This window comes from Vagococcus allomyrinae (assembly GCF_017829975.1).
Classification (GTDB): domain Bacteria; phylum Bacillota; class Bacilli; order Lactobacillales; family Vagococcaceae; genus Vagococcus_D; species Vagococcus_D allomyrinae.
This window is the reverse complement of sequence record NZ_JAEEGA010000010.1, coordinates 73401-188743: the sequence shown is the minus strand read 5'-3', so window position 1 is coordinate 188743 and position 115343 is coordinate 73401. Positions and strand designations below refer to the sequence as shown.

Genomic DNA, 115343 nt, shown 5'->3' with positions numbered 1-115343 from the left:
CTTCTTGCTGCCTCGGACACGAGTCAGCTATCGTGTGCTTCTTGATGTTGAAGTTGAAATTACGTTAGTAGAGATGGCAAATGTCCTCTTTGTTGAAACAAAAGTGGCCGATCCTCAAGCTGTTCCTCTTCCACACTGGACCAAACGAATTAAGGAGGCAATTAAATGAGTGTTATTATCATACTATTAAAATCACTGGTTATTGGCGGACTAGTTGGGTTTGCTGTTGGCACTGGTGCCGCTAGAATGTTTCACGCACCAAGCACACAGGGCTTAGGTGCCTTTCGAACATTAGGTGAAATGAACGCCTGTGAAGGCGATGCAGCCAGTCACTTCTCATTTGGCCTAGGTTTTTTCTTTAATGCCTGGGCATCAACTGTAGGCGCAGGCGCCTTTACCCAAGATGTGGATCATCGGGTTATTCCTAACTGGGCGGCGGCGGCACTATTAGTAAAAAATAAAAATGTGGCAGAAACTGTTCACAATCCCAAAAAGATGGGAATTGCAGGCGCCTTAATTGGCATGGCTGTCGTCGCTTTCTTGAATACTACCGCTTCAGCAATTCCTGAATCATTACAAGTCACAGCAGTTGCAGTTCTCGTGCCAGCAGCTAATTTATTGATTAATACAGTTATGCCAGTCCTATTTTGGTTAGCCGCAATTGACGCAGGGAAACGTTCTGGTTTATGGACGACAATCTTTGGCGGCTTAGCCACCATGGTAATGGGAAATGCGGTTCCAGGCGTGGTACTTGGTATATTAATCGGTAAAGGCGTTGATGAAATCGGTTGGAACCGAGTGACAAAAAGCATGATGGTTGCTATTATTCTCTTATTTGTCTTTAGTGGCTTCTTCCGTGGTTTCGACTTGCAGATGATTGAAAGTTTCCGCATGAAAATTCCAGGATGGTTACAGGACATCCATAATATCTTCAACATTGGTAACTAAAGAATAGAAGGAGACGAAACTGAAATGAACGAAACTTTAGAAAAAAAAGATTTTTGGTATGCCGACTGGTCATTCCCTATTTTAGTTGGCTTATTGTCGGCTGGAGTTTTCGCTGGAACACATATGTATGTTACCTACGGCGTGGGAGCTTTTAATGAAGTGGCAATCGTCGCTATGTTAAAAGCAGGGCTTGATGGCGGATCCTATGGAGCAGCTGCCGCTTTTGGCGCAAGCTTCCTATTCGCTCGAATTTTAGAAGGATCATTAGTCGGAATTCTGGATATTGGCGGGGCGATTTTAACGGGTATTGGGATTGGTGTACCAGCTATTTTACTCAGCATGGGAATTAACCAACCAATTGATAATTATGCTTTGTCTTTAGTGACAGGGTTAGCCATTGGAGCTCTTGTTGGTGGTTTAATTATCGTCATCCGTAAATTTACGATTAATCAAAGTAATTCTACATTTGGCGCAGATGTAATGATGGGAGCAGGTAATGCTTCAGGACGTTTTTTAGGGCCATTGATTATTATTAGCGCATGTGGTGCCTCGATTCCCGTTGGAATAGGCTCGGTAATTGGCGCTCTAGTCTTTTATCTCTGGAAAAAACCGATTGCCGGTGGTGCTATCTTAGGCGCGATGATTTTTGGCGCTATATTCCCTGTCGCCCTTGGTGACTAACAAAAAAACTGTCGCAACTAACCTAATGGTGTTGTGACAGTTTTTTCGTATTGCCTATGGCCATCTGCAATGAATTAATTACGTAATATCGGTATAAAACTAATGAGTGAGTAACTTTCGTCTCTCAAACAAAGTCTGGGAGAACATGATCTTTTATTTCTGATAGTTGTGATCCCCTCAAACAATATGAATGAGCTCTTCTACTCAGAATTTTTTAAACTTTTTTCAGCTCACTCTTCCAAATGTTTTTCTACATAATTAAAAAAGTTAAAATCAGCGAAAGAGCGATGATCATAAAGGTCTTGAGCACAAATTCCTACCATTGCTCCAGTAAAAGCCAGCTTCCCATTAGCTTTGATAAAATCATCACTCAAGTGATCGGCTTCCACTACCTCTCCAATCACCTGCTTCTCTTCATCCGCAACCCGATAGTAAAACTGAGCACCATTCCGCTCAACTTCCACTGACAAATGAATGGGTCTATTTGACGAAATTTCAATTCGCTCTGAGCGATAAGAAAAATGACTAATTGAGTTACTCTCTACCTGAATGACTTTTGATTGCAGGTTTTCATCATAGGATACTTGTAAATAATGCCAATTGTCTGTGTCATAAAACAACACTAAACCTGCCATTTGCTGAAAATTTTCAGGATCGAATTCCATTTCTGTCTCCACGCTAAAGCTAACATGCTGCCAACGCCGAGCAACTAATGTTTGACGATGCAAACTAGTAATGCTTTGTTCACCGTATAAGCGTAAATAACCTGGACGCTCGGATAGAGATATTTTTTCAGTCATTTCAGCTAGTGGCTGTCTCAATGTTTTAAAATAATTTGGTAATTCCGCCTCAGAAAAATCGCAAAAGGAGCTAAAATCAAGCTGTTGCTCCACATTCCGCCCGATACTCGGAGGGACAATTTCCAAATCGGGAAACATTGTGCCATTACTCAGCCTAGGCCAACCATCCAACCAGTCAATTTTTTGTAGAGCTGTTTCTCGCCCTAGGACACAGTTACCTCGCTCAGTAAGAGGCCGAGAACAGATATGAACAATATACCATTCGTCTGGTGCAACTTCGATAAATGAAGCATGCCCACTTTTTTGCAACGGATGTCCTGGTACAGGCTTTGTTGTCAATAATGGATGATAAGGCGATAACTCATAAGGACCCATAATATTTTTCGACCGAGAAACGGTAGCTGCATGACTATAGCCAGTCCCACCAGAGGCACAGAGCAAATAGTACCAGCCAGCCTTTTTTACCATTTGCGGGCCTTCACATACTCCTAGATCCGTGCCAGTGTAAAAATGCTTCCGCTTGCCAATTAACTCCATGCTGCTAACATCAAACTCTTGAATGACTAATCCAGCAAAATTAGGTTGCTCCAAGCGATGATCAAATAACATGCTGATGATATAATGGCGACCATCATCGTCATGAAAGAAAGCTGGATCGAACCCACTGGCAGTCATAAATGTTGGGATTCCCCAATCAGCAGTGATATCTTTTGCTGATAGAACATAATTTAATGTATCTTTAAAAGCATTACCAGATTTAACATCCGTGATTAATAACCAAAAACGACCATCTGAATAACTAAGATGAGGAGCCCAGATACTGCCTGAATTATAATTACCAATTAAATTAGCCTGCTGGCTATTTTGAAGTGGATTTGCTACTAAGCGCCAATTCACTAAATCAATTGAATGATAAATCTCAATTCCTGGCATCCATTCAAACGTAGACGTAGCCAAATAATAATCATTTCCAACTCTTACAACACTGGCATCTGGATGAAAACCTCTGAGAATTGGGTTGATAACTTTAGTCACTTTGTTTCACTCCTTTCGCTGCCATTTCGAATAGTGAGACCTTCGCAAAGAAATCTTCTAGAATCATCCTGACATTTAACGATTGGTAAACTCTTATTGGCCTGTTATTGTCATCGGATGTCATATGCTGACAATTAGAAGCAAAATGAGGCGGCGCAATCAATTTGTAGTTCCCTTTTTGCTCATCTAGCAGAACGCCAATGGCGGCAGAATCCCCCATTACCCAGCATTCAGTATTTATCCAGTTTTTCTCATTAACATTATCAGTGGCAAACTGAATTAACTGTTCATATAAATAATTACCCAATTCATTGACTGTTGAGAGTTTTAATTGTAGCTCCGTCACTGAAACCAACATTGTCTTGTAAGCCTCACTGGGAATTTGCCATAGGTTTACTTTTGACGAAAACAACCTATTGGCTGCTAAAATATCATGATTTAAATTTGCCTCATGACTTCCTGTTGGATACCGCCCTCCCCCAACCCAAATTAAAGTGAATCGATCCACTATTTCTGGATTGATCGTTATTGCCGTCCCAACATCCGTTAAAGCACCAATACACACAATATATAGCGGATCAGCGTCGGCCTTTAATGCCTCTTGAACAATCAGATCGCTCCCTTCAGAGTGATTGAGTTGCTCCTCTTTCATGCTTCCTTCTGCTCCGATTTTTATTGGATACATGCCAATTGTACGTGTTAAATTGGCAAGTTTGATCATCTCATTATAAGAGAGCAGGTTTGTTTTGGCCCCACTGAAATGACTTGCCACCATTCCAACGACTCGAAACCGAGGAGTCAATAAAGCATGGACAATGGCATACTGATCATCTGCCTCATTCTTTGCATCACTAACGATTAAAATGCGCTGTCTCTTTGAAGTAATCATAAACATCTCCTTGTCAGTTTTTTATAGCAGCTATCAACTCTTTCGTTCATTTTGTTACTTCCCACTCACTTCCATAAACTTCCAATGCTGTCAATGCTGGAAAAGGCGAGTCGTCTTGATGCTTGATTAACTGTTTCAACGTAACAAATCGCGTTAGCTTCTGCTCAAAAGAAAAAAATTGACGATCTCGAGCATTCGTAGGCTCAAAAATAAGTTGTTCTCCATCTGAAAACTCAAGGGTCACCCTTTCCCAATAACTATCGTGAGGGTAATCGCCACGAAGAACAAGGGCTATCTTATCGGTCAGAATATGACGTCCAAAATCAATCGTGATTTGAGCATTGGTTTGTTGATTGATTCCCCAGGATTGATAAGGATAGGAGCCGTGACTGTCATTCGCAAGACAGCCATCAATTGCATTTCGCGCAAAAAAAGTAGAATCATTTCGTGTTTCTACATTAGCAAAAGCATGAGGATAAGCTCCCGACGCCTCTTTCTGATCATGAGCATTTAAAGCCAAATTACGATAACCGGTCACCTCCGATTGACTTGGTAGCCACGCTCGAAGATAATGACGCTCACCACTAAAAATTTTAGGTGAATAAGCTCTGCGTAATTGCTCCTCAGTTATAACAGGAAATTCCCACTGAGGTTTAGTTAGGTATATTAAACTTGCTGGAATCGCCTCATCAACCTGCACCCAGACAAAACAATCACTCCCGCTGATTTCCAAGATGATTGTTTCCCCCTCAGAATATTTCCGCGTTTTATATGCCAGATAGGTTTCTTTTTCATGTGACCGTTCTTCTACGATGTCCCCAGCGCGATCGATTAACTTTAGCGTTAACATCTTATCCCTCCATTTTTATCCCAATCATTACCAAATCAAAAAATCTTTATTCAAAAGGCGTAAGATCGCTTCAACAAAATAGTAATCCGCGTAAATAATCGGAACCTCTGTCCAGCGTTCCTCATGATAACTACCTGTGGAGAAATCAATCAATCCATCTTTTTCTAATGCCCAAATGGCATATTTAGATTCAGTTGCTCTCAAAATATTGATAGCCGCATCAATATATAATGCTTTTTCAAACTCATCCACATACTTGGCAATTTCTAAAAAGCCACAAGCCGCACACATTCCTGCAGATGTATCAAACATTACAGGCTCTTTCGGCGCTCTAAAATCAACTAACGGCACCCAATCGGTCTTGCTAACTTCTGAAATAAAATAATGAGCCACTTTTTTGGCTGTTTCTAAATAGCCCGATTTTCCCGTGTGACGATAACTTAAAGCAAAACCATAGATCGCCCATGCTTGTCCCCGTGACCACGATGATCCCGACGCATACCCTTGACCAGCTGGCGTCTCTACTAACTCACCATTAGTCGGATCAAAGACGGCAATATGATTAACAGATCCATCAGGTCTAACAATATCAGTCATCACCTTATCCGCATGATCCTCAGCAATATAGCGAAATCGTGGATCACCAATTTCTTTTTCTGCCCAAAAAAGTAGGGGAATATTCAACATTGAATCAATAATGACCCAACCTGAACGATCTCTATTCCAAGAACGGATAAACTTCCCGCGCGGATTATACCGGCCTGCCAATAGATGAGCCGCATGACAGCCTCGTGCTTTTGAGCGTTCACTTCCAGTCAAACGAAAGTTGGCTACAGCTGTATGTAACCACATAAACCCAACATCATGATGTAACCCTGTATAAATATCAAATGCCTTATCTAAGACTTCTTCATTTATTTCTGCTGTTTTCTTATATAACTCTTTTCCGGTAGCATGATACATTTGCCACATCATGCCTGACCAAAAACCATTGGTCCACCAGACAGGATCAGATTGTCCTAAATCACCTTCATAGCGACCCGTTTGTTCATCGGGAATATAAGGAATTTTCTTTCCTTGTCGTTCGGCTTCCACCGTCAATTTCCGATCAATTTTTGCCAATATCTCGTTAGCCCATTCTATCGTTTCTGCACTAATCACGATAAGTCACTCCTTTTTAATTTTAAGTATTCGCCCATTTACCTCCACTTGATAATGCTGTTTCATTTCAATAAAGCTGATCTGAGCAAGGGAAACTCTTTTCGGTCCACCTGACACCAGTGTGGCAAATGTATGACACCCTTCTACTAACGTTCCTTTTAAAACTGGTACGCCATTTTTTTCTGAGGAATAAATATTAGTGTTAGGCCCCTGACTCACCACATCAGATTGTCGACTCTCACTAAGATCCTTAATTAAACTATAGCCAAAACGATTTTCTAAATAGCAGCTATCATCATCCAGTACCGGTTGATCATATTTTGAGTGCCAAGCAAGCAAGGGAAAACCACCTTCGACCGCTTCAACAGGATAAGGTGTGTCGATGACATGTATACGCAGATGAGTTGTGCCGTCGATGGGAACCAAATAACTTGCTACCTTGATCTCGTCCCAAACAGACCAACTACTCCAGCTATACTTCTCACTTATTTTGGAAGCCAAGATTTCTTGCCGAGTCTGGTATTGATTGTGTCCTTTAATTGAAAAAGCCAAGGTAGAATCAATCGCAAACGATTCAATAGTTTGATTGTCTCGACTCATGTTGAAACCAAAATAGCTTGAATAAGCAAACTTTGCATACTTTTCACTTTGATGATACATGTTTAAATTACAACAGTATTGCAAATTACTGAGAGCAACCGTTTGCTCATCAGTCTGAGTAATATGAAACCCAGCATGAGGTTGTACACTAAGAGGTCTTATCGCTAGTTTCTTTTCTGGAACTTCCCAAAAGGGGTGCTCCGAAGGCAACTCCAATAAAATAAACGCCTTGAACGCCCACATAGGTGACGCAGGTGAATTGTAATCTTCAGACAAAACCAATTGATTGTAACCATACCCTATCGAGAGATTTTTTTCTCTTGGCAACACAATCGGCTGTTGTTGCCAAAATCGTAAATTACGACCGATTATTCCTTTGATCTCACCTAAGCTCAGATTAGTCTTACGATAGGCACCACTGACAATCAGAGCACTCCAGTAACTAATATGAGCAAATCGATAAGTCAAACTACGACCAAAAGGCAGTGAACGCCCTGATGAGTCGAACCAATATTGAAAATCATTTGCAAATAAGACCGCCCGTTGTTCATAAACTGCCCCTTGAGGATCACTTGAAAAGCGACTATACAACAGCCCATAAAAATGAAAAGCAAAGGCGACATAATAATCTCGCTGCTGAGTCTTTCCATCAGAATACCAGCCCTCGCCCAAATAAAATGCCTCAATTCTCTCTTTTGCAAAAGCTAACCGCTTCTCAGAATAGGGCAGGTCATGTTCCTTAAAAGCACCGTTGATCAGAATCAAAAAGAAATACCAATTACCAGGTGGAAACTCAATGTCATTTATTTGAGATAACCATTGAAGCAAATACTCACGATCATTTTTATTGAATAAGGTCAGGAACTCCCAGCCAAATTGACCAATTGCATAGCCGATAACACCTACCTCCACAGCAATTTGACGATTTTCTGTCGAAACCTCAGGCAATAACTTCTTTTCGACACATTCACAAAAACTCACAATAGCGTCGAATTCTGTTAACTCAGTCGCCATCCCATTACAAGCTGGGATAATTCCCCAAAAGGGACGCAGCATACTCTCCAACTGACGGATTTCGGCCAAATAAGAACTACCACTTTGAGCAAGATAGTCATCGTCTTCAGGAAGCAATGACTTCATATAATCAAGTAAACTTTCTCTCGTCAGCCTCATCTAAAAAAAATCCTCAGTACTCTCTGGCGAAACAGGATCAAGTGTCAGAATCTTCATCCCGTCTTGAGCTCCCGTAATTATCTTGCCGATCTCCTCTGCTGATGTCGTTTGATTAACGATGATATCCATCGCAAGCGGCAGGTTAGTCCCGGTGACTAGTACAACATTTTTTCTTGTCGTTAAACGCATCACTGAATTACACACACTTCCTCCGGCAACATCGCCAAGAATGACCACTTCAGTATCAGCCATTATCAAGGCCTCGATTTGTTGAGCTATTTCATCAGGATGGCCTCCTGGCATTAACCCAAAGGAAAACAGATTATTCTGAGTTCCGACAATCATTTCCAGGGCTTTTTTCAGACCATGGGCAAATTCATGGTGGGACACGATAAAAAATTGTTTTTTCAAATTATTCACTCCTCGTAAGTTCTATTTTATATAAGCAATTTACGTGCCAACTTTCTGTCGAAAACAATTTTTTCGCAAAAAAACAATCCAGCCAGAATTGACCAGATTGCCATCCCACAATTTTATCCCGCAATACCTAAAATTGTTAACACAAAAGCCAGAACAAACATTGCAACCAATGCTCGCACAGGTTTATTGTATTTGCGTAAATAAGCAAAACAAATCATAGTAATGCCTAAAGGAAGTAACCCTGGCATAATCGAATCGAAAACATTTTGTAGATTAAACACCGTTCCTGATAATTGAGCTTCGAACGTCGTTTTAAAGGTAACAAATTGGGCCGTCATCGCGCCGGTCATAATCAGCCCTAAAACAGCAGCCCCCTTGGTAATCGCCGCAAAGGTTCCCGATCTCATGGCTTCTGAAATGAAATTGCCTCCAGCCTTATAGCCTACAACCGTCGTGAACCAACGAATTAACATATTGGGAACATTAACAATCAACAAGAATAAAATGGGCCCTAAAATACTGCCCTTTTCACTAAGTCCTAGAGCCACCCCTGTCGCAATCACACGAAGAACTGATAAATAAATGGCATCACCAATTCCTGCCAAGGGGCCCATCAACGAAGTCTTTAACGCTGGAATAGCTGATGTATCGAAATACTCACCACGATCAACCAACTCCTTATTCTCTTCTTCCATTGAAAGAGATAAAGCTGAAATAAAGCCATTCATTGCAGGTGCCGTATTAAAAAAGTCCAAATGACGGCCCATAGCTTCATAAAAAGCATCCGTATCTTTCCCATAAATTTTTTGTAAGAAAGGAGCCATCAACCAACCATAAGTTATCCCTTGTTGTTTCGTATAACTCGTACAAAACATCAAATATTGGTTGCGCCAAAACATTTTCGAAACAGTCTTTCGCTCCTCTTTATTCAGTTTTAACATGTCATTTTTAGTCATCGAAAAATGCCTCACTTTCATCTTTAGTATCAACATTAGTAGTATGAACAACAGTCTTGTTAGACTTTAATTCAGACATGACAACTAATGCGGCAACAATAAAACCAATAAACGCTATTTGAACAAGTGAGAGAATATTACTTGGAGCTCCCGTGACTACGCCATCCTTAACTTCAACTGCTTTTTGATAAAAGAAAAAGGCTCCCAAAGCAAACCCTAAAAAATAATAAGGTGCCAATGATTTTTGCCATAACATTTTCAGTAGCAATGCTAAACCGATAGCAGGCAACATCGTTGAAGCGACTGTCATCGATGTTTGAGCCCATGCTGGTAGCCATTCGACAAAAGCTTTAATCGCATCCGCACCAACTAAAATCACGATAAATCCTAAGAAAAAGTAGCAAAGTTCAAATCCCCAAAATTGCAGGTGCCATAAACGACTAAACGCTTTATAATTATGATCGCGAATATGCTTTTCAAAGCGAGGAACCAATGACGTCACAATCACTTTCATTGAAGAATATAACAATGTCCCAAGCATCGAAATAGGCACTGCTAAGGCAATTGCTACATTTAAATCAGAGCCAACAATCATTGCAAAGGCCGCTCCAAAAATTGATCCTAAGGTAATATCAGACGGCATCACACCACCTAAACTAACATTTCCTAAAAATATCAGCTCTAGTTGGGCTCCCATAATAATGCCTTCAGTCGGATGCCCCAATAAAATCCCCAATAAGGCGACAATAAAAATCGGGCGGGCTAGCTGTGTTGATCCCCACCAATCAATAAATTTGGCAAAGGCGACAACCAAGCCAACAATCAATGCATTTACTAACATATTCCTAACCTCCAATTAACATTTTGAGTGACAGTGGTGAATCATCAGGTAATGGTTGATAATTAAAATCATAACCTAAATCAAACACTTTTTGGACGGTTGCTTTATCTTCTGGTGATAAATAAACGGTCTCAGTAATCTTTTCTTTGTCAGACAATGAACCGCCAATCCGCCCATAGTTAGCCATATTTAAAACAGGCTTTTCTTTTAATCTCGGCAATAATTCTGTCACATACTTAGGCTCATTTGTGACGACTAAAATACGCAACTTATCCGAGCGCGGATCATTTAAAATTTCCACGGCTTTTTCTAAAGTTAGTACGACAACCTTCACCCCAGTGGGTCCAGCCATTTTTAGCGCACTAATTTGAATCTCGTTTTTTGCAATAGAATCGTTTACAACTACAATTCTATTGACATTTAGTTGTTTTGACCATTTCACGGCCACTTGCCCGTGAACCAATCGATCATCTATTCTGATCATAGAAATCATTTTACACTCCCCTTTTACTATTTTCTATTTCCCTTTAGTATTAGCAATTCCTGTGCCAACTTTTGTCGGACCTGCACTTGTCATCACTTTTAAGGACGGTCATTAATAATTAGTTAAAGGTTTTTCCCTTTACTTTCAAGCTTTCTTTGATTTATTGCGAATACCTCATCAATCGATTACCATCCTCCTTTAACCAATGATAGACTGATTTTTCTTCAGTATCATTGTGTCGGAAGGAAACTCTCCTTCTGTCGGAGAAGGCCTTCTTAACAATCCCAGTTCGCTACCTTTCAAAAAAACTGAACTCAACTATGATAAGTTTGAGTTCAGTTCTAATTATAAATACAAGTCAAGAGCCCTTGAAACCCCTGCTTCATCATTTGTACTTGTCACATAATCAGCACAAGCTTTCACCTTGTCCGATGCATTTCCCATGGCAACGCCAATACCACTCATGGTCAACAACTCGAGATCATTTTCCTGATCACCGATGGCTAGGACCTCATCCATTGAAATTCCTAATTGATCACATAAAAATTGTAATGCTGTTCCTTTATTAATGCCTTTTGGAACATACTCTATATAATGTGCATCAGAAAAAATGGTTGGTAACCCTTCATGTGCTAACCGTTGTTTCACCTTCAGTAATTTCTCTCGCTTCTGATTTGTAAAAGCTAGCTTCAGATAGTTAATGGTCGGATCTGTTAGTCTATTTTTCATTTCATCTGCTGTCAGACACCTGAGATCATGCCGTTGAATTAGAAATTCTTGCACAACCTCCCCTTCTTCACTCACTACAACACGATCACTTCCCCTTTCATTACTTGCGACAAAGGTTATTTGCTCTGATTGGGCGATTTTAAAGGCTTTTTTCACGTTCTCTTTTTCTAATTGAGATTGCCGAAAAACCTTTAATTGACCTTTAGTTCGTTCGGCAATAAACGTGCCATTCAACGCTAATATATACCCTTCCAACTCCATACTATCTAAGATTTCAGCCGCTGAAATAACACTTCTACCAGTGGCAATCACAATCTTTATCCCAGAATTTTTGGCCCGCTCTAACGCTCGAGTATTCACATCAAGTAATTGATGCTGACTATTTAATAATGTGCCATCTAAATCAATTGCTACTAACTTCATCTGATGCCTCCTAATTAGACTCTAACAATCAAAAATAATATCGTACAAATACGTTAGTTCGTAATCACTAATAACAATATTATAGGCCGATTCCACCCCTACCAAAGCCTCAGCAAGCTGCCTTAGCCTCGAATCATTAGGCTGAGTTTCACCTGTATAATGGTCCACCTCCTGATTACGAATTAAACGCTCGACTAAACTCGCAATATGAACATATAAAATACTCTTTTTACTATTAGATAAAGTAATCTTCGCACGCCTTTCAAAACTATCTAAAGCGTCATCAATGTAAGAAATGACTCTCTTAACATCCAAAATGGTAATCGCAGAGATCAACCTCTCGATTGATAAGTTTCGCACGAGATTATCGTTGATCACTTTTCGAATTTTTTCATCCTGAATTATCCCGAAAATCTGATTAATAATCTCTTGGCCTTGACCAGAAACCAACTCTTCTAAAGCCACGTAGGGAATATTCTCTACTTCAGGATCAGCAGTCCCTACGATGCCTTGAACTTCATACAGGTTAAAAAGTGAATTATCTTGTCCATACTTTTTTAAATAATGATAATCAATGGCTTCCACAATAAATCCTGTTTCTTCAGGAATACTTGATTGTAAAAAAACCTTTAACTGCTGTGCTGCACCTAATCCTGTTTGACAGACCGTCAAGATCATTGGCTCTTTTTCTTTAATTGGATAGGTAACTTTGTAGTCAAAGGGCATACTCTTAGAAACTTTTTCTCCAATTAGTTCTAAATCCGCTTTCTTCTTTAACAATTCACCAACAAATAACGCCTGTTGAGTCGTTACGTTATTCATGATTAACAGTGGCCCTGATAATTGTTCCAACGTATCAGCTAAAAACATTAACGATCCCATATCAACTAAAACAACCAATCCCTTTGAACAATCGTTACTGCTGATGTAATGATTCATATAGTCTTTGACTTTCTCCAAAGACATGTTAAAGGGCATATCAAACGCATCAAACAGCGGTTCATCCATAAAACGATTGACAACATCTGCTATACTACTGGCAGTTGAAAACCCATGTGCCAAAATAACACCGCGGACTTCAGGTTTTCTCACTTCAAGATCCAGTCCTTTCAAATAAAAGGTGATTAACACTTTCTCCGAGTCAGTTAATGTCACATCTAACTTTGACTCAACTAACTCTAATAAGGCGTTCAACACCTTTGACTCCATAAGCATATGAAGCGAGATGAACGCTTTAATCTCTGACAACTGCTTTGACTCGAACTTAGGAATATCAAAAACAAAACTATTTCGTTTATACAAATAACTGGTTAAAGCGACAATAGAATTACCGCGCATCTTAATAAAAAAACTGGATTCCAGAAAATTTACCAATTCCTTTACAGTATTCCTCAAAAGTTTTAAGGTGTTTTTCTCGCCAGATTCTTCATACACTAACATCTCAACAACCGTTGTCGCTTCCCTAGCCAACTGTTTAACTAAATAATCGTCTGTAATTTCGTCTTCATGATATTGTTGAAACAGTTTATTAAATACTTTAAATATGCCATTAATCATCAACGTTTCTGTGGTTCCAGAACGAATATAGTCACTTATTTCACTTGCAGGAGAAATGATACTATCTGCCTCTTCTAAATTATCAATCTCTTTCAAAGATAAAAACCGTGACATTAAGCCCTCTTCAAGGGACTCAGCACTAATCAGCACTTGATCAGAGCCATTTTGTTTTCCATAGGCACTCGCACAAATAACTTTTATCAAATTTTTTAATTCACCAACATTGTCCCGATAACTCAATGACATCAAACGATTCATTACCCAGGATGTCACAACAATCTCCTTATTAAATTTTTGACTTTCCTGAATTAAAAAAGTGTAAATATATTCTGAGATCTCTTGGCTCGTTCGTTCTTGTAGTGAAGGAATATTAATCGTAATAGGAATACGACGGACAAAAGTTCGCAAAAAGTTCGTTTGAATGTCTTCAGTAGTCGCAAAAATTAACCGAACCTTTGACTTACGTAACTTATTATTGTCTCCCATCCGCGAAAACGTTTGGTTATCAATAAATGTGAATAGTTTCTCCTGACTCTCCGGAGATAATCGATGGCACTCATCTAAAAATAAAACACCTTGATTTGCAGCCTCTAGTAAGCCTATTTGATTGTCTTCAGCCCCTGTAAAAGCGCCTTTTTTATAGCCAAACAAAATACTACTTAGCAGCTCTTCATTGTGATAATATTGAGCGCAGTTCAATTCCAGAAAAGGAGCACCTTGTTCAACTAGCCCTTGTTCCGCGCAAAAATCATAAGCTCTTCGGGCTAAAAGACTTTTCCCAACCCCTGTCTCTCCATGAAACATCATAGGCAACCCATTTCCAGGATAATAGACAGAGGTTTTAATTTGATCAATGACCATCTGCAAACTGGACTGGGAACCAATAACTGACGAAAAGACCTGACTATTTTTCGTGTCATGCCTCCGCTTCTCTTCCAGTAACTGATTAAAACTCTCATATACAGCATGTCTAGGTTCAAAAAATCGCTCTCGGAAAATGTCAGCATGATAAAATAAAGCTGGCCGACTTTTAATTTTGATCGCTACTCCTTCTTTAACAAATTCATTTAAGTACTGACTCGTCGTATTACGTTGAATTCCCACCATTTCGGAAATACCTTCGGTCGTCAAATCTTCTACCGCAGCAATCACTTCTGCCGTTTCTGTATTTGATTTTAATGCCGCCAAAACTTTTTTTTTCGACATTTCATCCACATCCTTTTCTTTTACGAAGAAAATAACTGCTTTACATCTTCTAGTATAATAAATATACACCGACACTTCTACAAAAAGTGACATTCTGTCGAAGACCCCTTAATGTCTACAAGGCTATAACGATATTATATCGTCATTTAACAGCCGCACTGCACTCCGTTTCACTGATTCTCTTTCTAACAAGCAAATTCCGTGCCATAATCTGTCGATTTATATCAAATCCACTAAAAACGCACATCCCATAAGTTGATTTGGAAAACCAATTCGACACTTGTTGAGACTTTTTTCTAGTAAAATGCCTTGCCTGTTAATCCCGCAGACTTTACGAATTTCAGCAATTTCAAAAGGCAACTCAATCCAGTCTTGATCGAAATTATGAATTACCACCAAGGCTTTTTTGTTATGATACCGAAGAACAATCTGACAGCCAGTTGGTTTTCTATAGGAAAGGATTTCTTGGCGAAAAATCTGTGTTTGCCCCTGTTTAAGCAAAGATTTACACTCCTCGTAAAAACTCAAGCATTCATCAATTACTTGCCATTGACTAGGAGATAACTCGTTAATATCTCCTGAAAGGCAAATCCTTCCCAGAAAAGCCCCTGTCATGGAGTAGTATAAACGTTGCAAGGAGTCCTGTTTTCTAACCACTGCCCAGATTAAACTTTGACGTGGAAGCATCAGAGAATGTAAATTAGCCCCAATAATTGGAAGGCAAATAGCTTCATGAGCATCTGAAAAACTTGAAAGATCGGTCATTTGCATCATCGAATACTCCAAGCGATGACCACCTGACGAGCAATTCTCAATCACTAAATCAGGTAATTCTTTTTTGATATTTAGTATAAACTGTTGACTCACTTCCAATTGCAAACGACTTTCTTCACCAAATGACGCCTTTCCATCAAAACCAATACCAAAATTTTCATTGTAATCTATTTTCAAATAGCCAATTTGATTTTCTTTAAGAAAATCAATCACTTTATCTTGCAGATAATCTTTCACCCAAGGGTCCCGCATATTCCAGAATCGTCGACTCCCGACAGTTAAGGGATAGCCATCCTTCATCAAAAGATGTTCGAAAAAGCTGCTAGCAATTGATTCCGTTCCAACCGTTTCAATTTCAAACCAGATCCCCGGAATCATGTTATTGTCTTTAATTGCACCAATAACCGATGATAAACCATTAGGAAACTGGTCTCGATTAACTTGCCAATCACCATGACTTTTCTCCCAACCATGTTGATTAGTATACCAGCCCGCATCGATAACGTAATACTCAATATTTTTGCCTTTTAAAGAAACCAAATTCTCTAGAACGGACGCTTCTGTTGGTCTGCCCCAAGACGTACAAAACTCATTAAACTGCACAGCAAGTTCCGCTTCACTAGGGTTCCCATTCTCAGTAACCGATAGTTCCAACGCCTCGGTCAATCGTTGAGAAGCTACTTCTTCATCACCTAAAACGACAGTTAAATAAGCTTTTGGGGTCGTAAATGATTCACTAGGCCGAACCTCTTTAAGCCAATGGCCATAATCACGATCAGCTAACCCACCCGAAAGGCACAAATCTTCGTCCAGGCGGTAGGCTTCAATTTGCCAAGCCCCAGGCTGAGCAAGACAAGCTGACCAAGTAACCTCTTTCTGTCGGTCGTGAATCGCTGCATACGGAAACCATCCTCTCACTGGCATCGAGCCGACTTGTCCAAACTTCTCTAACCCAACCCCTGAGGGTTTCCAAGAAGGCTCCAACTGTAATTCTTCAATTGACTGTGTCATTTTACGACCTTCAAAACTCCATTTACTCTGGTAGCGGATTAAGCTCATATTTCCAATTGGATTACTCTCATAAAAAGGACTTAAATTGCTTAGAGAGAAACTAGCTAACATTTCTAATTTTTGAACCTCATTTGAATGATTTTCAAAGGAAACAAAGGTTTCCAAGACGTGGTAGCCAGATTTCCAAACAACGTGATGGACATAGTGATTCCTTTTTTCATCCATCTAATCGGGTCCTAACCTCTGTTCCACCTTCTCTTGTGACAAGCTTTTGATCCACAAATTGCAAGTTTTTAACTGTCTGACTATTACGCATCGTACTGCCAGTACAAAAACCTTTAGCATAATCATCTCCAACAAGCTTCACTTGAACTAGCGAATCATATTTTACTTTTTTAGGCAAAATTACCTCGTCTTTCAATGCCGTTGGCACAAGAAGCCATTCTACCGCTTCTGATGTCTGATAATAATGGATCGTCATATCATTAAACGTAAAAGAACTTATTTTTTTCATGTTCTTCCCCCTTCACCATGATTAAAGCAAGTTTCATTCCAAAATCTGTCGAAAAAAATTGCATCGAAAGAAATTTTCCTTCGATGCAACTTTTTATCCAATTCCACTGGTCATTCATCGCAGAACTACCAACTAATTCACTTCTCCCGTTGACTTTTGGCGAGTCCCCATGCTGCTCGCTATTCGAATACGAACTTAAATGTTGTTAGGCCATGAACAAAGATCCTTTTTCCTGAACCGATTTGGATGACTGTTGGTTTGATAAAATCAACTTTATCAAAATTAAGCGTGATGTTCTCATCTATTTCCAAAAAAGGAGCTTTCGATTCAAAATCAATTACCACGTTTTTTAACGAGAGTTGCGCTTTCTCTCCATTACCTCGAAATAACGACGTATGCCGTATCCCGGTGACATGAACATTTTCCAAATAAAAGTCTCTCAGAGGACGATTATTCTGATTGGCTTCCTCATTCCCATTATCATAGTAAAACAACTTATCAGCATCCTTAATGATACAATTTCTGAAGCCGATATTAGTTGCGTCATTGGGGATCTCATCTGGGCGAATGGCATAGTATTTAAAAATCGCATGAGTATGATACGTGTCTTTAGATCTATGGGGATATCTGCCTGGGCCACTAAATAAACAATCCGCAAAGGTAATATCGACACCACCTAATCGTAGCGAATTACAACCAGTATTTAAATAGCAATGACTCACTGTCAGATTTTCCACATCATACCCGGCAAAACAATCATCGCCACATTCGAGTCGACAGTCAGAAACTGTCATCTTCCTTGAGTGATGCAAATTAAAACCATCATGCCCGCCTTGAATCGTTACCTGTTTAATTCGCACATTCTCACAACCATCCAGCGTATGACTCCAATTAGCACTATTTTCAAAGGTATAGCCTTCTAAAGACAAGTCTTTAACGTTAGACATGATAATCCCCATGGGACCACGGAATTTTTCCTCACCATTTTCATCAAACGCGTCTTGCCCGTTTATAATAGAACCAGGTTCACCAATTATCTTAATATTCGTCGCTTCATAAGCCGTTATCATTGCGTAGAAATAATAATCTGGTAAATGCCAAAGCTGCTTGTAATACTCGTCTTTAAGATATTGAATACTTGTAGGCACCTTAAAATCTTCATAATCGTCAATCACCTTGCTTCCTAAAAGAATGGCTCCCGTTTTTAACCGCAACGTAATATCTGAATAAAGTTTTAAAGAACCAACCAGATAGGAGCCCCTTGGAATCACAACCTCACCACCTCCAGCATCTCGACAGGTATCAATACACGCTTGAATTGACTTAGTTTGGACTGTGGCAATATTAGGTTCAACACCAAAATCCATTATGTTAAATTTTTCAATAGTTTTCATCATACTCCAGCTCCCTTTTTTCTAAAAAGCAAAATTATCCACTCTTTTTCATTCTAAATTAAACATTTTTTGTGCTTACAGGCTTATTTTAGCCCGTTGTCACTTGAATAGTAACTGATAAAACCATATAATTAGTGTCAAAATGTTACCATCAGGAGGCTTCATAAATTATGTATGAACTAGACTTAAACAGCCCGATTCTTTTCTTGTGGGCTGGTAGATTCCTTAGTGATGAAGATTATCCGTGGAAACATAAAGATAAAACTCATTCAGAAAATTTTGAAGTATTTTTACCCATAAAAAACAGTCTGGAAGTCAATATAAACGGCATAGATTATTTCATTCAGGAAAATGAATTTTTCTTAGTGCCTCCGAAAGCTGTTATCAAACACTCTTCCACAACTAACCACGAACTAGATTACTATTGGTTTCATTTTTTATCAGCTTACAGCTCCATCACAAACAATGATCAACATCTTAGCAAAGGGGTTCAGGAGGTAGCAAGCCTGAACGAAAATACCCATTTAAATAATTCAATCGTATTGCCTATGAGATTTCTATTAAGTCATCCAGAAAGAATCATCGTCTTAATCAATCAACTACTACATAACGATAACGTTTACCAATATACCAAACGAGGCAACGACTTCTTTTTAATCCTACTACTAATCGCTATTAGTGACGATTACTTAAAATTATTATCTAGAAAATCAACCAAACAGATAAAAAAAACCGCATTGATAGCGGAATGGGTTCGGGTTAATATTTCAAAAGACTTAACTTTAGCTACTATTGCAACTCAGTTTAATTTAAACCCAAATTACTTGAGCCGAATTTTTAAAAGTGAACAAGGAATTGGCGTAAAAAACTATATCCTAACGATCAAGCTCGATCATGCAAAACGTTTATTATCGACCACCATGTTAACGATCAATGAAGTGGCTGAACAATCATTTTTTTATGATCCAAAACATTTTATGAGGGCTTTTAAACTAAAAAACGGTGTGACACCTTCACAATATCGAGAAGAAAACTCTCATACAAATTTAAATTCAAGTACGATGAATCATTCAGATCCTTTACCAAAACAACTAGGTAATAAAGCCCTTCAACAACTAATTTCCGAAATCCTAGAAAAAAACCAGAATTGACTAGTTATTTTTAAGTAACTTCTTAACGAAAAACAGCGATTATCTGAACAAACAGCTGCGTAGCTACACTGACAGCTCATTAGAAGAACAATCAAAATCACTTTCACAAATTAGTCGGCAAAATACCCTAGTACGCGCCAAAAGAATTAAATTTACTAGCTTAATTTGCAGAAGTAGCCTCCTTGTTAAAAGTTAGAATCTCTTTTTTAGGCATCCCTTGGCCAGTTGTATAGTAAACAACTAGTTCCAGCTGGTCATCTACGTGCAAATCCCAAATATCAGTTAAAGGTAAATCATAAGTCGTTTCATTCTGAACCATAAACCAATTCGCCACCATGCTGGCCCTTTTTTGGGGGATTCGTTTCCTCAGGCCATTTGAATAATGATATAATTCAAAATCATCCACATACAATGCCAGCTGCCCTCTACCTGTTGTTTTGATAAGAAGTTTATCTGGTTCTGACAAAATAAACTCAACGTCGTATGCACTATTTTGTCTTGAAGACCACCACACAGAAACAGCAAACAGCGCCAAACAACTCAGGATGAAGATTAATTTGTAGTTAAATATTTTTTTTGAGATCATTTTACCACCCATTCTATTGACGATCGTTATTGAAAATACCGAAACAACCTAACTCAATTTCTTTGATCAGATCTTCAACACCAGTTTTAGCATATCTAACATTCACTTTCAATATGATAAATAAATAAGTAACAGCAGAGCCTAATAAACGTTACAAAGATACAAGACTTCTATAGCCAAAAGCTCTCTTAGCTAAAAGAGAGCTTTTGACTGATCCTGATTGTTTCAAAAATCCCTTTGAAATTTCTTACTTTTCCTTTACTGCAAGCCAGATTTCACTATAGCGATTATTTTCTGGTTCTTCAAACCGTGAAAATGAGATTTCCGGTGCCTCCACAAGTTCATAATTAGTTGACGGCAACCATTCGCCATAAATTTGTTGCCAAGTCTTTTGTAAAGTCTGCGGATAAGGCCCCTTATTAGGGAATATGGCCCACGTATGAGAAGGCACCTCGACTTCTGCAAAATCAGCAGAGAGTGTCTCTTGACTAGTTACAACCCCAATTAAATGAGTCAACGTCCCTTTTTCTTCAAGCCTAGTTTCAGCAAAATTATATGAGGCATTGATGACTTGTAAAGGATAAAGATCTTTTAAGTCGTTCAACTCAGCCCGTTGTTGTGGCGTAATCGAGTTAGCCAATGCCATTATCTCTGAATTTACGCCCTCAAACTGAATAGGAACTTGGCAAGTTACCCCTATCAAATTAAACGGTTCTTTTTTTTCTATTTTTACTTCCATGGAAATTCCTCCCTTAATATCAATCACAAAAGATAAACGTGAAAATGTTTTTTGAATCTGATTCTCGTATATCGCTGAGGGTAAATAACCGCTCCACTCTTTAAAGGCACGAGAAAATCCTTCTAGAGATTGGTAGCCGTACTTAAATGATACCTCCGTCACAGAAGCACCCGCAATTAACTCTGCATTAGCTAAGGTAAAGCGCCTTTGCTTGATGTAATCATGTAAAGTCAGCCCCGAGATAAATAGAAATAATTTTCTAAAATGATAATCTGAGACACCGGCTATTTTTGCAATCTGATCCTTGCTAATATCGTCCAATATATGCGTTTCTAGGTAGTTGATAACCTCATTAAACTGTTGAATCATGTTGTTTTGCTCCTTTCCACTTATTATGATAATCCTTTTGCCAAAAAATGACTTGATAATTTGTGTCTGAAGTTGGTCGGATGGTAGCGTCTTTCCATAAATTATAACACTAATCCAAAAAGCGTCATGACTCCTTCGCCCTACAGATCCAGTCATAATGCTTTAAGTGTCGTTTAAAAATTTTAATGATTCTACCTAAAATTAATTACGCCTCTAAAAATAGCCAAGAAACTGAGTCAGACACATTGTCTGGCTCAACTTCTTGGCTATTTGTCTCATTGCTAGTTATCTATGTAGATAGCGATTCCGTTCCACTAGGCTATCCTCTTACTTTTTTGCATATTTATGAACCGTTCCGATAGAAACACCACAAATAGCCGAAACTTCCCGAATACTCTTGCCATGTTGATGGCTTAGAGACCTAATTTCATTGATAGTCGTAGTTGATATCGCCGGACGACCAATGACTGTTCCCTCAAGCCTAACTCGCGCTAAGGATTCCTTTGTACAAATTGAGCGAATTTTTTTTTCCTGGCGAGAAAACCCCAAAAGAACTCTCATGTATTCTCGATCGGTCAGTTGTGGCAAGTGCCCTTTATCGATGAACCTAATTGTGACACACCTTTCATTGGCTTTCTCAAGAATAGGCAACATCTGAGATATTTGCAGACGCAGTTCAACTAGACTTTGAAAAAACAACTCTTCCTCAGCATACTCATCAATAAACGCCGTAATCGCTTGACTAACGCCTTTTGTGTCATCGGCAAAAATAATTTTATCGCAGCTATTTGCCATTTCCGCGTTAACTGTTAGACCTCGTATAAATCCTATTTTCACTTAGACTCACCTCTCTTCTTCATCTTGACTTAACCGGAGCCCCTCCTAAAAATGTTTTCGTTTCAAATAACAATGACTTACGATGCCAACCGATACTAATAACAAACCGAAAAGAAATGGTTTTGACTGGATAAGTTCACCTGTTTTTGGTAAATAATCCCATATTTTGGGCTCTTTACTTGGCTGTATAGTCTTTGGTAGCTCGTTTTTTGCAGGAGGAGTAGCTGTTTTTAAGATATTTTTAGGATACAGATGAACCGTCTCCATCTGTTCACCTAGCTGGCTGTAAACAGGTGTGATCACTATTAGTTGATCCGACTTAACGTTCATCTCTGCCGGCGACCCACTTTCTTTAATCAAAAATGCTTGTCGTTTGTTTGGGTAAATAGCTAAATCAACTGCCGCAACCCCCTCTTGATTCATCTCACTGGTGGTTACCACTGTCGTCAACGGCACTAGCCGATCGGTCTGATGATCGGTTTGTATCAACGTTAGTTGTGCCTGTTCCAACGTCTTCCCTTGTTCCATCAAAGAGTCTAGTTGCTCACTGATCTCATAAATAGAAAACGTCACACCGTTCAAACCCTTCATACCACCTAATGATTTGTTATCTATTTCTCTGCCTCCGTTATCAATCAGAGTACCATCAGTGTCGCTTATTAATCGATGAATCACCACTTTTAACGAGACCGGCTGTTGCTCTAGTTCTTCGGCATAACCACTCTTAAAAAATATAAAGGGCAGAAAGATAAGCAACCACCAACCAAGGTATTTGTTATTTTTTTTGACCACTTCTTCTATCACCTGCCTTTCTTTTTTTGCACTTTTTCACTCCGATTAATATCAGCATGACTAACAAGATACACCCAATACCTATTATCAAAAAGGTCTTCATCGTCCAGTAATTTTTGGCATCTTTTTCTTTGGCAATATAGGGAATACGGTGCCCCCTTACCAATAACCGATGGCTGTTGATTCCCAGAGGCGTACATGTCACCAAAGTAATATAATCCTCGTTCTCATCACGATCAAAATGGCTCAAATCATCTGGCGTAATGGTCTTAATTTGATCAATCTCATAGGCATGAACTTCCCCCAGAATCGTTAGATAAAAATGATCGTTGACTTTTAGATTAGGTAAATCAGTAAACATCTGCCCGAGTGAAAGACCTCTGTGACCGGTTAAGACGGAATGATTGCCCATTCCCCCTGATGGAATAGCCGTTCCTTCAAGGACACCCACCCCTTTTTCTAATACCAAATCACTGGATGTAGGATAGACTTGCACTTCTAAGTCTATTTTAGGAATATCCAAAACCGCCACTGGTTCAGGTAATGACTGTTCCTTAAGGTTTAAGGAGTTACTTGACTGTCCCTCGATATTCGCAAATGGTTCATCCAAAGGGACGTTTCCTTGCTTTTGATCCTCATTTTTCTTTTCATATTCCGCTAATTTTTGCTCTTTTTCCTCTTTTGATAAGTTCGAGACGGTTGCTTGATACTTCCTTATTTCCATTGTTTGAGATCGCTTCAACTGATAATCTGAATAAATAGGATAGAGCAAGAGGCCCACACCAGCTAAAACAACAGCTAAGAAAAACAGATCCACCCATTTTTTCTTTTTTATTGTCTTTCTTGATCGTTTTTTCTTAATTCTTCGTTTATTGGCCAAGTGTGTTTCTCCTATCTGATTCTGATTAAGCATTTTCAAAAATTCACGAGTAACAGTCTAAGTCTCACCTGATTTCCAGGAGAACTTAGACCATTTGCTCGTCATGTTAGTAAATCATTCCTCTAGTTGCTTATGCCTCTTGACGTTTTTTATAATAAACCCCTGCCACAGTGACTAAAACTGCTCCCGCAACTAATGTGATGATTAATTGTGTCGAACCGGTAATAGGCATTGACGGACGTTGACTATTTTCAATGGCCATAATTCCTGTTGTGTAGCCATTTTCTTCGATCGTAAAATCAACCGTATTGGTTAACAATTGATAACCATCTGGCGCTTGAATTTCTTTTAATGAATAGTTTCCATACGCTAATCCGGCTATTTCAAATTTACCAGCATCATCTGACGTAAAGATTCCTGCTCCTGAAGTTGGCTGTTCTGTTGACCACTTAGCATCTTTAATGCCATCAGCATTTGCATCTGCCCAACCATCAAAGTACTGACCCGAATCATTTAAAATAACAAATTTAGCATTTTCCAATGGTGCTTTTGTGGAAGCATCTTCCTTAACAAACTTGGCGCCGCCTGTATAAACAGCTACTTTGCCAGTGGTTTTATTGCCTTCGCCACTTTCATTAGGATGATTACTCCAAGATAGATCGTAGTTATTCTCAATTCCATCATCAATAACCGCCTCTTCGTTAATCGTCATCTCATAGCTAATCGTCAAGGCTTCTCCGGCATAATTGGCAACCGTATCGCTAACTTTTCCACCTGTGACAATAAAGTCTAAGTTAAAGCCACTGCCTTTTGCAGAATAAAGATAATCTGTTCCAAGGGTTAGCAATGTGCCATCACTTGCGACAACTTTAACATCTTCCGCTTTACCTGAATAGGTCAAGCCCGTTCCTGGCATATCTGAATAGTTGAAAATGTGATACGGGGATGTCGTATCGATTTTACCATCCTTAATAATCTCGCCACCTACAATATCAGTTGGAATTCTCAAGTTGTTTTCATATTGAACCACATCGCCAATTCCAAAAGACGACTTACCTGTCCCTGGGTCAGTGCCATTCGTTACCTTTTTCTCACTAGTTGGCTTCAAGTAGTTAATAAAATCAATCTTCAAATCGGCTTCTTCTGTCCCCTCACCAGTAATCGTAAACGTTAATTTATTGTTGGCATCATTTAGTGCAGAGCCACTGATCACATTTTCTCCCGGTGCTTTCGTTTCAACAAAATAGTAATCCCCTACTGTCAAACCAGTCACGTAAATTTTACCAGCTGAATCCGTAACTAATGTCGTGTTATTTACTTTCGTCCCCGTCCCAGGTTTGCCTGAATAAATATCGAACTCTGCGCCAGCCAATTTAGTTTCATCACCAATTTCTTCACTGTATTTAACCAGTTCAAAGGCTAATTCTTTGACTTCATTTTTCGGATAAACATTGATAGTCTCAAACCAACCATCCCCTGAAATATTGGTCATCGGTAAGACTAATAGGATTGGTTTAGCAATTTGATTGACTAATCCTTTGGCACTTTTGGTTTCAAAGATCGCATACGTGTGACCACTACCAGTTGAGGTTGCCGCAGCAACATTGTCAAAAGTTAATTTTCCTGTGGCATTGACTGCCTTAGTTGTGGCTGTTGATCCTCCACTTTTATTGCTTGTGATAAAACTCTGATAATCAGCTTGATCCAAAGCGTCCACTTCACTTTGTAAGGCATTGGCTGATCTTTCTTTTGCGTATTCAGTCAAATCAACCAAAGTAAATTCCACATCCCCATATTTCGTAGGATCAAAAGGAGTCGCACCACTTGGAAGTGTTTGCTCTGCTCCATCATTGATGATGCTTGGCATCTCATCTGAATACATTACTTTTTGTAAAGAAATTGTTTGTCTGCTTGGTGCAACCAGCTCTTCAGCATAAGCTTTTGTGAAGTCAGCACTAAAACCTGCTGGTAAAACAGCTGGTGTCAGTAAAACCACCATTCCAAGTGTAATTAACATTTTTTTGTAAGTTGATGTTTGTTTTTTCATATTTTTCCCTCTATCTTTTCATTTTTTTGGTTTACTGATTATAAAACGGGTACTCCCTATTACAACTAACCCTATCCCTGTCAATAAACTCAGAATTAAGCTCATACTTCCAGTTTGGGGTAACGTCCTTTTTTTGGTGTTCTCTATTTGAATTTTCGTGGCTTCAGCTTGTAATTTAGCTGTGACCTTAACACTAGTTGCGCGTAACTCATACCCTTGAGGTGCCTGTGTTTCCTGCAAATAATAGCTGGTGCCACTGGCTTTATCCAAGCGTAAGTTTTCAAATTCAGCCTGCCCTTGATCATCTGTCGTAACTTCATAATTTAATAAGTCTGCTGAATACTCAGGATCATCAGGATAAACAAGTTCCCCTGAGGCACCTAGTTTAATAAAATGGCCAGCCTTTAACTGTTCGTCACTTTCAGCCACCACAAAACGCGCTCCTTGAAGCAGTTTCTGATCGTTGGCATCCACTTTTTCGATTGGAATCTTGCCAACTAAGGCATTGATAACAATACCCACTCGTTGAGGTTCTACTGCTTGCAAGGTATTAGCTGCATAGGCAAATGAATTCCAGGCCGCTCTGGTTTGTTCATCAATTTTGCGATTCATTAACTCTTTATCGGCTAGCTCACTTTCTTCTGGAGCCTTCATTTCAAACTCAATGGTAATAGCTTGCCCTTGAACCCATGATACACCCGCATTCATTTCAATTTTATAGCTGTGAATCGTCTCCCAGTTAGTCACCTCCCCAGCCTTAAGCCAGTTTGGTTCTGTGGCCGTCAACGGATTTTTTAACTCTAAAGTTGTCTCTGGATAAATGACGTTCTTTACTAAGTCATCTCGTTTGGGGTTAGTTTCCGTACTGTAGTAAACCGTTACTTTGTCTTGCCATTCCACTGGTAGCTGAATTTCTTTTGTCAATATCGGGGTAAACTGGCTTTCTCGAGGACTGTTATCCGTAATGCCTAAATCCCCGACAGAAGGCAAGATATCCAACAGGGTAAATTTAGTAAGAGGTTCCGCCGTTGTATTGCTTATTTTTAAACGATAAGTGATCGTTCCTCCTGGGCTAGTGTGCCCCAATTTACTAAATTCTGTGTCCTGATCCCCTTTTACTAGTTTTTCTGACTGCACATTGGCGGCTCTTAACATCAGATAATGATTGTGAGATACCACTCGATGTTGCGTCTGATTGCCATCACTGTCGATATCGTCTGAATCTATTTCCAAAACTGAATCAGTAACACTTCCTGTACTGGCCGGTACCGCTAGCTGATTATTCCCCGTCAGAAAATAGGCACTGACAGTTAAAGGCGAAACAGCCGTCTCAGCAACGCTGACATCTAAACCAACCGATACATAGTTAGAGGGGAAAATTTCCGTTCGATCCCATGTAACTTTAATAAGCTGTCTACCAGTGCCCTTGTAATCATTAGAGACAATCTGATTGGTTCCGGTCGTCTCTTGCTCCGCTACCAAGGCCGTCCGTTCATTAAGGTAATGATACTGGGATTTAGGATCATCTTTAAGTCTGACACCTTCTGGCAGTAATAACATACCTGTTAATGGCTCGGTTATACGAACCGGTGAACTGCTGTCATTGTAGAAGATCGCTTCGACACGATTATCACCTGCTTCTACTTGGTTACCATCGGCCTTTTTCAAGGACACGCTCGTTCTCGCGATTGGTTTGGTAGACGTTGGCGCAACGACGTTGGTTGATCTTGGGCCAATTTGACTATCCGTTAATTTGGGACTGTCCAAATAAGCAAACCGATGATACGGTGTGGCTTGCTTGTCAATCCAACCGGTAGTCGTCATGCGATTAGTCACCTTGCCAATAAAACCTTTTTTGATTGAATATAACCCGCCACTTCCATTGGTAGCAAAGCGACCATCAACAGGTGTTCCATCCTCATTATCAAAGTAGAGCTGATAGGACAAGATATGATCGCTTTCAGTCAGTCCCCATTCACTACGGTAGCTACTAAATTGCCCTTTATTTTCAAATCGCGAAGTATCTAGTGGCAACTCCCGCCAATTCCCTTTTTGATTAACTTCTAATCGCAGGGTGATCGCAGGCATTTTGGGTAAAGAGACATCGGGAATTGAAAGCTTAATCGATGCCCGCGGTCTAATGATAAGGACTCTAGTAAGTTCTAAATTAGGGTCGATCTGTTCGCCTAAGGCCAGATACTTATAGCCATTTTGAACAGCGGTTTCAGTACTCCAGTTATAAGGCCGTGTTTTTTCACTGTCTTGGTAATACTCAGCATTGCTACCGTGAGTCACATACTGATACTGAAACCAAAGTTTTGCTGTGTCGGTTACGGATGCCACCGCATCAACTTCTGGATTAGTTAAGCCATTTTTTGGTGCCACATATGCGCCAGACCACCAGTCCCCTTTTTCTTCCGTAATCAAACTCCCCGAACCCGAAGTCACTTGAATTCCCGAAGCATTAGAGGTTTGCTTTTGAACAGCCCCACTATAGTCTGTCAGACTCATGTTGAGTGTTTTGTTGATGGTGGCAGTTTCACCGATGGTTTTGGAAATCGTCGTATAAACTAAAAACTCCGTTGACCATAGTTCACCCTTTATTGCTAAAGCTGACTGTTGAGCTACCAGGTCAGGAGCCTTAAAGGTCCAGCTAAGTTGAGAACCGGTCACTGTAGGCGTAACAGTACTCGTTGCCCCACTGTAAGACAAACCTGTCTGCAGATTATCTTGCAGCACAATATCTGAGGCTGGTTTTAACAATAACAAGTTAGATGCTTGACTATTGACGGAAGCCTTGACTTTCCAAACCACAATATCCCCGGGTCTTGGTGCGATCGTACTGTCTTGATCTTTGACTCCAATATATGAGGTGGAGACTGTAAAGGGGGTCGCCGCCGTAACCTTTATCTCAGCCGTATCACTGACCGTCGTAAATCCAGTTGCCGACAAAGTCACTTTCGACAATAAAACCGTATTGTTAAGGGTTGTTCCATTTGGTGGCGTTACTTTGACTGCCAGTTTATACGTTTGGCCACTGGCTAACTCTGGAAACAGATAAGTCAACGTCTGATCAGCTGCATTGTACGCTGGCACGACTTCTGCTATGACTAGTTCCGACAAATTTTGGTTAAACTTTGCAGTTTTTGGAAGATCGACGATCAACTTAACATCTTTGTAACTAACACTGGCTCCTGTTACTTTAAGAGCTAACTCATAGATGGCTGATTGACCAGATTCAACTGTCCCTTTCACTGCCGATAAATCTATATCCAAGTTTTGATTGCCAACTCTAGGACTAGGCAATTGAAAATTTCGTTCTGGACTTAATTGATCTCCTTCAGCTGTTAGCAATGCCTTTGCTTGAAGTAGCACTTCTGCTGATTGATAAGGTGTCCCTTTTCGTACTGTTGACAACGACAGCCGATAATCTTTAGCCAAGTCAGCAGTCAAAACTAATTTTGTTATAGGTATCAGCTCGCCAGCTTTCTTCATGTCGATCGTAATGCCCTTTTCCGAACTCCTTAACCAGCTGGCTAAGTCATCGCGAAGCGACTGGTTCGCGGCGATTGTTTTCTCTTCTTCAATCCTTAACCCAGCTGGGAGATTCAGCGACACTTGTTCGTCCTCTTTATTGAATGAATGAACCTCTAACGTGAACGATTGATTGATTTGAGGCTGTATCATTGTCGTCAGAGGCTGATCGCTACTTTCCTCAGATAGATATAAATCCGTCACAGGATTAATTTCTTCTGCCGTTAGTTTCACTTCATTTTTAGCGAAGATTGCCAAATAACTTGTAAGAAGCACCACTATCACCACTAACAACCCGACACCTTTTAGTTTAGATATTCTTGTTTTAGCTTGTCCCATTCCCACTTTCCTTTCATTTTTTCTCTCAACATGACGATAAGTCACTGTTAAGACATTTCCCGACAACTTCGTCCATCTATTCGCTATTTATGAACAGTTCAACAATTACCTGATTCCATTCAGTGCTTCTGATTCCCCTTGAGCACTGACATCAGTATAGTAAACAAATGGCAACCTCTCAATCGAGTTTTTTCACATATCTACAACCTTTTCAAAAAACATCTTTTAATAAATTTTCAACCAACAAACACAACTGTTTTGGCTTTATCGACAAAAAATATCATTTTATTTAACTATTATTTATTGCATCACCCTCCCCTAACAGTCACAAATTGTGAACGAATTACCTTTAAAAAAAGAGGTTTATTAGACTTAATCGTTAACTCAATAAGAATTTTTTGAAAAATATCACTTACCCATGAAAAAATTAAAAAAACAGGGCTCTATCAGACCCCTTTCCTAATTCCTTAATTTCGAGTATTGGACAGACAAAATGGTTTAATGTATAATCCTCTTAAAATACAGCTATTTTTAAGACAATCAACACTTGGTGTTAGACTTTCCCCCTAGCACCAAGGCAAAGAAAGCAGATGACTAACATGAATGAACTCGGTTACAATCTTATCGTAGACAAAAGTGTCAAAAGAAAAATAGATATTATCAAACTCTTATTGCAAGCTAAAAGACCGCTAACGATTGCTTATATTTCTCAAGTCTGTCTAGTTTCAACTCGTACAATATCAGCTGAAATAAAAAAAATGAACGAATTATTTCCACCAGAAATCAGTATTATGTCAAAAGAAAATGAAGGCCTCTCATTAATAACGGAGAACCCTTTTCTACTGTCAGGTTTTATCAATCACTTGCTTGAAGATAACCCACTTTTCTTCATTATTGACTCTATTTTCAAAAACGAACAAGAAACGATCGAGTACTATTCACTTGCCACTTATATCTCTGAATCAACCATTCGTTCTCATTTGAACATCTTGAAAAAAATTCTTTCAGGTTACTCATTATCTCTACAGATTCGACCGTTTGTAGACATCACTGGCAATGAAGTGGATATTCGCTTCTTCTTTTTCAATTACTTTAGACAAGCTCACGAAGGGTCTTCTCTTATTCCCCGAGCTGATCAATTAGCAGATTTATACGACTCATTCTCTCAGATAAATTACGAATTAGAACAACCTTTAGAACCCTTATTGCTGGATTATTATCGCCTAACACATTGGATCATCATCTTTGAACAACGGGTCGCCACTGGACACCCGGTAAAACTTTCAAAAGAAATAATGGATAAATACATCGAGTCACCTAATTACTTGCGCTTAAAAAAAATATTCAATAATAACTTTGCCAATAACCCTGTACTAAATTCCTTATCAGAAGAAGAACTAGTCTATCTCTTTATTTTACGCTTAGACAGCATCTCCTATGAAGTCAACACTCATTTTTACACAAAGGATTTTGAGCACTTCCTTCCTGATTTTGAACCATCGATCTTGCGTTTTTTTAGTCATAATAAGCTCAATCCCATCATCAACATTGATTTAAAAATTTTGCTGCAATCCTTTTTACTGAACACGATGTTGCTAACAGAACTAACCCCCGCCTTTCAACGGGTCAGTTTGGACACGAAAGAGCACACCAAACTACATTATTCAGATATTTTTGATCAATGGATGACTATTTTATACGATGCCGTTGATTCGAATCTACTGCGCATTGTTTACTATGAAGACTTGGCAACCAGCTTAACCCTGATTTCAGTTTCCTATTTGCAACTTTATATCACTGGGCAAAAGACCATTCTATTTTCATTAACAGGCTCCCCCTCTTCACTGAATTACTATAAAACGGTTCTTTTAAACATGTTGCCCCAAAGTGCTACTGCCCACTTTATTTTTAACAAACCTGTAACAGCCGCTTTACTAGAAGCCTTACATGTCGACGCGTATGTGTACAATTATCATTTAGAAGAAGAGTTCCCTCACTTTAAAGCTATTCGCTTATCCAATATTCCAACAGAAATCGAATGGTTGGAATTACTGCCTAAGCTACTGTTTAGTTGAATGCATTTAGCGGATACTTATTATTTACTGAGTAGTGCCGAAAAAAATCAAACATAGAAAAAAGCGACAGCTGACCTGTCGCTTTTTTCTGATGGCTGATTAATGCCCCTCCTTAATCCTCTTAGATTAGCTCCCTTGCTCTGCAACAAAACAGCCTTCTCTCAGAAAAGTGGGTGACACGATTAACAACAGATAACTAATCCTCTCTTTTATTACCCGCCGTTATTTGTTAGAATCAAATGGAAACATCCTTCCTTCAAGTAACTTTAAATCCCCCTTTCGATCGGGCTTCCTGCCTCTCGTTTGATGACTCATTCGGCATAGTGCCCCTTTTTATACTCTTAATTGATGGGCCGTAAAAAAAAATAAGCAAAAGCAAAGACGTGATTGAGATTGCAACATTATTATTAGTGGAAGATGATCTAGATTTAGCCTTTATAACAAAAGATTTTTTAATGGAGCTTTTGACGCCGTGACAAGAGTGGAAACTTTAGCATATAGTCTGCTGATATCAGTTGAACCTATTGTGTTCAATCCTGTTGAACGTTGAATAATCGTTGACATAACCATCTCCTCCTTCTCAAGAAGAAGAATCTAACTAAAATCAACTTTCAACAGTTTGGCGCAAAAAACTGACTAGGAGATCCTAGTCAGTTTCATCATCACTCTATAAACGATTAAATGTATTGACGACATTTTCAGTTGTAAAGCCGTATTCAGCTAAAACGGTTGCTGCTGGAGCACTGGCTCCGAAGCGGTCAACTGTCACAGTTGCCCCTTCAACACCGACATAACGTTCCCAACCAAAGCTAGCGCCCATTTCAACCGCTACTCGTTTGGTAATCGCTTTTGGTAAGACACTTTCTTTGTAGGCTGCCTCTTGTTTTTCAAAGAGGTCCATACTTGGCATTGAAACCACTGAGACGTCTTTACCTGCTGCCGCTAATTCTTTTTGAGCCGCTATTGCTAGCGCTACTTCAGAACCAGTTGCAATTAAGATGCCCTCAGGTGTGCCATTTTTAGCTGGTGATAACACATAAGCGCCTTTAGCAACGCCGGCTTCCGCCTGTTCTTTGGTGCCCTCTAAAACAGGCAAGTTTTGACGAGTTAAGGCTAAGACTGTTGGATGATCCGTTGAAGCCATCGCTAGTTTCCAAGCTGCACGGACTTCGTTACCGTCAGCTGGGCGTAATAATGACACGTTTGGCATACCACGCAAGCTTGATAGTTGTTCGATCGGCTCATGGGTCGGGCCATCTTCACCCACTGCGATTGAATCATGAGTTAAGACGTAAGTCACCGGTGCGTTTTGAATGGCTGCTAAACGAATAGCAGGACGCATGTAATCAACGAAAACAAAGAATGTGCCGCCGTAGATCCGGGTACCACCATGTAAAGCAATCCCGTTCATGGCTGCTGTCATGGCAAATTCACGAACCCCAAACCAAATGTTGCGACCTTCGTATTGACCTGGATCAAAATCCTTTTCGCCAGCGATCATCGTGTTGTTCGATGAACTTAAATCGGCTGAACCGCCCCAGAAGCTCGGCACAGTTTTAGCTAAGGCTTGAATCATGTCTTTGCTAGTCACACGACTAGCTAAAGCATCATCTGAAACGTCGTAGGTTGGCATTTCAGCATCCCAGTTTTCTGGTAGTTTGCCAGCGTATGCGTCTAAGAATTGTTGCGCTAATTCAGGGTAGTCTGCTTGATAACCAGCGAATAGCTCATTCCAAGCGGCTTCGGCTTGTTCCCCTTTTTGGTTAATCTCTTGTTTAAAGCGCGCTTTAACTTCTTCTGGAACGGTAAAGGCTGGGTAGTCCCATCCGTAGGCTTTTTTAGCGGCTTCGATGCCTTCAGCACCTAGTGGCGCGCCGTGAACCTTATTAGTGCCAGCATTTGGTGCTCCAAAGCCAATCACTGTTTTAACTTCAATAATCGTCGGTTTAGTTGTTTCAGCTTTAGCCGCTTCAATCGCTTGAGAAATGGCCGCTAAGTCCGTGCCGTCTTTCACCAAGATATGTTGCCAGCCAGTCGCTTCAAAACGACCTTTCACGTCTTCACTAAAGCTCTTGTCCAAAGGACCATCTAAGGAGATGTCATTTGAATCGTAAAGCACGATCAATTTGTCCAGTTTCATATGACCCGCCATTGAAATGGCTTCTTGCGAAATGCCTTCCATCAAATCACCATCGCCACAAATTGCATAGGTGTGATGATCGACGATCTTAAAGTTTGGTTTGTTGTAAGTAGCGGCTAAATGAGCTTCCGCCATGGCAAAACCAACACTCATGGCAATTCCTTGACCAAGAGGACCTGTTGTCGCTTCAACGCCATCTGTGTGATGAACTTCTGGGTGTCCCGGTGTGCGACTGCCCCATTGACGGAAGTTCTCTAAATCAGCGGTTGTGACATCGTAACCTGCTAGATGCAACAAGCTGTATAACATGGCTGATCCATGACCTGCTGATAAAATAAAACGATCACGGTCGACCCAGTTACGTGACGTACTTGGGTTGATTTTTAGATGTTTGGTCCATAGGGCATACGCCATTGGTGCTGCTCCCATTGGTAATCCTGGGTGTCCTGAATTTGCTTTCTGAATCGCGTCCATACTAAGGGTACGGATTGAATTAACGCCTAACTCATCGATCTTATCAAACACTGTTCTTCCTCCTAGAAAAACGAGGATTGCTCCTCGTTAGTTAGTTTATCCTAAACATTTCCCTGTCATCTCCTGATAATCCTGTACCATCATGTCCCATGATGTTTCAATACTTTCATCTAGGCCAAACAAGCCACTGCGACCAACGATGTAAATGTCTGGCCCTGCTTGATCGATGCGCTTAAAGGACTGGCGATTAGAGGAGCCATCCATTTCAATAACATAGCGGTAATCTTTTTCAACTCTTAATTCCCTTAATGCTGTTATTTTATCTAATGTACTTTCGATAAAACGCTGACCTGCAAAACCAGGATCAACCGTCATAATAGTAATTTTGTCCAGACGCTCAATGTAAGGAAATATAACCTCAATGGGTGTTTCCGGATTTAATACAACCCCGGCTTTAAGGCCAGCATCTTGAATTTGGTCAATTAAACGGAAGGCTAGACCATCTAATACTTCTGCGTGCATACAAATCCATTCACATTTTAACGTGATTAATTGCTGAACCCAAAAACTAGGATCTTTGACCATTAAATGAGCCGACATTGGCAGTGAGCTAATCTTTCGAACCTCTTCAATAAACCAAGGAGATAACGTGATATTAGGCACATAATGCCCATCCATAATATCGATATGATAGGAACCTACCTGCTTATTTAAAAAAGTAATTTGTTCTTTAAATTTATCTAAGTCCATCGTCATCAGTGATGGCGAAAATTCTACATTACTCATGATTAACCTCACTTCTTTTATTTTATCGTAACTGTTCTGAGTTCCTTATCTGTTAGATGATCTGGATATCATCCAAACTAATCTCTTCTTCTTCTTTCTCAATATGCTGGCTTAACTCATCCTCAGTCAAATTCTTTTTGATCAGTGCCAAAGTCACTGCCGTAACTAAAATATTGACCAGTAAAGCAATCGCACCTGCCCAAGGTCGAGACATAGTCGGTAGCATTAACACACCACCAAATGGCACCGTGGCATCTGCTCCTAAAACCATCGATACGGCCCCGCCTGCTGCCCCGCCAACTGCCGTTGCGATCACCCCGCGAACAATGTCATTCATCACAATGGGAATAACCCCCTCAACAATATTGATGACTCCCATTGGAACCGCCGACTTTAAGGTTTCAACTTCCAACGAGGTATAGATATTCTTTTTGAATAATTTCGCAATAAAATAAGCTAGGCCAAAACCAATTGGAGTAGCTGTGTTAACCAATTGCAAAGCAGTAATCGGCCCATTGAGCCCTTCTGCCTGCATCGTTAAAGCAAAAGCAAAAACCGTTTTGTTAATGGGACCACCATAATCAACACCACTTAATAGTCCGACGACTGCACCAAAAACCAAAAGTGATGAAGAACCCAAACTATTTAGCCCATTGGTCAGTAACAAAGTCAGAGCCGCAATCGGCGAGCCAATAATATAAACCATGACTAAACCACCGATAATTGAGGTTAAAAAAGGAATAATTAGCGTTGGCATTAAGCCTTTGGCCCATTTAGGAACTTTCACATATGTCAGAGTCCCTATTACTAAATAACCAGCCAGATAACCACCTAAGATCCCGCCAATAAAACCAGCACCAATGGCATTAGCTGTTAAGCCAATAATAAAACCAGGCGCAATCCCCGGTTTGCCGGCAATTGAAAAAGAAATCCCCGTGGCAATCACCACTGGCAATAACCCTAAACCTGCCCCACCCATTGTCGCAAACGCATCCCAAATGGAAAATTCCCCTTGTACTAACTGTCCCTGACTCGTTCCACCAAAAGCCATTCCAATGGCGATTAAAAAACCCGCGCCACAAACAATTGGAATTAAATAGGAAATAGCCGTTAATAAATGTCCTTTAAGATTTAATTCTTTGATTTTTTTCATGTTACTCTCCTTCTCCCTATGCAAATGCAGCCAAAACCTCTGCTGCCGAACTTGCTTTAAGCAAGCTCTCAACCACTTCATCATTTCCCAGCTTTCTCGCAAACAATGACAATAATTTTAAATGATTGGTAGCACCATCCGTATCATTCCCAACAGCAAACAAGATAATTCCCTTTACTCCTTGGTCATCTAGCGACTCCCAAGGGATCTCCTCTTGGCTGATACCAATGGCTACCCCTATTTTATTTACGTACGCACTTTTGCCATGAGGAATGGCAATATAATTGCCAATGCCTGTTTTCCCTTCAGCTTCACGCGCATAAATATCTGCTATAAAGCCTTCTATTTCAGTAATATACCCATTATCCAATAGGCTTGCCGCTAACTCCTGAAGTACCTCTTCTTTCGTTTTTGCTTGCATATTTGTTCTCACTGTTTTTAAATCAATGATATCCGATACTTCCATTGTCAGTCTCCCTCTTACGCTTTTTCTTGTTCAACAACTTCCTTGGCTTTTTCAATCAGTTTATTAGGTGATTTTACGGCCACTTCAGTTGGTACTTGAATAATTCGCTTACCTTCAAAACGTTCACGGCCTGCGATTTTAACATCGACTGCTAAAATAACAATGTCCGCTTCTTCTATTTGCTTAACCGTTAGTTCATTTTCAGTACCAATGGTTCCTTGAGTTTCAATCGAAATATCATATCCCGCCTTTTTTGCAGCATTTTCCAATTTTTCTTGTGCGATATACGTGTGGGCAATACCTACCGTACACGCTGCGACTCCGACTATTTTCATCATAAATTCCTCCTAAACATTCATTAACGCTTTTTTAAAGGCTCCTTCTGTCTCCATATTTATTAACGTTTCGACGAACGCCTCATCTGCTAATTTTCTAACAGCTAAACTGATCTGTTTTTTGATTGCCATAGTTTCATTGTGTTTTAACAAAATGACGATAATCAATCTTATGTCTTTGTCCGTTTCACTCCAAAAGGGAATGGGCCTTTCCAAATGAAGATAGATTATCCGACTCTCCTTTAAAGACGCACTTTCAATATGAGGCAACAAAACATGGTCAGCAATCATCGTACTTCCAACCGCTTCCCGCTCGTTAAGCAGTTTGATTATCTCCGGTTTCCCAGCAACCCCAGTTAGTTGAGCACCTAGCTCACCAATTAACTCAACTGCCTGACTTTTATTGGCTAACTGACAATTAAAATAAAGTTGGTGTAAATTAGTGTCGGTCATCGTAAATCTCCTCAATTTTAGTTTGTAACATTTTCTGGTCATCGCCAGTAAACATGGCACTGACCAACAGTGTTTTGATCGACACTTGATGGTTTAGGTGAATGGTCGTTAAGATTAACTCAATATCCGGATAAGTCGCTAAAAATTGTTTGGCATCTCTTGTTGAGACAACTGCGACTATTTCCAATTCAGGAAACTTTTTAGCCACTTTGACCTTCAATAACTCAGAAGTACCGATCCCTGTTGTGCACATGATTAGCGTCCGAATTGGCAACTGATTCGTTTCAATCATTCGAGCAAAGTATAACGTAATAAACCCATTTTCATCAGCACTTATCTCGGGCAATTGGTATGTTTCACTAATCATGCTGGATATTTTTGAAACATTCTTAAAAATATCTTCATAAACCATTTTTATTTGATCAAGCAAACTGTTTTTTACGTGGATATTGTGCTCCAGTCGATTAAGCATGGGCTTAATATGATTAGCCAAATCGATAAAAATCGGCTCATTGGTCATGGATAAATGAAGTTGCCGACTCATTTCATCTAAGTATAATTGTGTCACCTTAGAGACTTCAGGAGAAAAAATGGCCAAAGGCTCCAGTGAATCCTGCATCCTGGAAGACACCAGATACTGATACAAATAGTAAGTTTCAACTTCAGGCAGACTCTCGTTTAAATACTGTTCTGTCTGATAAATGATGTCCTTTGAAATCTGGCGAAGAATAGGCTCCTTCGCCAAGGCTTGTTTTTCTTCCTGAGAAACAGTCTCAGTCATAGTAAACAGTGAGGTTCCCACCTTTCTGGACCGACTAATCAAAATATATAAATGGGAAAAAATATTAACATTATAAGGATGAGGAATAACGATGTCCAACCTCTTTTCAATCAATCGCAGCTGGTCTAAAACAAATAACACATCATAGTTATTAAAATTAAGTGTCTCATTATGTTTAAGTTCATCAATATCAATAATGTTTAGCAGTTGAATTAAATCAGAAATGGCCTTGCGAATGTTAGCTTCTTCACCGATAATTGCCATTGTTCGGTTCTTTCGTTCTAGCGATAAATTATACTGTGCCAATTCTTTGCTAATTAGTTGTTCATCGCTTGAAATAACGGAATCACCAACAAAGAATTTTTCGTATAGTTGATAGACATTCGTGGCTCTTGGTGATGATAGCAACAGTTCTTCCATAACCCGCTTTCTTCTTTCAGAAGGCGTCACTTGACTTTCTCTACTCAACTGCTGATGAGTTCGGTTCATATACTTCTGATAATTTAATCTATATCCTCTCCCCTTCTCTGAAGCGATCAATATCCCATCCGAACTTTGATCATTAATCCCTTTGATTAATCGATACACTGTTTTATTGGAAATATTGAGTTCTTCTGCTAACTCTCCAGAGGTGACATATTCTTGTTTTTTTGATAATAATAGCAATAGCCGTTGTTCTCGCTCTTCCTTTGAACTCATGGCCATCCCCCCTTCGATATATTCATCATAACCCATTAATTCGAAAACGCTTCACTGACTTTTGTCCATTGCAATGGACAAACAGTTCCCCATCTGATTATGACGAGAATTCAGGAAATTCGCCCTTCTAATACACTGAGTGTCTGTTCTAACTTATTTTGATTGTAGCTGTCACCTCATAAATTAGCAACAACGAACTCTTAACAATTAACAGACTTTCTTAGTAAAAAAGCACCTTGAAAACCGCCTACCCACTCCAAAAAAACACCAAATCCATTATATTAACAGATTTGGTGCAAACTTCCTATTAAGTTTTATTGATGACGCTCCTAGCTTCCATCATTGAATTATCTGTCTCGATATCAGGAGCAGTGGGACTATTGTTGTACTTAGTTCCCTCACTGTTTTCTTCAACATATCCGTTAGTTAGTTGCACAACTGGACCATCATATAAATTTACTTGAATATAAGATGATATATCCCCACTGATTCAGTTCCTAAAAAGGCGACATTCAAAAATTATATCGGTTATAAAATTTCACAACGTTTACTCGCTATCCTATAGATTTTTTTCGCCTCACCTTCCAACGAAACATCATGAGTAATCATAATGATGATCCGATTGACACTCTCATCTATTAACAACCTTTTCAAAGCTTCGATACTGGCAATATCCAAGTTTACAAAAGGCTCATCAATAAACCAAATAGGCTTGTCTTTGTGATTAATAAAAAATCTGGCGAGCATCACCTTTTGTCGCTGTCCTAAAGAAAGTTTATTAACATTGGCATTTAAAAAAGTGATATCAAGAACGGAATAAATTGATTGGAGGTAGTCCAAGTCATAAGCGATTTTGCCAAACAAAATATTTTGTTCAATATCATCCTCGATAAATAAAGAAGAACTGGTAAAATAGCCAATCTTTTGATCGTGACTCTCCGGTGAAAAGTAGATATCATCAAGTAAAGAAGATTTTCCCGACCCATTCTCCCCTTGTAATAAATAAATTCCACTCTCTTCAATCAATAAGTTCGACACAGTTAATACATGCTGATTATTTCTATAAACAGAATGATGCTTGATTTCAAGAGACCTTTGATCAGCAGTAATCGAACTTTTTTCAAAATGGCTAGAATCCTCTTGATTACTCAACTCGTTGGAAATGCTTTTAAAGCGATTGATATAAGGATAAACATTCTTTTGTTCAATAACAACAGAAGCCAGATTATTCATTGAAGCAAATAAAAGTGAGATAAACTGAACAACAAATAAGATCATCCCAATCGTCGATTTACCTAAAAGGACCAGAATCATCCCCACGCCGTAAATAATCGTCGATTTACCTAAAAGGACCAGAATCATCCCCACGCCGTAAATAATCGTCGGTGATGAACTCGTGAGAAATGCTGGAATACTTTGAATCAGCGTGTACCAGAAATTATAAGTTATCCGTTTTTCTTGCCACTGAAAAATATACTTCTTGATAATGTCAGATAAATAGCGGGAGTTTGCAAAAATTTTAGACTCTTTATGAGAATTAATAATATTGGAAATTTTAGATGTAAGCTTATCTTGAGCGAAGGTTTCCTGAATGATGGTATCTTGAAATCGATTCGTATTAAAAAAAATCGAAAAGCCATATAATAGCAAACAAAGAACACTTAAAAGCGCAAAGGGAAGAGAAAAATACCAGAGGACACACAAATAAATCACAATCTGACTGATATAAATGAAAAGACTTAAAAAATTAATATAGCCTGCTGCAATCACGCCAGTTTCTGCATAAAGGGAATTAAACAGTAAACCATCGTCTAGTTTTTCCCTTTGGCTTTTAGATAATTGATAAAACAGATCAACTTGATACAGTCGTAGATTGCTACTAATATAGGTGATAATTTTGTCAGAATAAAAGGCAACATAATAAAAATTGAATAGATGAATACAGCCAATTAAAACCAGGGAGATCAGCAACCAATACATAATGCTAGTGATATTTTCATAAATAGCGTGTGATTCAAATAAAAACTTGATTAACAAAGGCGGTATTAATGAGAAAATACCACCTAAAAAGATGTTGAATAGACACCTGCTTATCAGGATTTTCTGTCCTTCCTGAATTAATGGCAATTGTCTGTATTCCTTAATAAGACTTTTAAACATGCAAAGCGCCTCCTAATCGATTTTGTACCAACCATCTTCTTTCAATTTTATGCCTACAATTATATACAAAAAGGGAATAAACTATTAAAATGAGGAGTATAATCACATGAAAAAGGAGTGGAGAAAATGGATTACGGGAGAACCTATAAGTTTATCAGAGAAAGTAAAAAATTGAAACAATCATATATTTGTGGTACAGCCATGTCCAGATCCACTTTATCAAAGTTTGAAAACGGCAAGTTAATGCTCAGTATCGAAAAGTTTGATTACCTTTTGCGGCAAATTGACATGCCCTATGACGAGTTTATGTTCATTTCGAGTAAGTATAAAAAAGATCAAAAAACTCAAATTTTAGACATTTTTTTTCAACTATTCCCCAATTCAAATAATGATCTTTTAAAAAACCTTATATTGCAGTGTGACAACTATCTGATCAACTCAGATGAATGGCAGATCCGTGCCATTAGAGATATTTCAAAATCCCTAATGGCCATGAATGATAATACGGAAATCACTTGTATTTCCAAAGTGCTAGTAAACGATATTTGGCAAAAATTGGCAACGTACGATGAATGGTATTTGAATGAGCTACAATTTATTAATTGTTGTTTATTCTATTTCCCCCTGGACACCTCTCTAAAGATTGGCAATGAGTTGATGAATCGAATAAATGATTTTGATGCTTTTAAAAATACTCTACCGCTACAAATCTCAATCTTATTAAACCTTTCTTTATTGTTATTACAAGAACAGCGGTATCAAGAATCCCTTAAATTTAGCGAAAAAGCTCTCGCCTTATCAAAGAGACTAAGACGCTACGATTATTGGGCCATCTCAACCATTCAGTACGCCATAGCGTCAGGAGATACCAAAAAGATAGATGATGTCTTAAAACAGATCTATGACTTAGAAGATTATGACCTGCATCATTCACTTCAAAATGAAATTGAAGAGTTGGGCAAATGAACCGCCAATTCGTAACCAGCATCTCCGAAACACAATCTAAGAAAAAGCCCAGCTGATCAAACCCACGATCTTAAGGGGATAGCCAACACAAAGCGCCAATTATCTTCTATTTCGTGAAAAAAAATAGAATGATGAATTCAAGTGATTTTGCAAATAAACAGGTGTAGCTGAAATGGTTGCGGCTACACCTGTTAACTGTTATTAATGTTGCTTAAAATAAGCAGAACGGAAGTCAACATAATCTCCGTTCACTTTCACTATAAAGACTACTTTCTTATCTGATATTGTTGACATCATTCATACATCTCATAAAAGTCTCATCATTTTTATCCCAGGCTAAGCAAATATCTTTACTAAATAAAATCGGCATCAGTAAACAATCGTAAATAATAACTAAAGAACAATGTGTACATCTTAATCTCTCCTTCCTAAATAATATCTCACAAGTAAAATTTTATATTTATCAATCAGTTAATTACTAAGTAAACACCTCCAATAAAATCGGATCAACCTGGTTCTCCTCGATATCGGCAATCACTTTCAACATAACATTTTTATCTACTCGAATATTGCCTCGCAGTTTATTCTTATAATAAATACTATCAGCTATCTCTTGTCTAGTCATACGTTGCTCCATTTTCTTGATATTAGCCCAATCGCCTAATACAAAAGCGATCGAATCCCATACCCACCTATCCCTATCAACTGATGCTTCCCCAGAATCAATCACAATTGTATGATTTTGGATGATTGATGCTAACCACTCAGGAAGATAATTAGCGACAGTATCAGGAAAAATATGACCAATTATTTCGACGCCCATGGATTTATCCGAAATAGCGATGTCCGTGTCATAAATTGATCGGTATTGCTCTTTTGATGCATGGACTACCTGCTTAGTATTTTCTTTATAATCCAAAGCAACATAAGATTTCAATAAATCATCATTTTTAATATGAACTACTTTGGGCGTTACCCAATAATCTATTTCCGTCGGAATAGCCGTGGCTGAAGACACAGCAGAAAAAGAAATTAAGGTTAGACATGATAACACCAGACTTAAGATTAATTTATTAGATTTTTTCATCATTTAATAACCACCTTATTACTTTCAATTGTTTTTTAAAGGTATAATTAACACAAAAAATTAATTTTGTAGCCTGAATACTAATAAGGAGCAAAGCAACAACAAAATTAGCATTGAATAAGCAAATCCAAACAGCATAAGTAACCTTTGTAAAAACAGCTCTGTTTTATCTTTATCAAGTAATTTTTTGACAGTATAAAAAACGATGATACTCACTGAAAAAATATTTACAAGAACGCCTATTGCTTGGTTATTAACTACAAGACTAGGCATCTTTTGTTGCATCACCAAATTTATAATAGGCAACGATGCCACTATCAACAATCCATATTCTTTCTTAATTGCTCGCATCACACTAATCCTCCCTGTTATTTAAGACATTTATACTTAAAAATAAGGCAATTGCCGAATAAAAAACTGTTACTACGCAAAACATTAAAAATTCTTGCCCTTGAAAGACAGTTAAAGTTCTTGCACGCATCCCAACTGCAATTTGACTGTAAGGAAACAGTTGAAATAAGAAATCACCTATAAAAAGAGTCATTAACCCTAAAATAGCACCTGCCGCTGACAACAATATCGGAAAAGTAAACTGTCTAAATTGGATAGAGAAAAGCAACTGAATGGCCGTCACCGAAAACGTGCCAATCCATCCAAGAATGCTCCATAAAGCAAAGTGCCAAAATTGAATCGCTGGTACTTTCAAGACCCATGCAGATAAAGTAAAGATTATCAAGAATATCATTTGATTTATTCCAGTAAACAGTTGAATGCTGAAGAACTTTGCCATGACCAACATCCTTTTCTTGACTGGTATAATCGATATTCTTTGCCAGTTTCTACCTTTTTCTTCAAATTGCCAACTGACCGCGCAAAGGACCCCGATTAAAATTGGAAAAAAGAGCTGAGAGGAATACAATGAACTTTGCCCCCATAATACTAGGCTTTGATTACCATCGTTTTGGAAAACCTCTCGATTAGCAGAAAAGATAACTGATCCTATTAACACACTTAGAATATTGAATCCCAGTAGAAAAAACACAAAATAGCTTTTTCGTAATTTTATTAGCTCCGTTATAATCAATTCTTTTAACAAAATTCCATCACCTTCGCTTTTTTTCTAATAAGCACCATTTCTCCAATGACTAAGAGAACGATTACCACCATTAAAAATGAATACTGTGAATTATTTGAATAGACATAGCCATTGTTTACAATCGTTCTGCTAACAGGATTTAACAACGCATAGTATTGCCAAGGTAAAAATAATTGAAGAACTTTTGGTAACATCCCTCCTGACACTAAGCCAATAAAACTCGCTCCTAAGGCTAAAATGATCCCAATAGACTGTTTTTCAATAAACAAGGAGATAGCTAAATGTAACATTACGAGAAAAATACTAGCTACCAAATAACTTAAAAGAAATAGCAACACTGGCCCCCACTCAAAAGAGAGACGATTAGCGATCGAAAGTCCTATTAAATACAAAACCTGAACAATGCCCAAAACGACAATGATCAACATCCCAACCAAACTTTTAGCTAAAAAAAGAGTTTCGATACTTTGATTGTTAGTTTGTAGTAAACGGAACATTTTGCCTTGATGCTCAATGTCAATTAAACGTGAACACATCACACCAATTAGCAATGGAAAGATCATGCTATTGATGATGACTAAATCATTAATAAGAACCAACACATTTCGATAGCTCTCATTAAAGTTAAATTCTTTTATTGCAATGATCGTACACCATACTAGACCTACGCCTAGAAACAAACAAATTGGCAAGAAAAAGTGACGTCTTTTCAATTTCAATAATTCTAACGAAATCAATGTTTGCACTATAATCCCCCCTGATTCCCACTTGTCATTTCTAAAAACACCTGTTCCAATGATTTTCTTACCGGTGTCACTTGGTAAATTCTCACCTTATTTTCAACCAATAACTCAACAGCATTTGCTACCTTTTCCTTGTGATCATCGATTAATTGAATTTTATTTGACTGATTATCAAATAAACTAAATCCGTGCTGTTCTAATAACCTAATAGCCCTGGCATCTTGATTGGTCTGAACCTCTATTCGAGAGGCTTCTTCTAGTTCCGCTAAAGCCCCTTGAAACAGTAATGTTCCGTGATTAATAATCCCAACAGTTGTCGCCATTTGCTCTACCTCTGAGAGCAGATGGCTAGATATCAAAACAGTCATGCCATATTCTTTAGGAAAAGATTTGATTAGTTCTCTAATCTCTTGAATTCCAGCTGGATCTAAGCCATTTGTTGGTTCATCTAATATCAGTAGCTTGGGAAATTTGACAATCGCCAATGCGATCCCCAACCGTTGCTTCATTCCCAATGAATAATTTTTAACCAATTTATTTTGATGCTCTGTCAATCGAACAATCCTTAATGACTCTCTAACATTTTTCTCTGGAAGTCCTAATAACCGTTGCATAATTTGAAGATTTTCCAAGCCCGTTAAATTAGCATAATAAGAAGGTTCTTCAATTAGTGACCCTATATCTTTCAGAATTTCCTGCTTATTTCCACTCAGCTCTTGATTAAATAATTGAACCTTCCCTGTACTTGGTCTTAATAAGCCTAAGATCATTTTCATTGTCGTGCTTTTCCCGGCACCATTTGGCCCTAAAAACCCATAAATTTCTCGTTCTTTTACTGAAATGGAAAGATCACTTACTGAATAAAAATCAGAAAACTTTTTACTTAAGCTCTTCGTCTGTAACACGATCGTTCTACTCATCACTGTTCCTCATCTCTGTCTCAATCCTCTGATAATCTTAAAAACTCTCGATATTTTTCACATTTAGCATATAAATTTAAGTGTGTATCAATCTCCACCTTCCCACCTTGAACAAAAATCACTCGATCAACAAAATCCAGCACGTCTAAATGATGGCTTACTAATATGATCGTACGATTGGCATAATAACTATTTTGAAGGACATTAGTATAAATATTGAGCCTATTCTTATTATCCAGACTACTAAATGCCTCATCCCAAAATACCAGTTTATTACTATTTAACAATGATTTGGCAATAAGCAATCGCTGCATTTGTCCGCCAGAAACATTTTTCCCATTTTGGAAGACTTGTGAATAAATCTTCTTTGGTAGCGAATCAACTAACTCAATAATATTAACATCAGTTAAAACCTGTTGGATTTCATCGGCTTTGATGGCCACTTCCTGATTAACCAAATTTTCTAAAACTGTTCCTTTTCGTAAACTCATACTCTGTAAAACAACTCCAACCTGATCTCTAAAGTTCTCATACCCATACACGATTTCCCCTTCATAAGAATATAACCCTAACAGAATATTTTGTAAGGTGCTTTTACCTGCTCCAGACTCACCCACAATGGCCACTTTCTCACCTTTGAAAATATCTATATTGATGTTTTCAAAAATATTTTCAATGGAATCATACGTGTATGAGACATTTTTAAGTGATAAAGCGTACTTCGATTTAGCATCAATTTTTTCACTTCTTTTGGGAACTTGAATTAGGAGATCATTTATTTTTTCCCCATAAATTGATAATTTAGATACCTCAAAAACTGCAACTTGGACCTGGGACACTGCTGAAATAAACAACGAAACGCCTGATTGAAAAAGAATTAAATCAGCAATTGTAATGAGCCCGCTTTTACTAAAGTAAACACCAATCATGATCAAAAAAATCACACTAATATAGTTAAAGGTCTGACTAAAAGTATTAGCTATCCCATCTATTCTTAAAATTGTGTTATACGAGTTCAACGTTTGTTGGCTTTTTAGAACCCAATTTTTGTTTGTCTCATCTTCCTTAGATTGTGCCTTAATCTGATCCATTTGACTTAAATCTTCTTGCGCAATTGAGGTAAACTCAATTGTCTTTTGCATATATTCTATATTGGCCTGGTTCTTCTTTAAAAATAAGAAACTACTAATTAAAAGATAAAGTAATGACATAAAAATTAACAATCCAGTCAAATCCAATGACACAAAACCCAAGTAAATAATCAACAAAAATACCGATAAAAAATTTAAAATAGCTGGTAAAATTTGAAGTAAAATATTATCGCGAATCCCTGTTTTCAAATTAATTTTTTCAATGATTGTTCCCACCGTATTATTTCTAAAATAGAGTATTGGACGACTAAAGATACCTTTGAAAATAGTCGCAGTGATCTCCTTTTCATACAGAACATTCGCTTTTTCTTGTGCGACTTGCTTCGTAATAAAAGCCAGTACTTGAAAAAATACCAAACACCCAATTATCCCGAGTGAAAACAAAAAGGAATACCTCTGAGCCAATGTATCTCGTATCATCACTGAAAATATCAACGCCACTAGCTGCGCTATCACAATTGATACAATATAACGCGATGTGTTTCTGTTCAGAAAGGTTTTAGTCAGCGCCTGGGCTATTTTCGATTCGGCGTTCCCTTTAATAAAATCTTGAGTCGGTGATAGAGAAATAATATAACCGGAAAATTTATCCGAAAACAACTGAAATGTCGTTCCGATTTTTCCAACTGCTGGATCAATGATGGTTATTTTTTTTCGGGATATTTTTTTAACTACAACAAAATGGTCGTTATTCCATTGAATAATCACTGGCATTTTTAGCTCTTTTAGCACATCAACGTCAACCGTTTCTTTTTTTGTTTTGTACCCCTTCATTTTCATACCATTTTGACGATTCAATTTGTTTAAATACCCTACTGATAAACCATCTGGTGGGATCATTTCTCTATCATACAATTCATGTAAAGAGATATTTTTGCCATAATAACTCAAAATCATTGAATAGCAGGCTAATAGACAATCCTGCTCACCATCTTGAAGAACAACCTTCATTCCCCTACACCTCCACTCATATCATACTAGGCAATAAAATGCCTAAATCGCTTTTTCCTTTTTTATACCTAATCAATGCGTAAAGAATTCCCGAAATCCCTGTCATCATCCCATATGAATAGAACTCGCTACCAAGACCGCAAATCCAGCCTTCAGTCAATCCATATTTACAAATGGAATAAGTATTTTTAGCAATTTTTGCTTGTAAAACCTTGTTTTCTTTTTCAAAGTTAACTTGATAGAAGTTTGCTATCATTATATTTCCAGCAATTCCGTGACATAGACAAAAATTATTTTCAGTCATTCCCTCCCAAAGCACAATATCAATTAACTCATTTAACTCATCAATTAGTTGAATGCGCTGCTGCTCCTTTAAGAATTTATCTTGATTATCCATACTTAACCACATCATTCTTGCTAGTGCCTGTCCAGTTGCTCCATGACACCAGTAAGCTGAATAATCATTTTTCTGTTTGCGATAATCTTTCCATCCTCTAGCAATTTTTAATGCCCGTTCGTTTTCCCAAAGTGCCAGAAAAGAGTTCAAGAATTGTTGATCATTGGACAGTTGGTACACACACACTAAAGCTGTCATTAATCCGCTGTTCCCATGAGCATAACTAGCGATCTTTTGCCCTAAATTTAACGAGTTTAGAAGCCTTTTCCCTAACTGCCTAATCTCCTTTACATAAGAAGTTTTGTCGGCCAGTCCAGATAAATAAATAATCATTCCCGCTTCACCAGCCAAAACATCATTTAATTCAGATGGCCGTTTTATAGCCTTTCGCACAATGTCTTTAAGGTATATGGAAGCATTTAATTCAGATAATTGAAAGATTTTTTCATACTCCTGTAAGAAAGCTAATTCTCCTAGTAATCCATTATAAAATGAATAATCTGCAGTAGAATTTTCATAAAGTTTTTTAATAAATTCTTTTTTCACACTAAGATAGATCAGCTTCAATCGCTCTCTCGTATTCTGATTTGGTGCAAACTCGTAGTATTCAAGTAAAGCCGTACCAATACCTGAAAGACCTTTGTAAATGTCATTCTCTAAACTTTCAAAGACAATTTGATCATTCGCTGATACTCCTAAGTTCATCCAATTAATTGAATGATCTCCCTCACCTATACATGCATTCGTTTCAATAATTTCAACCAACATTTTAATACCATTATCCAGATCCGTGAAAGCACCAGTTGAAACGTGATACTGTGAGAAATCTTGTCCATCTTTAAATAATTTTTCTTGACTCTCAATTGAAAAATTAATCCATTTAATTTGTTGAGCTAAATCATCTAAATGACAGCTTTCGAACTTTTTGAGAAACTGTTTGAAAGGACTGATTGGTAATTTACACACAAATTGTTGCTTTAAATCCGTGACATTTTCCGAATCAAACTGACACATAAAAAAAGGAATGGACAAGGCATCTAATTGATTGATTTCTGCATCAATAACAGCTGGCGCTAATCCCTTATCAAATGTCCTGATTTTCTCAAAAATCATTTTTCGTTTTCCAGCGTAAACTGGGGACTTAGCTGCTTGAATTAACGCTGAATACTCCATCGTATTTCTGAGCAATATGCGAGTAAACACGGAGGCACTTTCTGATTCAACGAAAGACTTTAAATCCTCTTTATTAGTTAGCATCAACTTATAACCAAATGAAAAGCCATCGTCTATATCATTAACATAACAGTAAGGATCGCAATATTCTTTTTGATTATTCCTGATAATAAACGGAATATGTCCGTTGAATCTCTGATGAACTATTTCCTTCTTAAATTGAATATCATCTCTAAATGGGTTAACAATAACCCTTTCTTCTCGAGTAAAGCTTCCTCCCAAAATGCCACTTGTATCCCCACCAAATTGGTTTTCATTTCCTAATACAGGCAGCATACCTGTTGCATAAACAGAGTGGCTCACTTTAGATTGAATAGCATCACTCGCTTCATTTTTAGGCGTCATTTCAAACATTGACACACTAAACAATGTCTCTAAATCAACAATATTCGGATACTCTCCCTGGCAAACAACATTTTCAAAATGAATATCTGTTAAATTTATCACATAGGCAATTGACAACAAATACCCAACTCTTTGATAATAGCGCCGTACTTCCTCCTGTGAAGAGACAGCGGATTGTTCCAAAAAATCCACCCACCCATATGATCCCTGGTCCAAAATTTTAAGAGGGTAAAAATTTAAAACACTTGAGTCGCTATCATTGGTTTTACCTAGCAGTTTTAAGTAGCCCAAAAATTTATAAAAAAAGAGATCATTTTTAACTGTTTTAGGTTTATAAATTAATTTAGACAAGTTTGTAGTTAATTCAACTACTGCTTTGCCATTATGAAAATCTCCCTTTATAGTCAAGAAAAGAAGCTTCTCCTCTTCATCACGAATCATCCCTCGCTTTAGCAATAATTGACGATCACGATAAAAATCTCCTTTAATCTGTTTGACAAGGTCCGTATAAGCAGACACTTGAACTTGCAAATCTTGGTAAATTGCAGGATATTTGGCAATTAATTCTTCATAGGCCTTGCCACTTCCAGAATATCTTTCCTCAAAAAAGAGATATCGAGATTCTGGTGTTGGTCCTGATAGTTTTCCCAACCGACTTTTTTCATTAATCATTAACACTAGTGCCTTTCCACAAATATCAAGAATAAGAGATTTCAAATAGAGGATATCTAGCAAATCATCCTGTTGAATGGACAATTTCTTAATAACATCTTCCAAAAATTCATTAAATTGATAGTCTGTTACATTTTTCATACTTCACCCCTTCCTAGATACCTAAATCAATAATATAAGAACACCTGTAATGTTATTGATTGAAACTAATTTTTCAGTGTGCTATCCTTAACTAATAAGCCAATAGGAATCTACGTTCCACTAGCTTCTGGCGCAAAACACTAACAATCGATAAGAGATAGAAGCGCTCAAAAAAAACGCGTAGACAACTGATGTCATCCTTAGTTTATGGCTTTAAATAGAGTCTCAAAGAAAGGAAGCGGGTAAATTGAATGACTTAAATCCAATATTTTTCTTCATAAGTTCTTTAAATTTAGGAGCCTTCTTCTTTCCATATTCTTCAGAAAAGAAGAAGATATCTGTTGCCCTTGCCTTTGCATTTTCACTATCTATGTTTTCAGACAACGAATTGTTCAAAATAGCCATATTTTTATTAAGTCTAGTGTTTCTATTCTTCACAGATTCTTTGACGTTAGCTATTAATTACTTTAGCGGCTTTCTTCTCTATTCTTTTATAGCACTTTTGTATTTTTATCTCTTGAATGTGTTAGCTCTAAACACTTTACTTAACTCTTCGCTTCCATGGATTTTGTTGTTTATTATTTGTAATTCTTTGACATTTCTTATCCGATTAATCCTAAAACGAAGAAACTTAGCTCCTTCAATCTTTCAAAAAAAGGAACATAATGTTTACATTATTTTTTTGATTGAAATTTGTTTGCTCATCATTCTTTACTCCTTTTTCTCGAAATTGTACATTCCACTTATTAATGTTTTGTCCAAGCAAACCCCTTTATATTTACTTGGGATTTTCTTATTGATCGGGATAATTAGTTGTATTTTAATTATCAGTTTATACAAAATGAAAATTGATGCCAAAATTGCCAAACAAAACCAGGAACAACAAAAACTTTTATATTCTTACGTCAATGAAATAAAATCTCAAAAACATGATTTCAATTCAAACTTGACCACACTACAATACCTTGTTTTAAGCAAAAATTATGATGAATTAGAAAGCTTTCTTAACGCTCTCCTTGACGAGCACGATACTATTAATCAAGCGATGATTACCTCAATACCTGAATTTAGTGCCCTGCTCTTCAAGTATGAAAAAAAGGCTAAAAAAGAACATGTCACACTTTCTATCAACATTGAGACCAAATTTGAAGATGCCCCACTTTCCTTGTATCAGATAAATAGACTTTTAGGAAACATCCTTTCAAATGCAATTGAAGCTGCCAAACATACCAATGAAAAAGAAGTATCACTGACCATAAAAAAAGAGAAGTATTTACTTTATTTTATTATTAAAAATAGTGGCGAAATCGATGCTGAAATAGAAAAAGTTATGTTTCAGCCAAATCAAACATCAAAAGAAACTAAGGAAGAACATGGTTACGGTTTATACATTGCACATAAAATCGTCAGTGAGGTCAACGGACTCATTACCTTCACCCAACTCAATCATTCTGTTATTTGCACCATCGAACTACCGTTAAAATAAGGCATTGGAGGAAAAAAGATGAAAAGAATCAGCACCATAATTATTGATGATGACAAAGAATTTATTGAAATACTTGTACAACAACTTTCATTTTTCCCCTTTATCTCACTCGTTGGAACTTTCAATAATTTTCTCGAATCAAAAGCAACACTCGAATCTAATGAGATTAACTTAATTTTTTTGGATATCAAATTGAAGAATGAAAATGGAATAGAAGTGGCTGAAACAATCAAAAGCTATGATAAACACGTAAATATCATATTCATCACTTCTCAACCTGAATATGCATTAGAAGGATATAGAGTAGCACCTTTTGACTTCATTACTAAACCCATCAATCCAACTCGATTAGACAAAACCCTCGTTCGTCTAAAGGATAAAATAGAAGAAGAACATCCTTTTATCAATGATGATGTGCGGATGGGAATCAAAGTTGGCACCTCTATTGAACTTGTTCAAATTAATTCCATTACCTCTATTGAAAAAAAAGTACGAAAAATTGAAATTCACTTAGATAATGGCAACAGCATAGTCAGTGGAAACTCTTTAAAAGAGTTAGAAAAAAAACTTCACAGCCATGGCTTCACTTTAGTAAGTAGGACCCTATTAATCCCATTAAGAGAAATTAAGCGACTTGATTATAATAAATATGAAAAATACTATGAAATTGTCTTAAAAGACAACCTGACCAAAATCAAAATTTCTAAAGAAAAGTATCGTTCTCTTAAAGAAAAATTAAAAGATTTTAACTGGATACTATAAAACAGGGCAACAGCTGAGGTTAAAGAAAACTGTTGCCCTGTTCGCCTGATTCATCCTATGAACAACACGTGAATATCCACTGCCAACTGTTCATATGGCACTCATGAGAAATGGTTTTAATGACACCATTCCCCGCACCTAAGATAGCGTCCAACTCTTCTTCTGTCACTTCTTCAAGAAGGTTCATGTGTTTCATTTCTTCCATTGGTGATTCCTCCTTTCATCGTTAGATAGAATTTACTCCATGGTAATAAATTCTTAATGGGCCAAATAGACTTGCAATCTATAGTTTTACTTTATCGTTAAAATGCAAAATCGTAAAATTGATTAAACCCTTCAAATTACTGCTTAATTGCTGTTTTTTGTCAAACTAACAGATCAGTTATTTGATTTAACACATCTTTTCAGCGAGCAACCATTTTTGTTCAAAAAGCAACCAGAAGGGGAACTGAATCTATAATAAACAACAGCTGAGTCATCTAAGAACTAGATTCATCCACCCTATCATTTCCAGAAATCAAAATTCCTTACTCCCCCATACTTTAGGAATAAGTAGGAAACAAATAGTGGGAACCGAAAGGCCATTGCCTACCCTCACAAATAGTAACGAATGCCGCCATTACCTATCAATCCCACTATCTGGAAACCCAACGACGACGCTCTAACCAACCAAAAAACGGCATCAGACTCACTGTCCAATGCCGTTTTTCAATAGTGGTTAGAGTTATCCTCTCTAGCAGTTTCACTTCTTTTACTGATACCCAAATAAGCCTGAGACTTTTCCTAAAAAATGAAAAAGTCCTAGAAAAAAGCGCTTAAATTAGGTACAATAAACAAAGCTAGTAGTTTACTGCTAGCTATTGGCAACTTGATTTGACAGTTGTAGCTGTTTCATCGAGACTCCGTTTTTGTGACGACCAATCACAAAGCGGAGTGCCATAAAGTTTAGTTAATTGTCGTCATTATGATTTCAACGCCATTGTATAGGGATTAGTAAGCGGCGTCAACTGTTTTTTTATAAAATAACACTTATCTCCTTCTTTTTTTTCGTTTCCCCTCCCCACTTTTTGTTAATTTCTTTTGACTTCTCAATAAACTGATCATAAAATAAATCAACATAGCGCCAATTATTGTCACAACAACAACGATAATGACATTAAATTTACTCGCTTCCTTTGTTAACTCTTTGTACCTTTCATTGTAAAAGGCCGCCTTCTCTTTGGTCAATGTGAAGTCTTTTTTAAATTCCCACTTACCTTGGTCACTAGCAACTAACATTTCCACTTGATAACTACCTGCTTCAAATAAATTATCATCAATATAAATCGGATAATCGAAGTAAGAATTTGGCGCCATTTGGCCATTTTCTATCTCGGATTTATACATAAGTTGCCCCGTTTCTTTACTAAACACTTCCACCCCAACAGCGACTTTATTGATAAACATTGGTTGTTCATTTACAAGAGTTGCAATTAACATCTTTTGCTTATCAATTATCTCTGGTCTCACACCTTTTAACGACAGTTTTGAGGTCAGTTCGGCATCTGATCCATGCAGAACAAGGGCGATTAAATACGCATAATCATTTTTTAATCCTTCATTTTTGGGCATTATCCCTTGGTCACTTTCACTCTTCTTTTTAATCCGAATACTTCCTGCAAGAACGCCATCAAACCCTTGATCAGGCCCAGTAATCAGCAGTTTGATCTTTTTCTTCTCAAGCCCTTTTAATTTAATTTCTTTTTCGTTCAGCGTCACCATTTTTTCAATGTCATTGCTTAAGGTTTGATCAGCTGAGTAGTCATAACTAGCTAATTTAGCATACTCTACTATTCCGTCAATATTAGTTGAGGCACGGCTAATCGAAGGTTCTAAGACAAGAGGCTTTTTAGTCAAATTTTCAACTTCAATGATAAGTTCTTGGTTTACTTTCGGGGTGACTTTAATATCAAAATAGGTTTTACTTTTATCAACCTGAGTCTCAGGCGTTTCAGGTGTCACTGAAAAATCTAAATTGGCAGCATTTACTTTTAATCCCATTAAAAAAAATGACACAATAAATGATAGTGTTACTATCACTCTTTTTAGCATGTAGTTTCCTTCTTTCAAGACAAAATATAGGAGGACCGTAAGGACCCTCCTATATTTCACATTAGTAATCTCGTCAATACGCTCTAATTACCGTTACCAGGGACATCTTCCAAGGTCCATAAGACTCGACCATGGTAATAACCGCCTTTCGCCTTGTTTGTTGGAACGCTGACAATTAAGCCCGTTTTGCCTTTTTCCCAGCGATCCGATAGTGAAATAACTTGCGTAGACGTCGTGACTTGACCATATATTTTCGCCGACTTCGTGTCACTTAACAACTGCTTAGTATTGGCTTCTTGGTAATAGAGATCTAGTTGGGCAGTCTCATCTGTTAGCAACGTCAGAGGTTTTTCCATTTTCGCCGTAACAGCCCAGCTATTACCATTTCCACGTGAATCTTTCACACTTAAGCTACCTTCCATTCCTTCAAGGAAGTAATCCTGATAGTATGATGCCCGTTTTAGGTCTTTCCCAAAACTAATTGACTTCGGTATTGAAGTAAATACCAACTCCCCTTTTGTTACCGTAAGATTAGTTTTATTCGAATTAATGACGGCAACGTTACTACCATCAGACAAGGTTCCTTGAACCACACCACTGGCTACAACATCTGTTCCGAATGGCACATCTTGTTTAACGTAAGCATCGTATTGAAGATAAAGATGCTCTGTAACCTCAACTGTATTAGGTGTGACTTTACCAGTCAGTTGATTTGTCACATTATCCCATGTGACTGTCCCAACTTTTTGATTGGCACTATTAACAAGTTGATAATTCTCAACTTTTTCTAAACTCTTATCCATTTCGTCTGTCACAATTGTGAAATTATCATAATATATTTTAGGGGTAGAAGGTGTCATTTCACTGTTGACTTTCAATTGATACGTCAGCTTTTCCCCTAAATAAGCTTGAGTTGAATCAGTTCCTTCGCTACGTTTAACACTTTGTTCAAGTTTAAAGGTTAGTTTTTTATAATAGAAAATAATGTTGACGTCCGTATCGGCTTGTATGACGCCTTCCGTTGGCACATTAGCCTTTTGATAACCATACCCTTTAATCTCAATAGGTTTTTCATTGTATCGATCATTCAGTTTCACATCTCGTTCTACCATCTGCGTGCCTTCGACATTCTTATTTGTGTCAACATCTATATAAGACACTGTTAATCGACTTCTATTATAGGTAATCTCAAGTGGATCAGAGATTGAAGTGGCCGCATTCGTTGAACTAAACTGTCCAGTTAAAGAAAATTCACCTTTTGTTGACTCCTTCGTCCCTTCAATATCAAAGGAGATATCTGTCATTTGTTTAGCTATTTTAGGTATTTTAATTGTCATTGTCCCCGTCTGTTCATCAAAATCATACGTCGTGGCAACATTATCAACCTTAACCGTATTAGCAACGGGAATAATCCCTTTAGGAAATGCCTTAACTGTTAAGACAGAATCAATGGCTGGATTTTCAGCAGGCTTAGGATCATCATATGTTAGCGTATAATTAACCTTATCCGTTTCTCCATAATTAAAAATTGGTTCTGCTACTTGAGATGTCAATGAGGTTTTCGCTTTATAACCGACCACCAAATCATTAGAATAAGCCGCCACCTTTTCAAAGTCTTCTTTATCATTTGCTGTCACCATCCCTGATGTCGTGATAGTTGAGCGGCCAGCGCTATCATCAATGACACTTTTAAAGGAGGCTTTCATTTCAGTGTTTTGAGCTAATGCGGGATACGTCAATGTTAATATTCGCGTAGTTGGGTCATAGTTATCATCGATTGCCACATCTTTCCCTTGAACAACTAAATTAGATAAATTTTCTAGCCCATCAGGAATCGTTATTGTGACTCGACTATTTGTAAGATCCGAGTCCACTGGCGCTTTAATTGTTACGTCAGTTTGAATGTTATCTCCCGGATAATTTTTAGAATCTGTTGAATTTAGATTAGTTTGTGTTAGGTTCATGGTCATATCCTCAGAGTTTTTGACAGATACTACATAGCGATACTCCATTGATTCACCTTTCTGTAGCGTTACTTTCTCCCAAGAAAACCCCATGGCCGTATCCCATGGTGCCTGTAACATCGTGGTACCTAATGGTAAGTTTTTTTGCCCACCTTCTTTATTGACAAAGGCACCAAACATTTGATAACTATTAGATGTATAGTGCTTGGCATTATAAGCCGTTGGACCTTTTTCAATATTTGTCCGATACTCTAAGCGATACTTGCCATTCACTATATACATTCCTTTTTCAGGGCCCAATGACTTAACTGGTACGCCATCCGATTGTAAATTAGTATCTACAAATTTCACTGGCCTAATTTCCCTAGGTTGAGTCCCATCATACCTAAGGACATAAGTATGTAAAATACCATCTAAATATGGTTCCACACTTACTTCGACACTAAAACCTTTATTCGAAGTATCAGTGTAGGTAGGTACGCCAATTCCAGTAAAACGCTTTTGACCAGAGTCTGTCAGTGTTTCAGTGATAGTCGTCGTATCAACTTGGAGCCTGCCCGTTTTCCAAGCAACTGACTCATCAAACGTCCACTGTGTAGCACGTTGTATATTAAAATTCGGAGTCGAATCAATACCCTGATGAATATGATCAATATATTTACCTGTAACCGAGTCATATAACTTAACATTAGGATTTCCAGTTGTATCAAAGCCATAATAGAGTGACCCGTATTTGGCAGATTTCTTACTGACCCACGCTCTCGTTGAAGGCCCCTTTTTTATTTCCAATCCGTCATCGTTTTTCTCTACGACCTGCTCTGTTGATTCGGTCGTAGCCTCTTCTGCTCGAACCTCCATTCTTTCTGAAAAAAGAATGATTGAAAAGAAACTACAACAGACAAGTGATGTCATGACAGATTGTGTTTTTCTCCATTTTGTATGTTTCTTCATGTTAATTTTCTCCTTCATTTCATCTTTACACATAATTTTAAACAATTTACGACAATAACTCCCTCTAACTATCCTCTAATCTGCTTAATTGCTAACTAATAATCCCTTGGGAGATTGTTACTTTTTAAGGATTTTTTTCCAATGTCCAAGTCATTGTACCCTCAAAGCTTTTACCACCTAGATTGCTTGTATCAACAACTTCCAATTTAACATTTTCCATTTGGTAAGCAATACCGCCTACTTTAGTAGCATCCGTTGCATCTTTAGATAAAATCGCTACTTGTGTTTTTCCACCAGCTGTTAAAGAACCTGATACAGCAGTATAAGTAGTGTCACCAGCAGCGATTGGTTTTAAGCTAGTTGCTTGATCGCCATTATCTTGATCATTAACGTCAGCTGGGATATAGTCATCTTTAGAAGGATGTGGTGTTGTACCTAATACGTAGTCAAACAATTTAGGCGCGCCATTTCCAAATGTTAATGTTGCGTTCGCTAACGTTTCAGCGCCAGATGTTAATTCAGATAGTTCTGCTTTAACAACCCATGCTTGACCTTTATCAGCACCTTTACGATCATCGTTAACAACGATATACTGTCTGCCAGTACGAGTATTGTTAAAAGTAGACGCTGTCCCAGCCTTATTAGATTGCCCAAATTGGAATTCAGTTGGACGGAATACTAACGCCAAGTTGTCTTTAAATGGACCTTCAGTAGGCTCGTTATCTTTATCAGACTTAAAGCCGATACCAACATCCGTTGAAGTTTTCGATGCTGAGTTTTCTGCTGCCAAAGCAGTCGTTGCTGATACAGCACCTACTGTTGCGATTGTTGCTAATGTTAAAAATAATTTGTTTTTCAATTTTTTTCTTCCTCTCTTATGTGACACTATATAATTTAATAGATTAGAGGAAGTTATTGTCGTAAATTGTTTAAAATCAGTCAAACTTATTCTTAGGTCATAATTTCCAACTGAACCTTTAAGATATAGAACAAATAAACTAATAATGATAGGCTAACGATTGAAAAAAGAACAAAGAGCCAATTGATTAACAAAGAGGATTTGGCTAATTTCAATCGTTTAACTGCTGTCACACTTGGTGAAAGTGTGATCAAGAAAACACTAAGCGAAAACAAACACAGAACTGCTAAATAGTAAATCCAAAAATACCCCATTTAAACCTCCCCTTCTTTTCGCAAATAGCGGTTCAATGCAATAATGCTCAAAACGGCAATCCAAATCAATAAACCCAGTAGCACAATCGCCATCGGTTCCACAAACTTGCCTAACTGTGGTAAGCTCTTAGAATTATACTTTGGTATTATAACCTCATCAGGCTGTTTGGGTACATCTGGCACCGACTCTCCTGACGACAGGGTTGTCTGGTCTTTTTCAAACCCCACCCCAACATCTGTCGGTTTATCCACACTTGTATTGTCAGCCATGGCTGATATTGGCACCATCAGATAAACCGATAGTAATAAGATCATACCTGACAACCACTTGATACATGTTTTCATTTTCGCCCTCTTTTCCTTTTTTTCTTCAACGCTTTGATCATCTTTTTCCACTTGCTTTGTCTCACGGCCACAATCACCGTCAGTATCACAGATAGAGCTGTCATAGCGATGGCTGTGTATTTAATCCAACTTGGTGTGGCTAATTTAAACGCCGTTTCTTCATTCATTTTTTGGGCTTGACTGTCACTAACCTTAAAAGTTTCATCAAAATCCCATGACCCGTATGAGTTAGTTACTTCAGCTTTCAATTGATACTCACCAGCTGAGACTTGATCCATCCCTAAATCAATGGCAAAATTATAGTTACTATTTGGTGCCATATTATGATTTTTACTAACTTCTTTTTTTAGCGGTTCTTTACTTCCTTTTTTTGTTAAGGTATAGGCTAATTCAAAATTTGATAAAATTTTAGGTTCTGGATTTTGAAAACGTAACAAGACCGTTTTTTTTCCTCGATGAATATCAGGCGTTACTTTAGCTAGTTTCAATGTTTTGGAATCTCTGTAGTCCATATCCTCTTCCATGGTAAGCAAGCCAATCCGATAAGCAAATAATGACCCTACTCCCGACTCCTTATCGGAACTATCATCTTGTAGTTGGAAGGCGATATCTCCCAGTTTCACTCCTTCGTATGACTCTTGTGGCGGTGTGACTTGAATCTCAATAATTTTTTCTTCCAAATTAGCAACCGTTACTTCTGGTGTTTTAATAGACACCATATCTGAAATAGGTAAGGTTAAGCTTTTATCTAAAATCGCTTTATTATCACTGTAGTTAATTTGCCCTGCTTCACTTGTCATGGCGTTCTCGGCAAAAATTTTGACCGTAACAGGCTCTTTCCTCAAACTCTTTACAACTGCTTGGATCGTCTGAACCTCTCCAGGACGTGTTTGGATATTGAAATAATCTTTTGTTGTGTCGATTTGTGTCTCTGGTTTGATAATATCAACGGTATAACCTAAGGTATCATCTTCAGCATGGACTGCTCCGGCAGAACTCATCCACAAAAACATCACTAAAAAACTGATACAAATTATTTTCCATCTACGGGTATTACTCATCATTTGTTTTCTTCTCATTCTTTCCCTCATTACTTTCTTCTTCATCTACCTCGTAATTATCTTCATCAAACTCAACTTCCCTGGTAAAGATGACAATCGTGTAAAGAACTAACACTGATCCCAAGACAAAGATAATATACAATGGATAGACCATTGGCTTACAAAGACCTACTATTAGCCCGACATTCACTATCGTCGTCAACCAAAACAAAACCTTTTTGGGTCCCGATTTATTTACATAACTTAGCATGATTAACAACACTAATAGGAAGACCAGAAGACCACCAATAGTAAAATAAGTAAATGAATCTTTAGGAGAATATGTCACAAAAATCAATAATTTATTGATTAGAGGTTGCTTATCACTAATCAGTAGCTCCACTTTGTCGTAGAATCGACTGAATTTCATAAAATAGACTAGCCACAGGCCAATCACAACAACCTCTCCAACCATTCTCAATAGCCTTTGTTTGTTACCATTTATTACTTCTTTCATCCGCACACTCCTAATTTAAATTGAACATTTCTAAATGACATTCGGCCCGCACTTCACTTTCTATAAACATACTTATGGACGGTCCCTAAAGATACATTACATGTCGTAGCTATTTCACGCATTGACATTTTATTTTCCTTATATAAACAATGAATTTTTTCCTGAAGTTCTGATTCTAGACTTGGTCGACCGATAATTTTCCCCTTTTTTCGTGCCTCTTTCACCGACTCGATTCTACGAGCAGAAATGATCCGTTGCTCAATATTCATAATAAAAACTAATTGATTATAAAAATTGTTCTCTTCATCCAAAAAAATAATTGTGACCCCCATAGCTTCTAGCTTAGCCTTTACTCGATTAAATTCTGAAAGTGTTAATTGCAGTGATTGATAGTTATAAAAATAAACTTCAGCACTGCCTTCAACAAAACTTAACAACTGGGCAAGGTTCTCTTTCTCGTTCAGGCATCCTATTTTCAAATATGCATTGTTTTCATTATTAAGCTTACTTAAGTCTTTTATCATCTCATTTAAACTAGAAAACTCTAAATCAATATTAAAATAGACCTTCATGCCTGATCACCATCCTTCGCTTAATTTTTTACTTTTTTCATTTTCGCTTGTTCGAAAACTTATAACACTAGTGTATTTTATTCTTAAAAGTTTCGCCGTTCTAAAATTAGACATAGATGTACATTTTTTGAAAAAATCCTGATTTGTCGGGCACAACTTTGGTTTTTTTTCGTTCGATATCCATTATTTTTCAAAAAAAAAAGACAATTCTAAACTACAAAATTGCATTTGTGCTATGATGATGTTTTAATTTTCTTATAAACAAACTATTGAAAAATGGAGTGAAGATAAATGATTAACTTACTTTCTAAACAAGATCGCCGTTATCTCAAAATCCTTGAAGTTCTATTTGACAATAAATTAACTACCCTAACCTCTCTAATGACTATGTTAAATAATTCGCGACATACAATTCGCGAAGATTTTGACGCCATCAATGTATTTATTGAACCAATGTCAATAGTGACATCTCAACATGGGTTTAGTTTAGAGTATCCATTGGATATTAATCGGGATTATTTATATTCCTGCATACTGAGTAACAGTCTTGAATACTCATTTCTTGAAATGATTTTTTTTGAAAAAGAAGAACGATTAGAAGATTATGCGGAAGCTCTTTTTACAAGTGTCTCCACACTTCGACGAATTATTAAAGAAATAAACGCCCACACTAAGCAATATCATTTTAGTATTAAAACAGACCCCCTTCAGCTTGTTGGCGATGAGCGCTCTATTTCAAACGTCATGATTAATTTTTTTAGAGAAAAATACCCTAAAAGCAACTACCCTTTCAGTAAAGTTGAACAACAATTATTAAATAAACTGATTGACTATTCATTACGGGACCGACAACAATTTAATAATTTACCAGATCTAAAATTTTTACAGTTAAATCTTTTAATTTCACTGGTGAGAATGCAAAAAAATCACCTGCGTACCTTAGATAAAACAACCGCTATCCCCCATTACTCAACCGATTTTTTGAATGATATCTACTTCAAAAAGTCTTTTGAAAACACCTTTAAAATCGAACTTAATGAAGCAAATTTAAAACAACTCTTTTTCCCTTTTATCTACAGACAATTTGCTTTTAGCTACGAACACGCACTAGAAATCGCTCAGAATAGCCCAGATAAAGCTCAATTATTAAACGATATTGATCAATACTTAAAAATCGCGACAGAAAAATTTGGTTTTGATTTAACGACAAATACTGGAGCCTTTACTTTAGAAATATTTAATCTACACGCCTTAATGATTGGCGATAATTATTTACTTTATGACAGAGAAAAAATTTTTATCGATAACATAAAAAAACGCTCTTCCGTTTTGGCTTATTTTTACGAGGAAAACAGTTCACTGATTCTTAAACATTTTAAAAACTTTGGTAAAAAGGATGTTTCACGCTTTCTTTATTACCTGACCACCCATTTGGAAGGAATGTATAATCAATTCTACGGGCATCAACCGGTTTCCAAAGTCGGTGTATTTATGAACCTAGATATTGAACACACTCAATTCATTCGAAATTTTTTGGAACATACAGATGTTGGACACTTTGAATTTTATTCGATCATGACGAATGACCTCGAAGATGCTTTTGAACAGTTTAGCCAGTTTGACGTTGTTGTAACAAACCTTTCAAACTTAAATCACGACGACGTTTGCATTATTACGATTGATTTGTTTCCCACTAAAGAGGACTTCAAAAAATTAAATGACTGTTATTTTAAATTAAATCCTCTGCCAAATCAACCTGGATAAACCAATGACTTTTACGTAGATCAGCAAATTTTTTTGGACAATCAGTTTAGTTTGACAACATGCTCACTCGAGTAACTTTCTACTAGAACGGTTAAGTGGAGAATAATAAAGAAATACTAAACCCTTAGACCAAACAAGCCATTGCTCTAGAGGTGAACAAGAAAAATTAATTTAAAATAAAAAAATCGACACAAAGATACAGAGCCAATAATTATGGAGTCAAGTGACTTCATAATTATTGGCTCTGCCTTTTGATAGTCATCACTCCAACTAGTGACTAGGGCTATTAGTGATGGCTTCACCATTACCTGAGAGGACACCTATCATAACGATATCTTTTTCCATTAGGCTATGCTTTAAAGCTGATCCTCTGACTCAATTAGTTTTAGCACTTTAGCAGGAGAACCGGCCACAATCACATTTTTGGGGACATCTTTAGTAACAGTTGAATCCGCTGCGACAATCGCATTTTCGCCGATGGTCACGCCTGGTAAAATGGTGACATTTGCCCCAATCCAGACATTCCTCTTGACTAAGACTGGACTAACCAACATTCCTCGCCGTTTAGCGGGAGCTGTCAAATGATTAACGGCAATCAGCCGACTCATTGGACCAATCAAGACATTATCTTCGATGGTAATTCCCCCTAAGTCAACAAAGGTCACATTTTGATTAACAAAAATATCTTTTCCAAAGGTAATATGTCTCCCAAAATCCGTATAAAAAGGCAAAGAGACCGTGACTGATTCATCAATTTGGCTACCCGTTATTTTTTCCAATAGGCCTAATCCTTCTTTAGGACTATGATAGCCGGAATTTAATTCGGCCACCAATCGGTCATTCTGTTCCTTGACCAAATGAATCTCCTTAAATAATGCCGAATCGGCCAGTATTTCTTTTGCTTGTAAACGATCGATCAACCCACGTTTAGTCATCCAATCACCCCTGTTCCATTTGATGACTCCATTATACTCAGGTATACTAGGAATGAATAATACTTATACAGAATAACTAGACATAACTTTTAGTTATAGGAGGGATTTTATGGAACTGCGAGTACTTCATTACTTTTTAACAGTTGCTCAAGAAAAGACCATCAGCAAAGCCGCAGAAGTTCTGCACGTGTCCCAGCCAACTTTATCCAAACAACTGAAAGATTTAGAAGATGAACTGGGGGTCCAACTTTTTCAGCGGGGAAATCGGCAGATAACCTTAACAGATGAGGGGATCTATCTACAAAATCGCGGCAAAGAGATCTTTTCTTTAGTAAGCACAACCACTTCTAATTTACAGAAAAATGACGTGATAGGCGGTAATATCATGATTGGCAGTGGGGAAACACAAGCTTTCCACTACATCTCACAGATCTTAAATAACTTAATCGAAAAATATCCAGATATTAATGTGCACTTGCATAGTGGCAACGCTGATGATATCAAGGACAAACTTGATAAAGGTCTTCTAGACTTTGGCGTCGTTATCGATCCGGTTGAAAAAAATCTCTATGACCATTTTAAACTTCCCACTCCAGATAATTGGGGGATTTTAGTCAACGAGCATCATCAGTTAGCTAAAAATCAAGTCATTGCACCTTCAGATTTAGTCGCTATTCCCCTAGTCATTTCCAGTCAATCTCTAGTGGATAATCAGCTCACCAATTGGTTTGGAGGGAATTTAGGAAACTTTAATGTCGTTGGAACCTATAATCTGTTATACAATGCTTCTCTGCTAATCAAAGAGGGAAATACCGCTGCACTCTGCCTTGATGGGATTATCAATACCAAGGAAAGTGGTTTAGTGTTTATCCCTCTTTCCCCTAGGTTAGCTGTCAATGTTAATGTGATTTGGAAAAGAAATCAAATTTTCTCAAAAGCGGCTTCACTTTTTTTAGAGACATTAAATGGCGCTACTCTGTGAGGTACAAGGCGGCCATAAAAGCCAAACAAAAAATGAGAGAGAACTCTGAATAGAATTCTCCCTCATGTCTTTGAGCCTTTACCAAATCAGATATAAGAAGCTTGTTCTCTAACCCTTACAAAGTGATTCGGTTAAGACTAGTTAATCACTCGACATTCTGACCAGATGATATTAGGATATTTTGAAACTAATAAATACCAATTAGTCGAAGCAACAGACTTCGAATGGGACATTTCATTAGTAGAATCCTCGTTCAAGGTATAACGCCAAGCCCCATCAGCCGCTTGTTTTTGATAAGCATTATTTATGATATCTAAGCTTTTGCGTTTATTTCCAGCAACGTTTTGAGCAAGCGCAACGCCGAAAGTGCCTTCATACCAGATTGTTCTTGGCGAGTTTGTGTTAAGATAAGCAAAATAGCCAGTTGTACCTTGTTCTGTCACAACGAAATTATCAGTTTCAGCTAATGCCAATTTAGCTTTTTCATATTCACCTACACCGTTCAGAAAAATAGATCCCCAACTGTTTGTGTCAAGTGCTTGAGCATCGTCGTTTAAGCCTTGATTAAACCGGTTCTCTTTTATATTCCAGAGATTCGTCATAATTGATTTTTCTAGATCATTCGCTTTCGTTAAATAGGATGAATCAACAGATCGACCAACTCGCTCAAATACGTGCCACAAATCTGTATTATGCTCTGTTGAGGACCAGTCGATCTCTTTATATGTTTGGGAAGAGTCATCATAACTGAGCCCACCTTTATATAAATTACGTCCATTACCAGACACTATTTTTCGGCCTTCGATAAACTCAAGGTTAGCCTTCAGCGCTCCTAATAGATCATTTTGATTTCCATATTTTTCATAATATCGCATTAGAGAATAGGACGCGAAGGCATTTATACCAGTATAAATACTTGTTTTTTCTTGCCCTTTATAAAACTGAAATACATGAGACAGAAATGCGCCCTGATGTTCACCACTTTTTATCTGTGCTGACAGCAAACCTTTTAAAGCTAGATCGGCCATCTGACGATCATCTTCGCCAACAGCAACTAACAACGTCGTTGCCTGATCATAAGTAAAACTCAAATATTTTTGGCTTGTGTTGTATTCAGGCTCAAAGTCTTCGTATTGATAAGAGCGAATTAAACCAGTTTTAGTAGGATTAAAATACTCTGCAAGGATTGTTCCCGTTGACGTGTCAATCACCCGAATTATTTTCTCACCGGGCTGTGATTTTAATGACCATTTTAATTCACTATTTAGATCACACTCTTCTATAAAATGTTCTGACGTGGTTAAAGAATAAGATCGTACCTTTAAATGCTCATAATAATAAGCACCTGTCCACGAATCGCCCACACTTAAACCATCAACTACCTTATGTAGTTTAAACCTCCAAGATCCAGCAAAATTGGGGACTGTTGATAAATCTAAAGACCATGATCCAGTATTAGGATTCACAACAGCAGGTTTGACAAAATAACTTTGGTCATACTCGCTATCTGTATACAAGTACGCTCGAACTTCATAGTTCTCCGCTGGTGATAGCCCCTCTAACTTGCCTGAAACAATTCCCCGATACGAATCGACAATTAAATCTGGAGACACAACGGTCAAGTGTGATCGATTGATTTGTTTGTGCTCCCCACTTAAGATCACACTACCAGTCATTTCCCCAACATAATCATAGCTATAGGCTGAATCAACCGTGACACTACTACCGTCTCCCACCATTTTGGGTGGTTGCATCATACTTTTCACCCAAGACAACGCTCGTTCCTGTTGATCTGTATCAGTCACTAATTTTGAACTAGTATTAAAAAATTCACCATATAAGTCTGAATGAACATCATGACTTTCTGCTGTAACTTGATTTAAGTTACAAGCAATTCCTACCACCACTGTTAGAATAATCCTCAAAATTACGCTATCCTTTTTCTTTTCCATAAGCTCTCCTTAACAAATTTATTTATCAATTATCCACTTTTTTACATTTAGCACTTCTATCAACTTACTTAGTTTTGAATTAAGTTATTGAATGAGGAGTAATCCGTGATCTGAATCGTCACATCAAACAGACTATTTACCTGATTCACTAGCTGGACAAACCCTTTTTCCTCTGGATAATCAAACTCTAATTCATTTGCAACCTCTACGTATTCAACACGGTAATCAATGCTAGGTTTAAAACTAAGCAATGATTCCATGAAAGAGAGTAAAAAGGCTCTTTCCTCCTCTGTTATGTCTCTCAGTAAACCAAATATCACTCGAATATGATTATCATTTGGCTCAAATTCATCATCAAAAATTTCCAAACCAAAATCTTAGCTCGCTGGTGCAAAAGTATCCAACAATAAAATATAAGCAACATCGTCACAATTTTTAGAAAAACGATAAAATTCGCTATTAAACGTGATAAAAAGTCTTGAAAACTCCAAAATAACCACCCCTATAAATTAATCAAAAATTGTTAACATTAAAACACTTCCTTAAAAATAAAGAACGTTTTAAATAATAACATAATACTACCACACATTTAAAAACACTTATATTACAATACGATAACAAAATGTCGCTAAAAACGGTAGTTTATAAACACAAGGAGATAAAATTATGGTTAATTTAAATGCTATATATATAACGTAATGTTTGATAATTTACCTATCCTTCTAATGCTTCCAGTGCTTATTACGGGAATACCATATGATATAATCATCTAATAAAAACCTATCAACGGCAATTATCTATTGCGAATTATTTAACAAGAGGTGAAAAACATGAAGAGAAAATCAGTGCTAACCTTATTTTGGATATGGCTCTTTTCCTTACCAACAATGGTCATAGGCTTTTTTATGCAAACCATTTTAATCCCTATTCAAGATTTCCATTTGTTATCAGAGGTAGAAGTGGCCCAAGCCCAACGACAATACGCCATAAATTATCCTTTAGGCACCGCACTAATGTGGCTAGGAGTGATCCTCTTCTTACTAACTTCAATCATCTTAATAGTTTCCTTTGTAAAAGCCGAAATTGAACGCCGTGCCTCCATCACCTGATAGACAGGCAGAGAAAACCAATAATTTGCCACTTGTTGTCTCACTAGATAATGGCCACTATCAAAGAGCTACCTTTAATGATGGTCAAGACTTAAATGATTCTATCTCCGATCAGGAACTAGCCAACAAACCAAACAAGCTTATCAAAGGAGACTAACCTGGCAGCAAACACTATCACGCAAACTCAGGTAAAATGACATCTCCCACCTCTCCCCCATTGAGAGCCCCACACTTCCGCCATGGGGCCCGAACGTGCTCCCCTTAAAACAAATGAGTCACCTTGGTGTCAACATACTTGGCTTTATCAATCGTCGCAAATTTCTGCTGCCCCTTATGATAAAACAATTCCAGCTCGATCAATTGTTCCATAAACAGCCGAACCTGTTCTGCCGTTAAATTTTTATGCTCAATTCGCGGAATGATGCTCGTCGGCTGGCCATCTTCGTTAAAAAAGTACATCTTCAACAGTTTCATCTCTTTCCCTCCTAGATATAGCGAGTGCGATTGACAACCACGACTGAATCACGACTTGAGCCTTTTGGCATGATCGTCGCAAACAAATCCAAGGCTTTCAGCAGCTTTTCCGGATCAGGTTCCTTAGGTAGATGAACCATCCGAAATTTCTGCAACTGGTTGCTTCCCGGCACATTAAAATAAAACTCTGCGGCATTTCCTTCCCAAATGATCATGTTGTCTCTCCTCCTTTGTCGATGCCTTCTGCCTGATCCAACACATATTCATACAATTCTTTTAGCTCATAAGCTTCCTTCGCAAAGCCAATCAACCCTAAGCCCATAACAATTTTATTCATTTCGGCATGGCTTAAATCACTGCGGCCTTTAAAGTAGTAACTCATGGTCACGGCCATATTTCGTTTGCAACAAGCCATGACTTGAGTCGCTGGGTACTGCCAACGCCTTAAATCTGCCAACAAACGTTCGGCCTTGCCGATTTGCCCTTTAGCAAAGGCCACCAAAACTTGATCTTCCTGATGGGTATCCAGTGGAAAGATTCTCGCTTTTTCAGTCGTCGTGACAATCAAGCCCTCACCACAGGCCGCTATTAGCTCATCCAAACGCCGTAAATTGATGTTTTTGACAATCCCCTGTTCCAGCTGAGCGACCACCTGTCGATTGCGGCCAATCCGCTTGGCAAGCTGATCCTGGCTAATGCCCTTTTTTTCCCGCAATTCTCGTAATAAACGAGCCACTTCCAACCGATAACTACTGCCACCAACTTGAAGCTCCTCTTCTGTCAACATCTCGTGCTCACCTTCCTTTAATAGCGCAATAACTGTCCCGGATAAATCACATCGGGATTGGTCAATTGATTCAAACTGGCCAACTGTTGCCAGCTAATCCCTAAGTGTTGGCCAATGCTCCATAAAGTATCACCGGCCTTCACCTGATAGACAGACTCTCCCTGACTGACAATCACCTGATCATTGACCCAGCCCAAAGCACCGTTATCCAACAAATAAGGATTCGGAGCGCCATGGACAATTTTGGTGATCACACCTTGATTTCGCAAAGGACGCAGTTTTTCCTGACTGACAGAACTTTTATAAACCCCGTTAATCACCACGGAAGTCCCCATCTCATAAGAAACGAGCTTTTCCTCAGGCCCTCCTAAAAAGAAACTAAAAGGTTGCCGGCCCACATGGCGAGATAAATCCAAAGGTCCACTGTAACCCGGTAAACGCCCAGTACTGGTATATTGATGCCAATCATAATAATTGGCCGCTGTCGGATTTGCTCCTTGGTACTCCCCAGTATCGGCCCCATAAGTTGGCAGCCACAACCCGTCATACTTGCTAATCAGGGACTCGTTAAAACCAAATGAATGGAACAGATGATTGGCTACGTATATCCCGACTTTTTTGGCTCCTAAAGCCTTTAAACGCTGGCGGAAAACCTCCGCCCCTTGGGCCAGATTAACCATGGTCCGCTCTTCCACGTCCAACCACCAAAACAACGGCTGAAAAGCCTGGCCTCGCTGATAAAAAGCCAGCGCCTCCTGGGCCATGTCGCTAGCGGAAATCCCCCGCACCCATGCGTAAACATGAACGGGAATCCCCACTTTTTTTAACTCCTGCAAATGAGTGCGAAACTGCCAATCTTCACGTAAACTACCAAACTGAACTCGGACAACCGCTAAATCAATCGAGTTGGCCAGCACGTGATAATTGATGTTACTCGGCAATTGATGCTCGCTAATATCGATGATGAGCGGTCGCGGCCGGCTCATTTGAAGACCTCTGGCAAATGCCACAAGGAAGTTAACACATCGTACCCACCAGCGGCCAACAAGCCTACTAGCAACCCATTAAAGCTAGCGGTCAACAGTGGCACTTGATAGAGCAACCCAATCACAATCCCCAGTCCATAACCAATTAAGCTGGCCACCAAGGACAAACAATCAGCAGGTATCTTTTCGGTTTGCTTGATCGCCTCAACAACTAACGCCACTAAGACCGCCAACGCTACCAAGTAGCTACCATTAAGCCATCCTAAAAAATCAATTAGTGTCATCTCTGTCTCCCCTTCCCTCTAAGAACTAAGCGACCGTTGTTTGTCACCACGAGCCAGCTCCTCACGAATCGTGGTCAGCTCCTGTCGCAAGACTAATTGCTCGGCCGTCAACGTTCGATCCAACTGCTTGATTTCCACCTGCAACTTCTCCATCGCCTGAATCAAGGGCCGCGTGATCTGTTCTTTAACGGCCATAAAGCCTTTCATCAACAAACCTGTGACAATCGATAACAAGCCCACCACTGCCCCTAATTCAGCTAAGCTTAAACCTAAAAAAGTCATCTCCCTCTCCCCTTTCTTTACTCAACAAGTCAGGCGGAGACCAAACCACCTGACTCCTCACTTGCTTACCCCAACTCTGGCGAATCGCCGTCCTTAGACACATTAAAGATTTCCGTCGTTTTGGTCTCAACGATCCGTGCTGCTTTTTTCTCCGTGTAGAGGGGCATTTGCTTGTCCGTACTGTAAAACAGTCCTAACTCACAAAAGCGATCCATCCAACTTTGAACCTCCGGCGATGTCAATTCCTCTCGGAACAATCTAGGACTAATCGTATTAGACGAGCCTGCCCCATTGACAAAGATCAACTGCAGCTTTTTACTGATACTCTCATACATAAGCCTTCCTCCTTTCCTTAGCCAAGCACATGGCTAACCCGAGCAATCGTGACGACTTCCGCAAGCACTGCGTCAGTCGGCGCTAACTCTTCAAACAGCCGTCCTAAAGCAACCAAGCTTTCAGAGCTAGCAGTTTCTCGGACATTAGCCAACGTTTGTTTACTGGTTTTGCCACCTTGCTTCAGGCTCAACTCCACCTTCTGACTTTGAAAATTCCCGCGATACATCCTCATCATCCTTTCTTTTTGTTGCTTAACTCCCTACTAGAATTTGTACCTGTCATACTGCCTCGTCACTATTATGAAGAATTTCAACAGGCCATTCCTAAAAGCCTTTTAGAAATTCTCGATAATTTTTTTGAACCTTCTGTAGAATCCTTTGCCGATCGTCATAAATAGCTATTTTGGAACAGCCCAGCTCTCTTGCTATCTGAAACAGACTGGCCTGATCATTAATACGTCTTAGTACCAAATATTTTTCCATTGCAGTCACCCCTCAAAAAATGACTGATTAATTGACACCAGCGCAACACTATCGACCAGCTTTTGATCCAGCATTCCCTCAGACTCTTCCTCCAAAGGGCTGACGCGCGCCTGCTCTTGCCATTTTTTCCGCTGAATATCTTTTAAGTGCCAGACAATGTTGTGATAGTGACGACTTTTAAACCGCTCAAAATCAAGGGGGATTACTCGCTGCTCAAGACGAAACAAACGCAACACCTCCAATTGAGCCTCCTGAACATAATCTTCGTAATCATCGGCTTCTTTGGAAATCCCCAAGGCTTTAATCGCCTCATGAATCAGACATTGTAGCTCTCGAAATAGCCGTTTCTCTTGATCAGACAGTCCCTTCATCCTGCCTCTCCCCTTCCTGTGGTGATTGATTTGCCTAAACTATAACAAATGACACAAAAAAGACCAAATCGCAATTTTACACATTTGCCCCTAATCTTACTCATCTCCTCCTGAGAGATTCCCTCTATTTCAGGCTTTTCAAAAAATCGCCTACAAAATTTGTGCAATATTGGGGGGCCTGGAGGAATATTCACTTTTAATCAATTTGCCATTGAAAAGTAAGCGGTTTCTAATTATAATAATCATATAAAGTTCGTTTAGAGATGTACGCTCGAGTGATACCAACGGCAAATTGTCTGCAATAACGTGGCCAACAAAAAAAGGGGGAATTGACATGGACCACCATTACGAAGACGATAAAAAACCTGACTTATCGTCAGCACCAAGCGCCTTACGGGAACATCACTTGACCTCATATCTCACCGATGCTACCTATCGGAAAGAAGGTCTCTTAACAGCAAATACGTTACTCTTTCAGCAAATCACGATTAACGGCGACAAAGTCAACTTAATTTTGGATAAAGGACAACACTGGCGAAGTACAAGCCTCACTCAAAAGCAGTTACTTTCCGATTACACTGAAAGTAGAGGCAGCCATGACTACTCTCGCCAGCAACGAATCGCTCAAACGATCCACCGTACCTCGAGATACAAACGGCCTGTCATTACGACTAACGATGCCATCATCCGAGTATCAGAAGATACTCAGATTAATGTGGCCCATTTGACAGACTTAACGGATTTCCGAAGTGGCGGCAATAAATTCAGTCGAACACTGCTCACTTTTGATGATGACACATCATTTATCTGTGAACTGGGCTATGCTGGTTTTTTGAAGCTTTTTAAGTCAGCTCTGGTCCAATTGGACAGCTATCGCTGTTCCCATTCCATTCTAGCTGACTATACCCATATCAGCGAGCCTGAATTACTTACCTTAATCAAAGAGCGAGACGGCAATATGCTGGATGTCATCAGCCCTCTCAACGACTTTGTCATGGAACAAATTAACCTTATCCGTCACACTTCAACTATTCTGCATTACACCGTTACTTTTTTAAACAAAGAGATTATGAAAGAAACCCTTAAACCGTTGATTCGCAAAGGCCTACTCAAAGAAAAAGATTTTCCAAACATTAAGTTTTAACACAGTTTTATCAAAACCGCGGAAGATTCCCTTCTAATTTCGTAGAAAGAGTGAAGGGTAAAAAAGGAGGAAGGGCTCATGACCTATCAAAAAAAACTAAGGATGAACTTTTTAGAACAAAACCGTCAATTGCAAAAAGTCGATGTGCCAGTTTTTTTAGACAACCTTTCAAGAAAACATCTAGAAGAGCAGTTAAACGATGTCATTGCTTTAGATATTCTGCTGAAAGGTCGCAAGCGAAACCGACAAACAACACGCTGCGAAAGTGCTCAGTACATCACGATTATCACAGATGATCTTTTTAAGAATTAGCTTGTTATTTAATGAGTGATCCGATCACTCATTCATTGAGGTTTTGATTTTTTAGCGTACAACACTCTAGGTGATTATCAGACATCGATGTTTTGTCAGCCAAGGGATTGGGGGCTTTAGCCCAAAAACATCACGTCCGCAAAATCACTAATGAGTGATCCAATCACTCATCACGAACTTTATTATTTATTGACTAGATGTTAACTCTAAAATCAAAAAAGACTCAATAGAAACTTGCTACTATTGTCTGAGAACAGCTTCGCCAAAAAAGACCTTACCGATCGTTGTCAGCTTTTCGGGTAAGGCTCGCATTTGAAAAGCCAGCCATGAGTGAGAAACTCACTTGAAACATCATTCGTTATATGGCTAACGAAATTCTTGACTCAAGATAATTCAAGCTGTACGTCTTTCACTCTTGAGCTGGCCTTTTCATTTTTTTACCGATTAGGATAAAAGGTTAGAAATAGGCTGAGAGGAAACGCTAAAAGCAGAACTAATTCGATCAGCTTCATAACAACCGAAAAAATCGTTATTTAATGAGTGACGGCATCACTCATTGGCTGAGGTTTTGATTCTAAAAGTGCCTACACACTCATTAATTACCAGACGTTAAATCCCCGTCAAACATGGGATTGAAACACTTTCGAAATAACTTGATATGAAGCAAAATCATCGCTGAGTGACGCCATCACTCATGAGGTACTTCGTTATTTTTGGATGGGTATTGATGCTAAAGCTACGAACGATTGATTCATAATGGAGCAGTCATAAAGATGCATTAGTTATTTAATGAGTGATGGCATCACTCATTGGTTGAGGTTTTGATTCTTCATCTGCTTAACACACTCATTATCGATCAAAGGTTAAACCAACATCAGACATGAGGTTTCGGATACTTTTAACACAACCTGATATCCTGTAAAATCACCCCTGAGTGACGGGCTCACTCATGAGGAAGTTTGTTATCTTTGAGAGAGCTATTAACACTAAAACTAACCACGGATAAGAGACTTACTCACTATAGCTATAACGAAGAGTTTCACATAGACATCACTCCAAATGATGTCTTTCCTATTGAATAAAGCAAGCTCCCTCTCAAAACATCCTGTTTTGTTATCGATACAACAGCCGGAAAACACTGTTATTAAATGAGTGACGGCATCACTCATCGGTTGAGGTTTACTTGCTAAAAACAGCTAATCAGAGCCTGTTAACTTTGATCAAAAGCCACTTCTGACAACCTTTCATCAGGATAAAGAAAAAACCAACGGTGATGGCATCACTCATTCACCTCTTCGTTATTAGTCACTATAAAGGCTTGTTATGGAATAGCAAACTAAAAAAGAGCCAGATAATCATTCTGACTCCATTGCTTCACTTAAATTATTGAGAGATAAACCTTATGATTCTGCCAGCAACCAATCTGCAATATATATAATGGGAATTCCGGCGATTTGTTCTACATCGTGATATCTACCTGTCACAACGATTTTTTTGTAATTATCTTTGATGCTTAAGAGATTATCAGTTTCATGAGTATTATTGGGGAGTTCATAAGCCACTTGCACGTAAAGGGTCTCGTCTAGTTTTCTGGCAACAAAATCGATTTCTTTTCTATCAAGTCTGCCAACATCTACCAGGTAGCCCCTTCGCTTGAGTTCTATAAAAACAATATTTTCTAAACGGTTGCTGTAGTTGCCATCTTTTCTACCAATAGCATTTCTTCGTAAACCAGAGTCTACGATAAAATATTTACCATTGGTTCTCCGATATTCTCGTCTGCGAATATCATATTGCTTCGCTCTGTAAAATAAATAGCCGTTCTCGAGTAAGTCTAAATAACGATTAACCGTGTGAGCAGTAGTTTCAACTCCCTCATTTTTAACGTATTGACAATTTTTGAGGTATTTACCAACTGCCCAACATTATCCGATAAAAAGCGAATGATTGATTTTAAGGTCGCTGGATCTTTTACACCGGCTCTTAGGGCAACATCATTCAGAACGATTGTATCAAAAATTCCTGATAAAATAGTGTCTTTAATGGGTTCCTCTGCCATAACAACGCTAGGAAATCCCCCATATTTTTCGTATTCATCATAAGCACCATCAACTTTACGAGATTCTACTCCAATTCCTTTGACGCTTAAAAACTCACGAAAAGAAAATGGATAGAGGGGAATTTCAATATAACGTCCGCTTAAAAGAGTCGCTAACTCACCTGATAGCATGTTTGCATTTGAACCTGTGATCACAATATCACTATCAAAGCTAACCCCCATGCCATTGACAACTCGCTGCCAGCCGTCGACAACTTGAATTTCATCAAACAACAAATAAATTTTTTTATGATCTTTTGGCATCAACTCACGTAATTTTTGCCGAAGCTTTTCTTCAGTTGTGATCGTCTGATAGTCAAAACTTTCAAAATTCATGTAGATGATGTGATCTTCAGCGATCTTTTCTTCAAGTAAGTATTCTTTAAACAGCGTTAATAAGACTGACTTACCAGAACGACGCACGCCTGTGATAACCTTGATAAAATCAGTGTCTTTAAATTGAATAAGTTGTTTAAGATAAGTTGGTCTCTGAAACATCTCCATCTCCCCTTTGAAGTAAACTTCTATCTCATGTTTTTTTGTCATTATTTGAAGTTAACTTCAAATATTCGGGTTTTATGCTGATTATTGAAGTTAACGTAATAAATGAGAACATCACCTTTAACTTAACGTCTCAATTTTTAATGGAGTCTCTTTCTGCAAAATAATGATCTCATTTCGAGATTTATTAATTTCAGATTTCAGTGCTGATGAGCTTTTGTGAAAGCCCCCTAACAGCAGAACCTTCAATACTCTCTCATGTAGCTAGACAACTTCCTTTTTAGAGCGTTTTTTCGATGGAGCAATGTCATTTATTAAAAATTATTGTCTCACCAGCCCGCGGAAAGATCTCTTAATCTCATAAGATAGCACTCAAATATTAAAGCAACTTCACCTTTTCTAAATCTTGCTGCAACTCTTCCTCTATTTTCTTTGCCAGAAACTCATCGTCAATCATCCTAGCAAATGTTGAACCACTTTGGTACATTTTAATTCCCGCTTCACTATCTTTTTTCGAGAAAAGAATAAACTTGCCCTCTAACATAAGAACAATTGGCTTCTTTTTGTAATCTTGATGCTTAGTCATAATGAAATTGGCCGTTCGAAGGCAAATTTCAAATAGTGTATAATCCTTATGAGTTTCAAAAAGGCTCATGGCACATATAAGAATTCGCAACAATAAAAGTGCATCACTATCCAAATAGAAATTAATTTGCTCAATGGCCGTTTCAATTAGTGGGTAAATCTTTTCAGGCAAATACTCTTTGTCGAAACGGTAATGGAGATAAACTTCAATTAAAATCAAGTCGTTTTCATTATAGAGCTTCTTTACGAACAATTGAGCAATATAGTCTTCAATAATGGATCGCCAAAAAAGATCATCTGCATTAAAATGAATGTCCATTTTTGCCTGTTGCAAATCGACAAAAAGTTGCTCGTCTTCGGGTAAATTGTCGTAATAATCTGAAAATAATTCATCAAAACTAGCTTCAAGAGATTGGATGCGATCTCTTTCACCATAAATTGATGTTTTAATGATACTATTTTTTATTTCTATGTACCGATGAGGCAATATGGAATATTCTTCATCAATTAAGTGAGAGATAGGGACATTCAATTGTTTGGAAATAAATTGAATTTTTGGCAGTGACGGAAGTGATTGTCCAGATTCAATTCTTAATAACTGGCGGACCGTTAGCTCAGCTTCATCTTCACAAAATGCTTCTCGAGTAAGTTTCTTCTTTTTCCTAAGAAGTTTTATTTTTTTACCAATTTCTACTTTTACGTTCATAACAACCTCCCATTTACACTTTAAGGCTATTATATAATTTTAGTGTTTAAAAGGCAAACGTGACATTTGTGTCCTGTTTATTTATTGGTAAGCATTATAAACTACATATATCAAATAAATAAATTGTTTTGAGGAGGGAATGACATGTTGTTTTTTTGGACTCGGTCAGGTTGGTACACTTGGTAAGGCAATAGGTGAGGCGTATATCGATGAATGTAAAATTTAGCTTAAAAGAAGAAGTAGAACTAAAAAAGTATTTGATATTAAGTAATGAGAGTAACAAAGATCAACTGCTTCAGGTAAAAAATAAAGGTCAAGTCATTAAAGTTGTCTTCCTTAAGAAAAACAGTCAAAAAAAACTAGTTTTAGAGGATCAACTAATTAGTAGTAAAGATATACAAGTTGAAGAAATAGCTTAAAATTCTATGTCAGAAACAACTAAAAAATGAAAAGAGGAATTAACATGAAAAAACTAAAAAAACTAACGATTGCAGCACTAACATTAACAGTATTGGCAACAGCAGGTGGGTTTTCTCCAATCGCAGGTGGGTTATTTGGAGCAACTACAGTTGAGGCAGCCTACTATAATGGTTACAACGTTACAACCATACAACAAAGATTAAATAGCTACCACAATAATGCAAATACTAGAGGCTGTAAGTCAGGCTATCCAACATTAAAGGTAGATGGTATTTATGGAGCCGGAACTAGGGCAGCAGTCAAAGCTTTTCAAGCCCGAAACGGATTGACTGCTGATGGAATTTATGGCAAAGCTACTCATGCAAAATTGTCAAATTCAAGTAAATGGAGCTATGTTAAGTGGTAAAAATTAGAGTTTAACTCTTAGCTGAATGTTTTGGTTCAGCTTTTTTGTCTAAACTTTTGCTAAAATTAATTACTTCATAAGGAGAGGTTCACATGAAAAAAGTTAAAAGCAAACTAGTTGTTATCTTAATGATGGTTACCATCAATCTGATGGGAGTTGGCGCTCCAGTCATGACATCTGTCTGGCAGCCAACTGAAGCCGAGGCTGCAAGTAATGCTGCAACAATTGTAGCTGAGGCGCGCAAGCACCTTGGGAAAAAATATGTATGGGGAGCAAATGGACCTAATACCTTTGATTGTAGTGGTTTAGTGGATTATGTTTATGCTCAGAAAAATGGTTATCGAAGCGTTCTAGGCGCGCGAACCAATGTTAAAACCTATTGGAATAATCGTATTCCTGCTAAAATGAAAGTTTACAGTAATCCTCAAGCTGGTGATATTGTCTTCATGTCAGGACTAGGCCATGTGGGAATTATGATCAGCGCCACTCAGTTTATCCATGCCCCTAAGCCAGGAACTGTTGTGAGAATAGACAATATTAAAGGCTGGGCAGTAGCTGGTTATGCCCGAATAATAAATGGTACAGCAGTTACTCCAACTCCAACGCCAAGCACATCAATAAAGACCGTTCAAACGTGGTTAAATAATACCTATCGGACTGGATTAACAGTTGATGGTGTTGCTGGAGCTCAAACGAAAAAGGCGATTACAACAGGTGTCCAAAAAGAAATGAATGGTCAATGGAAATCCGGGATAACTGTTGACGGTATTTTTGGCGCAGCGTCTAAAAAAGCATGGAAATACGGTATTAAATCAGGAGATTCTGGAAATATCACTCGACTCATTCAGTCCCGTTTAGTGACGATAGGCTATTCACTCACAGTTGACGGTGTCTTCGGTAGTGGGACGAAAAACGCAGTTATTAGTTTCCAAAAATCTAAAGGATTAGCAGCAGATGGAATTGTTGGGGCAGCCACAGCAGCTAGCTTATTTGGTTAAAAAAATTGTTAATCTCAATAGAACCAAACATATGATTGGAGTACAGTAGTATTCTCAGGAGTTGCTAAAAAAATATATGAGTCTAAACATCGGAGGCCGGGACAATTGTTTCGGCCTCCATTGTTTTCACGAATTTTGTGGGATAGACGAACTCCAAAAGTCTACTCTCTCGACAATTTCGAAGTAAAACGACTTTATGTCCGAGCTTGTTTGAAAAAAGTGATAATTAATGGGATATAATCCCATTAATTAACTCGAATATATAGTCTCTTTATCAGCATTTTAGTGTCCAGCACTTAATATCTAATTGCGCCGTGGGTACTCGATCAGTGAATTTATTGGTTTCTTTTATACAGCTCACCTCAAAATCGTTACTTTACGAACGATATAACACTTTTTTTACTTTGTACTCGATAAAATACGCCATAAGGTTAAAATTTCACCATTTCTGCTTGGATTAAATAGTCATGTGAATCTGGCCAATCATCTCGAATGAACTTTCTTCAATTTGACCGGTTAATCTACATTGATTACCACCTCTTTTTACTCACTCACAAATTTTTCTAATTTCTTCAGATCAGCATCTCTATTAATTGCTGAAATCACGGGTGATGTATTGCCTATATATTTAGAATCTTGCATTTCAATATATGATTGTCCTTCACTCTCTAATCGGAGTTTGTATACTACCAATTGAAATAATCGCATTCCTGACTTAATGACAATCGGGATATTGCTTTTATTTTCCAAAGGAACTGTCAATGTTCCTGCATAGCCCGGCTGAACTAATGATGAGGTTGAGAGTCCTATTCTCTGAAGAGATGAACGTGTCATAAGCATGGCACTACAATCTTGTGGGAGCCTAACGTACTCAAAACTATCTGCTAAAACCTGTTGATTTGGATATATGATAATCTCTTCACCAAAGTTTCTATAAGTGGTTTGATAGAACGTATCCAAATCTTCCTGTACAACCCCAAAAGCTAGTCGTCTAGAATGTATGGACACTTTAAATTCTGTTCCCACTCTTAAATCTATACTTGAAAGTCCAATCTGTGTGTCATCAAGTATTGGGCTAATAACTAAACAATTTTCTTTAGCCGACATTTTATTGTGAAGCTCCACTTTACTCAATATTGACATTTTTCCACCTCCTATGTATAGCAGCAACTTCCAGCCCTCTCGTTAGCATACTATTTATTGCCTGAATCAACTCTGTATTCGTTCGATATTGCCTTTTTAATAATTTTGAGGGAACCAAATATGCCAACCAACCAGCATTTATTATTGAAATACTATCACTTGGGCTATTAGGCGCTAATTCATTAGGCGGAAGTAGCTGACCTAACTTTTCTGCTAATACTTCAATTGATTCCGTCATCTGTTGAGGTTGGTAGATTAACTCCCGCGGCATTTCTGCTAGACAAAAGTTAATTATTGTATCGATTTTCTTCATCAAATACGTTTCAATTATCCCCAAAGATTCCTGATTTACCGATAGACCGACTATCTTATTATGCATTTTGCCAACGATCGTGTTCCCTGATGGATATAGCTTTATTGCATTTTCCCAAATTTGCTCACACCGATCAATTTCGTCTTGAAATATCTGTGGCAAATCATAGTCTAATATTTCAAGAACTCTTTTCTTCACTTGATACCGTAATTTATTTCGAGGGTGCGTATCAGAAGATGAATCAGCCTTCACTTTACCTGCAACAGGCTCAATAGTAATCGACTGAATAAGCCTCTCGCTGGAAAAAAAAGAGGCAGGTCCGTATAAAGCGATTCCAATTGTATCAGCAACAAATTCATTTAGCCAATTATTCAGATACATGTCAGATAAAAATAATTGTACAATCTCATTTTTATCCACCTCTACCAAGGAAGCCCCCTCCTCAAATACAATATACGGTTTTAACTCATCAATCAGTGATGAATCGTTAACAAATGTGATTAATAGTTTTTCTGAAATATCTAAATTTCCAAATAAATCAAAATAATGCCCTAGTTCATGACCTAAAATCCCACTCATTAAAGCATCATCTTGATAAAAATGAGGGATTCCAAATCGATACAGTGGGATATTAAGCGTGACATCTAAACCAATTGATTTTACTAGTCGATTGTAGACACTCGTTACTTCTCCAATATAATAGTTAACATCCCAGATAAGTTCAGGAATATAGACTGACGAACTTTGAGTCATTTCAAGCATTTCTTTTATGGGAATCGTGATTGACTTTGGATTTTTTATAACACTGGCATTATGAAGTGTCCCTAAAATAAGCGAATTCGTTCCATTAACGAACTTATTTATTTTCACTAAGTCAAGAATAGTGATATCAGATACTTCTTCCTTAGACAGATATTTATCAATAAATCCATTATAAATAATCTCTAGCTCCTGAAATAAATCATTTAAATAGGGAATAGGATATTTTTTCTTTTGATGATCTTGTATCAACTTATAAACTTGAATCGCTCTATTTTTTAAAGTCAAATAGTTATTATGTATCATAGGCTACCCCCAAAACACAAGTTGATTATCCGCACTATTCTCTGTCGAAAGCGACTCCCCTATAATTGTCAATAGGTTCTTAATAAACTCATCCGTTATTCGACTGTTCTCCCCTTTAGAAATGCTCTGCTGAATGTCTTCAATACTTAAAGTTCCAGTCATTAAATTTAAAGCATGTACGCTGAAACTATATGCTTTACTTGGTGCTATATAGTTATTTTTTTCATATTGGCCTTTTTGGAACATCTCTGCCGACTTAACCACTTGGACCACCTCGTTTGATAATTCTTCATTTTGAGAATTAGTTAAATATTCACGTAATAGATTTTCTAACGAATAAACATTGTACTCTGAAAAAAGTGACTTTGTTCTTGGCATTGTAATCCCTCCATTTTTTATACTTCAATATTACCATATTTGCTTATCATTTTGTTAATAAATAGATGTTTTCATCCACTACTCTCAACCTGAGGCATAACGATTGCATTGCCATTAATTACCCAATCCAGCGATTTTTTAATTACTTTCTTATGATTTTATTGATGTTTTACTTTATTATCGTCATAAACTCATTTTATGACCTAATTCTCCAGGTTCAATTACGCCCTAACTGCTCGATTATTGAATTAACTGTCCTCATCCCCTGTCCCTACATGACTCAAAACAATACGTTTTGCTTTAAGCAGCGCGATCCCCCCAGTCAACAACAGAAACACAGCGATAATCTTTAAAAAGACAACATTGCCAATCAAACCAACTATTCCTAAAATAGCACCACTAATCGCCAATCCAAAACCAAACTTTATAAGCCTAAGAAACCCATCAGTAATTTCCTTTGCTGTGTCATCTTGTTCTACCACTTTATTCTCTTTTTTCATCTCAATCTCCTTTGTTATCTAATAAAAACAAACAAAATGTCTTAATGCCACTATCCTTCAGTAGTTCAAGTTTTTATCACGTCACCAATAAAATCAGCCGCACTTTCAACAATCACAATAACGTTTTTTTATTATATAGCTCCTATTAAATAATGACGATCCAGTGGAGCTATATGTTCAGATTATCTTACGGGATGTCTATAGATCGCAAACTCTAAAGCCCTTTTAACTCTGTAATCGTTTGATTCATATATTCAAAAACTGATTCATTTCTAATCATAACTGGCATGATGTTATGGTCATCAATCATAGTTATACCTTTTTTCTGTAAAAGCATAAAAAATTGTGGTAGATACTCTTCAATTTTAGATGTCAAAGGGAGACGTAAGCAGTCATCATTAGCAAGCGTAACTTCTAGAAAAAAAGGGTCTGGATGAAAATCAAAAGGTGATGTTCTAACTCGTACATAATATTCTAGACTAACGCTAACAATTTGGGTATACTCGATGGTTTGCTCATTCTTTTGATTAAGGCTAGTTTTAAATAGCTCAAACACTTTACTATAGTTTGAGCTATATTTTTTTATGACTAGATTTGATCGATTGATTATCCAATAATCCTGAAAGAACGTTGGAAACACCATAAAAAGACCTATACAATAGATTAATATAAATACAAAAAAAGGTTGATAACCAAATCCAGTAAAAAATAGACTAAGGAAAAGCCAAAATACTAAAAAAGCGATAATCTTCAATTTATTAATTGGTTGTCTCACAAAAAATGGTTTCTTAAAAAAGGAACTTCCTCGAATCAATTCATCTAATGAAATATTATATAAATCACTCAGTTGCAAAAGATTATCAACACTCGGAACATTTTCTCCTCGTTCCCACTTTGAAACTGATTGATGGGTAACAAATAATTTTTGGGCTAGCTCAGCTTGTGTCATGTTTTCTTTTTCACGACGAATTTTTAATAATTCATTTAATTTCATAGCAAACACGTCCTCTATTTTTTCTACTCCCCTAATAATATTACTATAAATAGGAATAAATAGCTTGCACTCGTTAGTTGAATTAGGTGTCAACAGCTATAACTAGCCTCTAGTAAGGAGCATCGGGTAGATTATTACATCGTGTCTATAGCTAAGTAACACTTCTTGAAAGGTACCGGCAATCTCAATAAACTACTCCATCTCCTTTTCTTTCGGAGGCGGTTCACTCTCAAGGGGAATCGCCTCAACTCGCTTAACAGTTTTCTCTTCCTTCTACTAGTTGCCCCACTTCCTCCTACTCTTCTTTCACTAACAGCCTTTCTAGCAAAAGGGCCAACTCTTTTGGACTTTGAACCGTATAATCAGTCTCAACAACCTCAGTCGGTTTAGTCAATCGATGATAATTCGCCCAAATTGTTTGCCATCCTGCTGATTTCCCTCCGATGATGTCGTTGGTATAATTATCCCCGATATAAAGCAACTCGGAGTTAACCATTGATAAGCGATGGGCCATCAACTCAAAAATGCCAGTCTTTGGCTTAGCTATGCCTACTTCTTCAGAAATCAACATCAGATCAGCAGGCATCCATTCTTTTAGCCTCAATCTCTCGATTTTTTTAGCTTGTCTCTTAGCGGTTCCATTGGTAATCAGGCCTGTGGCTAACCCTTTGGTTTTGATCCTCTCAAAGATTGAAGGCATCTCCCCGAATAATTCAATCTCTTCTTGGTATCTTTCAAAAGCATGTTGAAATTTAAGGGCTAACTCATCTGAGACTTTAATTTGATCGTCTCTCAAGGCACGTTTAATCCGATAAATTTGCATCTTTCGCAGGTCAGTCTGCTCATAGCCTAAGGTAAAACTTTCGTCGCCATAAGCTCTCATCCTTTGAAACAAGGCACCATAATCAACGTCCTTTACATAAGTTGGTAAACATTCATTAAACGCTTGAATAAACGCCTTTTGTTGGTCATACAGTGTGTCATCAATATCAAATATAATCCCTTTTATCATCGATTTTTCCTCCGCATCCTTAAAAAGCTTGAACAAAGTGAAGCAAGCTTGACTCGTCATTAATCAAATAATCATAATTGATTGAGGCGTCGGAAGGAGGATGTCCCCGTCGATTACTCCAAACGGCGTGCCATCCCGCATTCTTGGCACCTACTACATCATTTTGAAACGAATCACCAATATAATAGGTCTGGGATTTCGTTAACCCCATCTTGATTTCTGCTAGTTCAAAAATTTCAGGCTGTGGTTTAGCTAGCCCCACTTCTCCAGAGACAATGATATTCTCTTTCTGGATCCACTTGGTTAGTTGCAACTGTTCTATTTTACGCCATTGATGTTTTTCCGGGCCGTTAGTGATTACCCCTAATAAAAAACCATGTGCTAGACAATAATCTAAAGCCATTCTGACATCAGCGATTAGACTAATCTCTTGCTGAAAGTCAGTGTAATCTCGTTGAAAAGCTGCCGCTTCTGACGATGTCATTGAGATGCCGAAATCTGACAAGGCTTTTTGAATTCGGTATTGGTGCATCTCCCCCATGGTTATTTGGCCGCTTTCCGCTAATTGAAAGACCTGATCACTATACTGACGACTGCGAACAAAAACTTTTTCTACAGAAAGTTCTTTAATGTTAACATGTTGCGCCAATGCCAATTGAAACGGTTGAAGTTGGTCGTAAAGAGTATCGTCAACATCAAAAATAAATGCTAGCATCTTGTCACCCTTTCTATTTTCAAAGAACATGAAGAAAAGCCCTGATCTAAACCTCTCTCCATGTTTTATCATGAGATTTTATGATATCTTGCCATGACATTCTCAACAGTAAAGCCGTATTTAGCGATGACCGTTTCGCCTGGCGCACTTGCTCCGAAGCTATCGATTGCTAAGCTGGCCCCAGTTGTTCCCACGTAGCGTTCCCAGCCAAAACTTGCCCCCATTTCGATGGATAAGCGCCGCTTAACGTTTGGTGGTAAAACCAACTCTTGATAGGCTTTAGATTGTTGTTCAAATAATTCAAAGCAAGGCAATGAAACCACTGACACATCTTGGCCTTGTTCTCTCAAGAGCTTTTGCGCTTGAACGGCTAAGGCTACTTCGGAACCGGTGGCAATCAGGATGCCTTCGGGATGATCCCCTTGTTGTGGCGAGATAACGTACCCCCCTTTTGCTACGCCTTCTTCCGCTAACTTTTCAGATCCATTTATCACTGGTAAGTTTTGGCGACTTAACACTAAAACAGTCGGTGTTTGTCTTGACGTCATGGCAACTTTCCATGCTGCCACCGTTTCATTGCCATCAGCCGGTCGAATAACCTGAACATTTGGCAAACAGCGTAAACTAGCCAGTTGCTCAATCGGTTCATGAGTTGGCCCATCTTCGCCAACTGCGACGGAATCATGGGTTAAGACATAGGTTACCGGTAATTTTTGTAAGGCGCTTAAGCGTAAGGCAGCTCTTAAATAATCAACAAAAACAAAAAATGTTCCACCGTAAACGCGCGTTCCACCATGTAATTGAATGCCATTCAACGCAGCTGCCATGGCAAATTCTCTAACCCCAAACCAAATATTTCGGCCGCCATAGTTTTGAGCCGCAAAATCAGTCTCTCCGACGATCATCGTGTTGTTGGATGAGGATAAATCGGCAGAGCCACCCCAAAAATAAGGCACAGCCTTGGCAATCTCTTGAATCGTCTCCTTACTTGTCACCCGGCTTGCCACTGCCGTCCCTACCTCAGCCCGTGGTAATTGCTGATCCCAGCCTGCTGATAAATCGCCAGCGTATGCTCGCTGATATTGGGCCGCCAACTCTGGGTAAGCCTCTTCGTAAGCCGTAAATAATTGCGTCCATTCACGTTCTGCTAACTCCCCTTTTGCCACCATTCGTTGACTAAAATGAGTTTTAACCTCCTCTGACACATGAAACTGTTGCTTCTTATCTAAACCATAAAAGGTTTTAACGGCTTCGGTTTCGGCTTTTCCTAGTGGAGACCCGTGAACACTGGCTGTCCCTTGCTTAGATGCCCCATAGCCAATAATCGTTTTGACCTCTATTAAAGTCGGCTGCTCACTATGAGCTTTGGCACAGGCAATGGCCTGATAAATCGCCTCTAAATCATTGCCATCTTCGACTAATAGATGTTGCCAACCGTTAGCGATAAAACGTTGCCCAACATTTTCGGTAAAGGACTTATCTGTTGGGCCGTCCAAGGAAATATCATTGGAATCATACAGCACAATCAACTTGCCCAGTTTAAGGTGACCTGCTAACGAACAGGCCTCTTGCGAGACACCTTCCATCAAATCACCATCGCCACAAAGACTGTAGGTATAGTGGTCAACGATTGGATAGCCTGCTTGATTATAAGTGGCGGACAGATGAGCTTCCGCCATGGCCATCCCAACGGCCATGCCAATCCCTTGCCCCAACGGCCCGGTTGTCGCTTCAACCCCATCGGTATGATGGACTTCTGGATGTCCCGGCGTTTTAGATCCCCACTGGCGAAAGTTTTTTAAGTCAGCCAAACTTACTTGATACCCCGCTAAATGAAGCAAACTATACAACATCGCTGAGCCGTGACCGGCTGATAAAATAAAACGATCACGATTTGTCCAATGGGTAGAGGTCAGTGGGTTAACGGTTAAAAATTTAGACCATAAGACATAGGCCATCGGTGCGGCTCCTAAAGGTAACCCTGGGTGGCCTGAATTGGCCCCTTCAATGGCATCAAGGCTCAATGCCCGAATCGTATTAACTGCTTGTTGATCAAGTGACGTAAACATCACATTACCCCTTTTCTAAAAAGGATAGCTAACCCATTGATTAGCTATCCTTAACTGTTATTTTTCTCATACAGCCTTTACTTAAGCAACCCTTTAATCCGTGTCGTAGCGCCTTTTAAATTATAGCACTCGGCATAATCACGAATAGGGCGCTTGATATGATCGATGACATAACGTTGCCCGTCCACATTGTGTTGAGCCAAGTTTTTATACATCGTCGCGATTTCCTTTTTAACTGCCCCATCATTAAAGGTATAATGTCCGGCAATATCCAGTATTTCTTCTGAAAGGACTTCATCTGCCGTAATTTGCTCCACCGTTAAGTCTGTTTGATCGCCAACCATCCACTTTCTCCAGCGTTCACTTTTAATCGCGTGAACCAATAATACCTCACGAGTCTTAGAGGGCGTCTTCACCAAACCGTACTCAACTAATTTTGCTTCGACTGCCGCTAAATTTAAGTAGGCCCGAGTTTCTTCTGTTCCATATTGTGGCGCCACATTGGTAGCTGTAATTTCTGACGGAATGTGTTCCAACAGTGTTACATCATCCAGATAATCTCCGTTGTGTTCTTTAAGGCCGACCCCATAACGTTTTGCCATCTGAGCTAATTCATACGCATTCTTAAAATTGAAGGTTCCGACTTGTTCCGTTTTGCGGGTTAGCGTTCCAGTTTGCCCCACAATAAAGGTCGGCATTGGTAATCCTCTTTTTTCTAATTCGGTTTGTAACTGTAAAATAAAGGTTTCGTAAGTTTCCGTTGAGGTTAAGCCGCCATTGGTTTCCTCTGTGCCCACTTCGTAGCCAATCTCAGGCAGATTTCGGGCCTTTCGCTCATTTTCACAAAATTCGATGAGATCAATGGTCCGTTCTAACACAACATCTAAAGGAATAACTTTCCCCACTTCAAAGGGGTCCTTTGTGGGATCAATCATCAATAAATCAAAACCAGCCTCAATATCTGCCACATAAGATTGCTGGCCTAACTTCATCGCCTCTTCTGTTGGGATGTGATCATTTCGTTCCTGATCACGCTGCCATGGTCCGCCGTGATCACGGCATAAATAGTATAAGTTATCATAGTCAATCGCTTCCGCCACTTCGGCTACTGCTTGAGCAAAGGTAAACTGATTCCAGCCATTGACGTAGCCACCCCCTAATTCGTCAGCATCCACTTGATTGCGACTCGCGATAAACATGACCGGATAATCATCTTCTTTTGATAATTCCAATGTCGCTTGCACACAGTTCTTCGACATTGGGCCGATGCCTAATAACGTCGCACTTTTTCCTGTTTTTTGTAAGGTTAAAAGCCCTTCAACTACTGTTTTAATTGGTAATTTCTTCATCTCATCGCCATCTCCATCATCTTAATTTTTAATTATCTACACATCGGGCTTATTCCGCTTTCAGCTCTTCTATATTCGGCTTGGTAAAGTGTAAAATTGCCACTGATACTAAGGTTCCTACTAGCATGGAAATCACGTACCATAATTTCCCATTCACAACAGGTAAAATAATCAAGCCGCCGTGAGGGACTAGCGCTTCTACGCCATTCGCCATTCCTAGGGCCCCACCAATCGCACTGCCGATAATAATCGCCGGCAATACCCGCTTCATGTCTTTAACGGCAAAGGGAATCGCGCCTTCCGTTATCCCGATCAAGCCCATAAAGAGGGCTGAAATTCCTAAATCACGGTCTTCTGACGTGTACTTTTTACGATCGATAAAGGTTGAAATCGCCATCGCTAAGGGGGGAATTGCCACCGCAATCCGGTGTGCCCCATTAGGTGCGTAAATGCCTTCTGACATCAGAGCCAATGTAAAGGCCGTGGCCGTTTTATTAATCGGTCCCCCCATATCAACAGCAGTCATCGCCCCAATAATCAAGCCAAGGACAATTGCACTGCCGCCTTGCATCCGTCCCAGCACTTCCACTAACCAGTCCATTGCGGCTCCAATTGGCACAGCTATAACGTAGATATAAAGCATGCCTAAAACAAAGGTTGTCACGACTGGTACAATTAAAATTGGCATAATCGTGCGAATTGTCGCCGGCACTTTCCAAGTTTTACACCATCTGACAAAGTAACCGACTGCTACCCCCATGATCATTGCGCCTAAAAAGCCGGTCTTAATCTGCCCTGATCCAATCGGATTATTGGCAACAAAGCCTAAAATCATAGCTGGTGCTAAAGCCGGTTTTCCCGCTAGAGAATGGGCAATATAACCGGACAATAATGGAATCATCATGGCAAAACCAGCCGCCCCGAGATCATTTAGGTTTTGCATAAAGGGACTCGTAATTTCCATCCCACTATCCGTTGCTTTACCAGTTGCCAAAGCAATTGCCAAGAAAATCCCGCCAACAACAACCGCTGGCAACATAAACGACACACCGGTGTTAAATGCTTTTTGCAAATCCTTTAACACTTTATTTTCTTTTTTCATGTCAAGTCATCTCCTTATTATCTGCTAATGAGTCGTTCTACAGTTTTTCAGCTCGATCGAGAACCTCTGTGGGATGTTTGATAACCTCCCCTGGATCAATTGAGATAACTTTCCCCGCTGCCATTTTCTCATCAAACCGCTCTTCTCCTTCAATCCCAATCGCAACGGCTAAGATGACCACATCAGCCCCATCGACCTCTTCTTGAGTCAATTCATTTTCAACTCCCATACTTCCTTGCGTCTCCACTTGTACCTCATATCCCCGTTTTCGACACTCTTTTTCAATTGCTTCCTGAGCCATGTACGTATGAGCCACCCCAGTTGGGCAGGCTGTAATTGCGACTACTTTCATGCTAATTCCTCCTTGCTCATCGACTTAAATGTCAATGGCGCTTAATTGTTCAAAAATTTTATGCTGGTTTGTTTCTGTTAATAAGCTCTGTCTAAACTCATCGTCTAATAACTTTTTGCTTAATTGAGAGATAAATTTCAAATGTAATTTCCCTTCACTTTCCTCTGGTACACCAATCAAGAAAACTAAACGAACGCGTTCTTCATTTTGTTCCGACCAGCGAAAATCTTCTGCTGTCCGCAACAATGCAATAAAAGGGTGTAAGACAGCCGCTGTCTTGCCATGTGGCATGGCAATTTGATAGCCGATAGCCGTTGGTATTTCCCGCTCACGCTTTTGAACGGCTTCCTTCAAGGCAAACTGATTGTCAATATACCCTTCCGCCAAGGCTTTCTCAACTATAAATTGAATCACCTCATCTTGCGTGGCTAATTGGCTATCTAAAAAGACTAATCCTTCTGCAATGACGGCTTTATTTTTTCCTTTTTGACTCACTTGTGCTCACTCCCAATCGTCTTTAGCAATAAGGCTTTCGAAGAAACGCCTCTGATCTCTTTTAATTTTGTGGGATCGTCGATAATCGTGTAAATGTCTGATAGTATCCCTCGCGTTTTTTTGATATCCCTCTCTGAGATACAAATCATAAAAATAACATCCACATAATACTGACTCCACTTAAATTTTTTCTTGTTTTTAATGACAACAATCACCGTTTGTTCAACGTAAAGGGAACTTCCATGGGGAACTGCCGTACCAGATGGGAGATCCGTTCCTCCAAGCTCTTCTCGGTCGCTGACACTAATCAGAAACTCAGGCTTAACCAAACCTTCCGCTACTAACTTAGCCCCCACTTTTTCAATGAGCTCCTCTTTTGAATTATACTCACTATCGACTTCCATAAAAGCCGGCTGAATCGCCCTTTCTAAAGCACCTTGCATTTCAGTCCTTTGTTCCCTGAGCTTACGATAGTCAGCATTGGTGATTTTGACAATGTCTTCATCACTTAGAAATGGGGACACATGAATAACTTCACGATTTGGCAAATTAATCTTAATCGTCGAAACAATTAAATCAAAAGAGTCCAGATTAATATGTCCTAATTCCGGCACTGAGGCTACCTCCAGTGTGTCTAAGGAAGGCACTTTGTTCTTAATTCGATTGATTAAAAACTCGGAAGTGGCTATCCCCATTTGACAAACCACTAAAATCTTACGATTTATTCTTGCCCGCTCAATCGCTGCTTGAAAATACATGGTCAAAAAGGCAATCTCATCTTCCGTAAAAACAATCGCCAATTCTTTTTCATACTCACTCAAGACTAGCCAAATGACATTAAACGTCAGGGAAAACTCATTTTTGATGTGACTCGTAAAAGGATTTTCAGTTGTATTATTCAGTTTGAGTCGGTAAATCATGGGTGGAATATGATTTTTTAATTGCTCTTCCAATTTTTCATCTTGAGTGAAATCAATGCTTAATGATTCCGAGACACTCTCTAAAATACTCGTGACAATTGCTTGATCAAGCTCAGCTTTTGGCAAATTCTTAAAGCGATTAGAGATTAAATGTTGCGCTAAATATTTGACCTCTTGTTCTGTATAAGAAAAACTTAAGCGCAAAGCTGCTTTGTTTAACATCTGACTGGCACTTTCTTCAAAAAAAATGGTGTCGTAATCCCCACCCACTTGCTTGTCACTTAATTGAATATGATGGCCTTCTATAATTCGATAAACAAGAATGATTAAAACATTTAAGACATTTTGAATATAATAATCTGAAATCGCATTAACATGCTCTTTGACATAACTGTATAGAACATTTGTACAAACACTGACAACTTGTTCACCATAATAGGCTTCAAACAACTTGATTTTCTCAGATATGACCTCGTCTAAGTACCCATCAGAGTGACTTAACAAATAACGATTAAATTGCAGAAACGCTTTTTGTAGTTCTTCCTCACTGCCACTCAATTTTGTTCCCTGAGAGCTACTGGTTAGCCTCACATCATTGCTAACTGTTAAAATCTGCATCACATAGTCTAAATCATTTTTTATTGATGTTTTACTGACCATAAATAACTCTGATAATCCGTTAAAACTGATCCTCTCGGGACTAAATAACAATAATTCCATCATTTGAATGCGCCGATTAAGAATTGAAAAAACATCCATTTCTGGTTCTTCACTACTTTGACTACCTTCTCTAGGCAGTCTTAAGACAATCCCCACTCCTCTCTTTTTTTCGATGTAAGCTTCAGAACTGTTTAAGTAGTCTTCAACGAGTGTCAATTCAGAATGAAGGGTTCGCTCAGACACCCCTAACTTTCTAGAAAAGAACTTAACCGTTTGAAACTCCTCTTGTTCAATTAACAGCTCTAACAATTCCTTTTGTCGCTTAGATAACATAATGATAAACACTTCCTTACTTTACTTCTCGTATTTGTTAGCGTTATCAAGTTGATAAGCTAATTATAGTCAGGGAATCCCATTCCGACTATGACATTTCTTTGCAACAAGTGGTAACGCTTTATTGAAAGTTGTTGCAACTATCACTCACAAAAAAAAGGCTCTAATGAAGACAATCGCTATCAACAAGTTTAACGTAAGCTTTAACTTTACACTAATTACGATCATTTTTGTCTAAAAATAAATGACGCTAAATGCTAAACAAGCATAAATAGCCCCCTCATTCTCCAAGTCTGAGGGAGTTTTTTTGCTCTAACATCGTCACTAAAAAGCTATTAACAAGGGGATTTTTTTTAATTCTATCACCTATCATCTTCACTTTTATGGTACGATAAATACAATTATATTGGATGCGTATTGTGGCAGCTAGCTCTTGTGAGGCTTAAATGAAAGGAATGAAAGAGAATGGAAAAGAACGAACTAACTGAATGGCGAGCATTATATGAGATTGGACTTAAAATAAAGGCACTTGCACCTTGGGAATTCACAGCAACCACTGATGTCTACACACTCCTTATGCCTACTCGCAAGTTACCAGTTTACCTCAACCCGATACACGAGGGCACCCAAGAGTCTTTCGTTGGGATTGGCATTCACTCCACTATGCCTGATATCACAGACTTGTATCATTTCTTAATGCAAGATTATGACTCATACACTAATGCCCTCGCTGAAAAGTCTGGATTATTTGCTTTATACGGCTCACGAAAAGATATATTTAAGGCAAACTATGACATCATTAAAGAGCTGGGCTATCGCTTTAGGGGAGATGGCAATTGGCTTCAGTTTGTCTCCTTTGTCCGCGGGATGGAACCTTGGCAGATTACCCGACGAGAGGTTCGCTTTATGACTCGTTGCTTGAAGCTATTCTATGATGCCTTAATCTTGGTGAAAACTGAACAAATCATTGTCGACTTTAATAACTTTGAAACCCTCATCACGTATTACGATGAATCGTTAAAAAAATGGCAACATACGGTCGAATCAATTGATTTCCCTGAAGACATAGATGATATCGTTGAAGTAGAAATGTTGGGCTCACTACTTATTGAGCGTCTAAAACAACGACCAAAAACAAATCAAATCATAGAAGTAGCATCTTTCTTCCTAAGTACCCTCGTAAAAGAAAACAAATCAGAGCAAGGAATGGTCCCTAAACTTTGCCTTCTAGTGGATCATCATAGCGAAATGATTCTCGCTGATAGCTTAACCGAGACGCCTGATGACGAGATACGTATTGTGGTAGACTGTGTCATTGATTATTTAAGTGAGAATAAACGACCCAAAAAAATCATTGTGGCACAAGAAGATGTCTATCACTATTTACTTGATTTGTGCACAAAAGTCGGCATCACGTTAACCATGGAAAAAGAATTACCAGCTATGGATGAGTTTTTTGCTGAATTAAGTTAGTTGAAAACAAGGCCATTCTTCTAGATTTTTTGAAAAAGAGCATCACCAGAGAACTAGGGTTTCTGGCGATGCTCTTTCTTCGCTACAATTTTAGTTTCTCCTATATCAGACTTCCGCTAGCTGATTCATCTATCCGAACTCATGTATATCAACTAAATATATCTGCGTTTTTTTCAATTACATGAAGTAAGTAATCTTTGACAATCGCATAATCTGGTGCATGATCAGTTAATAATTGGGTTGTTTTTTTATAATCATCTTCAAAAAAATTCTCTTCCAAAAGAGTCTTGACTAAAATCGGAATATTATATTCTTTGGCACTTGAAGGATTATACGTTAACTCGTTTTTTAGAATCATACGAACTTCAAAAAATGTCTCCCTCAATATGTTATAGTCTAGTTCATCACTCTTTAGTAAATAGTATAAGTCATAAATATGCCGAGACTGTCGGATTGCAGCCCCTCCCCTTTCATCCAACCATTTGTCACATATTGCAAAAATTTTATCTGATACTGTCCGCTCAAGTGATTGAACTTTCATTGTAAATGGGATTAGCTCCGGGTAATCGGTTACAATTACCTCTCGTTGAACTATTGATGCTTCAAGTAGGTAGCGATTGATGTAATTTTCCACTTGTCTCTCAGTCGTTGGAAAGGAGGCATTGTGACAGTAAGTTTCCAATAATATATGCGACTTTAACCCCATATCATCATTAATATCACTTCCTATTCTAACTGAATCATAAGAAATCTCATACGCATTGTAGCTCCTTCTAGAACCTGTTGAACTTAGGTTAGGAATACTAAATCCAAATAAATTGACGGTATTTTCTATGTCTCTTTTCAATTTTACTTTTTGGCTAGCCACTGGTTTAATTCTATCTGAATTGCAGAGAGATAAATCGATGTCTTCTGAAAACCGATCAATAATCTGATAGGCTTTTGATAATGATGTCCCACCTTTAAAAACAATCTCTTCATTTCTACTGGAAAGTTCTTTTAATACTAAAGAAACGAAGTAATCCTTCTCTACGATATCAATAGTTGTCTTAAAAAATTTTGCAGCCCTTGCTGCAAAGTCATTAAAAACGTCTTTATCGTTAAATAAGTATCCAGCCATCTTTACTTTACCGTGCTTTCGATTACCTTAAATAAATTTTTATTATATAAGGTTCTAAATAACTTACTAGGGTACTCGTTAATCAGGCTGTTCAGCTCAGCCCTACTAATTTTGGTGTTTTTTAGATAAAGAGTCATCATTTCTTGCGCCTTATTGTCTTCTACCTCAACCATATTTTCATAATCATTAATTAAATCAAGTATTTGCATTAATCGATAATTACTATTAGTTATCTTTGCTCTTGCTTTGTAGATAAAATACTTAGTTGATAAGTTTTCAACTTTATTTCTCGAAATCATCGACGATGTTATTTCGGTCATTTTTGGTACCTGAGTCGTGACGCTAAGTTGATTGGCAAATGATAACCCTGTTCTATAACCATATCTTTTTTTGCCACTCATGATAAACTTACTTACTACAAGCTTATCATCACTCAAAAAAGACTCTTCATTTAAATAGGTATTGGTGAAAGCAAAATAATAAATGCCTTCCTCAGCTCGATTTATCTCCTTAAGTTTGTATAGATTTGATAAGTATTTTCTAAATGAATTTTTGTCCACACCATATTTTTCTTCTGAATCAATATATCTCAAAATTATCGGTTCATTTTCACCAAACTCTGCTAACAGTGCTTCTTTTAAACTCAGTTCTTTAGTCATCCACTATCACCTCTTTATACTATAATAACTCGATCCCGAAAGTTTTTCAAACTATTGATGCAATATCGAGAATTGGGTTTAAATTTGACTTTCGAAATAAATCCATCGTGTTAAATAATCAAACAGATCATGAGAGCGGCAGTAAACTTTGAACGTATTTTCCATCAATAAACAGATAGAAATAACTCTCACCATGATAATCATATATTAGAACCTTGGCCGTTTCCTGCTCTAACAGTTCTCTTTGACCAACAATTGCCACATCCATGAGCCCCTTGAGAGCATCTACCTCTGACTGATTCCTCTTCTTAAAGTCACGAGCTCGCTCCTTGATAATCATCTCAAAATAAGCCTTGCCAGTTACTTCACCATTAGGTCTCCCGATTAGTTGCTTGACTTGTTCCATCGAAGTTCCTTTGGAAATGTCCTCCCGTAATTCACGCCCATTCTTATCAATCATTGTTCCAGCTATTCCCATAGCGACAAGCAGCACTAAATTAATCAACAGAAAAGGACGGACATACCTCTGCTTTAGCGCTAAGTAATCATAATGACGTGATTTTGCTGCCGCCTGATCTTCTAAGCGAGCTCCCAACTGTGAGCGAACTCGCTTCACCACCTCTGCACGCTCTTCTTCAGCTAGCTTATCCAACTTGATAAAAAAGCCACGATCGGCTGTCCAAAGATCCACCACATCCTCTCCCAGATATGTACCTCTGACAACTTCTTCCCAAGCAATCTCAATCGATACATCATCTGCTAACCAGCTAATCCCCTCATCCGCTAATTCAATATTGTAGTCAACCTCTGTCTGCAAAGGGCAGACAAGAGTCACCTTATCATCCTTTTTAGCATTAATAGGACGAGTTAACACGGTTTGGAGCCCTGCCATTAAACTAATAAACCAACCACCTAAAATAAGATAGTAGCCAAATACCGAAACAGGTAACCAGTTCATCCAAAATAACCACAAGAATAACACAGTAATCAAGATGGCTACTGCGTTTATTCGCCAGGCCCGTTTCTTTTTAGTTTCCAAATGGGTCTCAAAGCCCACCTGTTCCTTAACCGTCCGATTATTAAAATTCATTACATCTGTTTTGGCAATTATATTGACGATCCTCATCGGTTCCCCCTTCAACGTTCCCCATTCTAATCATCCTTAATGGTACTATTAATCTCTCAAAGTTTCAATATAGTCAACAGGACACATGGTTTGTTTGGCTATCGCTTCTGTAGAAAGACCTTTTTCTATTAAGTTACCGATAACCTCTGCCATGCTTTCCGCTATTTCAATAATATTTTGGCTTGGGTCGTAAATTCTAAAGGACCGTTGTCCCCAAGGGTATTCCTTAATTGAATGCAAAAAAGTCACCTCCGAATTTTCTGCCAAGCGCTCAGCCCACGTTTGAATTCCCTCAACCTCAAAGTACAGTTGAAACGTATTAGCTCCTGGCGTGGTGGTTAGTTCTTTGCCCACAATACTCCCGTAGTTGGTTTGCAAGGCCAAGCCATTTTCAAATGAGACATGTTCACCTAAATCCATGGTCACTTGCTGTTCTAACACTTCTTGATAATATTTTGTTGCTATTGCGATATCCTCTACAATCAATAATACGCCGCCAAATTTCATTCGTCATCTTCCTTTCTTTTACACATTAAGTATAAGACGAAAATTTAGCCACTTCATTGTAAAAATCAGACAGATTTTGCCGATAATTGAGGGGTGTCACACCACAAATAAGTTTAAAATCTTTGGCATAATGAGCCGTATCATAATAACCTAACTCATCACAAATCGTTGCCACTGTCTTTCGCGGATCATTTAAATAACGTAAAGAATGATTCAATCGAACCACACGGGCAAAGCCTTTCATGCTTAAACCTAAATACTGATTAAAAAAGCGATTAAGCTGTCTATCACTATAAGAGAGGGTCTCCACAACTGCTTTGAGGAGAATCCTTCCTTGGCTTTGGCTGATTAAGGCGACAGCTCTGGTGAGTACCTCAGGACAGGTTACTCCCAGATTGTCTAACAACAGTCTTTCAACGCGTGAAAAGACCTGTTCCGCCGACTTTTCCATTGCCAAAATTTGCCGAATCTCCGTATCAATAAGTGGGTTTATCGAAGAAAAGGAGTAGATACCATTTACTAATTCACTTTGCTGGCACTCACTAAAGGGATAAAAACCTGCCGGCTGAAATTCAACAATGAAGATAAACTGACACTTATTGGCAATATCTCCGACTACTTTCGGCTCTGTCATTGGCCCAAAGAGCCTATCATGAAGGCCAGTGTCGTTGTGATAATAAACCAAGGTGACACTACCGTGCGGCATGACGGTGTAGTTATCAGAGATCATCGTTTCATCTGGAAAGGATAGGGTAAAATTGGACACCCACTGACGCAAGTCTTTACAAGGAACAACATAGGCAAAGTTATCATTTTGGTCAATGATTTCTCTCTGAGGGTCGATTAGTTTAAGGCTGGCTGGTTTTATCATTGAATGACTCCTTTAGAGTGAGCTTCTGCTAAAAAAACTAGATCACTATTTTCACTTGTTTATTTAAAATGCGCATTACATACTAAAACTTACATCTATATCAAATTATAAAGATTCTACAAGATAATGTCATAAGGATTTCTCCTTGTGAAGAGCAATCTGTTCAAGATCAGGTTGCTATAATGCATGGAGAGATCCCCTTTTGTCTAACATAAAACTTTTCTTGTTATTTCAGTTATTCTTAATTAAAAGGATTTATGACCGTCTTTATTTAATATTTCCACATTATTCTTTGTTAAGTACTCACCTATTTGTTTTTCAACATCACTACAAGTACGAGTTGCTTCTTCAGGACTCACCGATCCAACGTCTACTGGAAGAATTATCGCATGTGTAAAAAAAGCATTTAACTCTTTATTTAGTTGTTCAACTTTTTTTAAATCTAACTCCGTTTTCTCAGAAATAATTATTTTCATAATAATTTCCTGGGTAATACCACCGAATATGTTGTATCTATTAAATAAATCACCAAAATTTGATCTGGCTTTTTTTGAAAAAGAGGTCCTTCCAACAACTACTACATTTCCTTTGGATAAACCAATCCAAACATAATAATAGCTTAATAAATTATTACTGGATAGTTTACTGAAATACTTCTTGTATCTTGACTTGAAATCTTCAGTTGAATCCAATGTTGTAATGAATTTATTATTTGAGCTAGAGTGATCTTTTAAGATTTGATTAATTCTCTCAGTTTCAGATTCACACTCTACTTTTAAACTGTTAAAGTTAACTCTTGCCTTCAATCCTTCATTAACTCTTTCTTCTCTGCTAGTCATTAAATTCTCCACCAATCCTCCAGAACCTTTCATAAAATCATAAACACAAAGTAATCTTCTATAACTATATAGTTCCCATTAAATAATCATCCTTTACCGTTAAACTTTCAGCCAGAAAAAAGCTGAAAGTACCACTCTTGGCGGATGATTATGCGAATTAGCCAATGGAACTATCTGTTTGATTATTTAACATGATGTATATAGTTTCTTTTTTATCAGGTCTACAAACTAAACTTTCTTCAACTTCTTTAAAACGTAAATGATTAAAATAATGCCATATATCACTGCGTTATCCTTATTAGAATTAGACACACATTCATCCTCTAGTTAGTACTTATGCTTAGATGATAATTCAAAACTTGTTTCTCTCACTATTTTTATGGCATAAATAATTCTATTGCCATTCTCGAAAATAAAAATCACAACTAAGAGGGATGTTCTTTAGCCAAGTCTTGCTAATTTAACAGTCATTCATTTATACCTTTCCAACCGATCCGTCATAATTTTCTCTTATGAATAAAAATAGCGGAAGTGCTAATGACAAGCCCACTGTAAATAGGGAAATAAGACAAAGCCATTTTTCTCTGCCGATTCTGAGCCTCTTAGATTCATTAAACATAAATACTATAAAAACAAAACAAGAAATAAAAAAATCAACTGCAAAGAATGTTGAAATATTATTGACAAATAATAAATCAACTATCTTCTTCACATTTAACCCGTGTACCATTAAAAACTGGATAAAAAAGTAATAAGGGAAAACAGTTCCCATTATAGAAGCTATTAAATACAACCTTTTCATAACAATCTCCTTTCGATTTTTTTCCATTATATCATAATGAAAAGAACAACTCATTTGGTAAATGTTAAAGCATAATTGTCTCAATGGTTGTACCTAAAACTGACAGTGAATAAACTTGGATATTGTTAGGTCATTACTAGTACTTTTAGTGAGAATCAAGTGATTCAACTGCGTTCACGGTAATTATGAGCCCTTTTTTACGCCTTAGGGGCTCATATTATACATCATTTTTCCTTTTGTTTTCGCTATAGAGTTTCATTGCTTTTTCAATTTTTGTCTTCTTTATTTTAAGGCACTCACCGATGTCCATCATTTCTAAAGATTAAAGTCTTAAGAATGACGGCAAATCTTGCTGCTTTACTACGTCCTTCAAAGCTTAATGCTTTACTACGTTGTCCCTTATCTCTAAGAAATAAATTTGTAAGAATAATGGCTCTGCGTTCCGATCTCATCAATTGCTATACGCTGAAGCGTCGAGCATTGAAGGTAGAAGAGCACTTAGAATTTGTTGAGATCGAAGCTTTGCTAGTGATTAGTTATATAGGAGCTGTATAGTCGTCTAATTTCAAAAAAGGATGCTTTGAAACTGAATGAGTGTTTGTTTTAGAAAAAGTGAATTATGAAATTGATTCAATTGGTTTATTAACAGAGCAAATTTCACAGCTTAAAAAAAATGATTTTCTTGCTTTTTCTGAAAAGAAGACGAAAAACCAATGTATCAACGGGGGAATAAACTGCCATTTTGTCATTTTAGATGGAATATCTAGTGATTTAATAGACTACTCGCTTATTTTATGAGGAGATTCTCAAATTGACATTTTTCAAAATCCTTGACTTAACAGACGTTGTAATTTTGAACTTAACTCAAATAATTAGAACAAACTATTATTAGCCGCTCAAAAAAATAAAAAGCCTGCTAACTGACCCTTTTCCGGCTTATTTTTTAATAAAAATCTATTCAACTATTTTTAAAAGCCTATTGTATCGCTAAAAAAGCTCCGATTTGCAACTATTCTGAAAATTATCATCATCAAAAAGGGGCAGTTAGCTGCTTTTACAAAAACGGAAATGTATGATAAAAAGGAGTTACAACCATCACTCATCTCTATCCTTAAACAGAATAAAAGGAAGAATGAGCGTTTATTACTCAAAAAGACAGATTCTAGCTCTTTTGTGTAAAAGGATATTATATCTATTAAGCCGTTTTGAAAATAGCGACAAACCGATTCAAGCCACTATTCAATTACTCGATATAACAGAGTGATCTAGGATTTTAAGAAAATTGTTGTGCAACAGTTGACGTTTTACAATTATCTAATGAAGCTAGGAAAAACCAGATAAATGACCGTCATACTAATGGTTTTCACGATTTCTCAACCGCTTGGACAACGTCAACTGATTCCGGATTTGATCCGCAATTTGACACATTAAAAAATAACAATAATAGGATTTATTAACGAATAGATTGACTCAATACACGCTAGTTCACTTAATTAATTGTTCAATATAACAGCTCAGTTAAATTTTTTCAAAATTTTGTATTGCTACAGTTGACACTTTTTAACCTTCCAAAACTGCCAGAAAAAACAATCTAAAACACAGTTATATTAACGGTTATAGCGATCTCCAGACTTACGAACCAACGTCAACTGATTACGGATTTGATCTGCAATTTGACTCTTTAGAAAATAACAGTCATCCTATCATTTAACGAATAAATTGATTCAAGGTATTCTAGTTCAATCTTCTATTTCTAAAGAAAACAGACCAACTAAACCTTTTCTAAAAAATGTATGGCAACTGTTGACACTTTTCAATCTTCTAAAACAGCCAGGAAAAACAATCAAAAATACGTTTATATTAACGGTTATAGTGTTTTCCAGACTTACGAATCAACGTCAACTGATTACGGATTTGATCTGCAATTTGACCCATAAAAAAATAACAATAATAGGATTTATTAACGAATAGATTGACTCAATACACGCTAGTTCACTTAATTAATTGTTCAATATAACAGCTCAGTTAAAATTTTTCGAAATTTTGTATTGCTACAATTGACACTTTTTAACCTTCCAAAACTGTCAGGAAAAACAATCTAAAATACAGTTATATTAACGGTTATAGTGTTTTCCAGACTTACGAATCAACGTCAACTGATTACGGATTTGATCCGCAATTTGACCCATAAAAAAATAACAATAATAGGATTTATTAACGAATAGATTGACTCAATACACGCTAGTTCACTTAATTAATTGTTCAATATAACAGCTCAGTTAAAATTTTTCGAAATTTTGTATTGCTACAATTGACACTTTTTAACCTTCCAAAACTGTCAGGAAAAACAATCTAAAATACAGTTATATTAACGGTTATAGTGTTTTCCAGACTTACGAATCAACGTCAACTGATTACGGATTTGATCCGCAATTTGACTCTTTAGAAAAAAACAGTAATCCCTTTTATTAACAAATAGATTAACTCAATACACGCTAGTTCACTTAATTAATTGTTCAATATAACAGCTCAGTTAAATTTTTTCAAAATTATGTATTGCTACAGTTGACACTTTTTAACCTTCCAAAACTGCCAGGAAAAACAATTTAAAACACGATTATATTAACGGTTATAGCTATTTTCAAACGGACAAATCAACGTCAACTGATTCCGGATTTGATCCGCAATCTGACTCTTTGGAAAATAACAGTGATCCCACTAGTTAACGAATAAATTGATTCAAGATATTCTAGTTCAGTCTTCTATTTATCGATATAACAGCCCAGATAAACTTCTCCAAAAAAATGTATGGCAACGGTTGACACTTTTCAACCTTCTAAAACAGCCATTAAAAACAATCAAAAACACGATTATATTAACGATTATAGCGATTTTTAGACTTACGAATCAACGTCAACTGATTCCAGAACTGATCCGCAATTTGCCCCATTATAAAATAACGGAAAATTGATTTATTAGCAGACAGATTGATTCTAAATATGCTAGTTCACTCAATTGTTCGATATAACAACTCAGTTAAACTTTTCCAAAGTTTTGTATGGCTACAGTTGACACTTTTCAATCTTCTAAAACAGTTATTAAAAACAATCAAAAACATGGTTATATTAGCGGTTATAGCGATTTTCAAACAGACGAATCAGCGTCAACTGATTACGGATTTGATCCGCAATTTGACTTATTAGAAAATAACAACGATCCTATTAGTTGACGAATTGATTGATTCAACGCTTTCTAGTTCTATCGCTCAACCAGCCAATATAACAACTCAACTGAACTGTTTCAAAAAAGTGTATAGCAATGATTGACACTTTCCAACTCTCTGAAACAGCTAATGGAAACACGGTAAACGTCAATTATGCTAACGATTACAACGATTTTTAATCCTCTTGACTAATGTCAACTAATTCTAGAGTTGATCCGCAAATCGACGATCTCCAAAATAGCAAACCTCCACTCATTACTCTCACTAACCTTCCAAGTCCATATCCCTAAACGCAAACAAACCAACTCCCTTTAAAAAGGCCGAGCCCTTCTTTGCTAAAAACTCCCCTGTTGTTTCCACCTAAAAATTTACTCAATTCCTTCAGCTCTTATCAGTTCACCCGAGCAGGCGACAATTACCTTTACCCCTGATTTCAAATTCTCACAAGGACAACCGATATTAACTCTTAAGAATAAGTCATCTTCCTCGAAAATGTCATCTCTTGATTGGATGGCCACGCCAATTTCTTCAAGTATCATTTCGACAAATAGCTGTTTTTTTCCTCATTCTCTCTTTTCTTATTCTCCGCTGCCTTATCGTTATTCAAGGTGGACTTGATCAGCCAATCTATCCGTAGTATGCTTCTTGATTTTTTTTATGATAGTCCTGTAATTTTCCACTTTTAGGCTTAATTTTCCAGCATTCAACTCATATTTCGCTAGAAATTAAGCTTTTTCACCATCAGGTTAAGGCATGATGGGTAGATTAGTATTATTTTGGGTAAATTAGGAGACTTTTTGGAAAATTAGCAATTAGACTAGTTTTATTTTTACATGTTATAATTAAAGGGAGCACACTCAATTGGACAATAGGTAGCTTTAAGCATGGAAAAACAAAAAATAGTTTATAATAAAAGCCAAACTTTCGCCATACATGAATCTGGTGATCTTGTTTGAAACACATTATCTTTAGAGACACTACTTGTTTATGTCCGAATGCTTGGGTAAGATATTTCACTTAATGACGAAAAAGACTAACTCCATTTACAAATATGTAAGGTTTAACCAAAACCCATAATATAACACTTTTAACATCATCAATGTACTAAAATCATTTATTTGAAAGCTTTTACGTAATTTTAGATAACAAAAACCACATTTTTCAATGTAACCTTAAACCCGACATTACGATTTTTCGTTATTGCAAAACTCATGTGGTTCTGTTGGTCGAGCCATCCTTCGAAGCATTTAAGTGACGACACAACTCATTTTTGGTGAACAAACATTGTCACTTACTCTCTATTCTTTTGTATAGTTCCCAGCTATTTGTCAATTGAAATAAGCCAAGGGACATGATAGTTGGTTTTACCTTATAGCTACGCAATAAAATAGAAGACGCGATTGTGGAAATCGCGTCTTCTATTTTTCACTTTTTAACCATTACTCTTTATTCTAAAAACAGTTCGTCTTGCTATTCCATTTATTTTAAAAATCTCTGTGTTTGAATCCACGGCCTTCAGCATATTGATCACTCGATCTCTTCATTATCGTTTAAAATCCTTTTAGTGTCTCACTCTCAAGATTCAATTGCACCTTGGCTAATCAATCTTTGAATTTACTGCCCTCATCTGAATAAGGCATACCTACTAACTAGCCCTCCATTCCATAAATATCCTTTTCCAACAGATAATCCTGTTTTAGCATGAACAACCTCTTTTGTATGTCAGTCTAAATTTTTAACTCCTTCTCTTGAAATGAAATTGTCTCAACCACTTTGTCTGATTAAGGCATTATTTTCATTTCCTTCTGAGGCCTTAGTGTGTAGTCACAATGAATAGGTTTAGATTACTTCTGATTCCTTTAAGAAAGCATACACCAAATTATGTAAATCCTGATCCAATCTTGGTGTCATTTCTGGCATCAATGGCATCGTCATAAAAAACTCAAGCTTTAACCATTCAAATAGCTCTGCCACTTTTTCCTCATACCCTTCTGGTGGGTGAGCCACGTATCGATATTTTGCCCCAGCCCACCGATGGGGGGTTCCCGCTAAAATCGCTGATTCTTCAATAAACCGCATGTCTTCGAAGGAAATATCTGTATATTCATACGACACACGAATAGGAAAGCGGTCGTCTTTTAATGTTTCAGATGTTCCTAGAATCGTTCTCAACTCGTTGATTCTATTTTCTGGTTGATCTCCATACGCGGTTAGCCTGATGACTTCGACAATGGATTGCTCCAACTTCCAAATAAACCAAAGAAACGCTTGATAATCAGGTGGCACTACAGGTGACTCTTCATCGGCAAAATGTTGACACATCGTATGAAGTGCCTTCATTTCAATCTCATCTTCCGTTTGTGTCGCATATTTCAGCACTTTCAAATTCGCTAAGAGTTTAAGTAAATTTTTTGTTTTTTCCTCGTCCACTGATGGTACATAATAGGTCATCAAATAACATTTAGCTGTCTTCACCAAATTTCTCAATTTCGGTTGCGCGAAGTACGGAAGATGAGGATAATTACTCTTTTCCTCAAGAACACTAAGCAACTCTTGTCGGAAAATTTGATTCTCATTTTTAGCAGCCTGCAACTTTTCTAAAAAGTGATACACACTCTTTCTAGCATTAGGATCTATCGGTGTCATTAGGTTTCTCCTTTCCAGTGGGATCCATTCTGTCTAAGTAATCTTCTGTCATGTCAATTAACTCCCAAACAAGCCAGACAAAAAATTCGTCTTTATCAATTTGACCGTCTGTTCGAGCGTCATTAAACTTGTAGTAAAAATTACGAGCATGAAATACTCTTACTTCTTCCCACTCACCTTGTTTTATATGATTTTGAATTTGTTTTAATTCATCTAGTGCGCCAGATACACGCTCTATTTTATAAGGAAGTAAGTTCAGCCAATCTGATTCTTTTATAACATCTGCTTGCGTAAAATAATTAAGTGACAAATTATAAATTTTTCTATCGTTTTCAAATCGATAGCTTCCTCCTGAATAATCGCCTGTACCTTTCGGATACCATTGTCTAAACAGTAACAAGGCTAAGTTGTTTTGGGTATTTGATTGATTATCAGTGATTGTACTTATGTACCCCTCTACAAATTTATATAAGTGATTATCATTCCAATCTTTATCCATATTAGGTTCCTTCTTTCTTTTTTAACCAGGCAAGGGATAGCTGGTATAAATTCGATAACCTTTGTTTGATGTGCTAGACTTAACCTTTACACCGATTCTAAATAGTGGATTAAACTCTTTTCCACCTTTTATTATACCTCGCCCAATAGGAAAAGGAACCACGGTATCTACAACATTCTCATCTAGTTTAGGAGGGTTCTCAAATTTTATAGGATCTACAATTCTAGCATAATTAATCGCAATCAACGTTGTACCAACATCATAATAGCTAGTCGCCATACCACTAGCATCCCCCATTTCTACTCGATTCAACAAGTACTCATCGGATTTCATCACATGTTTTTCTATGGTGTGCCCCTTATGTTGTCCAACTCCTTCCAATTCATCTTTCACCAAATCCTTAAAGGTGTACCACTCAAAATCATCATCAGGCTTAATATCCATTTCGGATAATCTACTCATCAATCCACCTATTGTAATCCCCGCTGCCCCTGCTTTAATATGATCTGGAATTACATTACTCGGTAAATGTGCACCAGTCTCTGTATTTCTAATTTCACCGGTCTTTTCATTGACACCATAACGCTCCCCTTCATAAGTAACCGCAGCGTCATAATGCCAGTCATTTTGTTCACTCCAACTCCACTTGCCTGGATCATAACTCGTGGCAAAAGGCATTGTCATGGTTAAATTATTGTTATTAGCAACATAAGCAGAGTATGCCACATTTACACCTGAAACTGCTAACCAAAATAACAAATCATCTACAATACCAAAGCGTTGTTGCGGACCAATAGTTGTGGTAAATATCTGATTCTTTGAATAGAAGTGGCCTTGTCCTATATAGCTAATGGGTGAGGTATGTAAGGTATTTCCTAATGGCATATAACCTAAGTTAGTTAACGTAGGTTGCGTGAGTGACGGCACGTTCAACAAATAGTTCGTGCCAAATAGGGTATCTAACACAGGATATTTCCCTTTGGATTGCTTCCAAAGGCCTGCTAAGGTGTTGGTCACTTGCACAACACTAGGCTGAACCGTTGACTTATGATAAGGAGCATATAGTTCGGTTAATGCTTGATTATACTGATTCCCAACATAAATCTGAGTTCGTGCTTCACTCCAATCAGTTGATAGTTGCCAGTCCTTAAACTGACTTCGTGTCATTTGAAAGGTGGTGTCCGAAGTAATACCTGTCATACTAATATAATACTCTCCTGCCGGTAAATCTATTACAACATTATCCGTTCCACTTGAATACCCTTTTTCAAAGACTTTTCGTTCTTGTTTGTTGTAGAGGGTTAATTGTTTATAAGTGTTTCCCTGTAATTCGATGGTTAAGCGGGTGGTGTCTGACAATGAGAATGAATAAAATTGATCCTTTTTAGATGTGCGACCTTTATCAAAAAAATACCAAGGGATCATCAGCCTATTTTTCTTAATGATGAATATGTCCATTTCATTTCTTGAAACAATTGAAATTTCTGAGTCTGTCCAGTAATGAAGCCAATTCAAGACATAGTTAAGATCTTTTTCATGAAGAGGATCGGCTTCGGTCATATCATAATAGGAGTAGAAATCAGGTTTGAATTCAAATTGAAAGGCAGATGGGCTAGCACCAATCTTAGTAGCACCCCCTGTCACCCCTCCGATTGGTTTATAATAAACCCGCTCAACGCCTTCTTTACCGACATAAACATTCCTATAGGAATTTGTATATATATCTTTTGAATAAGCGTAACTGCCATCTTTTGACTTAATCAAAAAGAAGAGGTCCTCTTTTTTTAAAGAGTAACTACCACGATAGGATTCGATATCATCAAGATAAGGGCGAGTATAATCAATAGTCTTTGGTTCATATTTAATTTTAGTATTAAGTTGTTTGACATAGTTGTACATTCCATATGTAGAGCCTTTATCAACAATTGATATCTCTGAATCTGTCCAGTAATGAAGCCAATTCAAGATATAATTAAGATCTTTTCCATAAAGAGGATCAGCTTCGTTCATATCATAATAGGAGTAGAAATCAGATATGAATTCAAACTGAAAGACTGGTGGGCTAGTTCCAATCTTAGTAGCTCCCCCTGTTGACCCTCCAATTGGTTTATGATAAACCCGCTCAACGCCTTCCTTAGCGACATAAACATTCCTATAGGAATTTGTATATATATCTTTTGAATAAGCGTAACTGCCATCTTTTGACTTAATCAAAAAGAAAAGTCCTTCTTTTTTTAGAGAGCAGCTACCACGATAGTATTCGATTTGATCAAGATAAGGACGAGTATAATCAACAGTCTTTGGTTCATACTTAATTTGAGTATTAAGTTGTTTGACATAGTTGTACATTTCGTATGTAGAGCCTTTGTCAACAATTGATATCTCTGAGTCTGTCCAGTAATGAAGCCAATTCAAGATGTAATTAAGGTCTTTTTCATAAAGAGGATCGGCTTCATCCATGGAATAATGAGAATAGAAATCAGATTTGAATTCAAACTGAAAGACTGGTGGGCTAGATCCAATCTTAGTAGCTCCTCCTGTTAATCCTCCAATTGGTTTATAATAAACTCGCTCAACGCCTTCTTTAGCGACATAAACATTCCTATAGGAATTTGTATATATGTCTTTTGAATAAGCATAGCTGCCATCTTTTGACTTAATCAAAAAGAAAAGTCCCTCTTTTTTTAGAGAGCAGCTACCACGATAGTATTCGATTTGATCAAGATAAAGACGAGTGTAATCAATCGTTTCCGTTTCATTATGAACATTCCGTGTGGTCAAATTTGAGCTTGGAGAAGGTGTAATTGATTTATTCTCATTTTTTTTAATAGCTTTCTCTGTCTTAGAGTTACTATCAGTTGATGATACCTCATTATCAGAATCTAATCTAGGTGTCATTTTAGTATTGCTCATACTAGTTAATGTTTCTTGAAGTATATCCTTAGAATCTACTAAAATTTGTTCAGTATCAAATACATTAATACTTGGCAATGCTGGCATGATTACTTCAACTTCATTACTTAAATTTTCAACTTCTTCTGAGGTCATATTAGTGGCAGTGAAGTCGAAACTATTCTCTAATGTTTTGCCAATAATCTGACCATCGATTTCTATTAATAGTATGGCTAGTTGTTCAGAAGAGCTTTCTTTGTATTGAGCAATGCGCTCTACTATTTTTTCATCTTCTAACCGATAACTGTTTTCCTTAGTATCATACCGAATCAATGCAATCAGTTTTTGTTGGCTTAATACCTTTCTTGTATATGGTTTTCAGTGTACGACAGTAATTTGATAGGTTTCTGCACCACGTACTCTTGATCCTCGAACATTTTCAGATGTTCTTTTAAGTCATTGGATACAGTAGCATCTATATCCGCTATATATGTATAGAAGGGGCTCAAAAATGTTTCATTTTTTCCTTCTATCATTATTTCTGCGGCCTGCACACTTATTGGCAAATACTGTCCCAACATCAAACTTACCACTAATATTTGAACCATTTTAACAACCTTTTTCATCCAAACACTCCTTTTAGTCCTATTTGTTCATTATTGAGCGTATCACCAAAATCGTTCGTTAACAATGCCTTATAAGTACAGTGAAAGGATAAAAATGATTGTCTAAAAAAGTACCATATACTGCACGCGTTCACTTTCATACTTTTTTGCATTATTAGTCAATTATCGTGTCCATCTGTAAATTATTCTATGTCCAGTTAGTCCAATGTGACTAAGATATGTTGCAAAAATTTCCGAAGAAGTTGCTACTTTTTGAAAATTGGGTATACACGAGTTTCAACAGGACTACAGAATTTAGATTTACAGGAAGATAGTAAAAAAAATATGGTTGTGACAAAATTTTGACTGATCATATGAGTGAGTCAAAAAGTAAACAACCAAAGTTAGATAACGCAATTGAATTTGAAAGGGAGGGGATACTATAGTAGTTTAGCGATTAGATCGAATACGGAAGACTTAATTTCAGTTGTTAATCAGTTAAACAATCAAGTGGTAAGTTTCCACAGTCTTCAGGAAAACATTACTATGGACAAATATTGATCAACCGGCCAATTGTTTTTTCACTTATTTGCAGAATTTGAGCGGAATCTAATACTGGAGAGATTGGCTGCTAGAACAGTAGGACGATTTGGTGGCCGACCTGAAAAATTTACTACTGAAGACATAAATTCGATCAAACGCTTATCACAAATGGCACTCCAATTAAAACATTTGTGGATCAATGGAAAGTTTCTCGCATGACCATTTATCTCTATTTGAATAAAAATAGTAGAACCTGGAATCCCACTTTTTAAGTTGAGACTCCAGGTTCTATTTTAATCATTATTCGATGAAATATCTTTAGTTAATTCTCATACACCCTAATCACTCACACAAAGGGCACTACCAGCAACGCCAAGTATTGGTGTATTTAAGTTACACTAAAACGGGCAAGTCGGAAAATTAGACTGAAGTTCACATGAAAAAACACTAACCAGCATGCGTCTGAATTGATTAGTGTTAATCATAGCTTTATAGTTTGTTATTATGAAAATCAACAAAAAACTCTTGGCTACTTTTAAAAAATAATTCTAAAGCTTCTTCTTCTGTTTCTGAAGCTTTTTGATACATTTTATACCATGATAGGCAATCATTTGAGAAATCCATTGCTACGTTCAATCCTAACCACTCTTTTGTCCATTGACTAAAATCTTTTTTAAATACTTCATCAATTTCTGTTGAAATACCAGTGGTTAACGCACAACCTATATACCCACCTAAAAGGAAATATAAATTTTTCAATTTCAATTCTTCAATAAACATTTTCGGTCTTAATTTAATATTAGCAATGGTTTCTTCAATATTTTTGTATTTCATGAAATTTCTCCCTCTATTCTATCCAAATTCCTTCAACAATATCTATACCTAAATCTATTTTCCAATCACTAAAATTCATGCCATCTAATGTTAAATTGTCACATACTTTATCCCCAATTTTAATAGCATCACGAAATCCATTGTTACCTATCATTTCACCTGCTTTATCAGAATATATCCCAAATTTACTTCTCACCTTCAAACACTTATATTCCACATCGTTTTCTTTCAACATTTTTTTTGAAAGCATCAACAAACTTATCACATTTCCCATTTACTTTAAATTATGACGGAACTTTGTCTATTAGCTTCTTTAGTGTATTACTGATAGGTTTGTTAAAACTAGGGTCCCAGCTATGCCCTTTACCCAGTCGCTCTGTTGAAGAAACTAATGCCACTGAACCATGGGTACCTACAATCGTAGCAACTCCTGTAGCTGCTACTGGTACGACTATAACTGATGCACCTGCTGTAAAAGGTGCGGCTGCACCCCCTAAAAGCTGACCACCTGTGGCAATCATACTGGCTCCAATTAGTTCATGGATGCTTGTGGCAATACTAGCAATGTCTCCTGCGTCCTGACCGTAAACAAAATATCTAGTTTTATAGCAGAAAAGTTTGCAAAGTAAAACTTACGCCGATTTAGTTGTCAAATTTATATTTTGTATTAGTTGACAACTGGAAACATATCTTCCATGCAACTTTCCAATAAAGCTCACTACTCTTCATGTTGATGATATTCCGTAAAAAATTCATTACTCGCTTTAAAAAATAATTGTAGTGCCTTTTCTTTAGATTTTACATATTTAGTCACATAGGAATACCAAAACGGTTCCCATTCTAATTCATTAGTTTCACCTAAATATGACGTCATCCAACTATTCAACCATCTACTAAAATGTTTAGTATAGTATGCATCACTATAGTCTGACATATGCAATCTATCACGACAACTGCTGAAACCTGCTAAAAAAAAGTATAGGTTTCTAAGGTTCACTTCTTCAAGGTACAACTGAGGCGCCGACTGTATTTTAGCTATTATCTTTTCCTTATTTGGACATTCGTCAACTTCCACTTTTTTCATTTCATATATTTTTTTTCTTTTCTGAGCATGATACTCTTTAAAAAAATTTTTACTCACTTCAAAAAACAATTGTAGAGCCGCTTCTTCTGTATCTGTGTATTCAATTAAAAGTTGATACCAAGGGTGACTTAACATACTATCCTCTTTTTCAAGATTTAACGCAAACCATTGTTGTACCCATCCTAAGAATTCAGTATGAAAATAGCCATCTATATTTATGGAAAATCCAGAACATTTCCCATAAATATAATGCCCTTGTAAAAAATAAAATAAATTCCTTATACTAAGGATCCCGATATACATTTGAGGACGTTGAGCAATACGGCTTATCAATTCTTCAACATTCCAATACGTAGCCGGTGGTCTTTCATGACCTGATTTGTATACCATAATAGACTTTCCTCCTCAACTATTCTAGCCAAATACCATCAAACATATCAATACCTAAATCCGTCTTCCAATCACTGAAATTCATACCTTCTGGAGTCATATTATCATATACGTTATCCCCAATTTGAATGGCATCATGAAATCCATTATCACCTATTGACATACCTGCCTTGTCCGAATATATTTGCAAACCTTCATTTGTTTTTACTTTCAATCTTTTGTATTCCACTCCATTTTCTTTTAACAATTTTTCTAAAGCATCAGCAAACTTATCACATTTCCCATTTACTTTAAACTCTGATGGAACTTTGTCTATTAGCTTCTTCAGTGAATTACTGATAGGTTTGTTAAAACTAGGGTCCCAGCTATGCCCTTTACCTAGTCGCTCTGTTGCAGAGACTAATGCCACTGATCCATGAGTACCTACAATCGTAGCTACTCCTGTCGCTGCTACTGGTACAACCATAACTGATGCACCTGCTGTAAAAGGTGTGGCTGCAACCCCTAAAAGCTGACCACCTGTGGCAATCATACTGGCTCCTATTAGTTCATGGATGCTTGTGGCAATACTAGCGATGTCTCCTGCGTACTGACCATAAACAAAATATCTAGTTTTCCCAGTTGGATCTTGAATATAGTCTTCATAATCGGTTCCAAATAAATGATCAACGACCGCGTATAAACCTTGGTTTAATCCCCACTCTTTTGCTAAGCCAGACATAAAATCTTTAATGTTAGTAATAACACCACGCGATAATACGTTGGCATTTGGGAACATCTTCAAATACAAATCGGTTAGTTCTTGATTAAACTCCCCATTTAAATTAACGGCTATGTTAAAACCTAGCTGTCTGATTTCAATTTTTTGCTCACGATTCATTTGTTGATCAATTTGCAACTTATAGTGAGTGTCCCTTACTCCAGATATTTTTACATAATAGGTTCCATCTGGGAAAACACCCGTTGATTTATGATTAGTAGACCCCCATGAACGATTCATCACTTTTTTATATTGAGAATCGAACACATCAAGTTTGATACTGGAAGAATTCGCTAAGTAAAAATCAAGCTGGCTTAGTTGGCTGGTTTGTATTTTATAGTAGTCAATACCAGATTCACTTGAAAGATCGCCTTCAATCGGCTCATTAAAAGAAAGGGATCGCGCTTTAGTAAAGTCATCTTCTGATGATAACGCAATAGAATAGTCTCCATGCTTGTTAGCATTCTTACCTTTTATTTTAACATAATACAAGCCTGGTAAGAGTTCAGTGGTAAGACTTGAACTAAATTCATTACTGATAACTTGCTTCTTAACGTCAAATAATTGACCGATTACAGCAATCTCACCATCCAAACTAATCGTATATTTTTGGCCATCAAAACCTGAAATTCCTACTTTAATATAGTCTTCATCTATATATTGGCCAGATACGCCAAAATCAATTTCAGATTTTAGCTTATTCCCTTGAGTAAGTAATGGTCCGTCTTTAAAGTCCCGGTTATTATCATTAGAAACGTTAAGTTCATTAAGGTTGATTGAAAAATCCCCAGCTCCAGTTAATTTTACATAATAATATCCTGGTTCTAACTGACTTTTAAAGGTAGCTGCAAGCGCCTGCACTTGATGTTGAATTGTCTGAATGGGTTGTTGCTGACTATCCAGTAATGTAGCAGTTGCAGATAGATTTGAAATAAGTTGTAGCTCATATTGTCGATAGATAATCGAATCTGGTAAATTGGGAAGGTAAATTCTATATGTTTTCTGTAACTCATCTTTATTAAATGTTCCTTTAGCAGTGCTATTAGGAGCTAATGACATCGTCGGCTCCCATTTGGTTGTTACATTAGTGACCCTTAAACTATAACTCCCTGTTTTAGTTGAATAATAACCAGCAGCCTTGACATAATAGGTACCAGGTTCTAGCTTCTTAGTAAAGGTACTCGTATACCCTTGAAGCTGGCGGGCGCTAGCGATGTGCTTTTTACTAGCATCATACAGCTCCAAAATAGATCCCGTTGCATTAGAACCTGTCATACTAAAGACATATTCTTCGTTAACAGAGTCAGCATG

Annotated in this window: 105 protein-coding genes and 2 pseudogenes (1 of these 107 only partly in view); 18 read left to right on the top strand and 89 right to left on the bottom strand. The window is 37.7% G+C overall.

Features of this window, described 5'->3' with window-relative positions; genetic code table 11:
- The 3 genes in view from I6N95_RS15880 to I6N95_RS15870 are tightly spaced (at most 24 nt apart) and all read left to right on the top strand, a layout consistent with a single transcriptional unit that may run on beyond the window.
- A protein-coding gene (locus tag I6N95_RS15880; RefSeq protein WP_209529739.1) for a DUF4312 family protein crosses the window boundary here: on the top strand, window positions 1-169 show its end. The gene continues 203 nt to the left of window position 1, outside the view; only the last 169 of its 372 coding nucleotides appear in the window; the start codon falls outside the window, past its left edge; it ends in the stop codon at window positions 167-169.
- Window positions 166-948, top strand: coding sequence for a DUF4311 domain-containing protein (locus I6N95_RS15875; RefSeq protein ID WP_209529737.1), 783 nt, complete (start codon window positions 166-168; stop codon window positions 946-948). Before I6N95_RS15880 ends, I6N95_RS15875 begins: the two co-directional genes overlap by 4 nt.
- A gap of 24 nt (window positions 949-972) precedes the next feature.
- Entirely contained in the window at window positions 973-1629 is a 657-nt protein-coding gene (locus I6N95_RS15870) for a DUF4310 family protein (protein ID WP_209529735.1), read from the top strand.
- A 230-nt stretch (window positions 1630-1859) separates the two neighbouring features.
- Here I6N95_RS15870 and I6N95_RS27725 read toward each other — a convergent pair whose 3' ends face one another.
- The 14 genes from I6N95_RS27725 to I6N95_RS15800 form a co-directional block, all read right to left on the bottom strand.
- Window positions 1860-3464 (bottom strand): glycoside hydrolase family 43 protein, encoded by a 1605-nt coding sequence (locus I6N95_RS27725; protein WP_347340566.1) that lies wholly within the window; start codon window positions 3462-3464, stop codon window positions 1860-1862.
- Entirely contained in the window at window positions 3457-4353 is an 897-nt protein-coding gene (locus tag I6N95_RS15860) for a nucleoside hydrolase (RefSeq protein WP_209529733.1), read from the bottom strand. The genes I6N95_RS27725 and I6N95_RS15860 overlap by 8 nt, the downstream gene beginning before the upstream one ends.
- Before the next feature lie 46 nt (window positions 4354-4399).
- Entirely contained in the window at window positions 4400-5203 is an 804-nt protein-coding gene (locus tag I6N95_RS15855) for a hypothetical protein (protein WP_209529731.1), read from the bottom strand.
- 27 nt (window positions 5204-5230) lie between these two features.
- Complete coding sequence (locus I6N95_RS15850; protein WP_347340565.1) at window positions 5231-6364, bottom strand: glycoside hydrolase family 88 protein; 1134 nt, start codon at window positions 6362-6364, stop codon at window positions 5231-5233.
- Between the two features lie 6 nt (window positions 6365-6370).
- A complete protein-coding gene (locus tag I6N95_RS15845) occupies window positions 6371-8137 on the bottom strand; it encodes a DUF2264 domain-containing protein (protein ID WP_209529729.1) in 1767 nt (588 codons plus the stop codon).
- Entirely contained in the window at window positions 8138-8557 is a 420-nt protein-coding gene (locus I6N95_RS15840; protein WP_209529727.1) for a PTS sugar transporter subunit IIA, read from the bottom strand.
- Window positions 8558-8670: 113 nt separating this feature from the next.
- On the bottom strand, window positions 8671-9513 hold the full coding sequence (locus tag I6N95_RS15835) for a PTS system mannose/fructose/sorbose family transporter subunit IID (protein WP_209529726.1): 843 nt from the start codon (window positions 9511-9513) through the stop codon (window positions 8671-8673).
- Window positions 9506-10354 carry a PTS mannose/fructose/sorbose/N-acetylgalactosamine transporter subunit IIC gene (locus I6N95_RS15830; RefSeq protein WP_209529723.1) on the bottom strand — a complete coding sequence of 283 codons (849 nt, stop codon included), beginning with the start codon at window positions 10352-10354 and terminating at the stop codon, window positions 9506-9508. The genes I6N95_RS15835 and I6N95_RS15830 overlap by 8 nt, the downstream gene beginning before the upstream one ends.
- A gap of 4 nt (window positions 10355-10358) precedes the next feature.
- Window positions 10359-10847 carry a PTS sugar transporter subunit IIB gene (locus I6N95_RS15825; protein WP_209529721.1) on the bottom strand — a complete coding sequence of 163 codons (489 nt, stop codon included), beginning with the start codon at window positions 10845-10847 and terminating at the stop codon, window positions 10359-10361.
- Window positions 10848-11183: 336 nt separating this feature from the next.
- Entirely contained in the window at window positions 11184-11990 is an 807-nt protein-coding gene (locus I6N95_RS15820) for a Cof-type HAD-IIB family hydrolase (protein ID WP_209529719.1), read from the bottom strand.
- 21 nt (window positions 11991-12011) lie between these two features.
- On the bottom strand, window positions 12012-14753 hold the full coding sequence (locus I6N95_RS15815) for a sigma 54-interacting transcriptional regulator (protein ID WP_209529717.1): 2742 nt from the start codon (window positions 14751-14753) through the stop codon (window positions 12012-12014).
- A 219-nt stretch (window positions 14754-14972) separates the two neighbouring features.
- Window positions 14973-16763 (bottom strand): glycoside hydrolase family 36 protein, encoded by a 1791-nt coding sequence (locus I6N95_RS15810; RefSeq protein ID WP_209529716.1) that lies wholly within the window; start codon window positions 16761-16763, stop codon window positions 14973-14975.
- Entirely contained in the window at window positions 16756-17052 is a 297-nt protein-coding gene (locus I6N95_RS15805) for a hypothetical protein (RefSeq protein ID WP_209529713.1), read from the bottom strand. Before I6N95_RS15805 ends, I6N95_RS15810 begins: the two co-directional genes overlap by 8 nt.
- Before the next feature lie 179 nt (window positions 17053-17231).
- Window positions 17232-18446: a glycoside hydrolase family 28 protein gene (locus I6N95_RS15800; RefSeq protein WP_245249560.1), complete on the bottom strand. Its 1215-nt coding sequence runs from the start codon at window positions 18444-18446 to the stop codon at window positions 17232-17234.
- Between the two features lie 170 nt (window positions 18447-18616).
- Here I6N95_RS15800 and I6N95_RS15795 point away from each other — a divergent pair, with 170 nt between their 5' ends.
- A complete protein-coding gene (locus I6N95_RS15795; RefSeq protein ID WP_209529710.1) occupies window positions 18617-19597 on the top strand; it encodes a helix-turn-helix transcriptional regulator in 981 nt (326 codons plus the stop codon).
- A 160-nt stretch (window positions 19598-19757) separates the two neighbouring features.
- On the opposite strand, the gene I6N95_RS15790 is transcribed toward I6N95_RS15795, so the two are convergent.
- From I6N95_RS15790 to I6N95_RS15760, 7 genes are all read right to left on the bottom strand, one after another.
- A complete protein-coding gene (locus I6N95_RS15790; protein WP_209529708.1) occupies window positions 19758-20195 on the bottom strand; it encodes a hypothetical protein in 438 nt (145 codons plus the stop codon).
- 235 nt (window positions 20196-20430) lie between these two features.
- The gene (locus I6N95_RS15785) at window positions 20431-21291 is read right to left on the bottom strand and encodes an AraC family transcriptional regulator (protein ID WP_209529706.1); all 861 of its coding nucleotides are present in this window, start codon (window positions 21289-21291) and stop codon (window positions 20431-20433) included.
- A 327-nt stretch (window positions 21292-21618) separates the two neighbouring features.
- Window positions 21619-22128 carry a hypothetical protein gene (locus I6N95_RS15780; RefSeq protein WP_209529704.1) on the bottom strand — a complete coding sequence of 170 codons (510 nt, stop codon included), beginning with the start codon at window positions 22126-22128 and terminating at the stop codon, window positions 21619-21621.
- Between the two features lie 45 nt (window positions 22129-22173).
- Window positions 22174-22920, bottom strand: coding sequence for a pilin N-terminal domain-containing protein (locus I6N95_RS15775; RefSeq protein ID WP_209529703.1), 747 nt, complete (start codon window positions 22918-22920; stop codon window positions 22174-22176).
- A complete protein-coding gene (locus tag I6N95_RS15770) occupies window positions 22904-23800 on the bottom strand; it encodes a class C sortase (protein ID WP_209529700.1) in 897 nt (298 codons plus the stop codon). The genes I6N95_RS15775 and I6N95_RS15770 overlap by 17 nt, the downstream gene beginning before the upstream one ends.
- 130 nt (window positions 23801-23930) lie before the next feature.
- The gene (locus I6N95_RS15765) at window positions 23931-25847 is read right to left on the bottom strand and encodes a SpaA isopeptide-forming pilin-related protein (RefSeq protein WP_209529699.1); all 1917 of its coding nucleotides are present in this window, start codon (window positions 25845-25847) and stop codon (window positions 23931-23933) included.
- 18 nt (window positions 25848-25865) lie between these two features.
- On the bottom strand, window positions 25866-29720 hold the full coding sequence (locus tag I6N95_RS15760) for a SpaA isopeptide-forming pilin-related protein (protein ID WP_209529697.1): 3855 nt from the start codon (window positions 29718-29720) through the stop codon (window positions 25866-25868).
- Window positions 29721-30319: 599 nt separating this feature from the next.
- Here I6N95_RS15760 and I6N95_RS15755 point away from each other — a divergent pair.
- On the top strand, window positions 30320-31795 hold the full coding sequence (locus I6N95_RS15755; protein WP_209529696.1) for an AcpB/EbpR/MafR family transcriptional regulator: 1476 nt from the start codon (window positions 30320-30322) through the stop codon (window positions 31793-31795).
- A gap of 435 nt (window positions 31796-32230) precedes the next feature.
- On the opposite strand, the gene I6N95_RS27470 is transcribed toward I6N95_RS15755, so the two are convergent.
- The 9 genes from I6N95_RS27470 to I6N95_RS15715 all read right to left on the bottom strand — a co-directional run bounded on the left by I6N95_RS27470 (window position 32231) and on the right by I6N95_RS15715 (window position 41242).
- Entirely contained in the window at window positions 32231-32359 is a 129-nt protein-coding gene (locus tag I6N95_RS27470; protein WP_283808981.1) for a hypothetical protein, read from the bottom strand.
- A 103-nt stretch (window positions 32360-32462) separates the two neighbouring features.
- The gene (gene tkt, locus I6N95_RS15750) at window positions 32463-34460 is read right to left on the bottom strand and encodes a transketolase (protein ID WP_209529693.1); all 1998 of its coding nucleotides are present in this window, start codon (window positions 34458-34460) and stop codon (window positions 32463-32465) included.
- Between the two features lie 45 nt (window positions 34461-34505).
- Window positions 34506-35195 (bottom strand): D-allulose 6-phosphate 3-epimerase, encoded by a 690-nt coding sequence (gene alsE, locus I6N95_RS15745; protein ID WP_209529691.1) that lies wholly within the window; start codon window positions 35193-35195, stop codon window positions 34506-34508.
- A gap of 52 nt (window positions 35196-35247) precedes the next feature.
- The gene (locus I6N95_RS15740) at window positions 35248-36348 is read right to left on the bottom strand and encodes a PTS fructose transporter subunit IIC (RefSeq protein WP_209529690.1); all 1101 of its coding nucleotides are present in this window, start codon (window positions 36346-36348) and stop codon (window positions 35248-35250) included.
- A gap of 16 nt (window positions 36349-36364) precedes the next feature.
- Window positions 36365-36814: a PTS sugar transporter subunit IIA gene (locus I6N95_RS15735; RefSeq protein ID WP_209529688.1), complete on the bottom strand. Its 450-nt coding sequence runs from the start codon at window positions 36812-36814 to the stop codon at window positions 36365-36367.
- Between the two features lie 14 nt (window positions 36815-36828).
- Entirely contained in the window at window positions 36829-37149 is a 321-nt protein-coding gene (locus I6N95_RS15730) for a PTS fructose transporter subunit IIB (RefSeq protein ID WP_209529686.1), read from the bottom strand.
- A 12-nt stretch (window positions 37150-37161) separates the two neighbouring features.
- Complete coding sequence (locus I6N95_RS15725; protein ID WP_209529684.1) at window positions 37162-37602, bottom strand: PTS sugar transporter subunit IIA; 441 nt, start codon at window positions 37600-37602, stop codon at window positions 37162-37164.
- Complete coding sequence (locus I6N95_RS15720) at window positions 37589-39082, bottom strand: BglG family transcription antiterminator (RefSeq protein WP_209529682.1); 1494 nt, start codon at window positions 39080-39082, stop codon at window positions 37589-37591. The genes I6N95_RS15725 and I6N95_RS15720 overlap by 14 nt, the downstream gene beginning before the upstream one ends.
- Before the next feature lie 528 nt (window positions 39083-39610).
- A complete protein-coding gene (locus I6N95_RS15715; RefSeq protein WP_209529680.1) occupies window positions 39611-41242 on the bottom strand; it encodes an ATP-binding cassette domain-containing protein in 1632 nt (543 codons plus the stop codon).
- A gap of 126 nt (window positions 41243-41368) precedes the next feature.
- On the opposite strand from I6N95_RS15715, the gene I6N95_RS15710 reads away from it, so the two are divergent.
- Window positions 41369-42208, top strand: a complete 840-nt coding sequence (locus I6N95_RS15710) for a helix-turn-helix domain-containing protein (RefSeq protein ID WP_209529677.1) — start codon at window positions 41369-41371, stop codon at window positions 42206-42208.
- Between the two features lie 478 nt (window positions 42209-42686).
- On the opposite strand, the gene I6N95_RS15705 is transcribed toward I6N95_RS15710, so the two are convergent.
- Genes I6N95_RS15705 through I6N95_RS15675 form a run of 7 tightly spaced genes read right to left on the bottom strand, consistent with a single transcriptional unit; the run spans window position 42687 to window position 50944 of the window.
- On the bottom strand, window positions 42687-43298 hold the full coding sequence (locus I6N95_RS15705; protein ID WP_209529675.1) for a hypothetical protein: 612 nt from the start codon (window positions 43296-43298) through the stop codon (window positions 42687-42689).
- A gap of 57 nt (window positions 43299-43355) precedes the next feature.
- Window positions 43356-43646 (bottom strand): hypothetical protein, encoded by a 291-nt coding sequence (locus I6N95_RS15700; RefSeq protein ID WP_209529673.1) that lies wholly within the window; start codon window positions 43644-43646, stop codon window positions 43356-43358.
- Window positions 43647-43650: 4 nt separating this feature from the next.
- A complete protein-coding gene (locus I6N95_RS15695) occupies window positions 43651-44391 on the bottom strand; it encodes an ABC transporter permease (protein WP_209529671.1) in 741 nt (246 codons plus the stop codon).
- Window positions 44385-45137: an ABC transporter permease gene (locus I6N95_RS15690; RefSeq protein WP_209529669.1), complete on the bottom strand. Its 753-nt coding sequence runs from the start codon at window positions 45135-45137 to the stop codon at window positions 44385-44387. The genes I6N95_RS15695 and I6N95_RS15690 overlap by 7 nt, the downstream gene beginning before the upstream one ends.
- Window positions 45137-46054 carry an ABC transporter ATP-binding protein gene (locus I6N95_RS15685; RefSeq protein WP_209529667.1) on the bottom strand — a complete coding sequence of 306 codons (918 nt, stop codon included), beginning with the start codon at window positions 46052-46054 and terminating at the stop codon, window positions 45137-45139. The genes I6N95_RS15690 and I6N95_RS15685 overlap by 1 nt, the downstream gene beginning before the upstream one ends.
- 20 nt (window positions 46055-46074) lie before the next feature.
- Window positions 46075-48156 (bottom strand): peptidase domain-containing ABC transporter, encoded by a 2082-nt coding sequence (locus I6N95_RS15680; RefSeq protein WP_209529665.1) that lies wholly within the window; start codon window positions 48154-48156, stop codon window positions 46075-46077.
- Between the two features lie 16 nt (window positions 48157-48172).
- Window positions 48173-50944: a type 2 lanthipeptide synthetase LanM family protein gene (locus I6N95_RS15675; RefSeq protein ID WP_209529663.1), complete on the bottom strand. Its 2772-nt coding sequence runs from the start codon at window positions 50942-50944 to the stop codon at window positions 48173-48175.
- A 247-nt stretch (window positions 50945-51191) separates the two neighbouring features.
- Here I6N95_RS15675 and I6N95_RS15670 point away from each other — a divergent pair, with 247 nt between their 5' ends.
- A complete protein-coding gene (locus tag I6N95_RS15670) occupies window positions 51192-52430 on the top strand; it encodes a sensor histidine kinase (RefSeq protein ID WP_209529660.1) in 1239 nt (412 codons plus the stop codon).
- Between the two features lie 18 nt (window positions 52431-52448).
- A complete protein-coding gene (locus tag I6N95_RS15665) occupies window positions 52449-53192 on the top strand; it encodes a LytR/AlgR family response regulator transcription factor (RefSeq protein WP_209529658.1) in 744 nt (247 codons plus the stop codon).
- Window positions 53193-53247: 55 nt separating this feature from the next.
- Here the strand turns inward: I6N95_RS15665 and I6N95_RS15660 are convergent, their stop codons facing one another.
- The 9 genes from I6N95_RS15660 to I6N95_RS15620 all read right to left on the bottom strand — a co-directional run bounded on the left by I6N95_RS15660 (window position 53248) and on the right by I6N95_RS15620 (window position 61845).
- Entirely contained in the window at window positions 53248-53397 is a 150-nt protein-coding gene (locus tag I6N95_RS15660; protein WP_209529656.1) for a lacticin 481 family lantibiotic, read from the bottom strand.
- Between the two features lie 824 nt (window positions 53398-54221).
- A complete protein-coding gene (locus I6N95_RS15655) occupies window positions 54222-55283 on the bottom strand; it encodes a WxLIP family cell surface protein (RefSeq protein ID WP_209529654.1) in 1062 nt (353 codons plus the stop codon).
- 83 nt (window positions 55284-55366) lie between these two features.
- The gene (locus I6N95_RS15650; RefSeq protein ID WP_209529653.1) at window positions 55367-58198 is read right to left on the bottom strand and encodes a hypothetical protein; all 2832 of its coding nucleotides are present in this window, start codon (window positions 58196-58198) and stop codon (window positions 55367-55369) included.
- A 124-nt stretch (window positions 58199-58322) separates the two neighbouring features.
- Window positions 58323-59057: a WxL domain-containing protein gene (locus I6N95_RS15645; protein WP_209529651.1), complete on the bottom strand. Its 735-nt coding sequence runs from the start codon at window positions 59055-59057 to the stop codon at window positions 58323-58325.
- Between the two features lie 92 nt (window positions 59058-59149).
- The gene (locus I6N95_RS15640; RefSeq protein ID WP_209529648.1) at window positions 59150-59371 is read right to left on the bottom strand and encodes a hypothetical protein; all 222 of its coding nucleotides are present in this window, start codon (window positions 59369-59371) and stop codon (window positions 59150-59152) included.
- Complete coding sequence (locus tag I6N95_RS15635) at window positions 59372-59716, bottom strand: hypothetical protein (protein WP_209529647.1); 345 nt, start codon at window positions 59714-59716, stop codon at window positions 59372-59374.
- The gene (locus tag I6N95_RS15630) at window positions 59713-60795 is read right to left on the bottom strand and encodes a WxLIP family cell surface protein (RefSeq protein WP_209529645.1); all 1083 of its coding nucleotides are present in this window, start codon (window positions 60793-60795) and stop codon (window positions 59713-59715) included. The genes I6N95_RS15635 and I6N95_RS15630 overlap by 4 nt, the downstream gene beginning before the upstream one ends.
- Window positions 60770-61273, bottom strand: coding sequence for a hypothetical protein (locus I6N95_RS15625; protein WP_209529643.1), 504 nt, complete (start codon window positions 61271-61273; stop codon window positions 60770-60772). The genes I6N95_RS15630 and I6N95_RS15625 overlap by 26 nt, the downstream gene beginning before the upstream one ends.
- Window positions 61274-61326: 53 nt before the next feature.
- Complete coding sequence (locus I6N95_RS15620) at window positions 61327-61845, bottom strand: serine integrase family protein (protein ID WP_209529641.1); 519 nt, start codon at window positions 61843-61845, stop codon at window positions 61327-61329.
- A 291-nt stretch (window positions 61846-62136) separates the two neighbouring features.
- On the opposite strand from I6N95_RS15620, the gene I6N95_RS15615 reads away from it, so the two are divergent.
- Window positions 62137-63609 carry an AcpB/EbpR/MafR family transcriptional regulator gene (locus I6N95_RS15615; protein WP_209529639.1) on the top strand — a complete coding sequence of 491 codons (1473 nt, stop codon included), beginning with the start codon at window positions 62137-62139 and terminating at the stop codon, window positions 63607-63609.
- 356 nt (window positions 63610-63965) lie between these two features.
- Here the strand turns inward: I6N95_RS15615 and I6N95_RS15610 are convergent, their stop codons facing one another.
- Window positions 63966-64544, bottom strand: a complete 579-nt coding sequence (locus tag I6N95_RS15610) for a DapH/DapD/GlmU-related protein (RefSeq protein WP_209529637.1) — start codon at window positions 64542-64544, stop codon at window positions 63966-63968.
- Window positions 64545-64653: 109 nt separating this feature from the next.
- On the opposite strand from I6N95_RS15610, the gene I6N95_RS15605 reads away from it, so the two are divergent.
- Complete coding sequence (locus I6N95_RS15605; RefSeq protein WP_209529635.1) at window positions 64654-65526, top strand: LysR family transcriptional regulator; 873 nt, start codon at window positions 64654-64656, stop codon at window positions 65524-65526.
- A gap of 137 nt (window positions 65527-65663) precedes the next feature.
- Here I6N95_RS15605 and I6N95_RS15600 read toward each other — a convergent pair whose 3' ends face one another.
- Together I6N95_RS15600 and I6N95_RS15595 are read right to left on the bottom strand one after the other, a co-directional pair.
- Window positions 65664-67478: a hypothetical protein gene (locus I6N95_RS15600; protein WP_209529633.1), complete on the bottom strand. Its 1815-nt coding sequence runs from the start codon at window positions 67476-67478 to the stop codon at window positions 65664-65666.
- 68 nt (window positions 67479-67546) lie between these two features.
- Window positions 67547-67846, bottom strand: a complete 300-nt coding sequence (locus tag I6N95_RS15595) for a hypothetical protein (protein WP_209529631.1) — start codon at window positions 67844-67846, stop codon at window positions 67547-67549.
- A 462-nt stretch (window positions 67847-68308) separates the two neighbouring features.
- On the opposite strand from I6N95_RS15595, the gene I6N95_RS15590 reads away from it, so the two are divergent.
- Window positions 68309-68587: a hypothetical protein gene (locus I6N95_RS15590; RefSeq protein ID WP_209529629.1), complete on the top strand. Its 279-nt coding sequence runs from the start codon at window positions 68309-68311 to the stop codon at window positions 68585-68587.
- Between the two features lie 261 nt (window positions 68588-68848).
- Here I6N95_RS15590 and I6N95_RS15585 read toward each other — a convergent pair whose 3' ends face one another.
- From I6N95_RS15585 to I6N95_RS15540, 10 genes are all read right to left on the bottom strand, one after another.
- The gene (locus I6N95_RS15585) at window positions 68849-69061 is read right to left on the bottom strand and encodes a DUF2922 domain-containing protein (RefSeq protein ID WP_209529627.1); all 213 of its coding nucleotides are present in this window, start codon (window positions 69059-69061) and stop codon (window positions 68849-68851) included.
- 11 nt (window positions 69062-69072) lie between these two features.
- Complete coding sequence (locus tag I6N95_RS15580; protein WP_209529625.1) at window positions 69073-69276, bottom strand: hypothetical protein; 204 nt, start codon at window positions 69274-69276, stop codon at window positions 69073-69075.
- Window positions 69273-69848 (bottom strand): helix-turn-helix domain-containing protein, encoded by a 576-nt coding sequence (locus I6N95_RS15575; RefSeq protein WP_209529623.1) that lies wholly within the window; start codon window positions 69846-69848, stop codon window positions 69273-69275. Before I6N95_RS15575 ends, I6N95_RS15580 begins: the two co-directional genes overlap by 4 nt.
- Before the next feature lie 17 nt (window positions 69849-69865).
- Entirely contained in the window at window positions 69866-70834 is a 969-nt protein-coding gene (locus tag I6N95_RS15570; RefSeq protein WP_209529621.1) for a GH25 family lysozyme, read from the bottom strand.
- Window positions 70831-71118 (bottom strand): holin, encoded by a 288-nt coding sequence (locus I6N95_RS15565; protein ID WP_209529620.1) that lies wholly within the window; start codon window positions 71116-71118, stop codon window positions 70831-70833. The genes I6N95_RS15570 and I6N95_RS15565 overlap by 4 nt, the downstream gene beginning before the upstream one ends.
- A gap of 18 nt (window positions 71119-71136) precedes the next feature.
- Complete coding sequence (locus I6N95_RS15560) at window positions 71137-71400, bottom strand: hypothetical protein (protein ID WP_209529618.1); 264 nt, start codon at window positions 71398-71400, stop codon at window positions 71137-71139.
- 65 nt (window positions 71401-71465) lie between these two features.
- Window positions 71466-71735: a DUF2922 domain-containing protein gene (locus I6N95_RS15555; protein WP_209529616.1), complete on the bottom strand. Its 270-nt coding sequence runs from the start codon at window positions 71733-71735 to the stop codon at window positions 71466-71468.
- Between the two features lie 17 nt (window positions 71736-71752).
- Window positions 71753-71962: a hypothetical protein gene (locus tag I6N95_RS15550; protein WP_209529614.1), complete on the bottom strand. Its 210-nt coding sequence runs from the start codon at window positions 71960-71962 to the stop codon at window positions 71753-71755.
- A gap of 97 nt (window positions 71963-72059) precedes the next feature.
- Window positions 72060-72218 (bottom strand): hypothetical protein, encoded by a 159-nt coding sequence (locus I6N95_RS15545; protein WP_209529612.1) that lies wholly within the window; start codon window positions 72216-72218, stop codon window positions 72060-72062.
- Between the two features lie 5 nt (window positions 72219-72223).
- Complete coding sequence (locus I6N95_RS15540) at window positions 72224-72589, bottom strand: hypothetical protein (RefSeq protein WP_209529610.1); 366 nt, start codon at window positions 72587-72589, stop codon at window positions 72224-72226.
- 334 nt (window positions 72590-72923) lie between these two features.
- Here I6N95_RS15540 and I6N95_RS15535 point away from each other — a divergent pair, with 334 nt between their 5' ends.
- Window positions 72924-73733, top strand: a complete 810-nt coding sequence (locus tag I6N95_RS15535) for a hypothetical protein (protein WP_209529608.1) — start codon at window positions 72924-72926, stop codon at window positions 73731-73733.
- A 78-nt stretch (window positions 73734-73811) separates the two neighbouring features.
- The gene (locus tag I6N95_RS15530; RefSeq protein WP_209529606.1) at window positions 73812-74045 is read left to right on the top strand and encodes a DUF2922 family protein; all 234 of its coding nucleotides are present in this window, start codon (window positions 73812-73814) and stop codon (window positions 74043-74045) included.
- Between the two features lie 1400 nt (window positions 74046-75445).
- On the opposite strand, the pseudogene I6N95_RS15525 reads toward I6N95_RS15530, so the two are convergent.
- Both I6N95_RS15525 and I6N95_RS15520 read right to left on the bottom strand, forming a co-directional pair.
- Window positions 75446-76641, bottom strand: a pseudogene (locus tag I6N95_RS15525) (ATP-binding protein).
- Window positions 76642-77023: 382 nt separating this feature from the next.
- Entirely contained in the window at window positions 77024-77935 is a 912-nt protein-coding gene (locus I6N95_RS15520) for a helix-turn-helix domain-containing protein (protein ID WP_209529604.1), read from the bottom strand.
- 209 nt (window positions 77936-78144) lie between these two features.
- On the opposite strand from I6N95_RS15520, the gene I6N95_RS15515 reads away from it, so the two are divergent.
- The 3 genes from I6N95_RS15515 to I6N95_RS15505 all read left to right on the top strand — a co-directional run bounded on the left by I6N95_RS15515 (window position 78145) and on the right by I6N95_RS15505 (window position 79759).
- Window positions 78145-78354 (top strand): hypothetical protein, encoded by a 210-nt coding sequence (locus I6N95_RS15515; protein WP_209529602.1) that lies wholly within the window; start codon window positions 78145-78147, stop codon window positions 78352-78354.
- Between the two features lie 44 nt (window positions 78355-78398).
- Complete coding sequence (locus tag I6N95_RS15510) at window positions 78399-78761, top strand: peptidoglycan-binding domain-containing protein (RefSeq protein ID WP_245249558.1); 363 nt, start codon at window positions 78399-78401, stop codon at window positions 78759-78761.
- A gap of 92 nt (window positions 78762-78853) precedes the next feature.
- Window positions 78854-79759, top strand: a complete 906-nt coding sequence (locus tag I6N95_RS15505; RefSeq protein WP_209529598.1) for a peptidoglycan-binding domain-containing protein — start codon at window positions 78854-78856, stop codon at window positions 79757-79759.
- Between the two features lie 543 nt (window positions 79760-80302).
- On the opposite strand, the gene dcd is transcribed toward I6N95_RS15505, so the two are convergent.
- The 13 genes from dcd to I6N95_RS15440 form a co-directional block, all read right to left on the bottom strand.
- Window positions 80303-80902 carry a dCTP deaminase gene (gene dcd, locus I6N95_RS15500; protein ID WP_209529596.1) on the bottom strand — a complete coding sequence of 200 codons (600 nt, stop codon included), beginning with the start codon at window positions 80900-80902 and terminating at the stop codon, window positions 80303-80305.
- Window positions 80886-82280 carry a hypothetical protein gene (locus tag I6N95_RS15495; RefSeq protein ID WP_209529594.1) on the bottom strand — a complete coding sequence of 465 codons (1395 nt, stop codon included), beginning with the start codon at window positions 82278-82280 and terminating at the stop codon, window positions 80886-80888. The genes dcd and I6N95_RS15495 overlap by 17 nt, the downstream gene beginning before the upstream one ends.
- 3 nt (window positions 82281-82283) lie before the next feature.
- Window positions 82284-82658, bottom strand: coding sequence for a hypothetical protein (locus I6N95_RS15490; protein ID WP_209529592.1), 375 nt, complete (start codon window positions 82656-82658; stop codon window positions 82284-82286).
- Between the two features lie 248 nt (window positions 82659-82906).
- Complete coding sequence (locus I6N95_RS15485) at window positions 82907-83158, bottom strand: hypothetical protein (protein WP_209529590.1); 252 nt, start codon at window positions 83156-83158, stop codon at window positions 82907-82909.
- 214 nt (window positions 83159-83372) lie between these two features.
- Window positions 83373-84152: a helix-turn-helix domain-containing protein gene (locus I6N95_RS15480; protein WP_209529588.1), complete on the bottom strand. Its 780-nt coding sequence runs from the start codon at window positions 84150-84152 to the stop codon at window positions 83373-83375.
- A 295-nt stretch (window positions 84153-84447) separates the two neighbouring features.
- Entirely contained in the window at window positions 84448-85164 is a 717-nt protein-coding gene (locus I6N95_RS15475; protein WP_209529586.1) for an HAD family hydrolase, read from the bottom strand.
- Window positions 85165-85183: 19 nt separating this feature from the next.
- Window positions 85184-85879, bottom strand: a complete 696-nt coding sequence (locus I6N95_RS15470; protein ID WP_209529584.1) for an HAD family hydrolase — start codon at window positions 85877-85879, stop codon at window positions 85184-85186.
- 68 nt (window positions 85880-85947) lie between these two features.
- Window positions 85948-87948 (bottom strand): transketolase, encoded by a 2001-nt coding sequence (tkt, locus tag I6N95_RS15465; RefSeq protein ID WP_209529582.1) that lies wholly within the window; start codon window positions 87946-87948, stop codon window positions 85948-85950.
- Between the two features lie 77 nt (window positions 87949-88025).
- Window positions 88026-89297, bottom strand: a complete 1272-nt coding sequence (locus I6N95_RS15460; RefSeq protein WP_209529580.1) for a class II D-tagatose-bisphosphate aldolase non-catalytic subunit — start codon at window positions 89295-89297, stop codon at window positions 88026-88028.
- A gap of 49 nt (window positions 89298-89346) precedes the next feature.
- A complete protein-coding gene (locus tag I6N95_RS15455; protein ID WP_209529578.1) occupies window positions 89347-90399 on the bottom strand; it encodes a PTS fructose transporter subunit IIC in 1053 nt (350 codons plus the stop codon).
- Window positions 90400-90436: 37 nt separating this feature from the next.
- Window positions 90437-90751: a PTS fructose transporter subunit IIB gene (locus I6N95_RS15450; protein ID WP_209529576.1), complete on the bottom strand. Its 315-nt coding sequence runs from the start codon at window positions 90749-90751 to the stop codon at window positions 90437-90439.
- Window positions 90752-90775: 24 nt separating this feature from the next.
- Entirely contained in the window at window positions 90776-91246 is a 471-nt protein-coding gene (locus I6N95_RS15445) for a fructose PTS transporter subunit IIA (RefSeq protein ID WP_209529574.1), read from the bottom strand.
- A complete protein-coding gene (locus I6N95_RS15440) occupies window positions 91243-93159 on the bottom strand; it encodes a BglG family transcription antiterminator (RefSeq protein WP_209529573.1) in 1917 nt (638 codons plus the stop codon). Before I6N95_RS15440 ends, I6N95_RS15445 begins: the two co-directional genes overlap by 4 nt.
- 465 nt (window positions 93160-93624) lie before the next feature.
- Here I6N95_RS15440 and I6N95_RS15435 point away from each other — a divergent pair, with 465 nt between their 5' ends.
- Window positions 93625-94632 (top strand): DUF6930 domain-containing protein, encoded by a 1008-nt coding sequence (locus I6N95_RS15435; RefSeq protein WP_209529571.1) that lies wholly within the window; start codon window positions 93625-93627, stop codon window positions 94630-94632.
- A 148-nt stretch (window positions 94633-94780) separates the two neighbouring features.
- On the opposite strand, the gene I6N95_RS15430 is transcribed toward I6N95_RS15435, so the two are convergent.
- The 11 genes from I6N95_RS15430 to I6N95_RS15380 form a co-directional block, all read right to left on the bottom strand.
- Window positions 94781-95752 (bottom strand): nucleotidyl transferase AbiEii/AbiGii toxin family protein, encoded by a 972-nt coding sequence (locus I6N95_RS15430; protein ID WP_209529569.1) that lies wholly within the window; start codon window positions 95750-95752, stop codon window positions 94781-94783.
- A 2-nt stretch (window positions 95753-95754) separates the two neighbouring features.
- Entirely contained in the window at window positions 95755-96411 is a 657-nt protein-coding gene (locus I6N95_RS15425; protein WP_209529567.1) for a hypothetical protein, read from the bottom strand.
- Between the two features lie 127 nt (window positions 96412-96538).
- Complete coding sequence (locus tag I6N95_RS15420; protein ID WP_209529565.1) at window positions 96539-97537, bottom strand: hypothetical protein; 999 nt, start codon at window positions 97535-97537, stop codon at window positions 96539-96541.
- A gap of 48 nt (window positions 97538-97585) precedes the next feature.
- On the bottom strand, window positions 97586-98044 hold the full coding sequence (locus I6N95_RS15415) for a VOC family protein (protein ID WP_209529564.1): 459 nt from the start codon (window positions 98042-98044) through the stop codon (window positions 97586-97588).
- A gap of 25 nt (window positions 98045-98069) precedes the next feature.
- Window positions 98070-98915: a helix-turn-helix domain-containing protein gene (locus tag I6N95_RS15410; RefSeq protein WP_209529562.1), complete on the bottom strand. Its 846-nt coding sequence runs from the start codon at window positions 98913-98915 to the stop codon at window positions 98070-98072.
- 245 nt (window positions 98916-99160) lie between these two features.
- Complete coding sequence (locus I6N95_RS15405; RefSeq protein WP_209529560.1) at window positions 99161-99766, bottom strand: hypothetical protein; 606 nt, start codon at window positions 99764-99766, stop codon at window positions 99161-99163.
- 463 nt (window positions 99767-100229) lie between these two features.
- Window positions 100230-100556 carry a DUF2834 domain-containing protein gene (locus I6N95_RS15400; RefSeq protein ID WP_209529559.1) on the bottom strand — a complete coding sequence of 109 codons (327 nt, stop codon included), beginning with the start codon at window positions 100554-100556 and terminating at the stop codon, window positions 100230-100232.
- Between the two features lie 5062 nt (window positions 100557-105618).
- On the bottom strand, window positions 105619-106425 hold the full coding sequence (locus tag I6N95_RS15395; RefSeq protein WP_209529557.1) for a hypothetical protein: 807 nt from the start codon (window positions 106423-106425) through the stop codon (window positions 105619-105621).
- Window positions 106406-106924, bottom strand: coding sequence for a hypothetical protein (locus tag I6N95_RS15390; protein WP_209529555.1), 519 nt, complete (start codon window positions 106922-106924; stop codon window positions 106406-106408). The genes I6N95_RS15395 and I6N95_RS15390 overlap by 20 nt, the downstream gene beginning before the upstream one ends.
- A 21-nt stretch (window positions 106925-106945) precedes the next feature.
- Window positions 106946-110149, bottom strand: coding sequence for an RNase A-like domain-containing protein (locus tag I6N95_RS15385; protein ID WP_209529553.1), 3204 nt, complete (start codon window positions 110147-110149; stop codon window positions 106946-106948).
- A gap of 20 nt (window positions 110150-110169) precedes the next feature.
- Window positions 110170-110442 (bottom strand): hypothetical protein, encoded by a 273-nt coding sequence (locus I6N95_RS15380; RefSeq protein ID WP_209529552.1) that lies wholly within the window; start codon window positions 110440-110442, stop codon window positions 110170-110172.
- Window positions 110443-110694: 252 nt separating this feature from the next.
- On the opposite strand from I6N95_RS15380, the pseudogene I6N95_RS15375 reads away from it, so the two are divergent.
- Window positions 110695-111236, top strand: a pseudogene (locus tag I6N95_RS15375) (recombinase family protein).
- Between the two features lie 217 nt (window positions 111237-111453).
- Here I6N95_RS15375 and I6N95_RS15370 read toward each other — a convergent pair.
- The 4 genes from I6N95_RS15370 to I6N95_RS15355 form a co-directional block, all read right to left on the bottom strand.
- Window positions 111454-111798: a hypothetical protein gene (locus tag I6N95_RS15370; RefSeq protein WP_209529550.1), complete on the bottom strand. Its 345-nt coding sequence runs from the start codon at window positions 111796-111798 to the stop codon at window positions 111454-111456.
- A gap of 13 nt (window positions 111799-111811) precedes the next feature.
- On the bottom strand, window positions 111812-112048 hold the full coding sequence (locus tag I6N95_RS15365) for a hypothetical protein (protein ID WP_209529548.1): 237 nt from the start codon (window positions 112046-112048) through the stop codon (window positions 111812-111814).
- Between the two features lie 468 nt (window positions 112049-112516).
- Window positions 112517-113272: a hypothetical protein gene (locus I6N95_RS15360; protein ID WP_209529547.1), complete on the bottom strand. Its 756-nt coding sequence runs from the start codon at window positions 113270-113272 to the stop codon at window positions 112517-112519.
- A gap of 19 nt (window positions 113273-113291) precedes the next feature.
- The coding region (locus I6N95_RS15355) for a papain fold toxin domain-containing protein (RefSeq protein ID WP_209529545.1) at window positions 113292-115343 on the bottom strand (2052 nt) is incomplete at its 5' end.

Excerpts from the sequence above, each read along its gene's own strand:
- I6N95_RS15875 (WP_209529737.1), top strand. The coding sequence starts at position 166 with ATGAGTGTTATTATCATACTATTAAAATCACTGGTTATTGGCGGACTA.
- I6N95_RS15870 (WP_209529735.1), top strand. The coding sequence starts at position 973 with ATGAACGAAACTTTAGAAAAAAAAGATTTTTGGTATGCCGACTGGTCA.
- I6N95_RS15860 (WP_209529733.1), bottom strand. The coding sequence starts at position 4,353 with ATGATTACTTCAAAGAGACAGCGCATTTTAATCGTTAGTGATGCAAAG.
- I6N95_RS15855 (WP_209529731.1), bottom strand. The coding sequence starts at position 5,203 with ATGTTAACGCTAAAGTTAATCGATCGCGCTGGGGACATCGTAGAAGAA.
- I6N95_RS15845 (WP_209529729.1), bottom strand. The coding sequence starts at position 8,137 with ATGAGGCTGACGAGAGAAAGTTTACTTGATTATATGAAGTCATTGCTT.
- I6N95_RS15835 (WP_209529726.1), bottom strand. The coding sequence starts at position 9,513 with ATGACTAAAAATGACATGTTAAAACTGAATAAAGAGGAGCGAAAGACT.
- I6N95_RS15830 (WP_209529723.1), bottom strand. The coding sequence starts at position 10,354 with ATGTTAGTAAATGCATTGATTGTTGGCTTGGTTGTCGCCTTTGCCAAA.
- I6N95_RS15825 (WP_209529721.1), bottom strand. The coding sequence starts at position 10,847 with ATGATTTCTATGATCAGAATAGATGATCGATTGGTTCACGGGCAAGTG.
- I6N95_RS15820 (WP_209529719.1), bottom strand. The coding sequence starts at position 11,990 with ATGAAGTTAGTAGCAATTGATTTAGATGGCACATTATTAAATAGTCAG.
- I6N95_RS15815 (WP_209529717.1), bottom strand. The coding sequence starts at position 14,753 with ATGTCGAAAAAAAAAGTTTTGGCGGCATTAAAATCAAATACAGAAACG.
- I6N95_RS15810 (WP_209529716.1), bottom strand. The coding sequence starts at position 16,763 with ATGGATGAAAAAAGGAATCACTATGTCCATCACGTTGTTTGGAAATCT.
- I6N95_RS15805 (WP_209529713.1), bottom strand. The coding sequence starts at position 17,052 with ATGAAAAAAATAAGTTCTTTTACGTTTAATGATATGACGATCCATTAT.
- I6N95_RS15800 (WP_245249560.1), bottom strand. The coding sequence starts at position 18,446 with ATGAAAACTATTGAAAAATTTAACATAATGGATTTTGGTGTTGAACCT.
- I6N95_RS15795 (WP_209529710.1), top strand. The coding sequence starts at position 18,617 with ATGTATGAACTAGACTTAAACAGCCCGATTCTTTTCTTGTGGGCTGGT.
- I6N95_RS15790 (WP_209529708.1), bottom strand. The coding sequence starts at position 20,195 with ATGGGTGGTAAAATGATCTCAAAAAAAATATTTAACTACAAATTAATC.
- I6N95_RS15785 (WP_209529706.1), bottom strand. The coding sequence starts at position 21,291 with ATGATTCAACAGTTTAATGAGGTTATCAACTACCTAGAAACGCATATA.
- I6N95_RS15765 (WP_209529699.1), bottom strand. The coding sequence starts at position 25,847 with ATGAAAAAACAAACATCAACTTACAAAAAAATGTTAATTACACTTGGA.
- I6N95_RS15760 (WP_209529697.1), bottom strand. The coding sequence starts at position 29,720 with ATGGGACAAGCTAAAACAAGAATATCTAAACTAAAAGGTGTCGGGTTG.
- I6N95_RS15755 (WP_209529696.1), top strand. The coding sequence starts at position 30,320 with ATGAATGAACTCGGTTACAATCTTATCGTAGACAAAAGTGTCAAAAGA.
- I6N95_RS27470 (WP_283808981.1), bottom strand. The coding sequence starts at position 32,359 with ATGTCAACGATTATTCAACGTTCAACAGGATTGAACACAATAGGTTCA.
- alsE (WP_209529691.1), bottom strand. The coding sequence starts at position 35,195 with ATGAGTAATGTAGAATTTTCGCCATCACTGATGACGATGGACTTAGAT.
- I6N95_RS15740 (WP_209529690.1), bottom strand. The coding sequence starts at position 36,348 with ATGAAAAAAATCAAAGAATTAAATCTTAAAGGACATTTATTAACGGCT.
- I6N95_RS15735 (WP_209529688.1), bottom strand. The coding sequence starts at position 36,814 with ATGGAAGTATCGGATATCATTGATTTAAAAACAGTGAGAACAAATATG.
- I6N95_RS15730 (WP_209529686.1), bottom strand. The coding sequence starts at position 37,149 with ATGAAAATAGTCGGAGTCGCAGCGTGTACGGTAGGTATTGCCCACACG.
- I6N95_RS15725 (WP_209529684.1), bottom strand. The coding sequence starts at position 37,602 with ATGACCGACACTAATTTACACCAACTTTATTTTAATTGTCAGTTAGCC.
- I6N95_RS15720 (WP_209529682.1), bottom strand. The coding sequence starts at position 39,082 with ATGAGTTCAAAGGAAGAGCGAGAACAACGGCTATTGCTATTATTATCA.
- I6N95_RS15715 (WP_209529680.1), bottom strand. The coding sequence starts at position 41,242 with ATGTTTAAAAGTCTTATTAAGGAATACAGACAATTGCCATTAATTCAG.
- I6N95_RS15710 (WP_209529677.1), top strand. The coding sequence starts at position 41,369 with ATGGATTACGGGAGAACCTATAAGTTTATCAGAGAAAGTAAAAAATTG.
- I6N95_RS15705 (WP_209529675.1), bottom strand. The coding sequence starts at position 43,298 with ATGATGAAAAAATCTAATAAATTAATCTTAAGTCTGGTGTTATCATGT.
- I6N95_RS15700 (WP_209529673.1), bottom strand. The coding sequence starts at position 43,646 with ATGCGAGCAATTAAGAAAGAATATGGATTGTTGATAGTGGCATCGTTG.
- I6N95_RS15685 (WP_209529667.1), bottom strand. The coding sequence starts at position 46,054 with ATGAGTAGAACGATCGTGTTACAGACGAAGAGCTTAAGTAAAAAGTTT.
- I6N95_RS15680 (WP_209529665.1), bottom strand. The coding sequence starts at position 48,156 with ATGAAGGTTGTTCTTCAAGATGGTGAGCAGGATTGTCTATTAGCCTGC.
- I6N95_RS15675 (WP_209529663.1), bottom strand. The coding sequence starts at position 50,944 with ATGAAAAATGTAACAGACTATCAATTTAATGAATTTTTGGAAGATGTT.
- I6N95_RS15665 (WP_209529658.1), top strand. The coding sequence starts at position 52,449 with ATGAAAAGAATCAGCACCATAATTATTGATGATGACAAAGAATTTATT.
- I6N95_RS15660 (WP_209529656.1), bottom strand. The coding sequence starts at position 53,397 with ATGGAAGAAATGAAACACATGAACCTTCTTGAAGAAGTGACAGAAGAA.
- I6N95_RS15655 (WP_209529654.1), bottom strand. The coding sequence starts at position 55,283 with ATGCTAAAAAGAGTGATAGTAACACTATCATTTATTGTGTCATTTTTT.
- I6N95_RS15650 (WP_209529653.1), bottom strand. The coding sequence starts at position 58,198 with ATGAAGAAACATACAAAATGGAGAAAAACACAATCTGTCATGACATCA.
- I6N95_RS15640 (WP_209529648.1), bottom strand. The coding sequence starts at position 59,371 with ATGGGGTATTTTTGGATTTACTATTTAGCAGTTCTGTGTTTGTTTTCG.
- I6N95_RS15635 (WP_209529647.1), bottom strand. The coding sequence starts at position 59,716 with ATGAAAACATGTATCAAGTGGTTGTCAGGTATGATCTTATTACTATCG.
- I6N95_RS15630 (WP_209529645.1), bottom strand. The coding sequence starts at position 60,795 with ATGAGAAGAAAACAAATGATGAGTAATACCCGTAGATGGAAAATAATT.
- I6N95_RS15625 (WP_209529643.1), bottom strand. The coding sequence starts at position 61,273 with ATGAAAGAAGTAATAAATGGTAACAAACAAAGGCTATTGAGAATGGTT.
- I6N95_RS15620 (WP_209529641.1), bottom strand. The coding sequence starts at position 61,845 with ATGAAGGTCTATTTTAATATTGATTTAGAGTTTTCTAGTTTAAATGAG.
- I6N95_RS15615 (WP_209529639.1), top strand. The coding sequence starts at position 62,137 with ATGATTAACTTACTTTCTAAACAAGATCGCCGTTATCTCAAAATCCTT.
- I6N95_RS15610 (WP_209529637.1), bottom strand. The coding sequence starts at position 64,544 with ATGACTAAACGTGGGTTGATCGATCGTTTACAAGCAAAAGAAATACTG.
- I6N95_RS15605 (WP_209529635.1), top strand. The coding sequence starts at position 64,654 with ATGGAACTGCGAGTACTTCATTACTTTTTAACAGTTGCTCAAGAAAAG.
- I6N95_RS15600 (WP_209529633.1), bottom strand. The coding sequence starts at position 67,478 with ATGGAAAAGAAAAAGGATAGCGTAATTTTGAGGATTATTCTAACAGTG.
- I6N95_RS15590 (WP_209529629.1), top strand. The coding sequence starts at position 68,309 with ATGAAGAGAAAATCAGTGCTAACCTTATTTTGGATATGGCTCTTTTCC.
- I6N95_RS15585 (WP_209529627.1), bottom strand. The coding sequence starts at position 69,061 with ATGAAACTGTTGAAGATGTACTTTTTTAACGAAGATGGCCAGCCGACG.
- I6N95_RS15580 (WP_209529625.1), bottom strand. The coding sequence starts at position 69,276 with ATGATCATTTGGGAAGGAAATGCCGCAGAGTTTTATTTTAATGTGCCG.
- I6N95_RS15575 (WP_209529623.1), bottom strand. The coding sequence starts at position 69,848 with ATGTTGACAGAAGAGGAGCTTCAAGTTGGTGGCAGTAGTTATCGGTTG.
- I6N95_RS15570 (WP_209529621.1), bottom strand. The coding sequence starts at position 70,834 with ATGAGCCGGCCGCGACCGCTCATCATCGATATTAGCGAGCATCAATTG.
- I6N95_RS15565 (WP_209529620.1), bottom strand. The coding sequence starts at position 71,118 with ATGACACTAATTGATTTTTTAGGATGGCTTAATGGTAGCTACTTGGTA.
- I6N95_RS15560 (WP_209529618.1), bottom strand. The coding sequence starts at position 71,400 with ATGACTTTTTTAGGTTTAAGCTTAGCTGAATTAGGGGCAGTGGTGGGC.
- I6N95_RS15555 (WP_209529616.1), bottom strand. The coding sequence starts at position 71,735 with ATGTATGAGAGTATCAGTAAAAAGCTGCAGTTGATCTTTGTCAATGGG.
- I6N95_RS15550 (WP_209529614.1), bottom strand. The coding sequence starts at position 71,962 with ATGTATCGCGGGAATTTTCAAAGTCAGAAGGTGGAGTTGAGCCTGAAG.
- I6N95_RS15545 (WP_209529612.1), bottom strand. The coding sequence starts at position 72,218 with ATGGAAAAATATTTGGTACTAAGACGTATTAATGATCAGGCCAGTCTG.
- I6N95_RS15540 (WP_209529610.1), bottom strand. The coding sequence starts at position 72,589 with ATGAAGGGACTGTCTGATCAAGAGAAACGGCTATTTCGAGAGCTACAA.
- I6N95_RS15535 (WP_209529608.1), top strand. The coding sequence starts at position 72,924 with ATGGACCACCATTACGAAGACGATAAAAAACCTGACTTATCGTCAGCA.
- I6N95_RS15530 (WP_209529606.1), top strand. The coding sequence starts at position 73,812 with ATGACCTATCAAAAAAAACTAAGGATGAACTTTTTAGAACAAAACCGT.
- I6N95_RS15520 (WP_209529604.1), bottom strand. The coding sequence starts at position 77,935 with ATGAACGTAAAAGTAGAAATTGGTAAAAAAATAAAACTTCTTAGGAAA.
- I6N95_RS15515 (WP_209529602.1), top strand. The coding sequence starts at position 78,145 with ATGAATGTAAAATTTAGCTTAAAAGAAGAAGTAGAACTAAAAAAGTAT.
- I6N95_RS15510 (WP_245249558.1), top strand. The coding sequence starts at position 78,399 with ATGAAAAAACTAAAAAAACTAACGATTGCAGCACTAACATTAACAGTA.
- I6N95_RS15505 (WP_209529598.1), top strand. The coding sequence starts at position 78,854 with ATGAAAAAAGTTAAAAGCAAACTAGTTGTTATCTTAATGATGGTTACC.
- dcd (WP_209529596.1), bottom strand. The coding sequence starts at position 80,902 with ATGTCAATATTGAGTAAAGTGGAGCTTCACAATAAAATGTCGGCTAAA.
- I6N95_RS15495 (WP_209529594.1), bottom strand. The coding sequence starts at position 82,280 with ATGATACATAATAACTATTTGACTTTAAAAAATAGAGCGATTCAAGTT.
- I6N95_RS15490 (WP_209529592.1), bottom strand. The coding sequence starts at position 82,658 with ATGCCAAGAACAAAGTCACTTTTTTCAGAGTACAATGTTTATTCGTTA.
- I6N95_RS15485 (WP_209529590.1), bottom strand. The coding sequence starts at position 83,158 with ATGAAAAAAGAGAATAAAGTGGTAGAACAAGATGACACAGCAAAGGAA.
- I6N95_RS15480 (WP_209529588.1), bottom strand. The coding sequence starts at position 84,152 with ATGAAATTAAATGAATTATTAAAAATTCGTCGTGAAAAAGAAAACATG.
- I6N95_RS15475 (WP_209529586.1), bottom strand. The coding sequence starts at position 85,164 with ATGATAAAAGGGATTATATTTGATATTGATGACACACTGTATGACCAA.
- I6N95_RS15470 (WP_209529584.1), bottom strand. The coding sequence starts at position 85,879 with ATGCTAGCATTTATTTTTGATGTTGACGATACTCTTTACGACCAACTT.
- tkt (WP_209529582.1), bottom strand. The coding sequence starts at position 87,948 with ATGTTTACGTCACTTGATCAACAAGCAGTTAATACGATTCGGGCATTG.
- I6N95_RS15460 (WP_209529580.1), bottom strand. The coding sequence starts at position 89,297 with ATGAAGAAATTACCAATTAAAACAGTAGTTGAAGGGCTTTTAACCTTA.
- I6N95_RS15455 (WP_209529578.1), bottom strand. The coding sequence starts at position 90,399 with ATGAAAAAAGAAAATAAAGTGTTAAAGGATTTGCAAAAAGCATTTAAC.
- I6N95_RS15450 (WP_209529576.1), bottom strand. The coding sequence starts at position 90,751 with ATGAAAGTAGTCGCAATTACAGCCTGCCCAACTGGGGTGGCTCATACG.
- I6N95_RS15440 (WP_209529573.1), bottom strand. The coding sequence starts at position 93,159 with ATGTTATCTAAGCGACAAAAGGAATTGTTAGAGCTGTTAATTGAACAA.
- I6N95_RS15435 (WP_209529571.1), top strand. The coding sequence starts at position 93,625 with ATGGAAAAGAACGAACTAACTGAATGGCGAGCATTATATGAGATTGGA.
- I6N95_RS15430 (WP_209529569.1), bottom strand. The coding sequence starts at position 95,752 with ATGGCTGGATACTTATTTAACGATAAAGACGTTTTTAATGACTTTGCA.
- I6N95_RS15425 (WP_209529567.1), bottom strand. The coding sequence starts at position 96,411 with ATGACTAAAGAACTGAGTTTAAAAGAAGCACTGTTAGCAGAGTTTGGT.
- I6N95_RS15420 (WP_209529565.1), bottom strand. The coding sequence starts at position 97,537 with ATGAGGATCGTCAATATAATTGCCAAAACAGATGTAATGAATTTTAAT.
- I6N95_RS15415 (WP_209529564.1), bottom strand. The coding sequence starts at position 98,044 with ATGAAATTTGGCGGCGTATTATTGATTGTAGAGGATATCGCAATAGCA.
- I6N95_RS15410 (WP_209529562.1), bottom strand. The coding sequence starts at position 98,915 with ATGATAAAACCAGCCAGCCTTAAACTAATCGACCCTCAGAGAGAAATC.
- I6N95_RS15400 (WP_209529559.1), bottom strand. The coding sequence starts at position 100,556 with ATGAAAAGGTTGTATTTAATAGCTTCTATAATGGGAACTGTTTTCCCT.
- I6N95_RS15395 (WP_209529557.1), bottom strand. The coding sequence starts at position 106,425 with ATGACACCGATAGATCCTAATGCTAGAAAGAGTGTGTATCACTTTTTA.
- I6N95_RS15390 (WP_209529555.1), bottom strand. The coding sequence starts at position 106,924 with ATGGATAAAGATTGGAATGATAATCACTTATATAAATTTGTAGAGGGG.
- I6N95_RS15380 (WP_209529552.1), bottom strand. The coding sequence starts at position 110,442 with ATGAAAAAGGTTGTTAAAATGGTTCAAATATTAGTGGTAAGTTTGATG.
- I6N95_RS15370 (WP_209529550.1), bottom strand. The coding sequence starts at position 111,798 with ATGAAATACAAAAATATTGAAGAAACCATTGCTAATATTAAATTAAGA.
- I6N95_RS15365 (WP_209529548.1), bottom strand. The coding sequence starts at position 112,048 with ATGCTTTCAAAAAAAATGTTGAAAGAAAACGATGTGGAATATAAGTGT.
- I6N95_RS15360 (WP_209529547.1), bottom strand. The coding sequence starts at position 113,272 with ATGGTATACAAATCAGGTCATGAAAGACCACCGGCTACGTATTGGAAT.